This is a genomic window from Aquamicrobium defluvii, assembly GCF_004363725.1.
GTDB classification, from domain to species: domain Bacteria; phylum Pseudomonadota; class Alphaproteobacteria; order Rhizobiales; family Rhizobiaceae; genus Mesorhizobium; species Mesorhizobium defluvii.
Window position 1 is genome coordinate 169534 of the sequence record NZ_SNZF01000002.1, and the last position, 101635, is coordinate 271168.

Sequence of the window (101635 nt, forward strand, 5' to 3'; positions counted from 1 at the left end):
CCAAGCATCGAAAGGCCGGGCTTGTCCTTTTGGATGGCGGCATCGGACCATACCGTCTCGGCAGCCCTTGAGCGCCTTGCCGCAATCGTCGGCGAGAATGTCGAACAGCTCGTCGACGCATTCTATTCGACCTTTCTCCTCCATGAGGAAGCCTCGGCCTATCTCAGCCATTCGGTCGTCAATCAACGCCTGCGCTATTCGCTTCGCCAATGGCTGCTCGATCTGGTCGACGAGGATTTGCGGTCGGACACCTCCGGGTTCGAGCAGCGCCAGATCAAGATCGGGGAAGTGCATGCCCGGCTGAAGGTGCCGAACGATATCGTGATGGAGGGCATGACCCTTCTCAAGACCGAAATCGCGCGGCGGGTTTCCGTTCTGGGGCTGGACGCCACGACCACGGCCGAGACGATCATCCTGCTGGACGAGGCAATAGACTTCGCCATGCGTTTCATGACGGAAGCCTATGTCTCCGACACCAGAAGCCGTGCCCAGACCGACGAGGCGTTCCGGCTTTTCTCGCTCGGACAGGACATCAATCTGGAACGGGAAACCCAGCGTGCAGCCCTGATGGAATGGAGCCAGTCCGTTCTCTTCAGTCTGCTTGGCGAGAAAACGGAAGAGGCACGCAATATGCTCTCTGCGTCGCCTTTCGGCCTTTGGGTAAGGCACCGCGCAGCCGTGCTGTTTCAGGGGTCCACCGTTCTTGGCCGTATCGAGGATCTGATCCGCCAGATCGACCAGCGCACGATTCCGGCGATATCCGGCAGGGAACCAGCGGCCGTCTCCGATCTCCAGCGGCAGGTGGAGGAGCTCAAGTACCTGCTCAACGAGCTGTTCCAGACTGCGGCCAACATCGAAAACGGCCGGGACCCGCTGACCCGGACGCTGAACCGGCGCTTCCTGCCATCCATTCTGGGCAGGGAGATATCGCTGGCAAAAAGCTCCGGCTCCCCGTTCACCCTGCTCATGGTGGATGTCGATCACTTCAAGACCGTCAACGACACTTACGGCCATTCCGCAGGCGATGCGGTTCTGGGCTGTGTCGCCGAATATCTGCTCGGCGCGGTCCGCAGCAGCGACTACGTTTTCCGCTATGGCGGCGAGGAGTTCCTGATCGCCCTGGTCGAAACGGACCGGACAGAGGCGCAGATCATCGCGGAGCGCATCCGTCAGGGTATCGCCGCCCAAAGGCCGCGGGTCTCGGAAACGCGCACGGTCGAGATCACGGCCTCGGTCGGCGTGGCAAGCTTCGAAGGGCACCCGGATTATCAGTACATGATCAATGCCGCCGACAAGGCCCTCTACCGGGCAAAGCAGGAGGGCCGCAACCGCGTCTGCGTATGCGGGGACACAAGACCCGGGAGCACCGCCGCCCGACAGGAAGCTGCGCCTCCGGAACCGGTCGTTAACCATTATAAGCGACAACAGGTTCCATGAAGCGCCCAGCCATGATCCTGTTAGCCACAGCGTTCTGCACACCCGTATCGGCGGACGACCTCGTCAGTCGCGGCCGCGATATTGCGGAACTCAACTGTTCGCCCTGCCATGCTGTGTCGGCCACGGACACGAGCAAGCATCCGGAAGCGCCGCCCATGCGCGATCTTGCAAAACGTTATCCGCTCGACGCGCTGGAGGAAGCCTTCGTGGAAGGCATCTACAGCGGCCATCCCGACATGCCGGAGTTCAAGGCGACGTCGGAGCAGGTGGAAGCACTGCTCGCCTATCTGGACACCATCCAGACACCCTGACAGGGAAGAGGAAACCGCCCGGGGGCCAACCCTGAGGCGCGGTCCGCTGCGATCTTTCTTGATCCGCATCAAATCCCGAGGTCTCGTTCCTGATATGCTGCGGCAGATCAGGCAGGGGTTCAATGTCGCTCGCTTCATTCATTCTGGCCGTGGCTTTCATACTTCTGACCCCCGGCCCCACCAACACGATCCTCGCTGCGTCGGGTGCGGCGATGGGCTGGCGCAGTGCGATGCTTCTGCCTCTTGCGGAAGCTGCGGGCTATCTGCTCGCCGTGACCTTCTATGTTGTGCTTGCCGACGCGGTGGGCAATTCCCCGGCTGCCATGCAGGCCATGAAAGCCGTGGCGGCGGTCTGGCTGCTGTTTTCGGCATGGAAGCTATGGCGTCAGAAAATGCAGTCTCCCGCATGCGGGCGCACGGTTGCGCTGCGAAGGGTCTTCCTGACGACCCTGCTCAACCCCAAGGCAATGCTGGTCGGCGCCGTTCTCCTCCCCGGCATGGAAGTGGAACTCAGAACACAGGCGACAGGAGCCTTCATCGCCCTTTCGCTGGCTGCCGGAGCTCTGTGGACCCTGTTCGGATCATCCCTGCCCGGACGGATGAAGCCTTACGCCTACCGGATAGCCGCGATCGTCGTCGGCCTGTTTTCGCTGGTAGCGGCATCCGGCGCCATTGCGGGATAAAAGCAAAGGGTCTGACATAGATAGCTGAGAAGGGCTATTTTTGTCATATGGTTAGGGCAAGGCGGCGGAGTAGGCTTGCTAAGCACGTCCAGATTGAGCTTTTGAAGTATTTCCGCGCCGGCTCAACGGCCCGTTCGGCAGCCGACTTGACCGGCGTTAATCGCAACACCGCGGTCCTGTTCTTCCACAAGCTGCGCGAGGTCATTTTCGCGGAACTGGCGGCTTCGCAACCCGGTCTCATGAGTGGTGAAGTCGAGGCCGACGAAAGCCACTTCGGCGCTGGCGGGAGAGCTCGATCTGCCGGCCTATCTGGCGCAGGAGCACATCCTGGTTTCTTCACGGCCAAAGGGCGTGAGCCTGGAAGACATCGAGCTTGCCCGCATCGGCCATCAGCGCCGCATCGCCTTGCGCTGCCAGCAATATTTCGCGGCATCGATGCTGGTCGCGGAAACCGGATATCTGCTCACCATGCCGGAGCGCTATGCGCGCATCGTCAACCGGGGCCTGCCGACGCGGATCGTGGACTTCCCCGTACCGGCGCCGCCGTTGCATGTCTGTCTCTACAGGCACGAGAATGCCGGGCGGACCCCGGCAACGCATGGCTGCGCGCTCTCGTTGCCGAGATCGCGCAGCAGGATCATACCGTTGAAGCCCGAATCAGCCTTCGAGGATTTCCTTGGAGGCGACGGTGGAATCGGCGTTGAGGCGATAGACGATCGGCACGCCGGTTCCGAGTTCCACCTTCACCACCTCCTCGCCCGACAGCCCGTCGAGCGCCATGATCAGCGCGCGCAGAGAATTGCCGTGCGCCGCCACCAGAACCGTCTCGCCGCGCAGCACATGCGGCTGCATGTCGTGCAGGTAGTAGGGCCAGACGCGGGCGCCCGTGTCCTTCAGGCTCTCGCCGCCGGGCGGGGGCACATCATAGGAACGGCGCCAGACATGCACCTGATCCTCGCCCCATTTCTGGCGGGCATCGTCCTTGTTGAGGCCGGAAAGGTCGCCATAGTCGCGCTCGTTCAGCGCCAGATTGCGGATGGTCTTCAGGTCGCTCTGGCCGACCGCATCGAGGATGTGCTGGCAGGTCTTCTGCGCGCGCTGGAGGTCTGAGGTGAAGGCGATGTCGAACTTCAGGCCGCGCTCCTTCAGCTTCTGCCCGGCGGCGCGCGCCTCGCCATGGCCCTGCTCGGTCAGGTCCACGTCACGCCAGCCGGTGAACAGGTTCTTCAGGTTCCATTCGCTCTGGCCGTGGCGCACGAGCACGAGGGTTCCGGACATGTTTGCTCCTTCCAGTTGCTTGCCAGCGAAACGGCCCGGCTCAGAAGCCCAGCACGTCACGCATCGAATAGAGGCCCGGCTTGCGGCCGCGCGCCCACAGGGCCGCCTTGACCGCGCCGCGCGCGAAGATCGCCCGGTCCTGGGCGTGATGGGACAGGGTGATCACCTCGCCATTGCCGGCGAGGATCACCGAATGGTCGCCGGGCATCGAGCCGCCGCGCAGCGTGGCGAAGCCGATGCTGCCCGTCTCGCGCGGACCGGTGTGGCCGTCGCGAACGCGCACATCGTTGCCGGAAAGGGCAATGCCGCGTCCAGCCGCCGCCGCTTCCCCCAGAAGCAAAGCGGTGCCAGAGGGCGCATCGACCTTGTTGCGATGATGCATTTCCAGAACCTCGATGTCGAAATCCTCTGCAGCCAGCGCGCGCGCCGCCTGCTCGACCAGCAGCGCCAGCAGGTTGACGCCAAGGCTCATATTGCCGGACCTGACGATGGTCGCGTGACGGGCAGCCGCCGCGATGCGGGCATCGTCGTCGGCCTTCAGGCCGGTGGTTCCCAGCACGTGGACAATGCGCGCCTGCGCGGCATAGCCGGCAAATTCCACGCTTGCCGCAGGCGCGGTGAAGTCGAGCACGCCATCGGCTTTGGCGAAGGCGGCCAGCGGATCGCCGCTCACGATGACGCCCAACGGCCCGAGCCCGGCCAGTTCGCCGATATCCTTGCCGATGGCTGGCGAACCCTTGCGTTCCACCGCCGCGACGACGCGCGCGCCTTCCGTCTCATGCACGGCGCGCACCAGCGCCAGTCCCATGCGGCCGCCCGCGCCGACGACCACAAGGCCCATATCGCTCATATGCTTCTCCCGGAAATTTCGGATGTATCGGCCCCGTCCGCTGGCCCATCCGTTGGCACGTCCTCGACGAGGCCCAGCCCGTTATCGCCCTGGAAACGATAGAAGCGCGCATAGACGCCGTTCGGTTCGGCCATCAGTTGCGTATGGGTGCCCTGCTCGACCACCCTGCCCTGCTCCAGAACGACGATGCTGTCGGCATTGACGACGGTGGAGAGCCGGTGAGCGATGACGATGGTGGTGCGGCCGCGCATCGCCTCGTTCAGCGCCTGCTGCACCCGCGCTTCCGACTCGTTGTCGAGCGCCGATGTCGCCTCGTCGAGCAACAGGATCGGTGCATCGCGAACGATGGCGCGTGCAATCGAAACGCGCTGGCGCTGCCCGCCCGAAAGCGAGGCGCCGTTCTCGCCGACCTGCGTGTCGTAACCTTCGGGCTGCTGGCGAATGAACTCATCGGCTGCGGCCAGCCTGGCTGCCAGTTCGATTTCCCGGTCGGATGCATCGGGACGGCCATAGCGGATGTTGTCGCGGATCGACCCCTCGAACAGATAGGGCTGCTGCGAGACATAGGCGATGGACTGGCGCAGCGAGCGCTTCGTCACCTTCGACACATCCTGACCGTCGATCGTGATGGCCCCGCCATCGACGTCGTAGAAGCGCTGCAGGAGCGCCACCAGCGTGGACTTGCCGGCGCCTGAAGCGCCGACGATGGCCGTCGTCCTGCCGGGGGCGGCGGTGAAGCTCACCTCGTTCAGCACCGGCTGGCCGGGCACATAGGAGAAGGACACTTTCTCGAATCGCACCTCGCCCTGCGGCACGGCGAGCGCCCCGGCATCCGGCACGTCGCCCTGCCGCGGCTCGAGGTCGAGGATCTCGTAGATCATGCGCGCATTGACCAGCGCGCGCTCGACATTGACCTGTGTGCGCGCCAGCCGGCGGGCCGGATCGTAGGCCAGCAGCAGAGCGGTGATGAAGGCCATGACGTCGCCGGGCGGATGGTTGGTGGTCGCGGCCTTGTAGGAGGCGTAGCCGATGACGCCGGCGACGGCGAAGCCGGCGAGGCTCTCGGTGATCGGCCCCAGCCGTTCCGACACGCGGGCGATCTTGTTGTAACGCCCCTCCGCCTGATCGACCAGCTGGCCGATGCGGGCCGCAAGCTGCTCTTCCATCGTGAACGCCTTGACCACAGCGATGCCCTGCACCGCCTCCTGCATGGCCCCGATCAGATGCGAGTTGACGGTGACGGATTCGCGCGTCACCGAGCGCACCCGGCGCATGATATAGTTGACAGCCCACACCAGCGGCGGGCCGACGATGACGATAGAGGCGGCAAGGAAGGGTTGCTGCCAGATCATGACACCGATCAGCCCAACCAGAGCAACGAGGTCGCCGGCAACGGAACGCAGCGTCATGCCCATCAGGTCGCGAATGCCCGCGACGTTCTCGTTGATGCGCGCGGCCAGCCGGCCGGACCTCGTATCGCTGAAGAAATCCATGCCGAGGCGCATCAGGTGCTGGAAAACCCGCTTCTGGTAGCGCGCCACGACATTGTTGCCGATCTTCGCCAGCGTGACCGAATAGCCATAGGTGGCGGCGCCGCGGATCAGAAAGATGGCGATGATGGCGCCGCAGATCAGCGGCGCGCGTTCGTAGCGCTGCGCGACGAAAATGTCGTCGACCAGCGGCTGCATGATCCACGCGGCGAGGCCGGCGGTCGCGGCAGAGACGAGCAGGCAGAATATGGTGAAGGCATAGTAGCCGATATATTCGCGGCCGTTCTCGGCGAAGATGCGCTTCAGCACGGCGACGACTTCACCGGGCTCGGGCTTGCTGCTTTTGGTGCCGACGCTCAAAGCTCGATCCGTCGCTGCATTGATCTGGTGCGAAGACGCCGGAAGACGCCGGGCATCCTCTTAGAGCCTTTGCACGCGTTTGCCTATGGGGCCGGCCAAAATTGACGGCCGCAAGGCTTACCCCTGCCAGCGCCGCCCGGCGGTCTCGACACCGAAGCCGGAAGGCGTTCGTGCATAGGCGGCGAGCCCGGCAAGTGCGGCCAGCGGATGCCCCACCACATAGACGGGGATCGAACCCATCAGCGCATGGTGCGGAGCCTTGTCCTCGAAAGCTGCGCGGAAATTGCCGGCCTTCAGCGCCGGGACGATCTTCTGGGCGATGCCGCCGCTGAGATAGACGCCACCCCGCGCCTTGAAGATCAGCGCCACGTCGCCCGCGACACGGCCCAGCAGGGTGGTGAAGGTCTCGAGCGTCTCGACTGCCGTCGCATCGCTGCCCGCAAGCCCCGCAGCCGTGATGTCGGATGGCGCGGTCAGGGCCGGCTTGTGCCCGTCGGCAAGGGCAATCGCGCGATACAGGTTGACGAGGCCGCGACCGCACAGAATATCCTCGCCGGAAACGCGTCCGTCGAGCGTGACCAGGTGCGGGAATACCTCGTTGTCGCGCGGGGTGCGCGGCCCGAGATCGACATGGCCGCCCTCGCCCGGCACCGGCACCCATCCGCCGAAGGCATGGACAAGGCCGGCGACGCCCAGACCGGTACCAGGCCCGAGCACGACCCGCGCGGCGCCGGGCACGGGCGCGCCGCCGCCGATCTTTTCCATATGCTCCATGCCGAGGGCGGCGACAGCCAGCGCCTGCGCCTCGAAATCGTTGAGCAGAAGCACGTCGCTCAGGCCGAGACCGGCGAGCATCCGCTTCGGCCTGATGATCCACGGGCAGTTGGTCAGCGGTATCTCGTCGCCTTCCACAGGTGCCGCCACAGCCAGAATGGCCGAGCGGAGCGGCTGAGCGGCGCCGTCGAGCACGGTGGCGCGGATCGCATCGTCGACGCTGGCGAAATCCGCCGTCTGGACGATGCGCGGCTCACCGGCCTCGGAGGTTTGGTCATGGATGATGGAGAAACGGGCGTTGGTGCCGCCGATGTCGCCGATCAGGACCGGAAACCCGAACCGTACCTCTCCAGCATCCGAACCCGTCATTCTGGTCCCCGACGAGCGACCGGCCTTCAGGCCGATGCCCGGTTCCTGTTCTGCCTGCCCATGCGAAGCCGGATGATTCCACGCGGCCGCAGGACGCCCCAGAGCGCCGGATGCCCGGATAGATCCGGGCTGCCGCTCTACCGTTTGTTTTGCCGCATTTATGCGACGCCAGGTGATTCCATCCGGCTGCAAAATGCTCTAGCGCATGGCGGGTAAAAGGAAAACGAATTTTCGCCCGCGATTAAAACGATTGAAATGCCACGTCCCGCCGATCGGACGAGATCTCAGTTGGCCGGACGGGAGAAGGGCAGCGGCGCGCCAAACTCGGGCGTCGGCGCGAAAGCGCTCGCTGCGGCCGGCAAGCCGCCCGATGCTGCGATTGCCGCGATCGAGTCGGCGCGGGTGATCGTCGCCGCGCCCCCGGACGGATAGGTGACGGAAGCGACCGAAACCGGATCGGGCGCTTCAAGCACGGCGCGGCACGCCTTCGGCAGCGACGACATGGTCATCACGTCGCGCGCCTTCGGTGCATCGGGATTGGGATTGGGCCGCCAGGGTTCCTCGGTGAACCACCATGCCAGCGACTTGTCGCAGCCCTCGCCGGCCGGCACGGCCTCCTGGCGCTTGCAGTCGGGTGAGCCGGGCTGGCAGCCGATGCGGACATGGAAATGATAGTCATGGCCCCAGAACGGCCGGACCTTGCGCAGCCACGAGCGGTCGCCGGTCACCGTGTCGCACAGCTTCTTCTTGATGCCGGGATGGACGAGGATGCGCTCCACCTCGGGGTAGCTGGCGGCGCGCTTCAGCAGCCGGGCATGCGCCGGCGTCCAGCGCTTCTCGACCACCCTGCGCGTCTTCGGATCGATGAGGGAGACCGCCGACATGTTCTCGCGCTCCTGCGGCGTCAGCCGCCGGTCGGGCATGGGCGTGAACCATATGTCGGCGTCGAGGCCGATCTGGTGCGAGGCGTGGCCGGTGAGCATCGGCCCGCCGCGTGGCTGCGAGATGTCGCCCAGCAGCAGGCCCGGCCAGCCGTCCTGCACCGCATCGCGCGACAGTTTCTCGATCAGCGTGATCATTGCCGGATGGCCCCAGCGCCGGTTGCGCGACAGGCGCATGGCCTGCCATGTCGGGCCATCGGTCGCGATGGCGACGCCACCGGAAAAACACCCCTTGGAATAGAAGCCGATCGATTGCGGCTGGGTGGCGGCGGGCAGCTTGTGGGAGCCGAACAGCGTCTTGGCCAGTTCCTGCGCCTCCGCCTGCTGCGGAACCGCCGTTGCGAGCAGGGACATTGCGGCGATCGCCGCCGCGCATTTCGTCATCTTCGCCCACAATGCTCGCATTTCTGCCTCCGGCCGGAAGAACCCGAATCACATAATGTCGCCAACTGCGCCACGATCAAGGCAGACGCATCCTGGCTCGCGATTCTCCGTCCGCCCAGTTGCCGTCATCCCACAGGGCGCGGAGCGCCGCACGGTAGTCGGGGAAACGGAAGCGGTAGCCAGCAGCTTTCAGTGCGGCGTTGGAGACGCGCTTGTTCTCCCCGTAGAAGGAGCGGGCCATGGGGGTCAGCTCCGCTTCCTCAAACGGGACTTCCGGCGGCGGAGCGACGCCCATCAGCCCGGCCGCGAAGGCAACCACATCCTGCGGCGGCGCGGGCTCGTCATCGGCAACGTTGAAGATGCCGCCCTTCCCATGCCCGGCCAGATGCGCCAGCGCGCCGGCAATATCGGCAACATGGATGCGGTTGAAGACCTGCCCCGGCTTGATCAGCCGTCTGGCCGTGCCATCCCTGAGATTGACGAAGGCGTTGCGGCCGGGTCCATAGATGCCAGCCAGCCGCAGCACCGCCACCGGGCAGCCGATGGCCTCGCCAAGCTCCAGCCATTGGCGCTCCGCCTCGACCCGCAGCACGGAACGGCGCGATACCGGACGGCAGGGCGTCTCCTCGTCCACCCACGCGCCGCCATGATCGCCATAGACGCCGACAGTGGAGAGATAGCCGATCCAGCGCAATGCCGGCATTTGCCCCGCGATGAGATCGCGCGCGGCATTGAGTACCGGATCTCCCGCCTCGCCCGGCGCCACCGAGACGACGAGATGGGTGGCGTCGGCCAGCGTCTGTCCGATTGCTGGCGTCAATGTCCCGTCGAACAGCAGCGGCGAGATGCCGGCCTTGCGCAGCAGGCCGAAATTTTCTTCAGACCGCGTGGTGCCGAACATTGCCACATCCTTCGGGCAGAGGCCGGCGAAAGCACGGGCCGAATAGCCTGCGCCGAAAATGAAGATTCCTTGCGCGTTCATGCCCTTGCCTTTTCAGCCATATCCATCCCCTGCACCCATTCCGCGCGTACATCCGCATTGGTTTCATCGCGCAAGGCCGGGTGCGCAAGCGCTGCAAACTCGCCCCATGGCAGAAGGCGCGACAGCGCCCAGATAGCCGCGCCCCGCACCAGCGGCGAGGCATCAGCCGCCAGAGCGCGAACTTGCCCGATCAACCCGGTCTCGCCGGAATTTCCGGCTGCGATCAGCACGTTGCGGATGAAGCGGTCGCGGCCGATGCGCTTGATCGGCGAGCCGGAAAAGAGGGCACGAAAGGCTGGGTCGTCCAGTTCGAGCAGATCGGCCAGCCTCGGCTCGCGCAGATCGGCGCGCGCGGCGAGCTTGGCCTCGGAAGCGGTGCGGGCGAACTTGTTCCACGGGCAGGCGGCCAGACAATCGTCGCAACCATAGATGCGATTGCCCATCGCCTCGCGGAATTCCAGCGGGATCGGTCCCTTGTTCTCGATGGTGAGATAGGAGATGCAGCGGCGCGCATCGAGGCGGTACGGAACCGGGAAGGCATGGGTCGGGCACGCATCGAGGCAGGCCCGGCAGGAGCCGCAACGATCGACGTCGCGTTCGTCCGGTTCCAGTTCGGCCGTGGTGAAGATCGAGCCGAGGAACAGCCACGAACCGTGCGTGCGGCTGACCAGGTTGGTGTGCTTGCCCTGCCAGCCGAGCCCGGCCGCCTCGGCCAGCGGCTTTTCCATCACCGGAGCCGTATCGACGAACACCTTCACGTCGCCGCCGGCGCGGGAAACGATCTTGCCGGCGATTTCCTTGAGCCGGCCCTTCATGACGTCGTGATAGTCGCGGTTGCGCGCGTAGACGGAGATGGCGGCCCGGTCGCGCAGGGAAAGGATGCCGCGCGGATCGTGGTCCGGCCCGTAGTTCATCGCCAGAACGATGATGGAGCGTACTTCCGGCCACAGGACGCTGGGTCTCGCACGCCGCTCGAAGGTCTCCTCCATCCATTCCATGGAACCGTGGAAGCGGTCGGCCACGAATTGCGCCAGCCGCGCGGGGGCCTTGGGAATCGAATCGGGAGATGTCACGGCGCACAGGTCGAAACCGGCGCGCAGGGCCTCCCTGTCGATCAGGGCGCGGAGCTTTCCGGGGTCAGAAATCGAGGTCCGCATAATGCGACACCGGCGCCAGTCCGCGCACCCGGTCGGCCAGCAACGGGCGGAAGGAGGGGCGCGATTTGACCCGCATGTACCAGTCGCGCGCCGCGGCATTGTCGCGCCAGTCGACCTCGCCGAGATAATCGAGCACCGAGAAGGCGGCGGCGGCGGCAAGGTCGGCATAGGTGATGCGCGATCCGGCCAGCCAGTGGCGGGTGCCCGCCAGCCAGTTGGTGTATTTCAGGTGCTGCCGGATGTTGGCGCGCGCCGCCCGGATGGCGGTGGAATCGGGCGAGCCGCCGCCAGCCGCATTCGGCATCAGCGGCTTCAGAACCCGCTCACGCACCAGATGGCGGGTGACTTCGCTTTCCATTTTCCCCAGATACCAGTCGACCAGCCGCCGTATCTCCGCGCGGTCCATGGGATTTTCCGCGAACAGCCGCCGTTCGCGCTTGAGCACGCCGCGCGTTTCATCGAGATACTCGCCAATCACGGTGGCGCCCACGATCGGCACATCGCCCTCGGCGAGCAGGACCGGAAGCGTTCCGGCCGGATTGAGGGCCAGGAATTCCTTGCGGCGCGACCAGGGCATCTCCTCAATTAACGCCAATTCCTCTCCATATTCGCCGAAAGCGATTCGGACGAAACGACAGGCAGCGGACATCGGATGATGAAAAAGCGTCAGCATGGTTCCTTGGATCAAAAAAGCGCACCGGCACATTTCCGGTTGCGCCACACAGCCTCGGCAGCCCACCAACGAACTGTCAAGCTTTGCGTCCTATAGGATCAGAACACCGCCCTGACAAGCAACCGGGAATATCCAGGCAAACATGGAAAACACCACTATCGCCGAGGCCCTCCTGCTCGGGCTGCTGGAAGGGCTGACCGAGTTCATCCCGGTTTCCTCAACGGGCCACATCCTTCTGGCCGGCCATTTCCTCGGCTTCGAATCGACGGGCAAGGCGTTCGAGGTGCTGATCCAGCTCGGCGCGATTCTCGCCATCCTGTCGGTCTATGCCGCCCGCTTCTGGGATTTCATGAAGCGGTCCGACCGGCTTCATGTCATCGGCGAGGTGATCGTGGGGGTGATCGCCTCGCTGGTGTGGATGGGCGGCTGCGTCTTCGAGTTCATTTCGGCAACCGTCCGTCGCCGGCGTCCAAACCTGTTCCTGCCACCGCAGCTCCCCGACGATCCGGCCGTGCGCATGCTGGTGGGACTTGCAATCGGCTTCCTGCCGGCCGCGGTCATCGGCGTGCTGGCGCACGGCTTCATCAAGTCGGTGCTGTTCGAGACGCCGAAGCTGATCTGCATCATGCTGATCCTCGGCGGCATCGTGCTGCTGTGGATCGACCGGCTCGATCTCAGGCCGAAATATCATGAAGTCAGCCAGTTCCCGCTGCCGCTCTATCTCAAGATCGGCTTCTTCCAGTGCCTGGCCATGATCCCCGGCACGTCGCGCTCGGGCGCAACGATCGTCGGGGGGCTGCTGCTGGGCGCGGACAAGCGGGCAGCGGCGGAGTTTTCGTTCTTTCTCGCCATGCCGACCATGCTCGGCGCCTTCACGCTCGATCTGCTGAAGAACTGGAGCGCTCTTTCAGCCTCCGACCTCCACATCATCGGCATCGGCTTCGTGGCCGCCTTCGTGGCCGCGGTCGTGGTCGTGCGCGGCCTGCTGGGCTATGTCAGCCGTCATGGCTACAAGCTGTTCGGCTGGTGGCGGCTGATAGTGGGCACGGTCGGCCTCGCCGCGCTCTACATCGTCGGCTGACGGGAGTTCGCCGGCCGCTCGATCAGCCCCACATCCGGGCCAGCCGGCCTCTCCGGCTGCCCGAATTCACGCCGTCTGGCGGCGCTGGAACTGGCCGGAGGCGCGGAAGCGCCACAGGTAGCTCGGCAGGATGGTCGCCATCGACTGTGCCTCGATGCCCAGTCCGGCCAGCGTGCGCCCTTCGGCTTCCGCCTGCTCCGAGACCACGTTGTCCGAACGCAGCTGCGCCACCTGGTCCGTGGTCAGCAAAGGACTGGGCAGAAGGCCGAGGAACGTCGCGGCAAGCTTCGACACCCACCATGGCAGCGGCACCAGCAGGCGCTTGCGCTCGATAACCGCCAGCATCTCCTCAAGGCACTGGCGGAAGCTGGCGACAACCGGTCCGCCAAGCTCATAGACACGCCCGCCTGCCGCAGCGCCATCGACGGAAAGTGCCACGGCTTCGGCGACGTCGCCCACATAGACGGGCTGGAACTTCGTTTCGCCGCCGCCGACGAGCGGCAGAGCCGGCGAATAGCGCGACATGGCGGCGAAGCGGTTGAAGAAACCGTCCTCGGGACCAAAAATGACCGAGGGGCGGAAGATCGTCGCTCCGGATACCGTTTCCAGAACCGCCTTCTCGCCGCGCGCCTTGGTGCGGGCATAAGCCGATGGGGATTGCGTGTCGGCGCCGATGGCCGAAACGTGGGTCAGACCGGCGCCTGCGTTGCGCGCGGCCTCGGCAACGGCACGAGCGCCGAACTCATGCACCGACCCGAACTTCTGGCGGCCGCCCTCATGAAGGATGCCGACGAGGTTGATGATGTGGTCGGCGCCGATCACAGCCTGATCGACGGACTTGCGGAAACGCAGATTGGCCTGCACCGCCTGGATCTGGCCGACATTGCCGAGCGGCTGGAGATGCCCGGCAAGGTCCGGCCGGCGGCAGGCGACGCGGATGCGATAGCCGCGCCTTGCCAGTGCGCGCACGACATGGCGGCCCACGAAACCGGACCCGCCGAAGACGACCACGAGCTTGGGAGTTTGCAGGATTTCTGTCATGATTGGCTCCGGCTATATGCCCCGGCCGGGCCGGGACTTGGCTGAAGCCGCTACATAGTCCGTTTCGCGCCGAAGGCAAAGTGCGTTCGGTGGTCGCTCCCACCGAACGCGCCGGGATCAGAAAGCCTTGCCGATGCGGGCGTCGACCGAATGGCTGTTTGCGCCGCGGATAACGAAGAAGAACAGCATGGCCGACCAGAGGATCGACTTCTCCGCGCCTGCGAAACCCTGACCCAGGGTGATCCAGTGGAACCACACCGTCACCAGAAGCACGATCAGGCCGGCGAAGGCCGAGGGGCGGGTGAGGAAGCCGAGGGCGAGGAAGATGCCGCCGAAGAACTCGGCGCAGGACAGAAGCAGCGACCAGAAGGCGCCCGGATAGAAACCAAGGCCCTCGACCATTTCGGCCGCGCCGAAGGGGCTGACGATCTTGGACGAGCCGTGGATCGCAAGGATGCCGCCGGTAACGATCCGCAGGAGGGTTTCCGAACCTTCATGCAGCGCGGCATAGATGCCGCCGAGGGCCGGAACGATGAGGCGCTGACGCGCGGTTTCGGTGGTTGTGGACATGGAACCTTCTTCCTGTTGCGGAGGCGCTCCTAACGCCCCAAAGCCATCTTCACGGTCAAATGAAATAAAGTTGACCCGAAAGGCAAGGTTCAGAATGGTGACAGTCCGTTTCCGGATCCGCCATGCGAAAAGGCAAGGCTGCTTCATCGAAATAGCATTTGAGTGACACCTCAAAACGCGCGACGCTAACTGGATGGGCGGAGCATTCCTGCATCCTGCCGGACCTGCGAGGGCAGTTCCGGCATGGGTATGGGGCGTCGTGCCGATCTGGAAACGGACGGCTTCGGCTCATCGAGACGCACGGGGTGAGGAGAGATCGATCGCTGATGTCGGGATCATTTGACGGAAAACATATCATCGTGACCGGCGGCACAGGCGCTCTGGGCAGCGTCGTCGTCGGCGCACTCATCGAGCAGGGCGCCATCTGCCACGTACCGAACACCCATGCCGAACCGCCCGCGCATTTTCCCTATGCCAGCCATCCCAATGTCAGGCTGAGCCACAACATCTATCTGGCCGATTGCAAGACCGTGGACGCCTTCTATGCAGGCGTTGAAGATCTCTGGGCATCGATTCATCTGGCTGGTGGATTTGCCGCCGCGCCTATCGACAAGACCGAATCCGCCTCCTTCGAGGAACTGCTCGAAACCAACGTCCACACCAGCTTCTTCTGCTGCCGGGCGGCCGTGCGCAGCATGATGGCGGCCGGCAAGGGAGGCCGCATCGTCAATGTCGCGGCAAAGCCCGGCCTGAACCCGCGCCGGGGCTCGGGCATGGTGGCCTATACCACCAGCAAGGCGGCCGTCGCCGCCATGACGGTGTCGCTCGCCGAAGAGGTAAAGTCGCGCAACATTCTGGTCAATGCCATCGCGCCCTCCATTCTGGACACGCCGGCCAACCGGACTGCGATGCCGGACGCCGATTTCGGCAAATGGGTCAGCCTCGAAACCGTGGCCGCGACGATCGCCTATCTGGTCGCTCCCGCCAACGAGGCGATGAGCGGCGCGCTGATTCCGCTATACGGCCAGTCCTGAGCACCGGTCCAAAGCTGGCACGACAGACAAAAAAGACCCGCCGGAGCGATCCGGCGGGTCTTTTTGATGTCCGGTCCCGAACTCCGCCGCGAACGGCGGAGCCGGAAGGCGCAACGTCTTAGTTGGTCTGCTTCTTGAGCGCGGCGCCCAGGATGTCGCCCAGCGAAGCGCCGGAGTCGGTCGAACCGTACTGAGCGACGGCTTCCTTCTCCTCGGCGATTTCCAGCGCCTTGATCGACACCTGAACCTTGCGGGTCTTCTTGTCGTAGGCGATGACGCGGGCATCGACCTTCTGGCCGACGGTGAAGCGCTCGGGGCGCTGCTCGTCGCGGTCGCGCGACAGGTCGTTGCGCTTGATGAAGCTGTCGAGGCCGCTTTCAACCAGACGAACGTCCAGACCGCCATCCTTCACGCCGGTAACCTCGCAGGTCACAACGGCATTCTTGCGCAGCTCTCCGCTAGCGGCGGCGTCGCCGGCCGCATCACGCGAAAGCTGCTTGATGCCGAGCGAGATGCGCTCCTTGTCGATGTCGACGTCGAGCACCTGGGCCTTTACCATGTCGCCGCGGTTGTACTCCTCGATGACCTGCTCGCCCGGACGGTTCCAGTCGAGGTCGGAGAGGTGGACCATGCCGTCGACATCGCCTTCGAGGCCGATGAACAGGCCGAACTCGGTCTTGTTCTTGACCTCGCCCTCGACTTCCGAACCAACCGGATGGTTGCGGGCGAAGGCTTCCCACGGGTTCTCGAGCGTCTGCTTGAGGCCGAGCGAGATGCGGCGCTTGGCCGGATCGACCTCGAGCACCACCACGTCCACCTGCTGCGAGGTCGACAGGATCTTGCCGGGGTGCACGTTCTTCTTCGTCCACGACATTTCCGAAACGTGGATGAGGCCCTCGATGCCCGGCTCCAGCTCGACGAACGCGCCGTAGTCGGTGATGTTGGTGACGGTGCCGGTGATCTTCTTGCCGATCGGGAACTTGGTGCCGATGTCGGACCACGGATCGCTCTCGAGCTGCTTCATGCCCAGCGAGATGCGGTGCGTCTCCTGGTTGATGCGGATGATCTGCACCTTGACCGTCTGTCCGATGTTGAGGATCTCGGTCGGATGGTTGACGCGGCGCCATGCCATGTCGGTGACGTGCAGCAGGCCGTCGATGCCGCCGAGGTCGACGAACGCACCGTAATCGGTGATGTTCTTGACCACGCCCTCGACAACCTGACCCTCTTCGAGGTTCTGGACGATCTCGGAGCGCTGCTCGGCACGGCTCTCTTCAAGCACGGTGCGGCGCGAAACGACGATGTTGCCGCGACGCTTGTCCATCTTGAGGATTTCGAAGGGCTGCGGGTTGTGCATGAGCGGGGTGACGTCGCGGATCGGACGGATGTCCACCTGCGAACGCGGCAGGAAGGCCACCGCGCCGTCCAGATCGACGGTGAAGCCGCCCTTGACCTGGTTGAAGATGACGCCTTCGACGCGCTCGCCCTTGGAGAACTTCTCCTCGAGGCGGACCCAGCTTTCCTCGCGGCGAGCCTTCTCGCGCGACAGCATGGCCTCGCCCAGCGCGTTCTCGATGCGCTCGACATAGACCTCGACGGTGTCGCCGACCTTCAGCGTGCCGTCCTTGGCCTTGGCGCCGAATTCCTTCAGCGGAACGCGGCCTTCGACCTTCAGGCCGACATCGATGATGGCCATGTCCTTTTCGATGGCGGTAACGATGCCGCGGACGACCTGGCCCTCACCGGCATGACCGTCGGCGAAGGATTCTTCGAGCAGGCTCGCGAAATCGTCGCGAGTGGGGTTTGAAACTGACATATGTTCTCCTGAAATGCCTCTTTACCGGAGGCGGCGCCGTGGGTTCGTGTTGCGTTTGCCCGACCGACATTCCGGACCCTCGGGTCCCGGACCGCGCAAGGCGGTCGAAATACGGCGCGTGGAGCGCCGGCGGGCAGTTTTGGTCTTCCACCGAACGAAGAGACGGCTTTAACGCCGCCCGGCCCCCGCTCAGCTTCCGCTTCCCGTCGCCACTATATCATCGATGATGGCTCTGGCGGCAAGAAACGCGGTTTCTATATCCATTTCGCTGGTGTCGAGCAAGTGCGCATCGGCAGCCGGGCGCAACGGCGAATCGGCGCGGCCCATGTCGCGCTCGTCGCGGCGCACGATATCGGCCAGAATGGTGGCGAAATCGCCGCTGCCGTCCCTGGCCTCGATCTCGGCCAGCCGACGCCGCGCCCGCACCTCGGCGCTCGCCGTGACATAGAGCTTCACCGTCGCATCCGGGCACACGACCGTGCCGATGTCGCGACCGTCCAGAACGGCACCGGAGGGTTGCGCGGCGAAGACGCGCTGCTTGTCGACCAATATGCGCCGCACCTCCGGAATGACGGCGATCTTCGAGGCCGCCTCGCCCACGGCATGGGCCGAAAGCACCGTGCGGTCGAGCCCGCCCAGATCGACGAGATGCGCGGCCTCCACCGCATGCGGCGCATCGCCGAGCGGCCAGCCCTTCGCCAGCAGCATATGCGCCACCGCCCGGTAGGTGAGGCCGGTGTCGAGATGCGGCAGGTGGTAATAATCGGCCAGCCGCCGCGCCAGCGTGCCCTTGCCGGACGCGGCAGGTCCGTCGATGGCGATGACCAGCGCGGAGGCGAGCGGGCTGGCCATCACGCCGCCTTGTCCGCCGCATCGATCCGCGCGCCAAGCCCTGTCATCAGGTCCATGAACTCGGGGAAGCTGGTGGCAATCATGGCGCGGTCGTCGATGGTGACGGGGTGCTCGCTGGCCAGCCCCATGACGAGGAAGCTCATGGCAATGCGATGGTCGAGATGGGTCTTTACTGCTTCACCACCGCCCAGCCCCTTGCCTTCCGGCACGCCGCGCACGGCAAGCGTCGCCTCGCCCTCGGTGCAGTCGACGCCGTTGAGCCTGAGGCCGGCTGCGACGGCGGCAAGCCGGTCGCTTTCCTTGACGCGCAGTTCCTCCAGCCCCTGCATCAGCGTTTCGCCCTCGGCAAAGGCGGCGGCCACGGCCAGAACCGGATATTCGTCGATCATGGACGGCGCGCGTTCGGCCGGAACCGTCACGCCCTTCAGCTGCGAATGGCGCACGCGCAGATCGGCGACATCCTCGCCGCCTTCGTTGCGCGTATTCTGCACCTCTATATCCGCCCCCATTTCCTGAAGGGTGAGGATCAGGCCGGTGCGGGTGGGGTTCATCAGCACGTTGCGGATGACGATGTCGGAGCCCGGCACGATCAGCGCCGCGACCAGCGGGAAGGCGGCCGAGGACGGATCGCCGGGCACGCGAATCGTCTGGCCGGCCAGCCTGCCCTGCCCCTCGATGAAGATGTGGCGCACGCCGCGCTCGTCGGTCTCGACATCGATGCTGGCGCCAAAGCCCTTCAGCATCTTTTCGGTGTGGTCGCGGGTCATCACCGGCTCGATGACGGTGGTGATGCCCGGCGTGTTGAGCGCGGCCAAGAGCACGGCCGACTTCACCTGCGCGGAAGCCATCGGCACGCGATAGGTGATGGGGGCGGCGTGTTTCGGGCCGCGCAACGTCAGCGGCATGCGGTCGCCGGGGGCGGCGGAAAGCACCTGCACGCCCATCTGGCGCAGCGGGTCGAGCACCCGTCCCATCGGCCGCGATTGCAGCGAGGCGTCGCCGATGAAGGTCGTTTCCATGTCATAGGTGCCGACAAGCCCCATGGTGAGCCGCGAGCCGGTGCCGGCATTGCCGAAATCGAGCGGGCCTTCGGGTTGCAGCAGCGCGCCGTTGCCGGTGCCGCGGATGATCCACTCGTCGCCCTTCTTCTCGATATGGGCGCCCATCGCCTTCATCGCTTCGCCGGTGCGCAGCACATCCTCGCCTTCCAGCAGGCCGGTGATGCGCGTCTCGCCGGAGGCCAGGCCGCCAAACATGAAGGAGCGGTGCGAGATCGACTTGTCGCCGGGCACACGCGCCTCGCCCCTGAGCGGAGACGAGCGGCGGGCGATGGCCGGTTGCGGGGCGGCGGTATGCGACATGACTATTCCTCTTGCGAAGATCCCGGCCAGCGGGCAATTTCAAAGACAGCGCGGCGGTCTCGTATCACGGCCCGCCGCGACGGTCATCCCCCTCGGCAAGTTGCGGGAAACTCCCGTTTTCCCGTGGCGGCATTTGGCTTTGACAGGCTTACAATGAGCCGTTAAGGGGACCAGACTTTTTTCGACGAGGCTTGTCGTGGCAAAACCCGAACTTGGCACCAAACGAATCGACCCGGAAACGGGCCAGAAATTCTACGATCTGAACAAGGACCCGGTCGTCTCTCCCTATACGGGCAAGACCTATCCGCGCTCCTATTTCGAGGACAGCAAGGCCTCGATCCTGGAGGAAGAGGACGATGTGGCCGAGAAGGAGCTCGACGCCGAGGAAGATGGCGCCGTGCTGGTTCCGCTGGAAGACGCCGACGGCGATTCCAAGGACGACGATCTGCCGGATCTCGGTGACGACGACGACGATGTCGATCTGGGCGACGATGACGACGACACCTTCCTTGCCGATGAGGAAGAAGGCGACGACGACGTTGCCGACATGATCGGCGTCGGCGACGACGAGGACGACGAGCTCTGATCGGGCGCTGTCCACATGCCGCGATTTTTTATGCGCGGCATGAAAAAAGCAGGCTAAAGAGGCTTGCTATTGACGACGGGCGGCGCTAGAAGCCGCCCACATCGGGCGACGCGGCGTCGCCCCGATGACCTGGCCGGAAACGGCTCCCGAGAAGTCGGGTATGGGGCCATAGCTCAGCTGGGAGAGCGCCTGCATGGCATGCAGGAGGTCAGCGGTTCGATCCCGCTTGGCTCCACCAAAAACTTCAGAATACACATCACCGTCCGGCTTCGGTCGCCTTCCCATTGGGTGGCTGTGCGCTTTCGCGCCTGTTGTGACGCTGCGCCGGCGCGATCCTGCCGTGTGCGCGTCAGCTTCGCGACTGCCGGGGAAACTGGATGATCTCGCCTGCGGACCTGGCATGCTCCGCCGTGGCCACCATCTCGATCAGCAGGTCGAGCGCTTCACGCGCCTTGCCGCATGTCTCGTCATTGCCCCCGAGATAATAATAGGCGCGTTCAAGATGCACGCGGGCCGCCGACAGATCTCGTATCAAACTCATTCTCCATCAATGCCCGCCTGCCCCTTCTTCGCACGGGCATGCGAACAGAGAGCAAAAAGCGGCATGCGATTTTGAGTCAAATACGAGGAAAATGACCGCCTTCACGCCGGGCGGCGGCAAACAGTGAGACCTGCGCACGGATTCAGATTCGGCGAGCGGCTGCACAAGCACAGGTCTTTCAATGACCCGGCATACAGATGCAGTCCGACAAGGTGCCGTGGATCGTGCAGGGGTGCGGGAAAACGCCGCCCTGTCCGGCGGCCGTTCTCATTGGCCGGAACGGGAATCGCTGGTTACGCCCGCAGCGGCTCCGCAAACGGGAAAGCGCAACGCAATCCGCCATCAGTCTGCGGCGCGATCTGTCCTGCCAATGAGGATTTCACGCTTTCCGACATGATTCGGCGCGCCGACCAGCCCTTCCTTTTCCATGCGCTCGACCAGCGAGGCGGCACGGTTGTAGCCGACGCCGAGGCGGCGCTGGATGTAGGAGGTCGAGCACTTCTTGTCGCGCATCACCACCTTGACGGCTTCCTCGAACAATCCGTCGCCATCCTCTGCACCCATGGCGCTCTTGTCGAACACGGCGCCGTCATCGGCCTCCGGCTCCTCCTCGTCCTCGTCGGCGGTGACCGTCTCCAGATATTCGGGCCGGCCCTGCGTCTTGAGATGAGCGACCACCTGCTCGACCTCGTCGTCGGAGACGAACGGCCCGTGGACGCGGGCGATGCGGCCGCCGCCGGCCATGTGCAGCATGTCGCCCTGGCCGAGAAGCTGTTCCGCGCCCTGCTCGCCGAGAATGGTGCGGCTGTCGATCTTCGAGGTGACCTGGAAGGAGATGCGGGTCGGGAAATTGGCCTTGATGGTGCCGGTGATGACATCCACCGAAGGCCGCTGCGTGGCCATGATCAGGTGGATGCCGGCGGCGCGCGCCATCTGGGCGAGGCGCTGGATGGCGCCCTCGATCTCCTTGCCGGCGACCATCATCAGGTCTGCCATCTCGTCGACGATGACGACAATATAGGGCATGGGCGAGAGATCGATCTCCTGCTCCTCGAACAGCGGCTCGCCGGTGCCTTTCTCGAAGCCGGTCTGCACCTGCATGACCACGGTTTCGCCCTTGTCGCGGGCGGCCGCGGCACGCTGGTTGTAGCCGTCGATGTTGCGCACGCCGAGCTTCGCCATCTTGCGATAGCGGTCCTCCATCTCGCGCACCGCCCATTTCAGCGCGGTGACCGCTTTCTTGGGATCGGTGACGACCGGGGTCAGCAGATGCGGAATGCCGTCATAGACCGACAGCTCCAGCATCTTGGGATCGACCATGATGAGGCGGCATTCTTCCGGCTTCAGCCGGTAGAGCAGCGACAGGATCATGGTGTTGATGGCGACCGACTTGCCCGAGCCGGTGGTGCCGGCGACGAGCAGATGCGGCATCTTGGCGAGTTCCGCGATCACCGGCTCGCCGCCGATGGTCTTGCCGAGGCACACCGCCAGCTTTGCGCTGCTCTTGCGAAAGTCCTGCGATTCGATCATCTCGCGGAAATAGACCGTCTCGCGCGTTTCATTGGGCAGTTCGATGCCGATAACGTTGCGGCCCGGCACAACCGCGACGCGCGCCGAGATGGCCGACATGGAGCGGGCGATGTCTTCGGCCAGATTGATGACCCGCGATGACTTCACACCCGGTGCCGGCTCGAATTCGTAGAGGGTGACGACCGGGCCGGGGCGGACATGGATGATCTCGCCGCGTACGCCGAAGTCCTCCAGAACGCTTTCGAGAAGGTCGGCGTTCTGCTCCAGCCGCTCCTGCGACATGTAGAAGCCCTGCCCTTCGGGCGCCTCCTGAAGCAGCTCCTCGGAGGGGAATTCATAAGCCCCGCCGGATGAAACCTGCGTCACGCGGCCGGCCTTCGGCAGCGCGGGCGCGCGCGGGGCCGGCATGGTGATCTCGACCGAACGCGCGGCACGCACGGGTGACACCTCCGCCGCCGGTTCAACGGCCACGACCTCTTCGGGCCGTTCCTCGACCTTCACTTCGGGCTGGATGGCAGGAGCTTCAGCCACGGCGGCCGGCGTCTGCTGAACCGGAGCCGGCGCGGCCTCCTTTGCCTCCTTTGGCTGCGCGTCGAAGGCCCTGCCGGTCACGGCGCATTCGATGACGCGATAGAGCGTGGTGATGTCGGCGTTCTGAAGCGCGGAAGGGGCGATGCGCGCCCTTGGCATGGGCTCGGACCGGTTGCGAACGACCGGGGTGAAAGGTGCCGCCGATAGCCGCGCGGCAGCAGCGACAGGAGCCGCCGATCCGGCCCGGGACGGCACATCGACGGTGTTTTCGGCCACGAATTCGAAGAAGGCATGATCCGAAATACAGGCCCAGTGGCTGTCCGCCCTGCCATCCGTTCCGGCACTCGATTCGGCCTCCGCCTCCACGACAGGCCCGGCAGCCGGCTGCGCCCCGACGGTGCGGATGGGCTCGACACAACGTTCGGCTGCGACCGCCTGCCGGGCAGAAGCGCGGGGCACCGCGGCTGGCTCGGGCCTGCCGGCAGCAGCCGGGGCGGCCGCGACAGGAGCGAGACCAACCGGCCTGTTCCCCACGGGCACGGGTTCGCCGGACGGTTCGCCATGCCCGTCATCATCGCGCAGCTTCCGGATCTCGCGATCCGGCGTGCGGGTGAAGCGCACATTGGGAGCGAGGAAGAAATAGTTCTGGTAGGTCGGGCGGGCGAACTCTCCCTCCGGGCCACCGAAGTTCGGGAACGCCTCCCCCGCGCCCTTCGGCTGGACATAGCTCGCGCCGGTGCCATTGAGGTTGACCATGCGGGATGCCGGCGCTTGCGGGGCGGATGGCTGCACCGAAGGTGCGCGCGTTTCGTCGGAGCGCGGCGGCGGGCTGTCGGCCCGCGAAACCATGTCCGAAAAATTGGCCCGAGAAAGACGCATGGATGACATACTCAAGACTCGCCGATTGACTGCTCTCCAAGCAATAGGAAGCGATGGTTAACAGGTCCTTCCAGATTGGATCGAATGCGACGAATATCGACAGCTTGCACCGTCATGGCGTTTGCCGCAGCTGCAAAGCCGCGTTGCCGGAAACAGCGGTCTACGACCGGCAGAGGCTGGCCCTCACCCAGGCCGCGCTCGCGCGCCATCGAGATCGGCGCCAGCACCACGCGCGAGAACCCGATTACAGAAGGCGCAGATCTGCTATCACCCCGTCACCGTCTTCAACGCGTCCGTGAGCTACAGGCTGCGCGAGGACACGATCCTCAACGCATCGGTGCACAACATCACCGATCGCTACTATCCGGACCCGCTGGCACAGAGCTACATGCCGGCCCCCGGCCGCACGTTCCGCGCCGGCCTGACGCTCAGGTTCTGACCGGACGCTTCCCTCGCCTGCCCGAGGACGATCGTGGCGGAGGAACCTCGCTTGCCGGGTCCCCACCAGACATGGGCGGCGGCGCCAGCGGCGCGTAACGTTCTGTTCACCTTGCTCGTAGTCGCTTTCGTATCATCTTGCCCCTATATGGTAGGGGCAAGGAAAGGGAGCCGCGGCAAGAGGCGTAATCAGAATGGGGATGGATTCCGACACGCTTTTCTTCGCCGCCGGCATCTGCGCAACCGCTCTGGCCCTGACAATGCTGAGCGTATGGCTGCAGAACCGGATGGACCGTTTCCTGATGGGCTGGATGCTGGGCATGGTTCTGCTCGGCTGCGGCGCCGTTATCTACTCGACCGTGCCGTTTCATATCGAAACGCTCACCGCGTTCGGATTTCTTCTGCAAACCCTGGGTTTCGTGGCCGTGTACGTCGCCGCCCGGGTTTTCGTCGGCAAGCGGATCAAATGGGCCGCGACCATCGCGCTGGCCGCCGGCCTTTCGCTTCCCGTGGTCATCCTGATACTGGCGGGGCTGAACGGCCTGGGAACCGCCATCTACAATCTGGTGGCAGCGGTGCTCATCATGATGACGGCCCGTCTCTACTGGAATGCGCGCCGGGAAGCACCGGTATCGATTTTCGCCATCACGACCCTCTACGTGCTGACCGCACTTTCCTTCCTCCTTTGCGGCGGCGTGCTGCTGCAGGCGCGAAGCTGGACGCTTGACGCCCAGCCGAACAGCTGGGCGGAGAACGTCAATGCCATCATGGCCCTTGCCGGCATAACCGGCATCGGCGCGCTGTCGCTTGGCCTGAACCAGTCGAGAGCCGCCCGCCGCCATCGCATCGAGGCCCGAACCGACCCGCTGACCGGCATCCTGAACCGCCGCGCCCTGTTCGACAGCCTGGCCCTCGACCACCTTCAGCCCGCAGACGCAGTGGTGATCTTCGATCTGGACAACTTCAAGTCCATAAACGACCGATTCGGCCACAATGCCGGCGACCGCATCCTGTGCCAGTTCGCCCTCGAACTGCGCAGCAACCTGTGCCGGGGCGATCTGGCCGCGCGCATCGGCGGCGAGGAATTTGTCATGGTGATCCGGCAGGCCAACGTTCCGTCGGCCATCTCCATGGCCGAGCGCATCAGGTCCTCGTTCAAGGCGCAGCCGGTGCAGACCGGTTCCGGCCCGATCAACTGCACGGCCAGCGCAGGCATTGCCATCGTGCTTGCCTCGGACGAGGGCTTCGACAGCGTGTTCCTGCGCGCCGACGCCGCCCTCTATCGTGCCAAGAACAACGGTCGCGACCGTGTCATGACCGAACTGCAGGTCGTCGCCTGAAACGCCGTTTCATGACGGTCTTTGACAGTTGCGGCCGCGTGCCTCAGTTTCCCGGGCGATGACCACACAGGGAGAAGCACATGCGCATCTGGGGAATGCTCACGGCAATCGCGGCCGCCGCCATGCTCAGCGGCTGCGTGACGGAATCAAGCTACAAGCAGGCGCAGGAGATCGTGCGCGGCAGCCCGGCGATGAAGCGGGATGCGATCAACGAGTGCTACCGCGGCGCATCCCGGGCTTCGCCCGCCCGCAAGGCGCAGATGGCGAAGATCATGAATGTCAGCCCGCGCAGCAATGTCGCGCGCACCTATTGCACGCGCGCCTTCAACGGCATCGCCAGCGGCCGCATCTCCTATGAAGACTTCCGCATCAGGAGTCCGCGGTTCATCCGCGTGATCCAGGGCAGATAAGGCCCGCGAAGGCAGCCGGCATCACTTGATGCCGGCGCGCATGAAGCTCTGCACGAACTGGCGCTGGAACAGAAGGAAGCCGATCAGCAGCGGCGCGGAGGTCATCAGCGTCGCGGCCGAGATCACGCTCCACTGCACGCCCTGATCGGGCGAGGCGAACACCTGAAGGCCGACCGTCAGCGGACGCGTCGTCACCGAATTGGTGATGACCAGCGGCCACAAAAGGTTGTTCCAGTGATAGCTGACCGAAACCAGCCCGTAGGCGACATAGACGGGGCGGGCGAGCGGCACATAGACCTTGAGCAGAACGGCGAGCGGTCCCGCGCCTTCGACGCGCGCGGCGTCATCCAGTTCCTTCGGCACGGTCAGGAAGGTCTGGCGCAGCAGGAAGATGCCGAAGGCCGACGCCATGTAGGGCAGGCCCATGGCGAGAACCGTATCGACCAGCCCGAGCCTGGAGATGGTGCGGTAGTTCTCCACCATCAGCACTTCCGGCATGATCATGAGCTGGATCAGCACCAGCATGAACACCACCGTCTTGCCGGGAAACTCATAGCGGGCGAAGGCATAGGCGGCCAGCGTGCAGATCACGAACTGGCACACCAGAATGGTGGTGATCAGCGCGAAGGTGTTGAGGAAGTAGCGCGCGAAGGGCGCGGCGTTCCAGGCGTCGACGAAATTCTGGAGCGTCAGGGGCGCCAGCAATTCGAAGCGCACCTCATAGGCCGGCGGATGCACCGCCATCCACACGGCGTAGAACAGCGGCAGGATCCACAGAAACCCCAGCAGGTAGCAGGCCCCTGTTTCCAGAACCCGCCAGAAGGAGGCTTCGCGGGCATGATGGGAAAGGGTCATGGCGCTCATTTGTAGTGCACCTTGCGATCGAGAACGCCGAACTGGACGAAGGCCAGCAGGGCAAGGACGGCGAGCAGGACGACGGTCAGCGCCGAGGCATAGGCCGTATCCCAGAAGCGGAACGCGACGTTGTAGACGTAGTAGAGCAGCAGCGTGGAGGCGTTGTCCGGCCCGCCGCGGGTCATGACGATGACATGGTCGATCAGCCGGAACGAGTTGATGATGGCGTTGATCATCACGAACAGCGTGGTCGGCATCAGAAGCGGGAAGGTCACACGGCGGAAGAAGTACCAGCGGCTGGTGCCTTCCAGCGCGGCGGCCTCGGAAAGCGTGGGGCTGATCTGCTGCAAGGCGGCCAGATAGAAGATCATGAAGAAGCCGGCTTCCTTCCAGATCGCCAGCATCATGAGGCTGCCGAGCACCGTGTCGGGATCGCCCAGCCAGTTGCGCTCATGGAAGCCGAACAGGCCGAGGAACTGGTCGATGAGGCCGTAGCCGGGCGTGTAGAAGAAGAGCCAGATGTTGGCGACAGCGATCATCGGCAGCACGGTCGGCAGGAAGAACGACATGCGCATCAGCGCACGCCCGCGAATGGCGGAGTTGACGATGATCGCCATCAGCATGGACAGGGCGATCGCCGCCGGCACCGTGCCCAGCGCATAGATGGCGTTGTTCTTCAGCGCCGCCATGAACACCGGATCGCTCAGCATGCTGCTGTAGTGATCCATGCCGACGAACCTCGCCGGCCGGTTGCCGCGCGGCGTACGGTAGAAGCTGTTGATGAAGGTCATCACCGCCGGAATATGGGTAAAGGCGGCGAGCAGGACCGTGGCCGGCAGAAGCAGCAGCCAGGGCACCACCATGTTGTTCGTCTTCTTCACCTGCCAACCTTTCCGGGCTGTGATTTTCGACCCTGCAATCCAATGCGCGTGCCACGGAGCGCAACGGGCGCCCCGTGGCCGCAGACATGTCAGTCGCGATAGTCCTCAAGGATGCGGTCCGCTTCCTTCTGGGCATCGGAAAGCGCCTGCGCCGGCTCCTTCTTGCCCGTCAGCGATGCCTCGATGGCGTCGTCGATGACGCGCGAGATGCGCTGGTTCTCATGCGTGGACAGTTCCGGCACCATGTAGGGGATCTGCTCATGCGGCACGAGCGCGCCGGGGAACTCGGCGACATAGGCTTTCATGGCCTCGGTTGCCCAGGCATCCTCGCGCGCGGCGATATAGCCGGTCTTGATGCTCCATTCGGCCGCCTGCTCGGGCGAGGACAGCCACTTGACGAACTGGAAGGCGGCCGCCTGCTTCTCCGGAGCCACGCCGTTGAAGATGTAGGCGTTTCCGCCGCTGGTCGGCGCGCCGCGCTTCTTGTGTTCGGGCAGGATCTGCACGCCGAAGGGGAACGGCGCGTTGGTCTTGATGTTGGTGAGGTTGCCGCTGGTGGTGGTGATCATCGCGGCGCGCCCCTCGAAGAAGTCCTTCGGGTTGGTCGCCCATTCGATGACGCCCGGCTTCATGACCTTGTGCTTGTGGGCGAGATCGACCCAGTATTGCAGCGCCTCGACCACTTCGGGAGAATCGAAATAGGTCTGCGTGCCGGTCTCGTCGGCGATCTTGCCGTCGTTCTGGGCGACATAGCCTTGCAGCAGCCAATAGGAGGTCAGCGAGGACGGCACCTGCATGCCCCAGCGGCTGACATTGCCGTCGGCTTCGCGTTTGGTCAGCTTCGTGGCGAACTCGACCACCTCGTCCCAGTTCTGCGGACCCTTTTCCGGGTCGAGGCCGACTTCCCTGAACGCATCCTTGTTCCAGAAGAACAGCGTGGTGCCGCGCTGGAACGGAACGCCCCAGGTCTTGCCGTCATGCTGGCTGTTGACCATGAACACCGGGAAGAACCCTTCCAGCCACGCCTTGTCCTCGTCGGTCCTGACGAAGTCGTCGAAGGGGACGATCGCGTCCTCGTCGATCAGCGTGTACATGTCGGTCGACAGCATGACCGCGACTTCCGGCGGCTGGCCGGCGCGGTAGGCGGTGAGAGCCTTGCTGATCGTCTCGGGATAGGTGCCCGAATAGACCGGCTTCACCTTGATGTCGGGATGATCGGCCTCGAAGCGTGTGATCAGATCCTCGACGATCTTGGCCACCGGCCCGCCTATGGCGACGGGGTAGTAGAAATTGATCTCGACGGGCGCCGCCTGTGCGGCGCCTGCACCCAGCATGGCAACGCCTGCCAGCGCGCCCTTTATCCATCCAGTCCAGGAATTCATTGTCTTTCCTCCCGTGAAAAATCCAGATTCCGATGTGGCTGACCGCCGGCAGAAGGCGGTTTCGCCCGATTACTTGACTGCCCGCAGCGCCGGCACCTCGCCGGCACCATCGGCAGTCACCAGCACCTTGCGCTCGACGCGCCGGGTCGTTTCCCTGTCGAAGACATGCATGGCCTCCGGCTTCCACTCGAGGCCGACCGGGTCGCCCACTGCGTGGCGGCGCACGCCTTCCACACGCACCTGAAGAAGCTGGTCGCCGACCAGACATTCCAGAATACTGTCGGCGCCGTGATAGTCGATCGACTGCACGATGGCGGGTACGATGCCGGTGGAAGCGATCCGGATTTCCTCCGGGCGCACGCCAAGCAGCAGGCCGGCGCCCCGACCCTCGACCAGAGCAGGCCCATTGGTGCCCTTGACCACCGCACCGTCGGCGCCGTCCGCCAGTTCGACCAGATTCATCGGCGGCGTGCCGATGAAGCGCGCGGCGAAAGAGGTGGCGGGGCGCAGATAGAGCTCGGAAGGCGTCGCCTTCTGCTCGATCCTGCCGTTGCGCATGAGAATGACCTGGTCGGCAAGGCTCATCGCCTCGATCTGGTCATGGGTGACATAGACCATGGTCATGCCGAGCGACTTCTGGATGGAGCGGATCTCCTTGCGCATCTCGTGACGAAGCTGGGCATCGAGATTGGAAAGCGGCTCGTCCATCAGGCAGACCGGGGCCTCGGCGACGATGGCGCGGCCGAGCGCGACACGCTGCTGCTGGCCACCCGACAATTGCGAAGGCTTGCGATCGAGAAGATGGGAAAGGCCGAGAATATCCACGGCGCGCTGCAGGCGGCGGGCACGCTCGGCCGCGGGCACCTTGCGCACCTTGAGACCGAACACGATGTTTTCCGCCACGCTCAGATGCGGGAACAGGGCATAGGACTGGAACACCATGGCAAGGTCGCGCCTGGCCGGCGGCTCATTGGTGACGTCGCGGCCGCCGATGCGGATCGCGCCGGACGTGGCGCCTTCAAGACCGGCGATGAGCCGCAGCGTCGTCGACTTGCCGCAACCGGAAGGCCCCAGAAGCACGGTCAGCGTGCCTGCCTCGACTGTGAAGGAAACGTCCTGCACCGCATTGAAGGTGGCCCAGCTCTTGTTCAGGCTGGCAATCTCGATCCCCGACATTCCGGTTCTCCTCCATGGATGCGGCCACAGACGCTGACTGCCAGACGAAAAAGGCATGGCTGCGTCGCAATCTCTGAAATCGAAAATATTGAACTATTCTATCAAGGTCAATACATTTGTACAAATCTGCAAAATATGCGAAAAGTGCGGCGGCGCAATGCCTTCCATGGAGAACCCGATGAGTCCGTTCCGCATCCTGCACATATCCGACACCCACCTCTCGCCGCGCACCGAGCACTTCCGCCGCAACAACGAGGAGATGATCGCGCCGCTCTGTGCCTCCGATCACGACTACATCGTCCACACCGGCGACATCACGCTGGACGGCATCCGCTTCGAGGAGGACTACGTCTTCTGCCGCGAGTTCCTTGGCCGCACGGGCAAGGACATCCTCTACATCCCCGGCAACCACGACATCGGCGACAATCCGAACCTGTCGAAGCCGGAAGAGGAGAAGGGAAGCCGGATCAATGCCGGCCGCCTTGCCCGCTACAAGCGCTATTACGACAAGGATCGCTGGTCCTTCGACCGCGACGGCTGGCGCATCGTCGGCATCAACTCCATGCTGATCGGCTCCGGCCTTCCGGAAGAGCAGGAGCAGTTCGTCTGGCTGGACGAGCAGCTCGACACGCTGGGCGACCTGCATCTTGCGGTGTTCAGCCACCAGCCGCTGTTCATCGACGCGCCGGAAGTGACCGAGCTGACCTACTGGACCGTCGACCCCAGCGGCACCGAACGGCTGCGCCGGCTCGTCGGCCACCGATCGCTCAGGTTCATCGGCAGCGGCCACCTGCATCAGCAGCGCTCGCGCGCCTATGGCCAGATCCGGCTGGAATGGTGCTCCTCGATCGCCTTCACCACCCGCGAGGAACTGGTGCCGGAGATGGGCGGCACGCGCCTCGTCGGCTATCTGGAGCACGGCTTCCACCCCGACGGCCGTGTCGAAACCACCGTGCGCACGCTGGACAGCTTCACCAACAACTATCTCGACGATGTGCTTGAGACGGTCTATCCGAAATACTGAACCGTCGAAATTTTAGCCGGCAAGCCTCGCCCCTGACATGACAGGGCGAGGCCGTTTTCCCGAACGGGCTTCAGGCCGTTTCCAGCTCGTGCAGCGCGCCCGCGGGCACCTGCGCATTTCCGAACCAGTTCAGGCAGGTGACGGCGGCGAAACCGCGGTCGATGAGGCCGTTTTCGTCCTCTCCGATGGTGAAGTAGTTGCGGTCGGCCAGCGGCTCGATGCGCGCCGAAACCTCATCCTCCTCATGAATGACGACACGTGTCGCCACCTTGTCGCGACCGATGCGGGCGGCACGCATGGGCGCCGGCACGCGGCGCGGCAGGTTGACGTTCAGCCAGTGACCTTCACTGGCCCACTCGCCGCGCGTTTCCCAGAAGGACCGGATGCGCGCCGACAGCCAGTCGAAACCGGCATCCGAGAAGGTCTCGCTGTCGCGCGGCGCCGAAAAGGCGATGCCGGGAATGCCGTTCAGCGCTGCCTCGCGCGCCACCGCCATGGTGCCGGAATAGGACACATCCTCGGCCACGTTGCGGCCTTCGTTGATGCCGGAGAGCACCAGATCGGGCCGGCCGCCGTCGCGGAACACCCAGTTCAGTCCGGCGATGACGCAATCGGCCGGAGTGCCGGTGCACGCATAACGCTGTGCGGCGATACGGCTGACAGAAAATCCCTTGCGCAGGCTGATGCAATGACCGAAGCCGCTGCGATTGCCATCGGGCGCAATCACCCACACATCGGCGTTCAGGCGCAGCGCGGCCTCCTCAAGAACCTTGATGCCGGGAGCTCCGATCCCGTCGTCGTTCGAAATCAAAATGCGCATCAAATCCTGTCCCTGTTCCAGCCGCGGCCTTAGCCCTGCCTGGCCGCATCGCACACCGCACCCGCAGAGCTTCCCGCACTGCAATAGAACATTTATTGCAAAAAAGGAATAATTGTTCAATATTGCAACGTACAAGACCACACAAATCATGCATCGATGTGCCGGGGCCGGATTCCACTTTGCGTCGAATTCGGCTATCTGCCTCCGAGGAGGAGAAGACCATGGCCCGTACCGCCACCCGCCAGAAGAAGACCAAGTTCCAGTCCGATCAGGACGAGCTGAAGCTGCGCGCGGCATGGCTTTATTTCATCGAGGGCCTGACGCAGGAGCAGGTGGCCCAGCATCTGGGCATCAGCCGCATCAAGGCGTTGCGCCTGCTGGCCGCCACGCGCGAGGACGGCACGGTGCAGATTTCCATCAATGCACAGGCCGAGCCGCTGCTCAGGCTGCAACGGGCGCTGGAGCGGCATTTCGGCCTGTTCGAGGCGATCGTCGCGCCGGCGCAGGACCAGTCCGAGACGAGCATCGCCGCCGTGGTCGGCCATGCCACCGGCCGCTACATTTCCGAGCGCGTCTCCGACGGGCTGACGATCGGGGTCGGCTGGGGCGCCACGCTGGCGGCCTGCATGAATTCGCTGAGCTGGCGCGAGGTCGAGAACATGACGGTGGTGTCGCTGCTTGGCGGCCTCACCCATGCCGCCGCCCACAATCCCTCGGCCGTGGCATGGCGGCTGGCGGAGTTCTACAAGACGGAACTGTTCCAGATCACCGCACCGATCTTCGTGCCGCATGAGGAACTGGCTTCTGCCCTATGGGAGCTCGACGATCTCAGGCAGCTCCGGAAACGGGCGGGAGAGGTCGACATCGCACTGCTTTCCGTCAGCGACATCAGCAAGCAGGCGTCGATCTTCCGGCGCGGCATCCTGTCGTGGGAAGAAGGCGAGAGCCTCAGGGCTGCCGGCGGCGTCGGCGATGTGCTGGGCCGCTTCGTCGATGCCGAGGGCACTGTCATCGACCACCCTGTCAACCGGCGCGCCATGTCGATCAACCCCGCCGATATCCGCAAGGTGCCGAAGGTCATCATCTCCTCGGGCGGGGTGCGCAAGATCCACGCGATCCGCGCCGGCATCGCCGCCACGAACGCCAAGGTGCTGATCACGGATGAGGCGGCAGCGCAGGCAATGCTGGAATTGCCGCCGCTCGGCTAAAAAAGTGGCGTATCGCAACGCGTTACAACAAACTCGCGCGAAACTTCATCGCCGCGGTTCAACTCGCAGCAACAATCACCAAGAGCGCTTCTGCAATTCGAGGAAAAGCGGAAAGGCCCTATCCGGCGAGCACCCGCACAGAAGGAAAGGCGACCTCCACCAGCGTGCCCTCGCCCGGCGTCGAGGTGATGGTGAAGCGGGCGCGATTGGCCTCGACCATCGCCTTGGTCAGCGGCAGGCCGAGGCCGGTGCCGTCGCTGCGGCCGCGCTTGAGCGCATTGACCTGCTTGAACGGCTTCAGCGCCTGCTCGATTTCCGCCTGCGTCATGCCGATGCCTGTATCGCGTACCCGCATGACCACGTCGCCCGAGGGCTCGTAGGCGGTGGAGACGATCACCTGCCCGCCGGCCTGCGTGTAGCGGATGGCGTTGGACAGGATGTTGAGGGCGATCTGGCGCACGCTGCGCAGATCGGCCACCACGTCGGGCAGTTTCGAGGCGAAGCTGGAACGGATGATGACGCGCTCGCGATTGGCCTGCGGCTGCATCAGCGCCACGGTTTCGGCCAGCGTGTCGTTGAGCGATACCGCCTCATAGTCCATCTCCTGCTGTCCGGCCTCGATCTTGGAGATGTCGAGCAGGTCGTTGACCAGATCGAGCACATGGTTGCCGGAACGGTTGATGTCGCGCAGGTAGTCGCGATAGCGGTCGTTCGCGACGGGGCCGAACTTCTCGTCCATCATCAGCTCGGAGAAGCCGATGATGGCGTTGAGCGGTGTGCGGATCTCATGGCTGATGCGCGCCAGAAAATCGCTTTTCTGGGAGGAGGCGCGTTCGGCGAGCGCGCGCGCCTGTGTCAGCTCCTCCTCCGCACGCTTCCATTGGGTGATGTCGCGCACCACGGCGCAGAAACCGCTGTCATTGGGCAGGCGGCCAATGGTCATGAACAGGGGGATGAAGCGCCCCTGTGCCTCGCGGCCGATCACCTCGCGCCCGTCATTGAGCACACTGGCGACTCCAGGCTCGCTGAGGCCGGCCAGATAATCGCGCGCCGCGCGCTGGCTTTCGATGGCGAAGAGCGAGGTGAACGGCTTGCCCGTCACGTCGTCGCTGTCGAACCCGAACAGCGCCTCTGCCGGCCGGCTGATCGAGCGGATGGCACCGTCGCGGCCGATCAGCACCACGCCGTCCGTGGCCGTGTCGATGATGGTGCGCATCTCGCTGATGCGTGCCTTGAGTTCCGCGACATCGGCCTGGGTCGCACTGCTGACGGCAGCCGGAATCGCCGCGGCTTCCGGCCTGCCGAGATCCTCGCCGGAGCGGCGCACAACCAGCAGGAGCGCGGTGCGATTCTGCCAGCGCACCGAGCGCAGGATCGCCTCGACGGGGAATTCGCCGCCGTCGCGCCTGCGCAGGAACAGAGCGTGGCGTGCCTCGTCGCGGCCGCTCTCGCCCGCATCCGGCTGGTCGGCATAGGGATCGACGAACAGGGCGTCGAGCCCGCCGGAAGCGATCAGCTCCTCAAGCGTGCAATAGCCGGTGATCTCGAGGAACTCGTCATTGGCATAGTGCAGCGTGTCGCCGGAATGTATCAGCAGCGGCACAGGCAGGCGCGCAAGGATGCTGGTGTCAGGCGCAAGCCTTGCCGCACCGGGCAAGCCCGGAGGGTCACCATCGTTTTGCGGCTGCGATTCCGTCCCGTCGGCTTCGAAGGTGGCGGTGAGATCCTGCGCATGAGTCTCGAAAAGGTCGCCGGCGATTTCGGGCTCGTCGCCGTCCAGCCTTGCATCGCGGAAATCCGCTTCGGCAATGCTGTCGTCGTCCGCGTCACGCGCATAGTCGAGCAGCGAACCCCCGCCCGGACGCCCGGGCGCCGCTTCGGCGGGTGAGGAGACGCGCACAACCTCTTCCCCCTCTTTCCCCTCTTTCCCCGGTTCCCTGGCGTCCTGCGGGCGCTCCGCACCCGTGTCTTCCTGTGTTTCCGCCTCGGTGGAACTTGCTTTCCTCAGCCGCTCGGCGATCTCCCGGAAGGCGTTGCGCTCGGTCGTGGACAAACCCCGTTCCCCGGCGGGCTGTTCCGCGACAGGAGCGCGGTGTTCGGCGAGCCTTATGATCTTGTCGCTGATGCGGCGCTCGGGTTGCGGCGAAATGCTCAGCGCGGGCACCTCCCCATTGAACGGATCCGACGGTGCGTGCTCGTGCTGCTGCGGCGTCCCGACATGTTCATGCCCCCCCGCAGGTTCATCTGCCCGGGCAGCTTGTTGCGCATTGGGCACCAGCGCCAGCCCGATCCGTTCCGGGTCGGGCCTTGCCTCGCCCATCCGGATGACGCCGAAGCCACGGAAACCCTCGAACTGGCGGTCGCGACTGTAGACCGGCAGCGCGGCCAGATCGACGGGCACGCTGAGCGCGGTGCCGGCTATGGGCCACAGCACCGACCGGCCGGACCAGGTGTCGCGGCGCTCGAGCAGATCGCCCACCTCACCGGCAGGGTCGAAGCCGAAGGCGGCTGCGACCTCGCGGAAGCGGCGGCCGATGACATCGGCGGCCGCTGCGCCGACCGCTGCGGCAAATTCCCCGGACAGGACGCTGAAGCGACCCTCCGCGTCCGTGCGCCAGACGAAGCGCACGGGAGCGGCTTCCGTTGGTGGGCTGTCCTCCGCGCCCGGGGTCTCCGGGGCGGGAGAGGCCGGCCGGGGCGGCGCAGGGCCATCGTCGTGCGCAAAATACCAGTGGTCGTGACGGCTGCCGGTTTCGTCATGCTGCGCCGCCCCGGCTGGAGGAGGCGTCGCGGCAGTTTCGGAAGCAGGCCAACCTTCGTCGACCACCACCAGCAGATGGCGCACAGGTTCATCCGTAAGGCGCGCAATTCCGGCCGGGCAGGATTTTTCCCCGACCCTGATCAGGCGCTTGACCATGCGGTCGTTCTCACCCGCCACGTCCCGCACCAGCCCCGCGAGCGTTTCAGCGGGGATTGCAAGCTCAGCGAAGCCTGTCGAGCTTGCCTCCACCTTGCCTTCGCCATCGATGAAGGCGAGGAACTGCGCATCCTCGTCGAAGCCGCCCAGTGCGCTGGGATCGGGCGTCGAAGCCGTTTCACCGCCAGCTGCCATGGGGGCGATCAGCAGGATGGCCTTTTCCCCGTCCGGCATTGCAACGCCGCTGGCCAGTAGGGCGGTGCTCTGGCCGGAAATGCCTGCGGTCAGGCGTACCAGCAACGGACGCTCGCCGCCAATGTCGGGATAACCGCTCGTCGCGCCGATCTGGCGGCGGGCGACGGATGGCAACCGGGCGTCGGCGCCAATCGCCGCGTCGACGTTTTCATGGCCGAACAGCGTCGCACCGGGACCGTTGGCCCACAGGACGCGATCGAGAGCGGCCGAGAGGATGACCATCGCATCCCCCGCGGCAAAGCGCCGCCGCACCGTGTCGAGCACGGCGACGTCGAGGAAGGAATAGGTTGCGGGCGGCATACTCGTAACGAACCCTCAGGGTCGAAAGGTTGCGGTTAACACTTTGTTAGTAAAAGGCCGGCGCGCCGGCGTCCACAACGTACAGGCTGAAAATGCCGGAATCCTGTCTGTGTGGTTAATGTCATGCAGCCCGCTATGCTGCATTGCAACAGAGATATTGCATTGCACAAATTTTATGCTATATGTCCTGACGATAAATGGAACATGCTGGCGTCGAGTCAAAGCCCCAGTTCCCGAAAGGATCGAGATGACCAAGACCAAAACCGCTGAAACCGTTGAATTCCCCACCTTCGATGCCTCCAAGGCCGCCGATCAGGTGCGCGATTTTGCCGAGAAGGGCATCGAGCAGTCCAAGCAGGCCTATGCCAAGCTCAGGACCGGCAGCGAGGAAGCCCAGAAGGCTTTCGAGTCCACCTATGAGGCCGCCCGCTCGAGCGCCAGCGACCTGTCGCTGAAGGGGATCGCCGCCATGCGCACCAATGCCGAGGCCGGCTTCGCTCACCTTGAAGCGCTGGTTGGCGCGCGCTCCCTGTCGGAAGTGGTGGAGTTGCAGACCTCCTTCCTGCGTCAGCGCTTCGAGGATGCCGTGGCCCAGACCAAGGACTTCCAGTCCGTCGCTGCCAAGGCTGCCGAAGAGGTTTCCAAGCCGATCAAATCGGCTGTCGAAAAGACCTTCAAGGGCGCCAAGGCCGCCTGATTCTCCTTCCAGACCTGTGGCCGGTGCCCTCCCGCCGGCTACGGGAATTCGCCAGCATGACGGAACAGGCCGGCCCTCCTCCCGCCGGCCTTTTCCATTTGCGGCGACGACGATGGAGAAAGAGCGGCTCCTCTTTCATGGCCTGTGATGTTTTCCTGCTCATATGGCTTGAATTAGAGTTCATTAGACCGTATTGACGCATCGCCGGGGCAGACGCCGCTTCGCAGGAAGCGTGAGCCCTGGCAGGCATTGTGCCGTTGTAGCTCAGTTGGTTAGAGCGCCGGATTGTGGATCCGGAGGTCCCTGGTTCGAGCCCAGGCAACGGTACCACTCTTTTCCCCGCTTCATCGCGCATCGGTTGGTTGGCGTCGTGGCCGTATTGGGGCTTGTGCGCCGATATATGACTGTCCATGCCCCTGCATCCGGGGGATCCGATGATACCTCGCGGATGGCGCATCGGGTGCGGCTCTTGGCGGCACGGAGGTGGCGGGCGGGCCTGTATGCGGCCATGAGAAGCCGCCGGGAGAGGTTCGCAAGCCGCGGCATGACGAACCTGCCCCCGATCCTTCCAGAGGAAGGATCGCACCGTCAGGCCATGTGATCGAACGACTGCCGCTCTATCTGTTTGTTTTCGCCGTATTTATGCGACGTCGAGTGATTCCACCTGACGGCAAAATGCTCTAAGCGTTTGACGGTGGCATCCTTGATGGTGCGGTTCATCCTCCCGACCTGTCCGTTGGTCCATGGATGCCTGGCCTTGGTGGTTCGGTGGTCGATGTCGTTTGTGGCGCAGGCGTATTCGAAGTCATGAGCCCGGAAGAGTTCGCCGTTGGCGATTGCCTCCCTGACCAACGGCACGGCCGACCCGCCGGCACCCGGCGTCGTGAACTGGATGCCGTTGTCGGTGAGCACGGTGTGGATCTTTCAGGGCACCGCCTCGATCAGCCGCAACAGGAACTCCCTCGAGACAACGGTGGCGAGACAGCGGTGGTGGCCCTCTCGTGCAGTTCGGCGAAGGCGAACTTCGACGTGCGGTCGGTGGCGACGAACATGCGCAGCTTGCCCTGTTCGGTCCGCCCCTCGGCAATGTCGATGTGGAAGTAGCCGATCGGATAGCTCTTGAAGTTCCTTTTCGCCGGCCTGTCGCCCTCGACGCCCGCCAGTCGGCCGATGCCATGGCGCCGAAGGCAGCGGTGCAATGACGAGCGGGCCAGGTGCGGGATTGTCGGCTGCAAGGCATAGAGGCAGTCGTCGAGCGGCGGCAGCGTGTGCTTGCGCAAGGCGACGATGATCGCTTCCTCCTCGACCGAAAGCACCGTCGAGTGCGGCTCCTTCGGTCCCGTCGGACGATCGGCCACCGAGGTCCGCTTCTTCCATTCGGCAACCGTCTTCTGGGTGATGCCGTAGCGCTTCGAGAGCGTCCTCAGCTCTCTTGACTATGCTGTATCGCTCGACGGACCGCCTCCGTCGTCGTGGCGCTGCCGTGCAGAACCTGGCCCATAGCGCATCCTTCGATTCGGAAAACAAGGATGCCCATCAAACCGTGGGATCAAACATCCAAAGCATGTCGCCCGAAAGTGGGAACCGGTTTCGGGATAACGACATGCGTAAAAACAATAACTTGAAGCGCAAGAGTCGAATCGGGGAGATCGCGACGCGCTTTAGGTTCATGCCTCTTCGCAGGGTGCCTGTCGCCGGCGCATCCGAAGCGCGGTTGCCTTTCAGGCAAAAAGAAAGGCGCCCGGGGGCGCCTTGAGTTTGCTTTCTGTCACAACGGGCGGAGACTGCTGCGTTCCACGCGGGGGCTTGTCGAACGAAGGTTCTCCATAAAACTCACCTGCGAGTATCGCGGTGAAGACCTTAACAAGTCCTTACCGGCGCCCGAAAAAATTTACCGATCACTATCAGATGTAAAGCCTTGGTAAACTGCGCAATTAACCCGCTGTTGACCATAAGCAGCCGGAGCAATGGGGTTCCGCCGTATCGTTGCGTTGCTCCGGCTGCCTGTTTGGCTGCATTCGTGCGACGCCGGACATCTCTGTCCGGCTGGAAAATGCTCAGTTCACCAGTTGCGGCAAATCCCTGAAGAGATCGAGCGCCTCGGGATTTGCGAGCGCTTCCCTGTTTTTGACTGTCCGCCCATGGACGATGTCGCGCACGGCAAGCTCGGTGATCTTGCCGGACTTGGTGCGGGGAATGTCGGCGACAGCCACGATACGAGCCGGCACATGGCGCGGGCTGGCGCCGGTGCGGATACGGGCGCGGATGTTCTTTTCCAGTTCCTCGTCCAGCTTCACGCCCGGCGCCAGCCGTACGAACAGAACGACGCGCACGTCGCCGTCGAAATCCTGGCCGATGCACAGGGCCTCGGCGATCTCGGGCATCTGCTCGACCTGGTTGTAGATTTCCGCCGTGCCGATGCGCACGCCGCCGGGGTTGAGCGTCGCATCCGAACGGCCATGGATGACGATGCCGCCATGCGCCGTCCATTCGGCGAAGTCGCCATGGCACCAGACATTGTCGAAGCGCTCGAAATAGGCCGCATGATATCTGGCGCCATCGGGATCGTTCCAGAAGCCGGCCGGCATGGAAGGGAACGGTCGCGTGCACACCAGTTCGCCCTTTTCCTGACGGACCGGCCTGCCTTCATCGTCCCACACGTCCACCGCCATGCCGAGGCCGGCGGCCTGGATCTCGCCTTCCCACACCGGCTCGGTCGGAACGCCGAGCACGAAGCAGGAAACAATGTCGGTGCCGCCCGAAATCGAGGCCAGATGCACATCGCGCTTGATGCCGTCATAGACGAAGCGGAAGTCCTGCGGCGACAGTGGCGAGCCGGTGGACGATATGGTGCGCACGCTTGCCAGATCGTGGCTGTCGATGGGGCGCAGGTCCGCCTTGCGCACCGAATCGATGAACTTCGCCGAGGTCCCGAAATAGGTCATCTTCTCGGCGTCGGCGAAATCGAACAGCGCATTGCCGTCGGGATAGAAGGGCGAGCCGTCATAGAGCAGCAGCGTCGCACCCGAGGCGAGGCCGGTGACCAGCCAGTTCCACATCATCCAGCCGCAGGTGGTGAAGTAGAAGAAGCGGTCGCCTTCCTCCAGCCCGGCATGCAGCCTGTGCTCCTTCAGATGCTGGATAAGCGTGCCGCCGGCCGAATGGACGATGCATTTCGGGATGCCGGTGGTGCCGGAAGAGAACATGATGAACAGCGGATGCGAGAAAGGCAGCCGCTCATAGGCGACCTTCGCCGGAGCGAAGGGCCGGATGGCGTCCTCCAGCGCCTCGGCGCCTGGAATGCCGGCGGCAACGTCCTGCGCGGTGCCCAGATATTCGACGACCAGCACCTTCTTCAGCGTCGGCAGTTTCGCGGCCACCGCCGCCACCTTGTCGCCCACCTCGATGGCCTTGCCGTTGTACCAGTAGCCATCGGGGACAATGAAGATCACAGGCTCGATCTGGCCGAAACGGTCGAGCACGCCCTGTTCGCCGAAATCGGGCGAGCAGGAGGACCAGACCGCCCCGATCGACGCGGCGGCGAGCATGGCCGCCACCGTCTCGCCCATGTTCGGCATCATCGCCGCCACCCGGTCGCCGGCCCTGACGCCCAGCGCGACGAACAGTTGCTGCAAGCGCGAGACCAGCGCCTCCAGCTCCATCCATGTCAGGCGCCGCTCGACCTTGTCTTCCCCGCGAAACACGATGGCCTCGCCCTTGCCGCCGCGGCCGAGCAGGTTCTCGGCATAGTTCAGCCGCGCTTCGGGAAAGAAGGACGCTCCCGGCATCCTGTCGCCATCCGCAAGCACCGTGCCGCCCTTGTCGCCGGCCATGCCGCAGAAATCCCATACCAGGTTCCAGAACGCCTCCGGCTCCGCTACCGACCAGTCATGCAACTCGCCATAGGAAGCCAGATTCTTCCCCGCGCGCCGCGCCGCTTCGGCCCTGAATGCGGTCAGCGGCAAAGCTGCGATCCGCTCCGCCGACGGCGTCCAAAGCGGGGTTTCTGTTGTCATCGGCGGCCTCCCATGCCCGTTCCGGATTGTATGTGATACACGTTAAGCATACTGCATCTGCCAACCGCAAGTTCGATGATGGCGACAGGCGAATGTACGCAATGCGTCATGAGCCGGCCATAAACACTTGAAATGCGTCAGACACAGGTTACACCTTGCGCCCACCTGGCGTGATGCGGAAAGGGCAAGATGACGTCGAGCTGGATCCGGCGTGGCTCATGGGCGCTTGGCATCGCGGCGGCTGTCGCGGCGCTGGGGGTGGCTGCCCTGCCCTACGTCGCTTCAAACAGAATCGTGCGCGACCGCATCGCCTGGGAAATGAGCCGCTGGACCGGCTACCGGGTCACCATTTCCGGTTCCCCGCGGATCGAAGTCTGGCCACAGCTCAACGCCGTGCTGACACAGGTGTCCTTGTCGAAATGGAGCGACGCCGAACGGCAGCCGGCGATCTATGCCGAACGGGTCGAGGTGGGCCTTTCGGCCATGGCGGCGCTGCGCGGCGAGGTAAGGTTTTCCTCCACCCGGCTGATCCGCCCCACCATCAAGGTCGAACGTACAGCTTCCGGGCTCTATCTTCCGCCCATGCCGGATGGCGGCAGCATCGGCCGCGCCATCGAGACCGCGCGCGCCATGGTCGAGGCCGGTGCCGCGGAACCTGACCCTGCCGCGCTGCCGCGGGATGCCATCGGCAGCGTGGAAATCCGCGACGGACGCATCGTCACAAAGGTCAACGGCAAGGATACCGAGATACTGACGGGCGTGGGCGCGCGCGCAAACTGGGCAGCGCCGGGCGCACCGGCATCGCTTTCCGCTTCCGCGATCTGGCGGGGCGAGAACATCGCCATCGATGCCGCCACACAGAAGCCGCTTCTGCTTGCTGCCGGCGGGACCGCGCCGCTCTCCTTCTCCGTAAAGGCAGCGCCCGCAAACCTGTCTTTCGAGGGCAAGGCCGGCCTGGCCGCCAACCCGTTCGTCGAAGGCGACGTGAAATTCCAGTCGCCTTCGCTGCGCCGCGTCATGGAATGGACGGGCATGCGCATGGCCAATTCCACCAGTATCTCGGCGGTTTCCATCTCCAGCCGCCTCCTGGGCGATGCAGAGCGCATGAAATTTGAGAATGCCCAGATTGCACTGGGCGGAAACCCGGGAACCGGCGCGCTCGACCTCGGCTACGGCGAAGGCGGCCGGCCCACCCTTTCCGGCACGCTGGCTTTCGATACGCTCGACCTCGGCCCCTTCGTTTCGGCCTTCACGCCGCTTGCGAACCCCTCCGCATTGAGTGCGGACGACATCGACGCCACCCTCGCCGGCCTGCTCAACCTCGACCTCAGGCTTTCCGCGGTCAAGGCGACAGCCGGCAACATACCGCTGACCGCGCTTGCCGCCACCATTCAGGTCAAGGACGGACTGTCGGTTTTCGACGTATCGGATGCGGCCGCTTTCGGCGGCAACATCCAGACCGGCATCCGCTTCGACCGCACCCCCGGCGGAACGCTGGCCGAGATAAGGCTGCTCGCTTCGGACATCAACGGAGCCGCCTTTGGCTCCGCCGTCGGCATGACCCGCCTGATGCCGACCGGAAAAGGTACGGTGTCCGTCATCCTCAAGGGACCGGGCAAGAGCTGGAACTCCGTCATGGAGAACGCGGACGGCTCGATTTCCGCGACCTTCGGACCGGGTGCGCTCTCCGGGCTCGATCTCGCAGCCTTCCTCAAACGCAATTCGGAAGGCGGGTTCTTCCCGCTTGACGACGTCGCCAACGGCAGCGTGCCCATCGACGGTGCGGAATTCAAGGCAAGCGTGGCCAAAGGCGTCGTGCGCATAGAGAAGGCGCAGGCCAATCAGGGCGCCTCGCGCCTGTGGCTCACCGGGATCATGCCCTATGCCGGTCGCGGGCTGGCGCTGACCGGGGGAATTTCGAACCAGCAGCCGCCCGCAGCGGCCTCGGGTGGCGAAAGCGCCGAAGCGCCTGCCCCGGCCGCCCGGCAAACCCAGTTCTTCGTCGGGGGAAGCTGGACAGCGCCTTTCATTTCCCCCATCGCCGGCCCCGGCCCCAACTGAGGCGCGGACCTACACCGCCAGCAGATGCCGCCTGGCGGGATCGGGGATCACCACGACAGCGCTGCCGTCCCGGACGGTGTCATGCAGGTGGATGATGTCCTGGTTGACCAGGCGGATGCAGCCGGAGGACACTTCCTTGCCGATCGACCACTCCTCCGGCGAGCCGTGAATGCGGTAAAGCGTGTCCCTGCCATCCTTGTGGATGTAGAGAGCCCGGGCGCCGAGCGGATTGCGGAGGCCGGGACCCATGCCGCCATTGGCGATGCTGTAGGGCTCGAGTTCGGGTTGACGCGCCACCATCTCGTCCGGGGGGGTCCAGCGCGGCCATGCCCGGCGATAGGCCATGACGGCGCGGCCCGCCCAGGCAAAGCCCTCGCGACCGACACCGATGCCGTAACGCGTCGCCCGCCCGCCTCGTCCGACGTGATAGAGATATTTCGCCGGCGTATCGACGATCAGCGTTCCTGGCTTTTCCGGCGTGTCATAGTCGATTTCGGTGCGCCAGAACCTTTCGTCGAGCTTGGAGATGTCGACCGCCGGAATCGAGAACTGCTCATGGGGCATGGCGTCGTACATTGCTGGACGTACCCGTTTCGGTGTGGCCCGAACCGGAGCAGGAGGGGGCGTTGAAGGCGCTCCCGCCGAGACGCAGCCGGCAAGCGCTGCGGCGCTGGCGCCGATGACAAATGCCCGCCGCGTCAGGCCGGCGACATGGTTGCTTCGTTCACTCAAGGCTCGCAGATCCTCTTCAAGATTTGTCCCGGGCGCTGGATCAAACTGCCCTGCCTTAAGCACACCTTAAGCCTATGAAGCGGCACCCATGGTGTTACGCGTCCAGTTTGATAGGTTGTTAGTATTCAGGGCCTAGTGTTGTGCCTGCAGCAAACAGGCAACTTCAGGGTGCAGACTTGATCAGCAACGTCCGGCCTTCGTCGGAGCAGAAAAATTGCGTGGCCGGGAATCCGTGCTGCCACGGAGGCCATTCCATGCCGCACTGTTTCGCAGGACATTTCAGATGTGCGGCATAGCCGGTTATTTCGGCCATCTGCGCCAGGATGAATCCCGCAGCCTGCTGCATGGCATGAGCGCCGCCATCGCCCACCGCGGTCCGGATGGCGAAGGCATCCATGCCGACGGGCAATTCGGGTTTGCGCACCGGCGTCTTGCCGTCATCGATCTCTCGCCCGACGGCGCACAACCGATGGCCAGCGGCGATGGGTCGCTATGCATCACCTACAACGGCGAGATCTTCAACCATATCGAGCTGCGCGCAATGCTCGAAGGGCGTGGCAGGCGCTTCAGAACCGCCAGCGACACCGAGGTCCTGCTTCAACTTTACGATGAATACGGACCGGACTGCCTCAGCCACCTCAATGGCGATTTCGCTTTTGCGATATGGGACGCGAAGCGCCGCCGCATGGTTCTGGCACGCGACCGCATGGGCGTGCGGCCGCTGGTCTACACATGGCACCAGGGCCTTTTCTACTTCGCTTCCGAGGTAAAGGCGCTGTTCACCGTGCCGGGGATAGAGGCCAGACTCGACCCTGTCGCTCTCGATCAGGTCTTCACCTTATGGGCACCGATCGCGCCGCGGACGGGTTTCACGGGCATTTCGGAGCTGCCGCCAGGTCACCTCATGATCGTCGAGGCGGGCAAGGCGGACGTCAGACCTTACTGGACCCTGTCGTTCCCGGACAAGGGGGACGAAAGCGATCGTCCGCAGGGCGAGCTTGTCGAGGAATTGCGGGCCCTGCTCGAAGATGCGACGCGCATCCGTCTGCGTGCCGACGTCGAGGTCGGCTCATTGCTTTCGGGCGGGCTCGACTCGTCCATGCTCACGGCCCTCGCCGCACGGGTGGTGCCGGGCCGGTTGCGCAGCTTCGGCATCACCTTCGAGGATCCCGAGTTCGATGAAAGCACCTGGCAGCAAACCATGGCGGACGCACTTGGCGTCACGCACCATTCGGTCGCCTGCCGGTCTGCCGACATAGCAAGCGTGTTTCCGGCGGTCGTCCGCCATGCGGAGCGCAGCCTGCTGCGCACAGCGCCGGCGCCGATGTACCGGCTGGCCCGGTCCGTGCGCGAACAGGGGGTGAAAGTCGTTCTTTCCGGCGAGGGCGCCGACGAGATATTCGCAGGCTACGATCTCTTCAGGGAGGCGTCCATTCGCCGCTTCTGCGCCCGCCAGCCGGGCTCGGCGATCCGTCCCCACCTGTTTCGCAGGATCTATCCCTATCTGCCGTCGCTTCGGCAGCAGACGCCGGATTACCTTGCCGCCTTTTTCGGCGTCAACGTGGACGATGCAGCCGACCCGCTGTTTTCGCACCGGCCCCGCTTCCGCACCACAGCCGGCACAAAAATGTTCTTCTCGGCAGATCTGCGCGCCGAACTCGGCTCCTACGATGCGGCCGAGGAGCTTGCATCGCTTCTGCCCGACTCATTCCGGCGCTGGCACCCCCTGCATCAGGCGCTTTATCTGGAGACACGCTTTTTATTGCCCGGCTACATACTGGCCAGCCAGGGTGACCGCATGGCAATGGCGCATGGCGTCGAAGCACGCTTTCCTTTCCTCGACTACAGGGTGGTGGAATTCGGTGCGAACCTTCCCCCCGGCGCCAAACTCAGGGTTCTTCGGGAAAAGCACATCCTGCGGGAGGTTGCGGCCGACATTGTGCCGCCCGTCATAGCCCAGCGGCGCAAGCAGCCTTACCGCGCACCCGACAGCGCATCCTTCAGGGAAGCGAACTACGCTGCGGAATTGCTGTCGCCCGAGGCGGTTTCGTCGACGAGCCTGTTCAATCCGGCCATGACCGGCCGTCTCCTCGACAAGAGCCGTCGAAGCGGGTTGAACGGCTTCCGGGACAATGCCGCCTTCGTCGGCGTGCTTTCCACGCAGCTTTTGTCAGATGAATTTCTATAGCTGGCACAGTGATGGCCAGAGTTCAGCATGAAAGGCTAATCCCATGTCCGAAACCGTCCAAAATCAGGTCCGCACCTTCGTCGTGGACAATTTCCTGTTCGGCGATCAGGACGCGCTTTCAGGGGACGATCAGTCGCTGATCGAGAATGACGTCATCGACTCCACCGGTGTTCTGGAGCTGGTTTCCTTCATCGAGGAGCGCTTCGGCATCGCCATGTCCGATGCCGAGATCGTGCCGGCCAATCTGGACTCGGTATCGCGTATTGCCGCCTTCATCGAACGCAAGCGCGAAACGGTGAACTGAGGCCGGCGATGCGTATCGAAGCACTTCTCAGGCAGAGCGCGCGGTCCGCGCCTGACAAGGTCGCGGTCACCGCCGGCGATACGCGCCTGAGCTATGCCGAACTCGATGCGCAGTCCGACCGGCTTGCGGCGTCGCTGCTGAAGGAAGGCGTCGGGCAGGGCGACCGGGTTGCCGTGCTGATGGAGAACATTCCCGAAGCGGCCATCGCAATATTCGCGGTACTGAAGGCTGGCGCGATCTTCTGCCCGATCAACCCTCAGCTCAAGGCGGGCGGCGTTGCCCTGATCCTCCACGATGCGCGCCCGCGCGCGATCCTGACCCAGGCCAGGTTCATCGCCTTGTGCAGGGAGGCTTCCGCCGGGCTCAGCCTGCCGCCGCTGCTGATCTCGAAGCGTGCGCCGACCGCTTTGCCGGAAGGCGTCCTGCCGTTCGACGAACTTGTCGAAAATGGCGGTGGAGCGCTGCCGGAAGCCGGCGATGACGGCAAACTGGCAATGATCATCTATACATCGGGATCAACCGGCAGGCCCAAAGGCGTGATGATGAGCCATTCGGCCATGGATGCCGCATCCCGATCCATCGCCCTTTATCTGGACCACCGTTCCAGCGATGTGGTGTTGTGCCCGTTGCCGCTTGCCTTCACCTATGGCCTCTACCAGCTTCTGGTGTGCGTGCGCACAGGCGCGCATCTGGTGCTGGAGCGCAATTTCGCCTTCCCGCATGCGGTGCTGGAAAAGGCGCGGGCGGAGAACGTGACAGGCATGCCGCTGGTGCCGACCATTGCCGCCATGCTGCTCGCCATGAAGGAACTGGAGCCGGGCGCGCTGCCTGCATTGCGCTATCTCACCAACGCCGCCGCTCCCCTGCCGCCATCCCATGTGGATGGGCTGCGCAAGCTCTTTCCAGGTGTGCTGCTCTATTGCATGTACGGGCTCACCGAATGCGCACGCGCAGCCTATCTCGACCCGGCCGAGCTCGACAGGAAGAACGGATCGGTCGGCAAGGCCATTCCCGATACGGAGGTTGCGGTCGTGGATGAGCAGGACCATCCGGTTCCGGCCGGAACGGTCGGCGAACTGGTGGTGCGCGGTCCCCACCTGATGCGCGGCTACTGGGAAAATGCCGAAGCGACGCGGCAGGCCCTGCGCCCGGACCCGCTATCGGGGCGACTCCAGCTGCACACGGGCGATCTGTTTCGCACCGATGGGGAAGGCTTCCTCTATTTCGTCGGCCGCAAGGACGACATGCTGAAGGTGCGCGGGGAGAAAGTGGCCCCGCGCGAGGTGGAGGCCGCACTGTGTACCTGTCCCGGCGTGGTCGAGGCCGTCGCGTTCGGCCGTCCGGACCCGGTACAGGGCACCATATTGCATGCTGCCGTGGTGGCTTCCGATCCATCGCTCACCGAACGCGATCTGCTGCGCCACTGCGCGCGCAGCCTTCCTGATTTCATGGTGCCGAAGACAATCGGATTTCACACAGAGTTACCGAAAACCGCCAGCGGCAAGATTGCCCGCAGGCTGCTTGTAGAAAGTGGAGACTGAAGGATGCCGGGGGGGCTGGCTTTTTCAAGAAGAACGCTCGATATCGATGCCAGGTCCGAAACGGATCGCATTGTCGAAGCTTTGCGGAAACAGTTGCGCGGAGCCGTGCGGCGCCGCGGCCTGGTGCTCGGCCTTTCGGGCGGCATCGACTCCAGCGTCTGCGCCGCTCTTGCCGCGCGCGCGGTCGGCCCGAAGAACGTTTTCTGCCTGTTCATGCCCGAACATGATTCCGACCCGATCAGCCTGCATCTCGGCCGACTGGTGGCCGACACCTTCGGCCTCGATGGCACAGTCGAGGACATCGGGCCGACGCTGGCGGCAATGGGTTGCTACGAACGGCGCGACAGCTTCATCCGCGAAGTGGAGCCGGACTACGGGCCGGGCTGGAGCAACAAGATCGTGTTCGCCAATGCGCTCACCACCTCTGGCTTCAATATTTCCTCGCTCGTCGTGCGGAACCCACAAGGTGAAATCCGCAAGCACCGGCTGCCGGCGCATGTCTATCTCGGCATCGTGGCCGCCACCAACATGAAGCAGCGCACCCGCAAGCAGTTCGAGTATTACCATGCCGACCGGCTGAACTATGCCGTTGTCGGCACGCCAAACCTGCTGGAATACGATCAGGGCTTCTTCGTCAAGAACGGCGACGGCGCGGCCGACGTCAAGCCGATCGCCCATCTCTACAAGAGCCAGGTCTATCAGCTTGCCGAATATCTGGGCGTGCCGGAGGAGGTGCGCCGCCGCCCGCCGACCACCGACACCTATTCGCTGGCGCAAACGCAGGAGGAGTTCTACTTCGCCCTGCCCTATGACCGGATGGATCTGTGTCTCTACGGGCTGAATCGCTGCATTGCGGCAGCGGAGGTGGCGAAGGCCGCCTCCCTGACCGAGGACGAGGTGAAGCTGGTGTGGTGCGACATTACCGCGAAACGCAAGGCAGCGCGCTATCTTCACCTGCCGCCGCAGACGGTGGTTCCGGTCTGAATGAAGGTCAGGACGCCGGCGCGAAGCGCGCCACCAAAGTGTGGCTGTCGCCTGGATAGGTCAGCCGCACGAAGGTGACCGGGCCGGCATGGCTCCATGTTCGCCGCTCGACCACGAGGCAGGCCGCTCCCTTGGGCTGTTCGAGCAGGCGTGCCATGTCGGCGGAAGCCGTTATTGCCTGAATGCGATTTTCGGCGGCACTCCAGGGCACTTGCGCAATCAGCCAGCCACCCGGCGGATTCGCCGTGAAATCGGCCGCCGTCGCCTCCGGAACGACGCCGGCATTGATGCGGCGCTCCTCCACGCAGAACGGCTTGCCTCCGGCGCGATGCACGGCAAGCAGTTCGATCATGGGCGTGGCCTGCGCCAGCTCCATCAGCCGCCGATCTTCGGCGTTCGAAGGTCGCGTCTTGCGCGAAACGAGGCTGTAGCCGTAAGGCATGCCGAGCGATTTCACCTCGGCCTCGATGTCGTGAAGCTCCAGCACGGCGGACTGCGCGCGCGGCCGGGTGACGAAGCTGCCTGCCTTGCGGTGGCGTTCGATCAGCCCCGCCTTGGCAAGCTGGGTCATGACCTTGTTCACCGTCATGCGCGAACAGCCATAATGTTCGGCCAGATCGACCTCGAACGGCAGGCGGAAGCCCGGCGGCCATTCGCCGGACACGATGCGCCCCTCGATCTCGCTCAGGATCGTCTGGTGGAGGGTCGCATCCTTGCCGTTAGCCTTCGCCACTTTGCCTTCGCTCTTGTTGTGCCCGGCAATCACTAGCGTATTGGAATCCCGTTTCGCAACGCGCTCTACTCCGCGAGTTCCGCCATTACCTCTGCAAAACGCGCGGCAATCGCATCGCGCTTGCGGTGGCAGCCTGCCTCGACCTGCTTTGCTCCGCCCACCCATACGCTGTCGACGCCAATTCCGCGGGCGAAGACGAAATGGTCGAGCACCTTTTCCGCTGGCAGGTACCGCGTGGCAGAAAGGTCGAGCGCGAGAAGGTCGGCCGGACGACCGGCCTCGATGCCGCCGGTGGTGCCGAGCGCCTGCGCACCGCCCTTCAGCGCCTGCATATAGAGGTTCAGGCCGGTGGACTGGCCGGGATCGGCCACCACGTTGCGCGAGCGACGCAAGAGGCGCTGCGAATATTCCAGCGTGCGCAGCTCCTCCTCCAGCGAGATCAGGATGTTGCTGTCCGAACCGACGCCGAAGCGCCCGCCGGCGGCGAGAAAATCGGGAGCCTCGAACACGCCGTCGCCCAGATTGGCCTCGGTGATCGGGCAAAGCCCCGCCACCGCGCCGCTTTTTCCCATGCGCGCGGTTTCATCCGCGGTCATGTGGGTGGCGTGGATCAGGCACCAGCGATCATCGAGCTGCATGTTGTCGAGCAGCCATTCCACAGGGCGCTTGCCGGACCATGCGATGCAGTCCTCCACCTCCTTCACCTGCTCGGCGACATGGATGTGGACCGGCCCGCCGCTGGCGAAGGGAACGACCGCCCGCAACTCGTCAGGCGTCGCGGCGCGCAGGCTGTGCGGAGCAATGCCGAGAACCGCGCCGGGGAGGCCGGCAACGATCTCCTCCGAGCGCTCCATCAGCCGGGCGAAGGCGTCGACATCGTGGATGAAACGGCGCTGCCCCTCGATGGGCGCCGCGCCGCCGAAACCGGAATGGGCGTAGAACACCGGCAAGAGGGTGAGCGCGATGCCGGTTTCAGCGCTGGCGGCGCCAATGCGCGCGGCCATCTCGGCCGGATCGGCATAGTGCGAGCCGTCCTTGTCGTGATGCAGATAGTGGAATTCGCCGACCCGGCAGAAGCCCGCCTCCAGCATTTCCATGTAAAGCTGCGCCGCGACCGCCTCGACCTGCTCCGGCGTCATCGACAGGGCAACGCGATACATTTCGGTGCGCCAGCTCCAGAAGCTGTCGGCGCCCGGGCCACGCGTCTCGGCCAGACCAGCCATGGCCCGCTGGAAGGCATGGCTATGCAGATTGGGCATGGCGGGAACCACGAAGCGGTGGCGCTCATCGCCCGCCTGGACAGCCGCGCCCGTCTCCACACGTCCGATGCCTGAACCCGAAAAGGTGATGCGCACATCGCGCGCCAGACCCTCAGGCAAAAGCGCATGTTCAGCGTGGATGACGGCCATGAATATCTCCCGGATCGCTGCCGCCCGCTCGCGGGCTTGACTTTTCGGCTTGCGTCGATTTCGATTAAGTATATACATATCAGCAAGACGAAGCTTGCGCAATGCGCCAGTCAGAAAGCTCGTCAGGGAGATCACCGATGGCAAAAGGCGACCGCATCTGGACCAATGCGCGGCTGGCGACGCTCGATCCCGGCCAGCCCGGGCTCGGCATCGTGGAGAAGGGCGCCATCGCCGCACGCGACGGCCGCATCCTGTTCGCCGGCCCGGCCGCCGACCTGCCTTCCGCCGCGCTTGCCGGTGCCGGGACCATCGATTGCGAGGGCCGCTGGATCACGCCCGGCCTGATCGACTGCCACACCCATCTGGTCCATGCCGGCAACCGGGCGCGCGAGTTCGAGATGCGGCTGGCCGGCGCTTCCTATGAGGAGATCGCGCGGGCCGGCGGCGGCATCGTCTCCTCCGTCACCAATGTGCGCGCCGCCGACGAGGACACGCTGATCCGCGAGAGCCTGCCGCGCCTCGACGCGCTGCTGGCCGAAGGCGTGACCACCGTCGAGATCAAGTCCGGCTACGGCCTCACGATAGCCGACGAGCTGAAGATGCTGCGTGCCGCCCGCGCCCTTGCCGGCAAGCGCGACGTGGCCGTCGCCACCACCTGGCTCGGCGCGCATGCGACGCCTGCCGAATACAAGGGCCGCAACGGAGGTTTCCTGCGCGAAGTGGTGCTGCCGGGGCTGGAAGCCGCCCATGCCGAGGGTCTTGTCGATGCCGTGGACGGCTTCTGCGAAGGCATCGCTTTCTCGCCCGACGAAATGAGGCTGGTGTTCGACGCCGCGCAGAAGCTCGGCCTCAGGGTCAAGCTGCATGCTGACCAGCTCTCCAACCTGCATGGTGCCGCCCTTGCCGCTTCCTATGGCGCACTGTCGGCAGACCATCTGGAATATACGGACGACGAGGGTGCCGCCGCCATGGCAAGGACCGGCACGGTCGCGGTGCTGCTGCCGGGCGCCTTCTACTTCATTCGCGAGACGAAAAAGCCGCCGGTCGAGCTGTTCCGCAAGCACGGAACCCATATCGCGCTCGCCACCGACAACAATCCCGGCACCTCGCCGCTGACCTCGCTGCTGCTCACCATGAACATGGGCGCGACGCTGTTTGCGCTGACCGTGGAAGAGTGCATTGTCGGCATCACCCGCGAGGCGGCGCGCGCGCTCGGCAGGCTGGATACCGTCGGCACGCTGGAAGCCGGCAAGCAGGCGGACCTCGCCATCTGGGACATCACCGAGCCGGCCGAGCTCGTCTACCGCATCGGCTTCAACCCGCTGCATGCCCGCATCCGCGCCGGCCGCGACGCCACGATCTGAACCCCTCCCGGAGGAAACCAGCATGACCATCACGCTTCATCCCGGTTCCGTGCCGCTGGCCGATCTGGCCGCGATCTTCTGGACTGGCGAGAACGCCGTCCTCGACCGCAGCTTCGATTCCCGCATCGAGAAGGCGGCGGCCCGCATCGCCGCCATCGCCGCCGGCAACGAGCCGGTCTATGGCGTCAACACCGGCTTCGGCAAGCTCGCCTCGATCAAGATCGACGCCGCCGACACCGCCACCCTCCAGCGCAACCTCATCCTGTCGCATTGCTGCGGCGTCGGGGCGCCGCTGCCGGAAAACATCGTGCGGCTGATCATGGCGCTGAAGCTCGTCTCGCTGGGGCGCGGTGCATCCGGCGTGCGGCTGGAGCTGGTGCGCCTGATCGAGGGCATGCTGGAAAAGGGCGTGGTGCCGCTGATCCCTGAAAAGGGCTCGGTCGGGGCGTCCGGCGACCTTGCCCCGCTCGCGCATTTCGCCGCCGTCATGATGGGCGAAGGCGAAGCCTTCTATCAGGGCGAGCAGCTTTCGGGCCGTGCGGCGCTGGAGCGCGCCGGCTTGCAGCCGGTCGTGCTCGCTGCCAAGGAAGGTCTGGCGCTGATCAACGGCACCCAGGCCTCGACCGCGCTGGCGCTGGCCGGCCTGTTCCGCGCCCACCGCGCCGCGCAGGCGGCGCTGATCACCGGCGCGCTTTCCACCGACGCGGCCATGGGCTCCTCCGCCCCCTTCACCGCCGACATCCACACGCTGCGCGGCCACAGGGGCCAGATCGACACGGCGGCGGCACTCCGCGCCCTGCTCGACGGCTCGGTCATCCGCCAGAGCCATATCGACGGCGACGAGCGCGTGCAGGACCCCTACTGCATCCGCTGCCAGCCGCAGGTCGACGGTGCCTGCCTCGACCTGCTGCGCCAGGTCGGCCGCACGCTGGAGATCGAGGCCAACGCCGTCACCGACAACCCGCTGGTGCTGTCCGACGACAGTGTCGTCTCGGGCGGCAATTTCCACGCCGAGCCGGTGGCCTTCGCCGCCGACCAGATCGCGCTCGCCGTCTGCGAGATCGGGGCGATTGCCCAGCGCCGCATCGCGCTTCTGGTCGATCCGGCGCTTTCCTACGGCCTGCCGCCCTTCCTCGCCCGCAATCCGGGCCTCAACTCCGGTCTGATGATCGCCGAAGTGACCTCCGCTGCGCTGATGAGCGAGAACAAGCAGATGTCACATCCGGCCTCGGTGGATTCCACGCCGACCTCGGCCAATCAGGAAGACCACGTTTCCATGGCCTGCCACGGCGCGCGCCGCCTGTTGCAGATGACGGAGAACCTGTTCAGCATCATCGGCATCGAGGCGCTGGCCGGCGCGCAGGGCGTGGAGCTGCGCGGCCCGCTGACCACCAGCCCCGAATTGCAGAAGGCGATTGCCTGCCTGCGCGCCGCCGTTCCGGCGCTGGAAAACGACCGCTACATGGCGCCCGATCTTGCCGTTGCGGCCAAGCTGGTCGCCGACGGCTCGCTGACCGCCAGCGTCTCGGCCGGCCTGCTGCCCGCTCTGGAGGGCTGAGATGGCCGCTGTGTTCGAAGTCCGCCAGGGCACGTCGCCGGTCATTCTGGGCCTGCCGCATACCGGCACCGACGTGCCGGACGACATCAGGGGGCGCCTGAACGACAACGGTCTATTGCTCGCCGACACCGACTGGCACATTCACAAGCTCTATGACGGGCTGCTCGACAACGTCACCACGGTGCGCGCCACCTTCCACCGCTATTGCATCGATGCCAATCGCGATCCGGCGGGCGCGAGCCTCTATCCCGGCCAGAACACCACCTCGCTGATCCCCGAGACCGACTTCGACGGCGTTTCGATCTGGAAAGAAGGCCAGGCTCCGACCGAAGCCGACACCGCCGACCGCATCGCGCGCTTCCACAAGCCCTATCACGATGCGCTTGCGGCCGAGATCGCGCGGGTGAAGGCGATCCATGGCGTGGCCATCCTCTACGATTGCCATTCCATCCGCTCGCATATCCCCTTCCTGTTCGAGGGCAAGCTGCCGGACTTCAACATCGGCACCGACATGGGAAGAACGTGCGACCCGGCGATCGAAGCCGCAGCCGTCGAGATCGCGCGCAAGGCGGAAGGCTACAGCTCGATCCTGAACGGCCGCTTCAAGGGGGGCTGGACGACGCGCCACTATGGCAGGCCGGAAACGGGCGTCCACGCCATCCAGATGGAGCTTGCCCAATCCACCCATCTCGCCGCCGAGACAGTGCCCTTCGACTACGACGAAACGAAAGCCGCGCGCCTGCGCGTGCCTTTGAAAGCCATTCTCGAACGCATCGAACAGGTCGCGTTCGGGCTTAAACGCTGAGAGGACCCCAACCATGTCAAATCCCCGTCACAACGAACGCGAAGTCCGCGCCCCGCGCGGCGACGAGCTCAACGCAAAGAGCTGGCTGACCGAAGCGCCGCTGCGCATGCTGATGAACAACCTCGACCCGGATGTGGCCGAGCGTCCGCACGAGCTGGTCGTCTATGGCGGCATCGGCCGCGCCGCCCGCACCTGGGCCGATTTCGACCGCATCGTCGCCACGCTGAAGACGCTGAATGAGGACGAGACGCTGCTGGTGCAGTCGGGCAAGCCGGTCGGCGTGTTCCGCACCCACAAGGACGCGCCGCGCGTGCTGATCGCCAACTCCAACCTGGTGCCGCACTGGGCCAACTGGGACCACTTCAACGAGCTGGACAAGAAGGGCCTCGCCATGTACGGCCAGATGACGGCCGGCTCTTGGATCTATATCGGCGCTCAAGGAATCGTGCAGGGCACCTACGAGACCTTCGTGGAAGCCGGCCGCCAGCACTATGAGGGCAATCTCAAGGGCAAGTGGATCCTCACCGGCGGCCTCGGCGGCATGGGCGGCGCACAGCCGCTGGCGGCCGTGATGGCCGGCGCCTGCTGCCTCGCCGTCGAATGCGACGAAACCCGCGCCGATTTCCGCCTGCGCACCCGCTATGTCGACGAAAAGACCCACAGCCTCGACGAGGCGCTGGCGAAGATCGACGCATGGACCAAGGCCGGCGAGGCGAAGTCCATCGCCCTGATCGGCAATGCGGCGGAGGTGTTTCCCGAACTGGTCAAGCGCGGCGTCAAGCCCGACATCGTCACCGACCAGACCTCGGCGCACGACCCGGTCCACGGCTACCTGCCCATCGGCTGGACCGTCGCCGAATGGCGCGCCAGGCAGGAGAGCGACCCCAAGGCCGTCGAGAAGGCCGCGCGCGCTTCCATGCGCATTCAGGTCGAGGCGATGGTTGCCTTCCACGACATGGGCATCCCGACCGTCGACTACGGCAACAACATCCGCCAGATGGCGCTGGAAGAAGGCTTTGAAAACGCCTTCGCCTTCCCCGGTTTCGTGCCGGCCTATATCCGCCCGCTGTTCTGCCGCGGCGTCGGCCCGTTCCGCTGGGCGGCCCTGTCGGGCGATCCGGAGGACATCTACAAGACCGACGCCAAGGTCAAGGAACTGATCCCCGACAACGCCCACCTGCACAACTGGCTGGACATGGCGCGCGAGCGCATCGAGTTCCAGGGCCTGCCGGCGCGCATCTGCTGGGTCGGCCTCGGCGACCGCCACCGCCTCGGCCTCGCCTTCAACGAGATGGTGAAGAACGGCGAGCTCAAGGCGCCCATCGTCATCGGCCGCGACCACCTCGATTCCGGCTCGGTCGCCTCGCCCAACCGCGAGACGGAAGCGATGAAGGACGGTTCGGACGCCGTGTCCGACTGGCCGCTGCTCAACGCCCTGCTCAACACCGCCTCGGGCGCGACGTGGGTGTCGTTGCACCATGGCGGCGGCGTCGGGATGGGCTTCTCGCAGCATTCCGGCATGGTGATCTGCTGCGACGGCACCGACGACGCGGCACGCCGCATCGAGCGCGTGCTGTGGAACGATCCGGCCACCGGCGTCATGCGCCATGCCGATGCCGGCTACGACATCGCGCTGGACTGGGCGAAGAAGCAGGGCCTGCGCCTGCCGGGCATCCTCGGAAACTGAGGCAGGCCATGAAGATCGCGCGCCGCGCCGGCCACAAGCGCATGGCATGGAAGAACGGGCAGGGCCTCACCGAAGAGGTGGCGGCCTTTCCGGCGGGCAGCGACACCGACAGTTTCGACTGGCGGCTGTCGATCGCCCATGTCGGTGCCGACGGGCCCTTTTCGGTGTTCGCCGGCATCGACCGCACCATCGCCCTGCTCGACGGTGCTGGCCTGGCGCTCGATCTGCCCGAAGGGAAAGCCGTCGAGCTGAAGCCCGGCGGTTCGCCCTTCTCCTTTTCAGGCGACTGGGAAATCTCCAGCCGCAATCTCGGCGGGCCCACCGTCGACCTCAACATCATGACACGGCGCGGGCGCTGCACCCATGAGATGCGGCGCCTGACGCTGGCTCCCGCAGAAACATTCCCGCCCTCTGGCACCCAGCCGGGCTTCGGCTGGGTGGTGTTCAATTCCCCTGCCAACATCGAAGCGGACGGTCAGGAACTCGCCATCGAACGCTTCGACGCCATCGCGCTCGAAGCGGGCGAAAGCGTCATCAACCGCGCGGCGGCCGCCGAAATCCTGCACATCTCCATCGCGCAGGGCTGAGCGGCCGCCAGCCTCCGCTATTTCATCAGCGCTGCCGGCGATCTGTAAAGACGCCGCAGCGTGCCGACCATCTCGTCGAAGGACTTGTCCATCTCGACGCAGGTGCGCGAGGTGGGGCGCAGATAGGTCGAGCGGCCATCGCGCTGCCGATACAGAAACTCCATTCCTTCCAGCTCGCGCACCTTGCGATGCACGGTCGACAGCGGCAGGTCCAGCACATTGGCAATGGCCGAGAGATCATAGAGCCGGCCCTGATTTTCCCCGGCAATCACCGTACGGATGATCAGCGCATGCAGCGGGCCGCCCCACATGCCCGTCTCGATCGCATAGAAGCGGTTGAGACATTCGATGATCTGCGTCTGCACAATGGTGCGGATCTGTTGTTCTTCCACCGGCGGGCTCCTTCTGAGGCGAACATCATGCTTCCAGAATGGAAACATTGCCAGAACCGGCGCCGATTTTCCTGTGCTAGCCTCACCGTCGAGGAAACATGACAGCAGGCGCAGCAATGCCCGCCGGAGGGAGGCTTTCTTGACCAAGCATATACTTGTCGTCGGCGGCGGCATTGGCGGCACGATGACCGCCAACAGCATCGTGGCCAAGCTTTACCCGGAAGTGGCGCGCGGCGCTGTGAAAGTCACCCTGCTTTCGGATTCGCCCTGGCACTATTACAAGCCGGCGTTCATGTACGTTGCCTTCGACATGTTCTTCGAGGGCGAGTTGCGCCGCAAGCAGCAATCCCTGCTGCGCCCGGAGATCGACTTTCGCGTCGACAAGGTGACCAGCTTCGACTTCGCGGGCTCGAAGGTGAAGACGCAAAGCGGCAAGACCATCGGCTACGACTACATCGTCGTTTCGACCGGCTGCCTGCCAGCGCCCGAACGCATTCCCGGCCTGAAGGAAGCGGGCGACTATTTCTACCAGCAGAAGCCGGCGCTTCAGATGGCTGAGAAACTGCGCAATTTCGAGAAAGGCCGCATCTTCATCACCGTGAACTTCCCGAAAACGCCGAACGTGCCGCACCAGTGCGGCATCGCCCCGGTGGAAACCACGCTGATGCTCGATGAATATCTGCGCCGCAAGGGCGTGCGCGATCAGGTCGAGATCGTCTACACCTATCCGACCGTTTCCCAGCTTCTGCGCAACTGCCTGTTCCTGCAACAGGAGGTGTGCGAGGTGATGCCGGCGATCTTCGAAAGCAAGGGCATCAAGTACCAGCGCGGCTTCACGCTGGCCTCGGTCGACCCGGAGCGCAAGGTCGCCACCTCCGAGGAAGGCAAGGAGGAAGGCTTCGACCTGCTCATGTGCACGCCGCCGATCCGCGCTGTGGACGCGGTTCTGGAAAGCGGCGTCTCGCAAGCCGCCAACAACGAGGGCTGGCTGCCCACCAACCGCCAGACGCTTCAGCTCGAAGGCTTCCCCAACGCCTATGTGATGGGCGACACGGTGGACCTGCCGATCTCCAAGGCGGGCGGCTCCTGCCACAACCAGTGCCCGGTCGTCGTCAACAACATCGCCGGCGACCTGCGCCTCGGACGCACCGTGGACATGTATGACGGCAAGGTGCAGGCGGTGGCCCAGATGGGCCTCGAGGCCGGTATGCCGCTCTGGTACGACTATGACGAGGATGTGCATCCGACGCCGCCGACCAAGGTGGGCGGGCTGCTGCGCAAGGCGTTCAATCGCGGCATCTACTGGTCTGTCGCGCGCGGCATCATCTGAACATCGAAAAACGATTTGCAGCCTCTGGGGAGGACATCACCTTGAACGCATCCGGTCCGGATACCCACGCCACCCTGCCCGAAACCGCCACAGCGCTCTCGCCGCTGCTGGACGAAGCGACGGAACGCGGCCTGAAGGAACTTGTGGAAAAGGTCGCGCCGCTCATTCAGGGCAAGCGCTTCCACAATGTCGTGGACCTGCTTTCGCTGGCCTCCGACGGCGTCGACATGTTCGACGACGCCATGGTCCAGAAACTGATGAAGGCTTACGAGGAATCCATCGGCACCGCCTGGGCCCTCGGCAATGCCGCACGCTACGCACAGAATCAGGCGGCGACCCTGCCTGTGCCGACGCTGTTCGGCCTGCTGCGCACTGCCGGCAACGAGGATGTGCGGCGCGGCCTGCATTTTCTGCTGCAGTTCCTTGCCGTGCTCGGCCGGCAGATGAACAACGACGTGGAGGAATGACCACGGAGGGCGACCTCGCACAACTCTATGAAGCGCGGGTGCGGGACTGGGCGCGCAAGGTGCGCAACGACGCCCGGCTTGCCCCCGCAGACCTCACCGTCAGCCGCACCAGCCCTTTGTGCGGCAGCACGCTGGCGCTCGACATCCGCCATGAAGGCAAGGTCGTGACGGCGCTGGGGTATCGGGCGCGCGCCTGCACGCTCGGCATGGCCGCAACGGCGGTCGTGGCCGCAAAAGCGCCGGGGCGTAGTTTTGGCGAGATCGCGGAAACGGGCGAACGGCTCGCCGCCCTGCTGGCGGGCGAGGACGTTGCCTTTTCCGATCACTGGGCCGAGCTTGGCATGTTCAAGGCGGCACGAACATTCCCATCCCGCCACGGCTCGATCATGCTGCCTTTCGATGCTCTCGCCGAAGCGGCCGCAAAACTGGGCTGAGCGGCTGGCGCATTCCGCTTTTCTCCGAATCGCAAGAACCCTCCAACCCTTTGTCTCGACGCAATTCCGAGCGCAAAACCGCTTCGCACTTTTGCTGGAAATGCTTCACAGCCCGAACTGCTCCGGCCAGTCGCGGTAGAGCGCCACCTGTCCCCCAAGGCGCAGGGCAGCCACTTTCTCCAGATCGATCTCGCCGATCAGCCATCGGCTGGTTTGCGTGGTCAACGCTTCGCTCTCCACAAAAACCCCGCTCGGCGGCATGCCATAGTCGGCCGGCACGTAGAGTGCTGCGCGACCGAAATTCTCGTCCACGGCCGGCGACCATGGCGCGGAGCCGGCGGTCGGCGACACCAGCACGGCCAGCTGGTTTTCCAGCGCACGCGCCTGCGCACCGATGCGCACGCGATGATAGCCGGCTTCGGTGTCGGTGCAGCTTGGCGCGAGGATCAGCTCGACGCCTTCCTCCGCCAGGCGGCGGGCCAGCATGGGAAATTCGTTGTCGTAGCAGATGAGGATGCCGAGCCTGCCGAGCGGCGTGTCGAAGCTGCGCAACCCTCCGGTGCCGGCCGCGATGAACCATTGCTCGCGCTCGAAGCGCGTCATGACGATCTTGTCCTGATGACCGGCAGGACCCTGCGGCCCGAACAGGAAGGCGCGGTTGCGGTATTTGCCATCCGCGTCGAGCACCGGGGCGGAACCGGGGCAGAACCAGACGCCGTGGCGGCAGGCAATGGCCTCGCACAGGTCCAGCCAGCGCGGGATGAGGGGCTGGATGGCGGCGATGGATTTGTGCAGGTCGCCGCGCTCTGCTTCCGGCAACAGGCCGGTCAGCGCCATGGCGGCATATTCGGGCAGAAGCAGCAGCTGCGCCCCGGCTTCCACCGCTTCGCCGGCAAGCCGTTCCAGATGCGCGGCATAGGCATCCCAGCCGTCGAACAGCTCGATGGCATACTGGCAGGAGGCAAATTTCACCATCAGCGCAGTTCCTTCATCCAGAACGACATGGGCTTGGCGCTCTCCTTGTCCTCGCCGATGTCGCGCCACGAAAATTCGGTGCGAAGCTGCGGCTGGTGCACATAGCCGCGCCTGTTCCAGAACGCGTCGAGCGGCACATAGTCCGCCGGCCGCAGAGGATGGTCGGCCGGACGCTCCACCGCGCAGAAGCAGCAATGGTCGAAACGGCCGAGGCGGCGGGCATAGGCTTCCCGCTCCTCGAAGAAACGCACGCCGATGCCGCGCCCGCGATAGGCGGCGAGAAGCACGGATTCGCCGAAATAGAAGATACGCGCCGGATCCCGGCCGCTTTCCGCGAACGGCTTGCGGAAGGCTTCCGTTTCCCGATCCATCGGCACGCCGGTCGAGGCGCCGACGACGGTCTCTCCATCGAACGCCAGCACGAACAGGCTTTCGGGCGCGCTTGCATAGGTGGAAAGATAGGTCTGTTCGTAGTCGGGCGACCCTTCGTAGAGATAGGGAAAGGCCCGGAACACCTCGATGCGCAACCGCGCCAGATCGTCGATATGCGGTCCGATCTCCGGTCCCTGCCGAACCACGATATGCATTGTCGCTCCCGGACTTTCAAAGCTCCAGCGGGTGCTATAGGGCTTGGCGGCAGGCTTGGCCATTGCGTTTGCGAACAGGGAGACACCATGAGCGCCACAGACACCATTTCCGCCTATTACGACGCTTTCAACCGGCAGGACATGGACGCCTTCCTCGACCTGCTGACCGACGACGTGGCGCACGACATCAACCAGGGCGAACGGCAGACCGGCAAGGACACGTTCCGCGACTTCATGGACAAGATGAACCGCTGCTACCGCGAGCGGCTCACCGACATCGTCATCATGGAAAGCGCCGATGGCACGCGCGGTGCCGCCGAATTCACCGTCAACGGCGAATACCTTGCGACAGACGAGGGCCTGCCGGAGGCCGCGGGCCAGAAATATGTGCTGCCGGCCGGCGCCTTCTTCGAGATCCGCGACGGCAAGGTTGCGCGCATCTCCAACTACTACAATCTCAACGACTGGATCGCGCAGGTCGGCGCCTGATCCGGTTTGGGCGGGAATGAAAGCGGGCGCCGGTGCAAAAACCATCCGGCGCCCACTTTCATTTTGTGGCCTGTCAGTCCAGTCGCATGGCCGCCTGCTCATCGCGGCGGCGCTGCACTTCGCGGCGCTTGTTGACAATCGAGGCGGCGATAACACCCAGCGACACAATGCCGATGAGAATGGTGCAGGCGGCATTGATTTCCGGCGTCACGCCAAGCCGCACCTGGCTGTAGATCTTCATCGGCAGCGTCGTCGCGCCCGGCCCGGAGGCGAAGCTGGCAATGACCAGATCGTCGAGCGACAGGGTGAAGGCCAGCATCCAGCCCGAGATGATGGCGGGGGCGATCACCGGCAGGGTGATCTGGAAGAAGGTTTTCACCGGCGGCGCGCCGAGGTCCATCGCCGCTTCTTCCAGCGAGCGGTCGAAGGAGATCAGCCGCGACTGCACCACCACCGCCACGAAGCACATGGAAAATGTGATGTGGGCGAGCGTGACGGTGAGGAAGCCGCGGTCGAGGCCGACCGCCACGAACAGAAGCAGCAGCGACAGGCCGGTGATGACCTCCGGCATGACCAGTGGCGCGAACACCATGCCGGTGAACAGCACCCTGCCCCGGAAGCGCGTGTAGCGCGTCAGCACCAGTGCGGCCATGGTGCCGAGCACCGTGGCCGCGGAGGCCGAGACCAGCGCCACCCGGATCGTGACCCATGCGGCATCCATCAGGCCCTGATTGCGGAACAGCGCCGCATACCATTGCGTGGAGAATCCGCCCCAGACGGTGACCAGCCGCGACGCATTGAAGGAAAAGACGACCAGAAGCACGATCGGCAGGTAAAGAAAGGCAAAGCCCAGCACGATCGAGACGATGTTGAAGCGGCTCCAGGTGGCGTTCATGTCAGCGATCCTGCTCCTGGGCGCGGGCCTGCGCATGCTGGAAGAGGACGATCGGGATGACCAGCACCAAAAGCAGGATGATGGCCACGGCCGAGGCCACCGGCCAGTCGCGGTTGGCGAAGAACTCGTTCCACAGCGTGCGGCCGATCATCAGCGTCTGCGAACCGCCGAGCAGGTCGGGAATGACGAACTCGCCGACCGCCGGGATGAACACCAGCAGGCAGCCGGCGATGACGCCCGGCAGCGACAGCGGGAAGGTGATCTTCCAGAAGGCGCTGATCGGCGGACAGCCGAGGTCCTGCGCGGCCTCGATCAGCGAGTTGTCCATCTTCTCCAGCGACGAATAGAGCGGCAGCACCATGAAAGGCAGATAGGAATAGACGATGCCGATGAAGATCGCCGTATAGGTGTTCATGATGACGAGCGGCGATGAGATGACGCCGATCCCCATCAGGAACTGGTTGAGCAGCCCTTCCGGTTTCAGGATGCCGATCCATGCGTAGACGCGGATCAGGAACGAGGTCCAGAACGGCAGGATGACCAGCATCAGCAGGGTGGGACGCAGCGACGCCGGCGCGCGCGCCATGCCATAGGCGATCGGATAGCCGACCAGAAGCGTGAGAAGGGTCGATATGCCGGCGATGACAACGCTGGAAATATAGGCGTTGAAATAGAGGGGGTCCTCCGTCAGCCAGAGATAATTGTCGAAGCTGAGTTCCCTGAGCGCGGCCCACAAGCCCGAAATGCCTTCGCTGAAATCGATGGCCGGCGCATAGGGCGGCATCGAGATCGCGCTTTGCGACAGCGAAATCTTGAAGACGATGACGAAGGGAATGAGGAAGAAGAACAGCAGCCAGGCGTAGGGAACCAGAATGAGAAGCCGCCCGGTGAAGCCGGATATCAGGCGCGAGAGAAATGTCTTTTCGGCCGGCAGGGCGGCAGATGCGGAAGCGGAGACATTCGCCATGACCGCCCCCTATCGCGTCAGCACGACGCCGGCATCGGGCCGGAAGGAGATCCAGGCGCGGTCGCTCCAGGTGAGCGGATCGTCGACGATCCGCGCGGCATTCAGCATCGAGGCGCGCACGATCTGGCCGTCGTCGAGCTTCACATAGTAGACCGTCATGTCGCCGAGATAGGCGATGTCGTAGACTTCGCCTTCCAGCGCGTTCACGGCATCCTGCGGCTTGCGCGACGAAATCCTGATCTTTTCCGGGCGTATGGCGAAGGCGACGTCGTTGCCCTTCGCCGCCTCGCCGGCATTCTCGACCAGGATCTGAGCGCCGCTGCCGCCGGTGATGCGGGCGCTGTTCTCGGTGCGCTCGGCGACGCTGCCCTCGAACAGGTTCACGTTGCCGACGAAGCCGGCGACAAAGCGGGAATTGGGCGCCTCGTAGATTTCGGCGGGCGTCGCCACCTGCATGACCTCGCCCTTGTCCATGATGGCGATGCGGTCGGCCATGGTCATGGCCTCTTCCTGATCGTGGGTGACGACCACGAAGGTCAGGCCGAGCTCCTGTTGCAGGTCCATCAGCTCGAACTGGGTTTCCTCGCGCAGCTTCTTGTCGAGCGCGCCGAGCGGTTCGTCGAGCAGCAGCACCTTCGGGCGCTTGGCGACGGAGCGGGCGAGCGCCACGCGCTGGCGCTGGCCGCCGGAAAGCTGATGCGGCTTGCGGCTGGCAAAGCGCTCCAGCTTGACCAGCTTGAGCATCTCGGCCACGCGCCTGTCGATGTCGGCCTTCGACATGCCTTCCTGCTTCAGGCCGAAGGCGATGTTCTTCTCCACGCTCATATGCGGGAACAGGGCGTAGGACTGGAACATCATGTTGACCGGCCGCCGGTAGGGCGGGATACCGCGCAAATCTTGCCCGTCGAGCAGAATTTTCCCGGAAGTGGGCTCCTCGAAACCGGCCAGCATGCGCAGGAGCGTGGACTTGCCGCAACCGGATGCACCCAGCAGGGCGAAGAACTCGCGTTCATAGATGGACAGCGACAGGTTGTTGACGGCGGTGAAGTCGCCGAAGCGCTTGGTGACGTTCTCGAACCTGATATAGGGCTTCGCCTGCGGATCGCTCCACGGCGCGAAATCCCTGCGGATGCTGCCCAGTGACTTCATGCTTCGCTCTCCCCCTCCGGACGACCGGTCACATATGCCGAGTGGTGGTCCGGGCTTTTTCCGTTCCGGTTCTGGCGCACTGCCTGCAAGCTGACGGAAGGAAGCCCCGGCCCGTGCCGGGGCTTCCCGAAGATCATTGCCCTGTCACCACCTTGGTCCATGTGCGGGTGAACAGGCGCTGGGTCTTCGGATCGAGCGGCGTGTTGACGAAGAGCTTGGCCATCACCTCGTCCGGCGGATAGACGGCGGGATCGTCATGCACGCCTTCGTCGAGGAACTCCTGCGAGGCCTTGTTGCCATTGGCGTAGTAGACATAGTTCGACGACTTGGCGATGACCTCCGGCTTCATCATGTAGTTGAGGAACTCGTGCGCCTCCTGCGGATGCGGCGCATCGGCCGGGATCGCCATCTGGTCGAACCACATCTGCGTGCCTTCCTTCGGGATCACGTAGCTCAGCTCGACACCGTTGCCGGCTTCCCCGGCACGGTCGCGCGCCTGGAAGACATCGCCCGACCACCCGACCGCAATGCAGATGTCGCCATTGGCGAGGCCGTTGATGAACTCCGACGAATGGAACTTGCGCACATAGGGGCGAACCTTGAGCAGCGCCTCCTCGGCCTTGGCGATGTCGTCCGGCTCGTGGCTGTCGGGATCGAGGCCGAGATAGGCCAGGGTCACCGGGATCATGTCGGTCGGCGAATCGAGGAAGTTGATGCCGCAATCCTTGAGCTTGGCGGCCTGCTCGGGATCGAACACGGCTTTCCAGCTGTCGATCTCGTCGGTGCCCAGCACCTCCTTGATCTTGCTGACATTGTAGCCAATGCCAACGGTGCCCCACATGTAGTTGATGGAATATTCGTTGCCCGGGTCGAAGACGACGGTGCGCTCGCTCACCATATCCCACATGTTCGACAGGTTGGGCAGCTTGGACTTGTCGAGCTTCTGGTAGACGCCGGCCTCGATCTGGCGGGCGAGGAAACTGCTGGTCGGTACCACCACGTCATAGCCGCTGCCGCCGGCCAGAAGCTTGGTTTCCAGAATTTCGTTGGAATCGTAGACGTCATAGACGACCTTGATGCCGGTTTCCTTGGTGAAGTCGTCGATGATCGAGGAATCGATATAATCGGACCAGTTGTAGACATTGACGATGCGTTCCTGCGCCCCTGCCGCGAAGGCGAAGCCTGTCGCAAGCATGGTGGTCACCAGAAGCAAGGTTGATTTTCGCTGCATGAGATACTCCCTTTCCAAATGTTCCCCACCGGCCGCGCTGAGGCGCGCCACCGGACATGTCTTTCAATCTATTAAGCTTCCGGCGGGCCAACAAGCGGCATTCGACTGCCAGACAATGACGTTTGCGCGACAGGGGCGGCCCGGACGGACGGACACGCCGCGGCATGGAAAGCCCCGACCCCTTCGCCCTTCCGGGAGAGACCGGCGCATGTTCGCCACAAGCTGCCGGACGCTGACGGGATGGTGCGAACAAGGGCAAGATGGGCCTGTCTCATTGTTGCCTTTCACCCAGCCTGCCTTTGGCACGGAGGCTTTGTCAATGGGAAGTTGAACGGATCGGATGTTGCCATCAGTTCGGCGCCGGCAGCCCGCTGACGCCCGGCCGGGGCGGCAGCGAATGACGCCGGAATTCGCGCGCGATGTGCACGAGCAGGGCGGCGAACACGATGCCGCCGCCGAGCAGCGTCCGTCCGGAAGGAACCTCCGCGTGGGCCAGCCACACCCATACCGGCCCCAATATGGTCTCGAACGTGCCGAGCAGGGCCGCCATGGCGGCGGGGATCATCCGCGCCCCGGTGGCGAAACAGGCCAGACCCAGGCCGAGATTCACGACCCCGAAGGCGAACAGGAAAACCATGTCGTGCCCGGACACCTTGAGGGAAGATGCCTGCGTGAGGGCGAGGAGGGCGGCGAACACGGTGCCGAGGCAGGTCGCCGGCGTCATGCGCACATTGGAAAAACGGCGGGTTATGACGGTGGCAGTGGCGAGCGCGCAGGTGATGGCCAGCGCCAGACCGTCGCCGATGGGCGAAACCGAGCCGCCCAGCGTTTCCGACACCATCACGCCGACACCGACGATGACGAAAAAGATGGCAACCCATGTGCTGCCCGATACTTTTTCACGCAGGGCGATCCACGCAAACAGCGCCGCGACCAGCGGAACGCCGGCCTGTATCAGCAGGATGTTGGCGACGGTGGTGTAGGAAAGCGCCACCACGAAGCAGATCGATGCCGTGGCAAAGCAGGCCGCGACGGCCAGTCCCGGCAAGCCCATATCGCGAAACATCCGCACGGTGCCGCGCCAGCCATCGCGCCAGACCATGTAGGCGATCAGGAAAGCGGTCGCCCATAGGGAGCGCCAGAAAATCACCGCCCATGGATCGGCCGCGTCGATATAGCGGGCAATGGCTCCGCCCAGGCTCCACAACAGCGCCGACAGAAAGACAAGTGCGGCGCCGTATCGGGAAGCGCGCGCCTGCGACGTCACCGCGACAGAGGATGATGCCAACTCAGCCATGCCGCCCTCCCCGAAGCGCAACGCTTTATCCGTCCCCGGCACTTACCGCCGGGATCGGGGCGTGGGAAGGTCCAGAATGCCCCGAAGCATTGGCCGGCAGCCGGCTCCTACTGGAAGTCGAACGCGCTGAGGCCCGTCACCATCTCGTCGAGGCCAAGCGGGCGCGTGACCGGCGGGGCGGCGCGCGACAGGCAGCCGGAGCGCTCGCAGAGCCGGCAGGCGGGGCCGACGGGCGTCACCGACCCGGCGCCCGGCAGGGCCGCACCATAGACCACCTCGTCCTTGTAGGCGATGTCGCAGCCGAGCAGCAGCGCGGTACGGCGCGGCCGTTCGTTGAATGCGCCCTGCGGCCCTTCCAGCGTTCGCGCCACGCAAAGGAACTCGGCTCCGTCCGGCATCTCGACGGCCTCGACGAATATCTGCCCCGGCTGCGTGAAGGAGGCATGCACGGCAAGCTTGGGACAGCCCCCGCCGAAACGGCTGTGCGGGAAACCGGCGCTGCCCGCCTTGCGGAAGGGATGGCCGGCATTGTCCACCTCCAGCATGAAGAAGGGCACGCCGGCGCTGCCCTGGCGCTGAAGCATGGTCAGCCGGTTCGCCGCCTGCTCGAAGGAGACTGAAAAGCGCGAACGCAGCACGTCGACATCGTAGCGTGCACGCTGGGCGGCGGCGAGGAAGGGCTGGTAGGGCATCATCAGCGCATGGGCGGCATAGCGGCCGAGCTCGAAACGGGCCAGCCGCCGCGCCTCGTCGCTGGACAGTTTCAGGGCAGCGATCCCGGCCGCGATCGCCACCGACATGCGCATCAGGCAGGCTTCCATCGCCACTTCGCGCAACTGATCGAAGGGCGATAGCCGCTCCGAGAGAAACAGGCGCTGCGAATGACGGTCGTAGCGGCGGCGCCAGTTGGGCATGGTCGCCACCGGCAGCACACGAACGGTAATGCCATATTCACGCTTCAGCCAGGCCTTGAGCGCGCCGTAGAGGTCGTCGCCCGGCTCCAGCACACGAATAAAGGCTTCCGCCTCCTCCTCCAGTGCGGGGTGATGGTTAGGGAGGCGCTCGAATACCTCGTGCACCTCGTCCATGGGCAGGCGTGCGCCGGAAAGCGCGGTGCCGCGCCCCTCGCGCGCCAGCAATTCGTTGAGGTCCGACAGGCGCTCGGCCTGCTCGCGATAGGCGCGGTAGAGCTTGATCATCGCGGCGGCCGCATTGGGCGCAGCCTCCGCCACCTCGACCAGCTCCTGTTCGCCCGGAAGCTCGCCGGCCAGCAGAGGATCGGCGAACATTTCCCTCAATGCGGCAATCGACCCGCCGGCCTGTGCCTGCAACTCATCCGGCTCGACCTTGTAGACGGAAGCCAGCCGCAGGATGAGCTGCACGGTCAGCGGACGCTGGTTGCGCTCGATCAGGTTGAGATAGGAGGGTGAGATGCCCAGGCCCTCGGCCATCGCCGTCTGGGTCAGCCCCTTGGCGTTGCGGATGCGGCGGATACGGGGTCCGGCAAAGATCTTCTGTTCAGCCATGACGACGGCATTTTACACGATTTTACAAAACCGGCACTGAATTTCACAGTCACGGCTTTTTACAATTTTGACAAATTTACAGCCGCGATCTGTCAAACGCAACACAGATTTTCCTTTATTTACAGCCGAAAACCCCGGTTTTCCTCGCCTTTACCGCACCGCAATGTAAATCAAGTCTCAGAGGCAGACGCCAATCCTGATGGCGAGGTGAATGCCGGATACTTTCACAACCGAACTGCTGGAGCTGTAAATGACCGATTTTTACAACCTCGTCCCGTCCGCGCCGGAAGGCCGTTTCGAAGGCATCGAGCGTCCCTACACCCCGGAAGACGTGAAGCGGCTGCGTGGCTCGGTGCAGATCAGGTACACGCTGGCCGAGAACGGCGCCAACCGCCTGTGGAAGCTCATCCATGAGGAAGACTTCGTCAACGCGCTGGGCGCGCTGTCGGGCAACCAGGCCATGCAGATGGTCCGCGCCGGCCTGAAGGCCATCTATCTGTCGGGCTGGCAGGTCGCCGCCGACGCCAACACGGCATCCGCCATGTATCCCGACCAGTCGCTCTACCCGGCCAACGCCGCACCGGAGCTCGCCAAGCGCATCAACCGCACCCTGCAGCGCGCCGACCAGATCGAGACGGCGGAAGGCAAGCTGTCGGTCGACACCTGGTTCGCGCCGATCGTGGCCGATGCCGAGGCCGGCTTCGGCGGCCCGCTCAACGCCTTCGAGATCATGAAGGCGTTCATCGAGGCCGGCGCCGCAGGCGTCCACTTCGAAGACCAGCTCGCTTCGGAGAAGAAGTGCGGCCATCTGGGCGGCAAGGTGCTGATCCCGACCGCCGCCCACATCCGCAACCTCAACGCCGCGCGCCTCGCTGCCGACATCATGGGCGTTCCCACGCTGATCGTCGCCCGCACCGACGCCGAGGCCGCCAAGCTGCTCACCTCCGACATCGACGAGCGCGACCAGCCCTTCGTCGACAAGGACAAGGGCCGCACCGCGGAAGGCTTCTATCAGGTGAAGAACGGCATCGAGCCATGCATCGCCCGCGCCATCGCCTACGCGCCGCATTGCGACCTGATCTGGATGGAGACCGGCAAGCCGGATCTGGAGCAGGCCCGCAAGTTCGCCGAGGCCGTGCACAAGGCTCATCCGGGCAAGCTGCTCGCCTACAACTGCTCGCCGTCCTTCAACTGGAAGGCCAATCTGGACGACGCCACCATCGCCAGGTTCCAGCGCGAACTGGGCGCCATGGGCTACAAGTTCCAGTTCATCACGCTGGCCGGCTTCCACCAGCTCAACCACGGCATGTTCGAGCTGGCCCGCGGCTACAAGGACCGGCAGATGGCAGCCTATTCGGAGCTTCAGGAAGCCGAATTCGCCTCCGAGGCCAATGGCTACACGGCGACGAAGCACCAGCGCGAGGTCGGCACCGGCTATTTCGACGCCGTGTCGCTCGCCATCACCGGCGGCCAGTCGTCGACCACCGCGATGGGCGAATCCACTGAAACCGAACAGTTCCGCCCGGCTGCGGAATAACAGACCCGGCGGCCCGAAAGCCGTCATTCCAAGGGAGAACCGAAAATGGCACCGATCACCCGCGTCAAGGAAAGGGCAGAGGAACAGTCTTCTGCCATGAACACCGACCAGCAGGCCGCCATCCGCATGCTGGCCAACGACCTGCACCGCCTCAACCAGTCCGTGATGAAGGCTGTCGAGGCCGGCGTATCGGTCGAACTGGTCCGCTCGGCCCGCCATCACAGCGGCGAAGGCAACTGGGGCGACCTGCTCATCCCGGTGATCGTCACCCAGGCTCACAACTGAGCCGCACCCGATCCGCCGCCCCGCATGCCTCGTAAGCCGGGGTGGCGGCAGGACAGTGGCGACACGGTTCATCCGGGCTCCCTGCCCTGAAGTCGCCCCCGCAGCCGCTGCGGGGGCGATTTTTGTGCCGTCGCCTGCCCCGCCATGCAGGAAACTTACCACTTTATGCTGATTTGGTATTAACTTGACAGTCGAAGCGGCGTCACCCAAAAGGAGGAGGGTTTCAACCCTGCATTGAGCAGATGGTGTAGATCGGATTGTCTTCGTACTTCGATCAAGACGGCGGCGCTGTTTCCGGACGCGGGACGTACGTGGACGAGGGCGGCATCGCCGACCTCTCGCGGGTGATGGTCGTCGGCCGCTCGCGCATCACGCAGGTGGTCGTGGCCAAGATCGTGCAAGGGCTGGGTTTGCGGCCGCTCGTCGAATCGCCCGAATCCGCCGTGCAGGCCCTGCGCTCGATGCTGCCGGGTATCGTCGTTCTCGATGGCGGCCCCGAGAACCGCGACTGCGACCCCCCTGATGCCGGTGCTTGCGGCTCTGCGCCGGGGCACGGGCGGTCTGCGACCGGCGCTGGTGCTGTTGTCGACCCGCATGGCCTCATCCGCCAGCCTTTCCGTGCCAGGCCTCGTGGATGCGGTGGTGGCCAAGCCGATCACGCCGGAGCAGTTGCAGCCCGTGCTCAGCCGGCTTGCGAGCTGAAAATCTGAAGCTGAGGGCGCGAAGCTGAAACAGCGCGGCCCGCTTCCGGCGGAGCGGTGCTTCGGCAGATACCAATTCCGGGCCTTTTTTGCCGCAGCCTTGGCAAAGCGCCTGCCAATTGCCGCAAGGCCATGTATATCGCATGGTCGAAAAGGCAGCGGAAGGAAGCTCCGCGCCTCGCTGGACCAAAGGCGAAGAGGATTGCCCATGACCATCGACGCGCTTTTCGAAGCCGGCTCCGCACCTGAGGCCGGGGCCCTGCCCACGATCACCATTCCGCGCCCGGACGACTGGCACGTCCACCTGCGCGACGGCGCCATGCTCAAGGCCGTCCTGCCCTATACGGCGGCACAGTTCGCGCGCGGCATCATCATGCCCAATCTGGTGCCGCCTGTGGTGACGGTGGCGGACGCGCTTGCCTATCGCGACCGCATCCTCGCCAACCGTCCGCAGGGTTCGGACTTCGAGCCACTCATGACCTGCTACCTCACCGACCGCACCGATCCGGACGAGATCGAGCGCGGCTTCGGCGAGCGCGTATGGATCGCCGCCAAACTCTATCCCGCCGGCGCGACCACCAATTCCAGCCATGGCGTGACCGATCTTGCCGGGCTTTCGCCGGTGCTGGAGCGGATGGAGAAGATCGGCATGCCGGTGCTGGTCCATGGCGAATCCACCGATCCGGAGGTCGACATTTTCGATCGCGAGGAGGTGTTCATGGAAAACACGCTCCTGCCGATGCTGAAGCGCCACGAGGGGCTTAAGGTGGTGGTCGAGCACGCCACCACGTCCGGCACGGTCGACATCGTGCGCGTCCACGCGCCACGCGTTGCCGCTACGATCACGCCGCACCATCTGGTGATCAACCGCACCTCGATCTTCCAAGGGGGGCTGCGGCCGCATCTCTACTGCCTGCCGGTGGCCAAGCGCGAGAGCCACCGCCAGGCGCTGCGCAAGGCGATCACCTCCGGCGAGAGCTGTTTCATGATCGGCACCGACAGTGCCCCGCACATGCGCTCGTCCAAGCAGGCCGAATGCTGCTCGGCCGGCGTGTTCGGCGGGGTCACGGCCTTGCAGACCTACGTGCAGGTGTTCGACGAAGAGGGCGCGCTCGACCGCTTCGAGGCGTTCGCCTCGCTGAACGGCGCCCGCTTCCACGGGCTGGCGCCGAACAGGGGCACTGTCACCCTGGTCAAGAAGCCGGGTGTCGCCGTGGCTGCCGTACCGATCGGCGAGGAGGACATTGTGGTGTTCCGTGGCGGCGAGACGCTACCCTGGTCGATCGGCGGTACCGGCGCCTAGAGCGTTTTGCAGTCAGACGGAATCGTCGGGCGTCGCATAAATGCGGCAAAAACAAACAGATAGAGCGGCAGCCCGGATATATCCGGGCGTCCGCCGCTCTAGAGCGATTCCAGCAAAAGTGCGAAGCGGTTTTGCGTTCGCGATCACGTCGAAACAAAGGGTTGGAGCATTTCCGCGATTCGGGGAAACGCTCTAAACGCCCATCGCACTGCGCGGCAGGCGGATGAGATCGCCGAAACGGGCGCGCAGGCGCTCGTCGAGCGTGCGCGACACATGGCGCGGGAAACGCCCGGCAAGAACACGACGTTTTTCCGCCACCGCGCGCATGACGATGTCGGGACGGCCATTGTCTTCCCATTCGCGCGGCGACCAGCGCTCCGCGATCAGCGGATAGGTGTGGGGGGCCTCTTCCCGCACCGGCGGGAGACCGAGATAGTGGCCGGGACCGCCGAGGCAGGTCTGTTCTATCAGGGCAACCGAGAGCTGGTCCCCGCCGGCACTCATGCCGGCCCGGCTGTTCAGGCAATGGCCCAGCATGTCGTTGTCGATGATGAGACTTTCCAGGCAGAAGCCGAGCAGCGCGGCATGGGTGCCGGCCGCCTCATAGACGAGATCGGCCCCGCTGAGAGCGGCCAGCATATCGGTGATGCCTTTCTCATAGCCCGACTGGCTGTCCGGCAGCTTGGAATCGGTCATGCCGGCGGCGGTGCTTCCCGGCAGGTTGTAGAAGCGGGCCATCTGGGCGCAGGCCGCCCCGAGCAGGGCCTGCTCCGGCGAGCCCCCGGCCATGGCTCCACTGCGGGGATCGGAGGCGAAGGGCCAGGCGGCGAAGATCGCCGGATGGCCCGGCTTCAGCGCGTTGACATAGACGAGACCGGCGAGCACCTCGGCAACCGTCTGCACCACGGCGCCAGCCAGATCAGCCGGGGCGGTGTTGCCTGCCTGCCCGACGGACAGCAGCAGGATCGGCAGACCGCCCTTCACGCACTCCTCAAGAACGCCGCAGGCATCCTCGGCGAACTTCATCGGCGAGACGACAAAGCAATTGGAGTTGGAGACGAAGGGACGGGCACGGAATTTTTCTTCGCCGCCGGCGATCATGTGCAGCATCTCCAGCGCCGGCTTCACATTCTCGCGCACCGTGAAGGAGATCCCGACATGTTTGGATGTTCCGGTCACACAGGCATAGAGCGTGTTGAAATCCAGCTCGAGCGGATCGGCGATGTCGCGCGCCACCATGGGTCGCTGGAAGAAATGGATGTTGTCCAGCCCCTCGGCCAGACGGGCCGCGTCATAGATGTCCTGAAGGCGCGATTCGCGATACTCCCGTCGCTCCGCATCGACGAGGTTCACAGCCAAGCCGGCCGTGCCGAAATGAACATTGCTGCCATCAAGCAGCAGGTCGTGTCCGGGCCTCTGCCCATATAAAGTGATGTCGCGGGCGGCACCCCCGATGGTGTCGAGGACCAGATTGCGCGGGAAGCGGATGCGCCCGTCCGCGCCAAGAACGGCCCCGACGCCCGTCAGGGCATCGACACAGGAAGGGATGGCATCGGCGAAGCCCACCGTTTCGAGGACGGTGAGCGCCGATTCATGGATGCGCTCGATGTCGTTCGGGCCCAGCGGCCGGTAGCCGGGACCACAGGCTCGGGACGCATCATGGGCCGGCGCGCTCGTTTTCATCGCCGCTTCCCCCGCTGGCAAGATCGCATCCTGCAAAGACTACGCAATCCGGCCACGCGCCAGCGATGAGCCATGGGCGTCCGGCTTCTGTACCAAAGCAATGGCTCAGGCCGCTGCGGGCCGGCGGCCGGCAGCGGTGGCAAGTTCGCGGATGCCGGGCTCGATGTGCTGGAGAGCGATCGAGGAAATGCCGAGCCGCACGAAGCGCGATGGTTTCTCGTCGAAGCCGAAATAGCGGTCGCCGGGCTCGATGATGACGCTGCGGCTGGCCGCGGCGACGGCCAGGTCGCGCGCGTTGACGCCACGGGGGGCTTCCAGCCACATCGAGGTTCCGGCCCCCGGATGCTCCGAACGCCATTCCGGCAGGAAAGCCGAGACGACCTGCCGCAACCGCTTGCGCCGCTCATCGAAGGCGCTCGACAGGCGCCTCACCAGCGCCTCGTGATGGCCCAGCGACAGGAACAGCGCCACGGCGCGCTGGTTGTTAGCCGGCGGGTGGCGCAGCATGAAGCGGCGCAGCGCGCGCAGTTCCGAGATCAGCCCGGCGGACGCGACGATGTAGCCGAGACGCAGGCCCGGCGCGAGCGTCTTGGACATGGAGCCGACATAGACGACGCGGCCCGAGCGATCGACGCTTTTCAGCGCCTGCTGCGGCGCGTCGTCGAGCAACTGGCTGTCATAGCCGTCCTCGATGACGATCTGGTTGTGACGGTCGGCACGGGCGAGAAGGTCCCGCCGGCGTTCCTCCGACAGCGGCACCATGGTCGGGCAATGATGGCTCGGCGTGATGAAGACGAAGCCGGCATCGGAGGGAATGCGTTCGGTCACGATGCCCGATTGGTCCACCGGCACGGGCACCGTCTCGGCGCCGGCAAGCTGGAAGGTCGAGCGCGCATCGGGATAGCCGGGGTCTTCCATCGCCACTTTCGAGCCCTTGCCCATCAGCAGCGTGGCCAGCATGTAGAGCGCATTCTGCGCCCCCAGCGTGACGATGATCTCGTCGGGGTTGGCGAAAATGCCACGACGCGGCAACAGGCGCGCCTGGATCTGCTCGATCAGCAGCGGGTCGTCGCGGTCGACCATGTCCGAGGCCCAGTTGCGGATTTCCAGCACCGCCAGCGCCATGCGGTTGCATTCGCGCCATTCGGCAGTCGGGAACAGGCCGGGATCGAACTGTCCGTAGACGAAGGGATAGGAGGATTTGATCCAGTTCTCATGCTTGTTGGGCGGCGGCATGTCGGACGCGGCGATGCGGCGGCGCGCCTTCCAGTCGATCTCGTTCGACTGCTCGGCCGCCTTCTGCGGCTTGGCCGGCGTGGCCAGCACATCGGGATTGACGAAATGCCCGCGCCGCTCGCGCGCGATCAGGAAGCCCTGATCGACGAGCTGCTGGAAGGCCAGCACCACCGTGCCGCGCGCCACGCCGAGCTTTTCGGCCAGTATGCGGCACGACGGCAGCGGCATGGAGGCCGCGATCTGGCGATCGAGAATGGCGGCGACGATGGCCTGCCTGATCTGCGCCTGAAGGGTTTGCCCCGAATCCGCCGATATGCGGAAAAGGCCCGACCAGATGGCCGTGTCGTTTCGCTGGGACATGATCACTCCCCGGTGGACAGTCTTTTCTAGCTGTGTGGACCAGTAGAGTGTCGCTTGGCACAAGCAATTAAGCCAATCAATTTTTCTGATCCTATAGATTTATGCCAGTGATGTATTGGGCAGACATGAAGCCGGAAATACATATTGAATCGATTTAAAATCGATCCGATAACAGCGGCGGCAGGAGGTTGCCGTGGCCGGTGCAGGGGGAGTTCCACCGACGGGAGGAACGCCCTACATTCCCATCCGAACCGGGCCGGCGGCAGGCCGCCTTTTCGTACCATCATCGGAGATGTCCGTGGACCGTTCCGCTTTCGACCGTATCCTTGCCGAGCTTCGCCAGCGCCACAGCACAGGCAAGGTGGATGCGCGCGCCGCCTTCCGCGCCGACCCGCGGCGTTTCGCGCGGCTGTCCGCCACCGATGGCGACATGCTGCTCGACTGGTCCAAATGCGCGGTCGACGACGCCACCATGGACCTGCTTGGCAAACTGGCGGCAGCCGCGGGCATGGAAGCGCGGCGCGACGCCATGTTCGCCGGCGCTCCTATCAACGTGACCGAGGACCGCGCTGTGCTGCACACAGCCTTGCGCGCTCCGGGCAGGCACGAACCGGACATCGACGGTCATGACATCGGTGCGGATGTGGCCTCGGTGCTGGATGCGATGAGCGCCTTCGCCAATGCGATCCGCAGCGGCGAGGCGCGGGGGGCGACCGGCAAGGCGATTACCGACATCGTCAATATCGGCATCGGCGGTTCGGATCTCGGCCCCGTCATGGTGACGCTGGCGCTCGCGCCCTGGCATGACGGGCCCCGCGCCCATTATGTGTCCAATATCGACGGCGCGCATATCCACGACACGCTGAAGGGGCTCGATCCCGAGACCACGCTCGTCATCGTCGCCTCCAAGACCTTCACCACGGTCGAGACCATGACAAATGCCCGGACGGCGAAGAGCTGGATCGAAAAGGCGCTGGGCAAGGAGGCGGTCGCGCATCATTTCGCCGCCGTCTCCACCGCGCTCGATCTGGTCGCCGCCTTCGGCATCACGCCGGAGCGCGTGTTCGGCTTCTGGGACTGGGTCGGCGGGCGCTATTCGGTGTGGGGTGCGATCGGCCTGCCGGTGATGATCGCGATCGGTCCGCAACGCTTTCGCGACATGCTTGCGGGCGCGCATGAGATGGACACGCATTTCCGCACCGCACCGCTTTCCTCCAACCTGCCCGCGCTGCTTGGCCTCGTTGGCTGGTGGCACCGCGTCGTGTGCGGCTATCCATCCCGTGCCGTCATCCCCTATGACCAGCGCCTGTCGCGCCTGCCCGCCTATCTCCAGCAGCTCGACATGGAATCCAACGGCAAGAGCACGTCGCTCGACGGGACGCCGGTCACCACGCCCACCGGCCCGCTGGTATGGGGCGAGCCCGGCACCAACGGCCAGCATGCCTTCTTCCAGCTCCTGCATCAGGGCACCGACATCATCCCCGTCGAATTCCTCGTCGCCGCCAACGGCCACGAGCCGGAACTGCGGCATCAGCACGACCTTCTGCTCGCCAACTGCCTGGCGCAGTCCGAGGCGCTGATGAAGGGCCGCACGCTGGAGGAGGCACGCGCGCAGATGCTGGCCAAAGGCATGGACCTCGCAAAAGTGGACAGGATCGCGCCACATCGCGTCTTTTCAGGCAATCGCCCGTCGATCACCATTCTCTACAGGTCTCTCGATCCGGCGACGCTCGGCCGGCTGGTCGCGCTCTATGAACATCGCGTCTTTGTCGAAGGTGTGCTTTACAACATCAATTCCTTCGACCAGTGGGGGGTCGAGCTCGGCAAGGAACTGGCGACGCAATTGCTGCCTGTCGTGGAAGGCAAGGAGAATGCCGCGGGCAGAGACGCCTCGACCGCCGGTCTGGTGAAACACATTCTCGGGCTCAGAGAGAAACAGGGCGCGAGCTGAAGGAGAAGCAGGGTCTTGGCCGGAATCAAGGGAATCCTTTTCGACAAGGACGGCACGCTGGTCGACTTCCACGCGACATGGTCGGCCGTAGCCGAACTGATGGCGATGGAGGCGGCCGACGGCAACAGGGACAAGGCCGACAGGTTGCTGGAGGCGGCCGGGCTCGACCCGGAGACACACACCTTCAGAGCCGATTCCGTCTTTGCCGCCGGCACCAATCTCGACATCATCGAGTTGTGGTTTCCCGGGCTGCCGCGCAGCGCACAGCTTGAAACCGTGGAACGTTTCAACCGCATCACCACCGACAAGGGCGCGGCCATGGCGGTTGCTCTTCCCGGCGTCATCAGCGCACTGGGCAGCCTGCATGCCCAGGCCTACCGGCTGGGCGTGGCGACCAACGATTCGACGCTCGGCTGCGAGAGAACGCTGGTGGCCCTCGGTATCGCCCAGCTGTTCGAGGCGGCCTATGGCTATGACGCGGTGGCCAACGCCAAGCCGGCGCCCGACACGGTACGCGCCTTCTGCGACCTGACCGGGCTCAAGCCCTCGGAGATCGCCATGGTGGGCGACAACCGTCACGACCTCGACATGGCCCATGCGGGCGGCTGCGGCCTTGCCATAGGGGTGCTTTCGGGCACGGGAACGCGCGATTCGCTGTCCTCGCTTGCTGACGTGGTGCTGGAGTCCGCCGCCGATCTGCCGGGCTACCTCGCCTCCCTGGGGTCGATTCCGCGCAAGAAAGCGGTGTTCTGAAGCATGAAGCCCCAGCTCTGCCGTCCTGTGGCGGTGTTTGACGCGGGCATCGGCAGCTATGCCATCGTGGCCGAAATCCACAAGGCGTTCCCGAAACGGGACATCCTCTATTTCGCCGACCGCGCCAGCTTTCCCTATGGCGGCAAGGGGCGCGACGAGCTGCTTTCGGTGATGCGGCGCTCCCTGACCTTCCTGTCGCGGTACGAACCGGGCGCCATCGTCATCGCCTCCAATGCGCCCTCCATCATGGTGCTGGAGGAGTTGCAGCGCGAACCCGGACCGCCTCTGTTCGGCGTGCACCCGCCCCTGGAAAAGGCGCTTTCACGGACACGGACCGGACATGTCGGCATCCTGGGCGTCCGCTCGCTGGTCGAAAGCCCGATGCTCTCCGGCTTCATAGCCCGACACACGGCGCATCCCGACCGGGTTGCGCAAATCGACGCCTCGCCCATGGTTGAGCTGGTCGAAAGCGGGGCGTTCCTGTTCGACCCGGCCGCAACCCAGCAACGCGTCGAAGCCTTCATGCGCGAGGTTCGCGACCGCCATCCCCGCATCGACGTTTTCACGCTGTCGAGCACGCATCTGCCATGGCTGGCGGATTTCTTCATGAAAGCCTGCCCCGCCGCCGTCTTCCTCGATCCGGCGACGGAGGTTGTCGCCGGGCTGTGCCCGGAAGAGGGCGGCAGCGGGCAGATCCGCGGGCTGGTTACCGGGAGCGAGCGCTACGACATCGCCTCGTTCCGGGCCATGCTGGACAAGATGGGCGTGTCGATACCGCTGGAAGCGGTGACCGTCGGCTGACGGCCACCGCAATTTCTGTCAGGAGTCGCGCAGTTCTCGCCTGAGGATCTTGCCCACCGGCGTTTTCGGCAACTCGTCGCGGAACTCGATGTATTTCGGACGCTTGTAGCCGGTGAGGTTTTCCCGGCAATAAGCGATCAGCGCCTCGACGGTGAGGTTGGGGTCGCGGCGCACCACGAAGAGCTTCGGAACCTCGCCCGACTTCTCATCCGGCACGCCGACGGCAGCCGCCTCCAGAACGCCCGGATGATTGGCGACGACTTCCTCCAGCTCGTTCGGGTAGACGTTGAAGCCGGAGACGAGGATCATGTCCTTCTTGCGGTCAACGATCTTGGTGAAGCCTTCGGCATTCATGAAGCCCATGTCGCCGGTCTTGAAGAAACCGTCCGGCGTCATGACCTTTTCGGTCTCCTCCGGCCGGTTCCAGTATCCGGCCATGACCTGCGGCCCGCGGATACAGATTTCGCCGACCTCGCCCGGTGCGACGTCGTTGCCGTCGTCGTCGCGTATGACAACCTCGGTCGATGGAATGGGCAGGCCGATGGTGCCGGTGAAATCCGGCGACGAGCATTTGTTGGCCGTCGCGACCGGCGAAGTTTCCGAAAGGCCGTAGCCCTCGGTGATGTGGTTGCCGGTCAGCGCCTTCCAGCGGTCGGCCACGCCCTGCTGCACGGCCATGCCGCCGCCCAGCGAAAGCACCAGCGAACTGAAATTCAGCTTGCGGAACTCCTCATTGTTGAGCAGCGCATTGAACAGCGTGTTGAGACCGGGGAAAATGTTGAACGAATGGTTGCGGATCTCCTTCACGAATGCCGGAATATCGCGCGGATTGGGAATGAGCACATTGAGCGCGCCCTGCTGCATGCCCATCAAGCCGTTCACCGTGAGAGCGAAGATGTGATAGAGGGGCAGCGCGCAGACATAGACCTGATGCGCCGGCTTCGGCTTGACCGTGAAGGCGTCCTCCACCCACAAGGACAATTGCTGCACATTCGACAGAACGTTGCGATGCAGCAGCGTCGCGCCCTTCGACACCCCGGTCGTGCCGCCGGTATATTGCAGGAAGGCGATGTCGTCGGGGCCGACCTCGGCAGGCTGGAGGGTATGCGCCGCACCGATCTTCAGGGCGGCGTTGAAGCGGATGTGGCCGGGCAGCGACCATGCCGGAACCAGCTTCTTCACGCGCCGGACCACCAGATTGACAAGCGCGCCCTTGAGGCCGAGCAGGTCGCCCATGGCCGCGACCACCACATGCCTGACCTGTGTCTTGCCGATTGCCGCCTGAAGGGTGTGGGCGAAGTTCTCCAGTATGACGATGGCTTCCGCGCCGGAGTCCTGAAGCTGGTGCTCAAGCTCGCGCGCCGTGTAAAGCGGGTTGACGTTGACCACCACATAGCCGGCGCGCAGCACCGCCATCATCGCCACGGGATATTGCAGCACGTTCGGCATCATCAGCGCCACACGCGCGCCCTTCGCCAGCCCGACGGACTGGAAATAGGCGGCAAGCGCGGCTGAAAGACGCTCAATCTCGGCAAAGGATACGGTCCTGCCCATGCTGGCGAAGGCGGGATTGCCGGCATAGCGCTTGCAGGAATCGACCAGCAGAGCGCCGATGGAGGGGGCGATCAGCTCGCCGATTTCCGCCGGCATGTTCGCCGGATAGCTGGCGAGCCACGGTTTGGCGGCCTTGCCGCCGGCTTTCCCCGGCGCGGCGGCGGACGCAGCCCGCGTGGCGCTGGCGGGTGCCGTGGCGGAGGTGCCCGCCCCAGTCTTCGCCGCCCCGGTCTTCGCCGCCTTCGGCTTCGCCGCCGCGGCCTTGCCGGAGGTTGCCTTGTTCGCCGCAGGCGCGGCTTCGGATTTCCCTGCCATCGTGACATCGGCCTTCGCCTTTGTCGCCGCGGTCTTCTTCGCCGCCGGCTTCGCGACTTCCGCCTTTGCCTGCGCCTTCACCTTCCCAGCCGCTGTCTTGCTGACTGCACCCGATCCGCTGACGGGCTTTTCCCTGGTTGCCTTGGCCAATGCGTCCTCCCTGGTTTCTTTCCGGGAATATGGTCAACCGGCTCGCCTTCCCTGGGAATGCGCCTCCCTGCCGGCTTAATTCTCGCAGGCGAACCGCCTCATCCGTCCTGCAACTGTATCTATGGGTACAAAGCCGCGCCTTGCAAGCCGTGCCGCAGCGGCAGGCAGCAGCGATTCTTTCTTGTGCCACCTGCCTGCCCGGCCCGCGCAATCCGCATCGATCATGCAGTTCAAGTCATAAAACGTCGAAAGCATTGCGCACAGCTTTTGCGGAATTACGCAAAGGGGCCGTAACAGGAAATTTTATTCCCGTTACCCTGGGGCAGATCGACGGGGAGTTCCAAAGCCGTGAAAACGATGCTTATATGCCGGCTTCACCAGGCTGACAAACGGGGCTTGGGAAAATATCAGGGAGTCCTCAATGAACAGGAAACTGACACTTGCAGCCGCGTTGCTGGCTGCAACCGTCATGGGTGGAGCAGCCAACGCGAAAACCTTCGTCTATTGCTCCGAAGGTTCGCCGGAAGGCTTCGACCCCGGCATGTACACAGCCGGCACCACGTTCGACGCCGCCGCCCATACCGTCTACAACCGCCTGCTCGAGTTCAAGCCGGGAACGACCGAAACCGAGCCGGGCCTCGCGGAAAGCTGGGAAATCTCCGACGACGGCCTCGAATACACCTTCAAGATCCGTCAGGGCGTGAAGTTCCAGACCACCGACTTCTTCACTCCGTCGCGCGACCTGAATGCCGACGACGTGGTCTTCTCCTTCGACCGCCAGCTCAACTCCAACAATCCCTGGAACCAGTATGTTGCTGGCGCTTCCTGGGAATATGCCAACGGCATGGGGTTCCCGGCGCTGATCAAGTCGGTCGAGAAAGTTGACGACTATACCGTCAAGATCACCCTGAACCAGCCCGAGGCGCCTTTCCTTGCCAACCTCGCCATGCCCTTCATGTCGATCGTGTCCAAGGAATATTCCGACAAGCTGGAAGCCGACGGCAAGAAGGAGCTGATGAACCAGCAGCCGCTCGGCACCGGTCCGTTCGCCTTCGTCGCCTATCAGCAGGATGCCGTGATCCGCTACAAGGCCAACCCGGACTACTGGGGCGGCAAGCAGAAGATCGACGACCTCGTCTTCGCCATCACCACCGACGCCGCCGTGCGCTACCAGAAGCTGAAGGCCGGCGAATGCCACCTGATGCCGTTCCCGAACGCGGCCGACGTGGAAGCCATGAAGGCGGATCCGAACCTCAAGGTTATGGAGCAGGAAGGCCTCAACATCGCCTACCTCGCCTACAACACAACCCAGGCGCCGTTCGACAAGGTCGAGGTGCGCAAGGCGCTCAACATGGCCATCAACAAGAAGGCCATCGTCGATGCGGTGTTCCAGGGCGCGGCCACGGAAGCCAAGAACCCGATCCCGCCGACCATGTGGTCCTACAACGACGCCATCAAGGACGACGCCTACGACCCGGATGCTGCGAAGAAGATGCTGGAGGAAGCCGGCGTCAAGGACCTGTCGATGAAGGTCTGGGCAATGCCCGTGTCGCGTCCGTACATGCTCAACGCACGTCGCGCGGCAGAGCTGATCCAGTCCGATTTCGCCAAGATCGGCGTCAAGGTCGAGGTTGTGTCCTATGAGTGGGCCGAGTATCTCGACCGCTCCAAGGCCAAGGACCGCGACGGTGCGGTGATCCTCGGCTGGACCGGCGACAACGGCGATCCGGACAACTTCCTGCACACCCTTCTGGGCTGTGACGCCGTCGGCGGCAACAACCGCGCCCAGTGGTGCAACGAGGAGTTCAACGACCTCGTCGTGAAGGCCAAGGCCACCACCGACCAGGCCGAGCGTGTCAAGCTGTACGAGCAGGCGCAGGAAGTCTTCAAGCGCGAGGCTCCGTGGGCCACGCTCGACCACTCGCTGTCGGTCGTTCCGATGCGCAAGGAAGTCGAGGGCTTCCACCAGAGCCCGCTCGGCGACTTCGCCTTCGAAGGCGTCGATCTCGTCGAGTAAACCTGACCAGGCAAACGGGGCGCCCGCGATGCGGGCGCCCTTTGCTATAGGCATGCCCCGAAGCCCGTACCCGGCCCGGGGCAAACACCTGAAAGAATATCTGGGAACCAGACACGGAAAGCGCGCCGGCAGCCCTTGGGCATCGCGACGCGCCTGGGGGTAATTCCGGAGAAAGCCGGCACCGGTTTCCGGACGGAATTGCAGGATTAACAGGGAACAGAGCCTTTCCGCATGCCTCCGGGACAAGTGGGAAAGCTCTTCAGGGCGCCCCTTTCAAAAGGGCAACGCGAAGGTCCGTTATGCTTCGTTTTCTTCTCGGGCGGCTTGCCGTCCTGATCCCGACCTTCATCGGGGTCTCCATCATCGCATTTTCCTTCATCCGGCTGCTGCCGGGCGACCCGGTCGCGCTGCTGTCGGGCGAGCGCGTCATGTCGCCGGAGCGCCATGCCGAAATCACGCACCAGCTCGGCTTCGACCGGCCGTTGCCGATCCAGTATCTCGACTACATCGGCGGCGTTCTGACCGGCGATTTCGGCACCTCGATCGTCACCAAGCGGCCGATCCTCGACCAGTTCTTCTCGCTGTTCCCGGCAACGCTGGAACTGTCGTTCTGCGCCATCATCATCGCCGTGGTCATCGGCATCCCGGCCGGCATCTTCGCGGCCATGAAGCGCGGCTCCTTCTTCGACCAGTCGGTGATGGGCGTGGCTCTGGTCGGCTATTCCATGCCGATCTTCTGGTGGGGCCTGCTGCTCATCATCCTGTTCGCCGGCATATTGCAGTGGACGCCGGTTTCGGGCCGTATCTCGCTGATGTATTTCTTCCCGCCTGTCACCGGCTTCATGCTCATCGACTCGCTGCTGTCGGGCCAGAGCGGTGCCTTCAAGTCGGCGGTCAGCCACCTCATCCTGCCTTCCATCGTCCTCAGCACCATTCCGCTGGCCGTCATTGCCCGGCAGACGCGCTCGGCAATGCTCGAAGTGCTGGGCGAGGATTATGTGCGCACGGCACGAGCCAAGGGCCTGTCCACCTTCCGCGTCATCGGCATCCATTCGCTGCGCAATGCGATGATCCCGGTCGTAACCACCATCGGCCTGCAGGTGGGCGTGCTGATGGCCGGCGCGATCCTGACCGAGACGATCTTCTCGTGGCCGGGCATCGGCAAATGGATGGTCGATTCCGTCTTCCGCCGCGACTACGCCGTGATCCAGGGAGGACTGCTGCTGATCGCCGCCATCATCATGGTGGTGAATCTGGTCGTCGACCTTCTCTACGGCCTCATCAATCCGCGCATCCGGCACTGAGGAGGGCGTCATGACCGACACAAACACCGTCACGGCCACCGCCACCGGCATCGGTACGGATCCTTCGTTCAGGGCCCGGTTCGCGGAATTCTGGTTCTATTTCTCCGAAAATCGCGGCGCCGTCATCGGCCTGTGGGTGTTCATTGCGCTGGTGATCGTCGCCCTTCTGGCGCCGTGGATCGCGCCGCATGCGCCCGCCGCACAGTTCCGGGACGCGGTTCTGGTGCCGCCCGTGTGGGAAGAAGGCGGCCGCCCGGCCTTCCTGCTCGGCACCGATCCCGTGGGACGCGACATCCTCTCGCGCCTCATCCACGGCACCCGCTACTCCCTGTTCATCGGCACCATCGTCACCTCGCTGGCGCTGGTGGGCGGCATCATCGTCGGCGTCATCGCCGGCTATTTCCGCGGCTGGGTCGACACCGTGATCATGCGCGTCATGGACATCATCCTGGCATTCCCGTCGCTGCTGCTGGCGCTGGTGCTGGTGGCGGTTCTGGGCCCGGGCCTCACCAATGCGATGATCGCCATCGCGCTGGTGCTGCAGCCGCACTTCGTGCGCCTGACCCGCGCTGCGGTGATGGCCGAAAAGACCCGCGATTACGTCGTCGCCGCAAAGGTTGCGGGCGCCGGGCACCTGAGGCTGATGTTCAGGACCATCCTGCCCAACTGCCTCGCCCCGCTGATCGTGCAGGGCACGCTCTCCTTCTCCAACGCCATCCTCGACGCCGCCGCCCTCGGCTTCCTCGGCATGGGCGCCCAGCCCCCGACGCCCGAGTGGGGCACGATGCTGGCCGAAGCGCGCGAGTTCATCCTGCGCGCCTGGTGGGTCGTGACCTTCCCCGGCCTCGCCATCCTCGTCACCGTGCTCGCCATCAACCTGGTCGGCGACGGCCTGCGCGATGCGCTCGATCCCAAGCTGAAGAGGTCGTGATGCCACTTCTCGAAATCAGGAACCTTACCGTCTCCTTCGAGACCTCCACCGGCCCGTTCATGGCCGTGCAGGGCATCGACCTGTCGGTCGAGCCCGGCGAAGTTCTGGCCATCGTCGGCGAGAGCGGCTCCGGCAAGTCGGTGTCGATGCTGGCGGTGATGGGGCTGCTGCCCAAGACCGCCACCGTCAGGGCCGACCGCATGGCCTTCGACGGCATCGATTTGCTCAGCCTCGATCCTGCCCAGCGCCGCAGGATCGTGGGCAAGGACATCTCGATGATCTTCCAGGAGCCGATCGCAAGCCTCAACCCCTGCTTCACGGTCGGCTTCCAGATCGAGGAGGTACTGCGCTTCCACATGGGCATGGACCGCGCCCGGCGGCGCGCCCGCGCCATCGAACTGTTCACTCTGGTCGGCATTCCCGAGCCCGAGCAGCGGCTCGGTTCCTACCCGCACCAGATGTCGGGCGGCCAGTGCCAGCGCGTGATGATCGCCATGGCCATCGCCTGCAACCCGAAGCTTCTCATCGCCGACGAGCCGACCACCGCGCTCGACGTCACCATCCAGAAGCAGATCCTCGATCTCCTGATGAAGCTCCAGGCCGAGCATGGCATGGGCCTGATCATGATCACCCACAATATGGGCGTGGTGGCCGAGACGGCCGACCGGGTGATCGTCCAGTATCGGGGCCGCAAGATGGAGGAGGCCGACGTGCTGTCGCTGTTCGAGAACCCGAAGAGCAATTACACCCGCGCCCTGCTCGCCGCCCTGCCCGACAACGCCGTCGGCGACAGGCTGCCGACCATCTCCGACATGATGTTCGAACCCGCCCCGGGAGCCGCGTAATGAGCAAGGACACCAAGGGAGCCGTCGTCGTCGAAGGCAGGGACATCAGACGCGACTATCATGTGCGCGGCGGCCTGTTCACGCCGGCCCGCACCGTCCATGCGGTCAAGGGCGTGTCGTTCAGCGTCGAGAAGGGCAAGACGCTGGCAATCGTGGGCGAGAGCGGCTGCGGCAAGTCCACGCTGGCGCGCATCATCACGCTGATCGATCCGGCGACGGCGGGCGAACTGTTCATCGACGGCCGCAAGATCGACATCGCCGCCGAGCCGCTGACGCCCGAGATGCGCCGCAAGGTGCAGATCGTGTTCCAGAACCCCTACGGCTCGCTCAACCCGCGCCAGAAGATCGGCGACATATTGTGCGAGCCGCTGGTCATCAACACCGATGTGAAGGCCGATGAGCGCCGCGAACGCGCGATGAGCATGCTGAAGAAGGTGGGCCTGGGCACCGAGCACTACAACCGCTACCCGCACATGTTCTCGGGCGGCCAGCGCCAGCGCATCGCCATCGCCCGCGCGCTGATGCTCAACCCGTCGCTGCTGGTGCTGGACGAGCCGGTGTCGGCGCTCGACCTGTCGGTGCAGGCGCAGGTGCTGAACCTGCTTGCCGACCTTCAGGACGAGTTCGGGCTCACCTACATCTTCATCAGCCATGACCTTTCCGTCGTTCGCTACATCGCCGACGACGTGCTGGTGATGTATTTCGGCGAAGCGGTGGAATACGGATCGCGTGACGCCGTGTTCTCCGATCCGCAGCACAGCTATACGAAGACGCTGTTCGCGGCGACGCCGCGTGCCGATGTTGAAAGCATCAGGGCACGGCTGACGCGCAAGAACGCCGCCTGAGGGCGGAACCCTGCCGGGGCTGGCGACCGGCCGCTGCCCCGGCACGGGCGATTGCCACATTTATGCAACGCCATGCCCTGTGCGGAACCCGCAGAAAGCATACGGCCTCGACTCGGGCGTCCTGTTTTCATAGTTTGTGCCGCATCCATCCTCGGGCAGCCCGCATGAAAAAACTGATACCCGTCGCAATCGCCCTGCTGGCGGCCTCTGTCGTCCTGCCCGCGCAGGCCGCCACGCTGGTGCCTTCCGGCAATCGTTCGGTCGAACAGCCTCCCATTCCGGGCGCATCGAGCCGGCGCACGCAGGCGACGAGCACGACCTTTGAGGCAAAATACCGCAAGATCTATGCGCTGCTGAAGAACGACCCCGCGCTGCGCGGCAAGATCAGGCAGGTTTCGGCGGCCTACGGCATCGATCCGATCCACATGGCGGGCGCCATCGTCGGCGAGCACACCTACAATGTCGACGCCTACGACCGGCTGCAAACCTATTACGTCAAGGCGGTCTCCTATCTCTCAAACCGCCTGACCTTCTCCTACAAGGGCGAGGACGTTTCCGACTTCGTGCAGCGCCCCGAATTCGATATCTGCGACGGCAAGGCCGACAGCTATTCGCTGTGGCAATGCCGCGACCAGGTGTGGAACAGATCGTTCCGCGGCAAGACCGTGGGCGGCAAGAGCTTCCCGAACGACCGGTTCGGCGCCACCTTCTTCCAGCCGCTCTATGCCGGCCAGACCTTCGGCCTCGGCCAGCTCAACCCGCTGACCGCATTGCAGATGGGCGACATGGTGCACAAGGTCTCTGGCCTGCCGAAGCTCGACGTGCGCAATCCCAATCAGGTCTACAAGACCATCATGGACCCGGACCTGACCCTGCCCTATGTGGCGGCGACGATCCGCAACTCCATCGATGCCTACAAGCGGATTGCCGGCTTCGACATTTCGGGCAATCCGGGCATCACCTCCACGCTTTACAATGTGGGGAACCCGGAGGCGCGAGCGCAGCAACTGAAGGCCGAAAACCGCACGCGTGCCGCTGCCGGCCAACCGCCCAGGCTGCCGCAGGAGAACTATTATGGCTGGCTGGTGAACGACAGGCTGGACGAGCTCAAGGCCCTGTTCTGAAAAGGCTTATCCTGAAATATGAAAGGGCCGGAACGGTTGCCGTTCCGGTCCTTTCTCCTGTCTGGAGCTTTGCGGGCTACTCAGCCGGCGCAAGCTGGCCGTCGCTCGCCTCGACGATCTCGCCGCGGTCATAGGCGGCCTGATCGAGGATGCCCTGACGCTTGGCGACGATGGTCGGCACCAGCGCCTGACCGGCCACGTTGACCGCCGTGCGGCCCATGTCGAGGATCGGATCGACGGCCAGCAGCAGGCCGACGCCTTCCAGCGGCAGGCCGAGCGTCGACAGCGTCAGTGTCAGCATCACGGTTGCGCCTGTGAGGCCGGCGGTGGCGGCGGAGCCGATGACCGACACGAAGACGATCAGCAGATAATCCTGAATGCCGAGATCGATGCCGAAGAACTGGGCGACGAAGATCGCCGAGATCGCCGGGTAGATCGAGGCGCAACCGTCCATCTTGGTGGTGGCGCCGAGCGGCACGGCGAAGGCGGCATATTCACGCGGCACGCCGAGATTGTTCTCGGTCACCTGCTCGGTCAGCGGCAGGGTGCCGATGGACGAGCGCGACACGAAGGCGAGCTGGATCGCCGGCCACGCACCCTGGAAAAAGCGCAGCGGGTTGAGGCCGTTGGCGCCGAGCAGCACCGGATAGACCACGAACAGCACCAGCGCCAGGCCGATATAGATGGCGGCCGAATACCAGCCCAGCTGTGCCAGCGCATCCCAGCCATAAACGGCGACCGCGTTGCCGAGCAGGCCGATGGTGCCGATGGGGGTGAGACGGATGACCCACCACAAAAGCTTGTGCACCACCTTCAGGAACGAGCGGTTGAAGGCGAGGAACGGATCGGCGGCCGGGCCGACGCGCAGGGCCGCCACACCAACGGCAATCGAGATCACCAGAATCTGCAGCACGTTGAAGCTGAGGCTGGTCGAGGCGCCACCATCCGTCACCTTGGTCGAAGCCGAAAGGCCGAGGATGTTGGACGGAATGAGGCCCTTGAGGAAATCGAGCCAGCTGCCGGTGGTGGAGGGCGCGCGCGCGGCGCTTTCCGTCACCGCCGTATGCAGGCCGGGCTGGAGGACGAGGCCCAGCGCAATGCCGATCACAACGGCGATCAGCGCGGTTATGGCGAACCAGATCAGTGTCTGCCACACCAGCCGGGCCGCGTTGTTCAGCTCCCGCAGATTGGCGATGGAGGCGACGATGGCCGTGAAGACCAGCACCGGAACCAGCGCCCTGAGCAGGGACACGAAGGACGAGCCGATGGTCGACAGGGTCATCGTCAGCCAGTTGGCGTTGCCGGCTGCATCCGGCCCCATCTGGCGGGCGACATAGCCGAGGGCAAGACCGGCCACCATGGCCACGAGAACCTGGAAGCCGAAGGAAGCATAGAGCGGTTTTTGCGCACGCGCAGAGCGCGAGGCGGCCTGGGAAGAGGATGACATGTCCGGACCTTCTGTCAGGCGCGCCGGATCGGACTCCGGCACGCCAATGCGGGATTGGCCGGAATTTACAACGACCCGAGACAGGCTTCACCGGATGAATTTTTGGCCAGGCCGACAGATAGGGAAATAATTTCCACAAATATTGATCTGATGAAAATCATATCCTCACATGTCGGAATTTCTCACCGGAAACCGGGCGACCCCGAATAGAAGATCGCCCGAACCCTCATTTCAGGTGCCGGCAGAGAACGCTGCAATCGCCGCCATGTTGACGATGTCGCTGTCCTTGGCGTTGAGCGACACGATCTGCACCGGCTTGTTGAGGCCGACCAGCAGCGGGCCGATGACGGTGGAACCGCCCAGTTCCTGCAACATCTTGGTGGCGATGGAGGCCGAGTGGAAGGCCGGCATGACCAGCACGTTGGCCGGCCCGTTCAGGCGCATGAACGGATATTGCTGCATGGCGGCGGGGTTGAGCGCCACGTCTGCGGCCATCTCGCCGTCATACTCGAAATCGACGCGGCGCTTATCGAGGATCTTCACCGCCTCCTGGATGCGCTCCGAGCGCTCGCCCTGCGGGTGGCCGAAGGTGGAATAGGCCAGCATGGCCACGCGCGGCTCGTAGCCCATGCGGCGCGCGAAGCTGGCCGCCTCCTCGGCGATGTCGGCGATCTGCTCGGCGTTCGGCATGTCGTGCACGGCGGTGTCGGCGACGATGACCGTGCGGCCGCGCGCCAGCACGATGGAGGCCCCGATGACGCAGTGGCCCGGCTTTGCGTCGATGACCCGGCGCACATCCTCCAGCGCCGTCGAATAGTTGCGGGTGACGCCGGTGACGATGCCGTCGGCATCGCCCAGCGCCACCATGCAGGCGGCGAAGTGGTTGCGGTCGTTGTTGATCAGGCGCTGGCAGTCGCGGAACAGGTAGCCCTTGCGCTGCATGCGCTCGTAGAGATAGTCGGCATAGACCGCGTTGCGGCGCGACAGCCGCGCATTGATGATCTCGATACCGGGCTTGTTGAGGTCGATGCCGGCGTGGCGGGCGTTTTCCTTGATGATGTCGTCGCGGCCGAGCAGAATAGCGGTGCCCAGCCCCTGATTGACGTAGGAGACGGCGGCGCGCATCACCTGCTCTTCCTCGCCCTCTGCGAAGACGATGCGCTTTGGTTGGCGGCGCACCCGGTCGTAGATGCGTTGTAGCGTGGAGGCGATCGGATCGCGGCGCGCCGAAAGCTCCTGCGCATAACGCTCCAGATTGACGATGGGGCGGCGCGCCACCCCGGTTTCCATCGCCGCCTTCGCCACCGCAAGCGGAATGGCCGAGATCAGGCGCGGGTCGAAGGGCACGGGGATGATGTAGTTCGGACCGAACTTCGGCCGGTTGCCCTGATAGGCGGCGGCCACGTCGTCGGGCACATCCTTGCGCGCCAGCTCGGCCAGCGCATGGGCGGCAGCGATCTTCATCTCCTCGTTGATGGTGGTGGCCTGAACGTCGAGCGCGCCGCGGAAGATGTAGGGGAAGCCCAGCACATTGTTGACCTGGTTGGGAAAATCCGAGCGGCCTGTCGCCATGATGGCGTCGGTACGGATCTCGGCCACTTCCTGCGGGGTGATCTCGGGGTCGGGATTGGCCATGGCGAAGATGATGGGATTCCTGGCCATGGACTGCACCATGGCCGGCGTCAGCGCGCCCTTGGCCGAGAGACCGAAGAACACATCGGCGCCTTCCATGGCTTCGGCCAGGGTGCGGGCTTCGGTTTTCACCGCATGCGCCGACTTCCACTGGTTCATGCCTTCCTGACGGCCCTGATAGACGACGCCCTTGGTGTCGCACAGGATGACGTTTTCGGGAGCAAATCCCATCGCCTTGATCAACTCGATGCAGGCGATGCCGGCGGAACCGGCGCCGTTGCAGACGAGCTTCGTCGTCTTCATGTCGCGGCCGGTGATTTCCAGCGCGTTGATGAGGCCGGCGGCGGAGATGATGGCGGTGCCGTGCTGGTCGTCATGGAAAACGGGGATGTCCATCAGCTCGCGCAGGCGCTGTTCGATGATGAAGCATTCCGGCGCCTTGATGTCCTCCAGATTGATGCCACCGAAAGAAGGCCCGAGATATTTCACGCAGTTGATGAATTCGTCTGCGTCTTCCGTGTCCACTTCGAGGTCGATGGAATCGACATCGGCGAAGCGCTTGAACAGAACCGCCTTGCCTTCCATCACCGGCTTGGAGGCCAGCGCGCCGAGATTGCCGAGCCCCAGAATGGCGGTGCCGTTGGAAATCACAGCCACCATATTGCCGCGGCTGGTGTAGTCGAAAGCGCGGCTGGGGTCCTCGGCAATAGCCTTGACCGGAACGGCGACGCCCGGCGAATAGGCGAGCGACAGGTCGCGCTGCGTGGCCATCGGCTTGGTCGGCATGATCTCCAGCTTGCCGGGGCGGCCGCGCGCGTGGAATTCCAGCGCCTCCTCGGGGCTGACTGAGGGGCTCGCGTTCTCGATCTTGCTGGGCATGTGCTAAAGGTTTCCTCACCGATGCCGCTCGTGCTCCCGCCGCGGCTTGTTTTTGTGGAGTTTGCGCAATTAAGGCTACACTTCCCCGCCGTAAAGCGCCAAGCCAATGCATATAGAAATTTTGGAAACAGTTTCTTGAACCACGAGACCCAAGTGCGCCCGGAAAGCGTAACCGGAACGCTCCCGGCAGTGGCCGCCGCCACGCCGATGATGGAACAATATCTGGAGATCAAGGCGGCGAACCCCGATTCGCTGCTGTTCTATCGCATGGGCGATTTCTACGAGCTGTTCTTCGACGATGCCGAAAAGGCGGCGCGGGCGCTGGGTATCGTGCTGACGAGACGCGGCAAGCATCAGGGACAGGACATCCCGATGTGCGGCGTGCCGGTGCATGCCGCCGACGACTATCTCCAGAAACTGATCGCGCTCGGATTCCGTGTCGCCGTCTGCGAACAGATCGAGGATCCGGCCGAAGCGAAAAAACGCGGCTCCAAATCGGTGGTGCGGCGCGACGTGATCCGGCTGGTGACGCCCGGCACCATCACCGAGGACAAGCTTCTGGCGCCGGCCGAATCGAATTTCCTGATGGCGCTCGGCCGGGTGAAGGGTGCGGCCGACCAGTCCTGCGCACTTGCCTGGATCGACATCTCGACCGGCGCCTTCCGGGTGGCCGAGACCAGCCACGACCGGCTGCTCGCCGACATATTGCGCGTCGATCCGCGCGAAATGATCGTGGCGGAACCGGTATTCCACGATCCCGAGCTGAAGCCCGTCTTCGACGTGCTCGGCCGGGTGGCCAATCCGCAGCCTTCCAGCCTGTTCGATTCCACGTCCGCGCCCGCCCGCATCGCCCGCTTCTTCGAGGTGGCGACGCCGGACAGCTTCGGCACGTTCGGCCGCGCCGAGCTGTCGGCCATTTCCGGCATCATCGCCTATGTCGAGAAGACGCAGAAGGCGGAGCGCCCGCCCCTGTCGCGGCCCGAGCGCGAGGAAAACGGCGCCACGCTGTTCATCGACCCGGCGACGCGCGCCAATCTGGAACTGCTGCGCACGCTTTCGGGCCAGCGCGAGGGCTCGCTGTTCAAGGCCATCGACCGCACGGTGACCGGTGGCGGGGCGCGCCTTCTGGCCGAGCGGCTGACCGCGCCGCTGACCGATCCGGCAGCGATCGCCGCGCGTCTCGATTCGGTTTCCTTCTTCCGCGCCGAGCCGCGCCTTGGCGAGGCGGTGCGGCTTTCGCTGAAGGGCGTGGCCGACATGCCGCGTGCCCTGTCGCGCCTTGCGCTCAATCGTGGCGGCCCGCGCGACCTCGGCGCGCTGCGTTCCGGGCTTTCGGCCGCTTCCGCCATTGCCGGCCTTTTCGCTACCGTCGAACCGCCGCCTGAAATCCGGGGTGCGCTGGCAGCCATCGCCGCGCTGCCGTCGGGGCTGGCGCAGCATCTGCAACTGGCGCTGGACGACGAGGTGCCGCTCCTCAAGCGCGACGGCAGCTTTGTGCGCGCCGGCTACGATGCGGAACTCGACGAGATGCGGGGGTTGCGCGACGAATCGCGGCGCATCATCGCCGGCATGGAACGCGATCTGGCGGAGGAAACCGGCATCCGCTCGCTCAAGATCCGGCACAACAACGTGCTCGGATACTATATCGAGGTGACGGCCAATCACCAGGCTGTCATGACCGGCACGGACCAGGCCAAGGCACGCTTCATCCATCGCCAGACCATGGCCAACGCCATGCGCTTCACCACGACCGAACTGGCCGGGCTGGAAAGCCGGATCGCCAACGCTGCCGCACGCGCGCTGGCCATCGAGCTTGCCGTGTTCGAGGCGCTGGTGAAGGAGGCCGTGGCCGAGGCGGAAGCCATTCGCGCCGGCGCCGACGCTCTTGCCGTGCTCGACGTGTCGGCGGCGCTGGCGTTGCTGGCAGAGCGCGAGGACTGGTGCCGGCCGCAGGTGGATTCCAGCCTCGCCTTCGAGATCGAGGGCGGCCGCCACCCCGTGGTCGAGCAGGCATTGCGCCGTCTCGGCGATGGCCCTTTCGTGGCGAACGATTGCGACCTTTCGCCGGAGGGCGACGCCGGGCATGGGGCGATCTGGCTGCTGACCGGTCCCAATATGGGCGGTAAATCCACCTTCCTGCGCCAGAACGCGCTGATCGCCATCCTCGCCCAGACCGGTTCCTTCGTGCCGGCGGCGAAGGCGCGTATCGGCGTGGTCGACCGGCTGTTCTCGCGCGTCGGCGCATCCGACGATCTGGCGCGCGGGCGCTCGACCTTCATGGTCGAGATGGTGGAGACGGCGGCGATCCTCAACCAGGCCGGCGAGCGCTCGCTGGTGATCCTCGACGAGATCGGACGCGGCACCGCCACCTTCGACGGGCTCTCCATCGCGTGGGCGGCGGTGGAATATCTGCATGAGCAAAACCGCTGCCGGGCGATCTTCGCGACCCATTTCCACGAAATGACGGCGCTGGCCGAGAAGCTCACCCGCCTGCACAACGTCACCATGCGCGTCAAGGAATGGGAGGGCGACGTCGTCTTCCTGCACGAAGTGGGCAAGGGTGCGGCCGACCGCAGCTACGGCGTGCAGGTGGCCCGCCTCGCCGGCCTTCCGGAAGCCGTGGTGGCGCGCGCCCGCGAGGTGCTGCACCAGCTAGAGGCAGGCGAGGTTTCGGGCAAGGCCGAGCGGCTGATCGACGACCTGCCGCTGTTTTCGGCCGCCGTGAAGCGCGAGCCGCCCAAACCGGCCCCACGCTCCGACGCGCTCACCGAGGCACTTGCCGGACTGCATCCCGACGAGATGACGCCACGCGATGCTCTGGAAGCCATCTACCGGCTGAAGGGACTGGCACCCGGCTGAACCGGGCCTCGGCTTGCGGCGACGGCGGGTGCGGTCTATCTGCGGGCGACCGAAAAAAAGCGAGACACAAGGCCGATGACCATTTCGAACCAGGACGAATTCGACGCTCTCAAGGAGATCGGCCGCATCGTCGCCGATACGCTCAAGGCGATGGGCGCCGCCATCGAGCCGGGCATGACGACAGCCGAACTGGACGCATTCGGCCGCAAGCTGCTGGAGCAGGCCGGCGCGCGTTCAGGCCCCGAACTCTGCTACGATTTTCCGGGCGCGACATGCATCAGCGTCAACGAGGAAATCGCTCACGGCATTCCCGGCGACCGCCGCATCGGGAAAGGCGATCTGGTCAATATCGACGTGTCGGCCGAAAAGAACGGCTATTTCGCCGATACCGGCGCGTCGTTCACCGTGCCGCCGGTGTCGCGCAACATCGAGCGGCTGTGCCGCGACGGAAAGCGGGCCATGTGGGCCGGCATCGCGCAGGCGGGAGCGGACAAGCCTTTGTCGGGTATCGGCAAGGCGATCGGCAGCTTCGCGCAAAAGAACCGCTATACGCTGGTGCGCAACCTCGCCAGCCATGGCGTCGGCCGCTCCCTGCACGAGGAGCCGGAATCCATCGCAACCTGGCCGGACCGTTCGGAACGCCGGATCATGAACGACGGGCTCGTTTTCACCGTCGAGCCCTTCCTGTCTCTGGGCGCGGAATGGGCGGAGAACGGCGAGGACGACGACTGGACCCTCTACAGCGAGCCGCGCGCGCCTACCGTGCAATACGAGCACACCGTCGTTGCCACGCGCAGCGGCCCCGTGGTGATAACACTGCCCGGCTGATCCGATGCAGGCACTGGTGCGTCCGCATGGACGCACGGCGCTCTATCCGGCGATATTGCTGTCAGCTCCTGCCAGCGACAGCAGCGAATCGATCAGCAACTGTCGCTCTTCGTCTTCCAGCGTGTGAAACTCGAAAAGAGTCATGCTGCGCAGCCCCTCGATAGCCAGATAGGTGACAAGCAAAGCTTTCAGATCGGGCGTTTTGGCCTTCAGCCGCTCGAAAAGCTGGCGCTTGAACGTTTTGAGCGGCGTCAGGAATTCGGGGTCCTCGGCAATAGCCGAGAAAATCCAGGAGGCTGACGCTTCGGTCTCCTGACATTCCTCGACCGAAAGGCGGATATAGGCGGACAGCAGATTTTTGCGCCCGTCCGCGGAATGAACTTCCTCCAGAGCCTTGTCGAAGTCCCGCAGATACTGCTCCACCAGAGCCTGCATCAGCCTTGCCTTGCTCGGGAAATTGTAAAGCAGGCCGCCTTTCGATATACCCGCGCGGTTGGCAACAGCGTCGAGCGAGAGATTGCCGGGACCGGCTTCTCGCGCTACATCGGCTGCCGCCGCAAGGATTTTGTCGCGTGAATTTGGCTTTCTGGGTTTCATGATCGCTCCCCATACGGAGCTTAAACCCAATTGACAATACCGTCCAGACGGTACAGTAGAGAACCCCGAATTTACGCACGCTGTCCGAAACCTGAATTCAGAACAGGCGACCGAGAGGGATTACCTTGATCAAGCGCTTCATCATCGCATTCATCCTGCTCGTGATTGTCTGCGGCGGCATCGTCGGCTTCAATCTTTTCCGCGACAAGGCAATCGAGGATTTCTTCGCCAACATGCCGGTCAATCCGCTGACGGTATCGACCGCCAGGGTCGAGCCGACCACATGGACCCCGAATATCGAGGCCATCGGAACCGTCTCGGCCGCCAGCGGCGTCGATCTGACCGTCGAGACCACAGGCATCGTCAAGGAGATCCTGTTCAAGGCCAATGAAAGGGTCGAGCGGGGACAGGAACTGGTGCGGCTGGACGATGCCGTGCAGAAGGCGGATCTCGAGGCCGGCAAGACGCAGGAAGCGCTCGACAAGCAGGCGCTCGACCGCGCCGTCGCCCTGCAGAAGCGCGGGGTGGGCACCGATGCGACGCTCGACGCCGCCCGCGCCAGCTGGCAGACCTCGATTTCGCAGGTCGCCAAGCTCCAGGCCGTCCTCGACCAGAAGCTGCTCAAGGCGCCGTTCTCCGGAACCATCGGCATTCCGCGCATCGAGGAGGGCCAGTATGTCGCCCCCGGCAACGCGGTCGCCACGCTGCAGGACCTCGACACGTTGCGCGTCGACTTCACCGTCGCGGAGCAGCGCTTCCCCGATCTGAAGATCGGACAGGAAGTGCTGTTCGGCCTGACCGGCGACGACATGCCCTACAAGGGCGCCATCACCGGCATCGACCCGAAAATCGATCCGGTCAGCCGGCTGGTGTCGGTGCGCGCGGAAATCTCCAATGTGGACGGGCGTCTCAGCCCCGGACAGTTCGTGCAGGTGCGCGTCATCCTGCCGAGCGAGGACAACATCATCGCCGTGCCGCAGACCGCGCTGATCAGCAGCCTTTACGGCGACTACGTCTATGTCGTCCGCTCCGCCGACAAGGCCCCGAACGAGCCGAAGAAGGCCGAAGCCGGCGAGGCTGTCGCGGCCTCTGACGGACAGAAGCCGGCCGAAGGGGAAACCGCCGATGCGAATCCTTCTCTGGCCGTGACGCAGGTTTTCGTCAGCATCGGGCGCCGCTCCGGTGACCGGGTGGAAATCACGCGCGGCATCGAGGCCGGCGACGAAGTGGTCACGGCCGGCCAGAACCGTCTCAACAACGGCTCGCCCGTCGTGGTCGACAACACCATCGACCCGTCCAGGGCCGGGCAGCCCGGGAGCAACGGCCAATGAATTTTTCCGCGCTCTTCATCCGACGCCCTGTCCTTTCGACCGTTGTCGCGCTGCTGATCCTGCTGCTCGGCTTTCAGGGCCTGTTCAACCTGTCGGTCCGCGAATATCCGAAGGTCGACGAAACCGTCATCACGGTCACCACCGTGTATCCGGGCGCCAACCCGGACCTGATCCAGGGCTTCATCACAGCCCCGATCGCCGAAGCCGTGGCGACCACCGAGAACATCGACTACGTCAGCTCGCAAAGCATGCCGTCGTCTTCGGTGGTCACCGTGCAGATGAAGCTCGGCTCCAATCCCGACACGGCGCTCACCGAGGTGATGTCCAAGGTGCAGGAGGTGCGCGGGCAATTACCGAGCGGCGCCAAGGACCCGACCATCGTCAAGGGCACCGGCCAGCAGTTCGCCATCATGTACCTGGCCGTGCAGAGCCCGCACATGACCTCGGAGCAGCTCACCGAATATATCGAGCGCGTGCTGCGGCCGCGCATGTCGACCATCGAGGGCGTCGCGCAGGTTCAGGTTCTGGGCGCGGCGAACTACTCGATGCGCGTGTGGATCGACCCGATCCGTCTTGCCGCGCGCGGCCTGACCGCCGCCGACGTGCTGGGTGCGATCAACAGCTCGAACTTCCTGGCTGCGCCGGGCAAGACCGAAAACGAGTATGTGGCGCAGTCGATCACGCTGCGCTCCACCTTGCAGACGCCGGAATCCTTCGCGGCCCTGCCGCTCAAGTCGGACGACAAGAACGGCGTGGTCAGGCTGCGCGACGTCGCGCGGGTCGAGCTGGCGGCCGAGAGCACCGACACACGCGTCGTGTTCAACGGCCAGCCGGGCACCTTCATCGGCATATTCCCGACGCCGTCGGCCAACCCACTCGATACCGCCTCGGCAGTCGAACGGGAGCTGCCCGACATTCAGGCCAGCCTGCCGCAGGACATGAGCATCACGCTGGTCTATGACGCCACCGACCAGATCAGCGCTTCGATCAAGGAGGTGTTCAAGACCATCGGCGAAGCGGTGATCATCGTCATCCTCGTGATCCTGCTGTTCCTCGGCTCGCTGCGGTCGGTGGTGATGCCCGTCATCACCATCCCGCTGTCGCTGATCGGCGTCGGCTTCTTCCTCTTCCTGATGGGCTATTCGATCAACCTGCTGTCGCTTCTGGCCATGGTTCTGGCCATCGGCCTGGTGGTCGACGACGCCATCGTCGTGGTGGAGAACATCCACCGCCACATGGAGGAGGGACTGAGCCCGATGGACGCCGCGTTCGTCGGCATGCGTGAAATCACCGGCCCTGTCGTGTCGATGACGATCACGCTGGCCGCCGTGTTCGCGCCGCTGGCTTTCACCGGCGGCCTGACGGGCGCCCTGTTCCGCGAGTTCGCGCTGACGCTCGCCGGCGCTGTGGTGATTTCCGGCCTTGTCGCGCTGACGGTCACGCCGATGATGTCGGCGCGCCTGCTCAAGTCCGGCAGCCACAGCCGTTTTGCGACCTTTGTCGACCGGACCTTCGACCGTATCGCCAACCGCTACGAGCGGCTGGTTTCCGGCTCGCTGAAGTATCGGCCGGTAACGCTGATGATCGTCATCGCGCTGGTATCGGTCACCGGCTTCATGTTCTTCAAGACGTCCAGCGAGCTGGCGCCCGAGGAAGACGTGGGCGCGCTGTTCTCGCTGGTCTCCGGACCACGCTTTGCGACCTCCGACTACACCAGCCTCTATCTCGACCAGTCCTATCAGATCACCAAGGACCTGCCCGAGCTGCGAGCGGCCTTCTCCGTGGTCGGCATCGGCGGCGGCACCAACAGCGGCTTCGCCATCTGGGCCTTCAACGACTGGGCCGAGCGCACGCGTTCGCAGAAGGAGATCCAGACCGACATCCAGGGACGGCTTGGCAAACTCGCCGGTGTCGAGGCTCTGGTGTTCGCGCCGCCATCGCTGCCGGGCGCCGGCGGCGGCCTGCCGATCTCGATCGTCATCCAGTCGACTGGCGAGGCCAGCCAGGTCTACGAGGTGGCCGAACAGATCAGGCGAGAAGCGCAGGCATCCGGCCGGTTCATCATCGTGCAGAACTCGCTGTCCTTCGACGCCCCGCAGGTCACCGTCACCATCGACCGCGATCGCGCCGCCGCGATGAACATCCCGATCAGCGAGATCGGCCAGACGCTCGGCCTGCTGGTGGGCGGGGCCGAAGTGGCCCAGTTCGACCGCGACTCCAACTCCTACGACATCATTCCGCAGGTGCCGCAGGAATACCGCAACAATCCCGAACGGCTCGGGGACTTCTTCGTGCGCGCCTCCAGCGGCGAGATGGTTCCGCTTTCGACCGTGGTGAAGATTTCCACCAACTCGTCGCCAGCCTCGATCGACCAGTTCAACCAGCTGAACTCGGCGACCATCTCGGCGCTTCCGGTGCCGGGCGTGACCACCGGCACCGGCGTGCAGACCATCGAGCAGATCGCCCAGTCGGCGCTGCCGAACGGCTTCTTCATCGACTATTCGGGCCAGTCCCGTCTCGAGAAGGAACAGGGCAACACCATCATGATCGCCTTCGCGCTGGCCGTGGTGGTGATCTATCTGGTGCTGGCAGCCCAGTTCGAGAGCTTCCGCGACCCGCTCATCATCATGATGTCGGTGCCGTTGTCGATCTTCGGGGCCATCATCCCGCTCAATCTGGGACTGGGTACGCTCAACATCTACACCCAGGTCGGCCTGATCACGCTGATCGGCCTGATCACCAAGCACGGCATCCTGCTGGTGGAGTTCGCAAACCAGCTGCGCGCCGAACAGGGCCTGTCGCGGCGCGACGGCATCGTGGCCTCGGCCAAGGTGCGGCTGCGCCCGATCCTCATGACCACGGCGGCGATGGCGCTGGGCGTGGTGCCGCTGATCACCGCGCAGGGCGCCGGCGCAGCAGCCCGCTACTCCATGGGTCTGGTGATCTTCTCCGGCATCCTCATCGGCACCATGTTCACGCTGTTCGTGGTACCGATGTTCTATACCTTCCTGGCCAGCAAGGATCATGGCGACGCCTATGCCCACGATGCTCCGCAGCCGGAGGCGGAACCCGCGCCATCTCGCTGAGGCGCGATCCACGAGAGACCAGACAGCCCGGCACAGTCCGGGCTGTTTCCTTTTAAAAGCCGGATCCGGTCCGGGCATCGTCGCTCCGGCGGCAGAAAAAGATGGCATATGATGTGCCGCGGACCTATTCTGTACGGCCAGACAGCAAGCAGGGCGCTGCGCCAGAGTAAGCCAAGGAAATACGAGATGCCTCCCTATCGTTCCCGCACGACGACGCATGGCCGCAACATGGCGGGCGCCCGGGGTTTGTGGCGTGCGACGGGCATGAAGGACGGGGATTTCGGCAAGCCGATCATCGCGGTTGTGAACTCGTTCACGCAGTTCGTTCCGGGGCATGTGCACCTGAAGGACCTCGGCCA

85 protein-coding genes, 2 tRNA genes and 1 pseudogene are annotated in these 101635 nt (G+C 64.5%); 45 read left to right on the forward strand and 43 right to left on the reverse strand.

Going from position 1 to position 101635, the window contains the following annotated elements; translation table 11 throughout:
* Nucleotides 1-33: 33 nt before the first annotated feature.
* The 3 genes from DES43_RS02150 to DES43_RS02160 all read left to right on the forward strand — a co-directional run bounded on the left by DES43_RS02150 (nt 34) and on the right by DES43_RS02160 (nt 2431).
* Nucleotides 34-1437, forward strand: coding sequence for a GGDEF domain-containing protein (locus DES43_RS02150; RefSeq protein WP_051520480.1), 1404 nt, complete (start codon nt 34-36; stop codon nt 1435-1437).
* Nucleotides 1438-1448: 11 nt separating this feature from the next.
* The gene (locus DES43_RS02155) at nt 1449-1748 is read left to right on the forward strand and encodes a c-type cytochrome (protein ID WP_035025211.1); all 300 of its coding nucleotides are present in this window, start codon (nt 1449-1451) and stop codon (nt 1746-1748) included.
* A gap of 122 nt (nt 1749-1870) precedes the next feature.
* Nucleotides 1871-2431, forward strand: coding sequence for a LysE family translocator (locus DES43_RS02160; RefSeq protein WP_035025212.1), 561 nt, complete (start codon nt 1871-1873; stop codon nt 2429-2431).
* Between the two features lie 336 nt (nt 2432-2767).
* Here DES43_RS02160 and DES43_RS02165 read toward each other — a convergent pair whose 3' ends face one another.
* From DES43_RS02165 to DES43_RS02205, 9 genes are all read right to left on the reverse strand, one after another.
* Entirely contained in the window at nt 2768-2983 is a 216-nt protein-coding gene (locus DES43_RS02165) for a hypothetical protein (RefSeq protein WP_035025214.1), read from the reverse strand.
* A gap of 105 nt (nt 2984-3088) precedes the next feature.
* A complete protein-coding gene (locus DES43_RS02170; RefSeq protein ID WP_035025215.1) occupies nt 3089-3709 on the reverse strand; it encodes a 2,3-bisphosphoglycerate-dependent phosphoglycerate mutase in 621 nt (206 codons plus the stop codon).
* A gap of 40 nt (nt 3710-3749) precedes the next feature.
* Nucleotides 3750-4559, reverse strand: coding sequence for a 4-hydroxy-tetrahydrodipicolinate reductase (gene dapB / locus DES43_RS02175; RefSeq protein ID WP_035025218.1), 810 nt, complete (start codon nt 4557-4559; stop codon nt 3750-3752).
* Nucleotides 4556-6409 (reverse strand): ABC transporter ATP-binding protein, encoded by a 1854-nt coding sequence (locus DES43_RS02180; protein ID WP_035025219.1) that lies wholly within the window; start codon nt 6407-6409, stop codon nt 4556-4558. Before DES43_RS02180 ends, dapB begins: the two co-directional genes overlap by 4 nt.
* A 117-nt stretch (nt 6410-6526) precedes the next feature.
* Nucleotides 6527-7552, reverse strand: a complete 1026-nt coding sequence (locus DES43_RS02185) for a glucokinase (protein WP_035025220.1) — start codon at nt 7550-7552, stop codon at nt 6527-6529.
* A gap of 284 nt (nt 7553-7836) precedes the next feature.
* Nucleotides 7837-8898, reverse strand: a complete 1062-nt coding sequence (gene mepA, locus DES43_RS02190) for a penicillin-insensitive murein endopeptidase (protein ID WP_035025222.1) — start codon at nt 8896-8898, stop codon at nt 7837-7839.
* 55 nt (nt 8899-8953) lie between these two features.
* Nucleotides 8954-9859 (reverse strand): SDR family NAD(P)-dependent oxidoreductase, encoded by a 906-nt coding sequence (locus DES43_RS02195; protein ID WP_035025224.1) that lies wholly within the window; start codon nt 9857-9859, stop codon nt 8954-8956.
* Nucleotides 9856-11016, reverse strand: a complete 1161-nt coding sequence (gene queG / locus DES43_RS02200) for a tRNA epoxyqueuosine(34) reductase QueG (protein WP_035025226.1) — start codon at nt 11014-11016, stop codon at nt 9856-9858. The genes DES43_RS02195 and queG overlap by 4 nt, the downstream gene beginning before the upstream one ends.
* Nucleotides 10997-11689: a glutathione S-transferase family protein gene (locus tag DES43_RS02205; RefSeq protein ID WP_035025228.1), complete on the reverse strand. Its 693-nt coding sequence runs from the start codon at nt 11687-11689 to the stop codon at nt 10997-10999. Before DES43_RS02205 ends, queG begins: the two co-directional genes overlap by 20 nt.
* A 142-nt stretch (nt 11690-11831) precedes the next feature.
* Between DES43_RS02205 and DES43_RS02210 the strand changes: the two genes are divergently transcribed.
* A complete protein-coding gene (locus tag DES43_RS02210) occupies nt 11832-12770 on the forward strand; it encodes an undecaprenyl-diphosphate phosphatase (protein ID WP_035025230.1) in 939 nt (312 codons plus the stop codon).
* Between the two features lie 66 nt (nt 12771-12836).
* Here the strand turns inward: DES43_RS02210 and DES43_RS02215 are convergent, their stop codons facing one another.
* On the reverse strand, nt 12837-13811 hold the full coding sequence (locus DES43_RS02215) for a complex I NDUFA9 subunit family protein (RefSeq protein WP_035025231.1): 975 nt from the start codon (nt 13809-13811) through the stop codon (nt 12837-12839).
* A gap of 117 nt (nt 13812-13928) precedes the next feature.
* The gene (locus tag DES43_RS02220) at nt 13929-14381 is read right to left on the reverse strand and encodes a DoxX family protein (protein WP_035025232.1); all 453 of its coding nucleotides are present in this window, start codon (nt 14379-14381) and stop codon (nt 13929-13931) included.
* Nucleotides 14382-14707: 326 nt separating this feature from the next.
* Here DES43_RS02220 and DES43_RS02225 point away from each other — a divergent pair, with 326 nt between their 5' ends.
* The gene (locus tag DES43_RS02225) at nt 14708-15415 is read left to right on the forward strand and encodes an SDR family NAD(P)-dependent oxidoreductase (RefSeq protein ID WP_035025235.1); all 708 of its coding nucleotides are present in this window, start codon (nt 14708-14710) and stop codon (nt 15413-15415) included.
* A 118-nt stretch (nt 15416-15533) separates the two neighbouring features.
* Here the strand turns inward: DES43_RS02225 and rpsA are convergent, their stop codons facing one another.
* The 3 genes from rpsA to aroA all read right to left on the reverse strand — a co-directional run bounded on the left by rpsA (nt 15534) and on the right by aroA (nt 19444).
* Nucleotides 15534-17231 carry a 30S ribosomal protein S1 gene (gene rpsA, locus DES43_RS02230; protein WP_035025236.1) on the reverse strand — a complete coding sequence of 566 codons (1698 nt, stop codon included), beginning with the start codon at nt 17229-17231 and terminating at the stop codon, nt 15534-15536.
* A 189-nt stretch (nt 17232-17420) separates the two neighbouring features.
* Nucleotides 17421-18083 (reverse strand): (d)CMP kinase, encoded by a 663-nt coding sequence (cmk, locus tag DES43_RS02235; protein ID WP_133674791.1) that lies wholly within the window; start codon nt 18081-18083, stop codon nt 17421-17423.
* Nucleotides 18083-19444, reverse strand: a complete 1362-nt coding sequence (gene aroA, locus DES43_RS02240) for a 3-phosphoshikimate 1-carboxyvinyltransferase (protein WP_035025239.1) — start codon at nt 19442-19444, stop codon at nt 18083-18085. The genes cmk and aroA overlap by 1 nt, the downstream gene beginning before the upstream one ends.
* A 196-nt stretch (nt 19445-19640) precedes the next feature.
* Here aroA and DES43_RS02245 point away from each other — a divergent pair, with 196 nt between their 5' ends.
* Both DES43_RS02245 and DES43_RS02250 read left to right on the forward strand, forming a co-directional pair.
* The gene (locus DES43_RS02245) at nt 19641-20030 is read left to right on the forward strand and encodes a TIGR02300 family protein (protein ID WP_035025241.1); all 390 of its coding nucleotides are present in this window, start codon (nt 19641-19643) and stop codon (nt 20028-20030) included.
* A 162-nt stretch (nt 20031-20192) separates the two neighbouring features.
* A tRNA-Ala gene (locus tag DES43_RS02250) sits at nt 20193-20268 on the forward strand.
* A gap of 111 nt (nt 20269-20379) precedes the next feature.
* Here the strand turns inward: DES43_RS02250 and DES43_RS02255 are convergent.
* From DES43_RS02255 to DES43_RS22615, 3 genes are all read right to left on the reverse strand, one after another.
* A complete protein-coding gene (locus DES43_RS02255; protein ID WP_035025244.1) occupies nt 20380-20571 on the reverse strand; it encodes a hypothetical protein in 192 nt (63 codons plus the stop codon).
* A 342-nt stretch (nt 20572-20913) separates the two neighbouring features.
* Nucleotides 20914-23511: a DNA translocase FtsK gene (locus tag DES43_RS02260; protein WP_425352071.1), complete on the reverse strand. Its 2598-nt coding sequence runs from the start codon at nt 23509-23511 to the stop codon at nt 20914-20916.
* Nucleotides 23512-23522: 11 nt separating this feature from the next.
* On the reverse strand, nt 23523-23741 hold the full coding sequence (locus DES43_RS22615; RefSeq protein WP_198027480.1) for a hypothetical protein: 219 nt from the start codon (nt 23739-23741) through the stop codon (nt 23523-23525).
* Nucleotides 23742-23806: 65 nt separating this feature from the next.
* Between DES43_RS22615 and DES43_RS22620 the strand changes: the two genes are divergently transcribed.
* The 3 genes from DES43_RS22620 (at nt 23807) to DES43_RS02275 (ending at nt 25699) form a co-directional block, all read left to right on the forward strand.
* Nucleotides 23807-23950, forward strand: a complete 144-nt coding sequence (locus DES43_RS22620; protein ID WP_198027481.1) for a TonB-dependent receptor — start codon at nt 23807-23809, stop codon at nt 23948-23950.
* Between the two features lie 193 nt (nt 23951-24143).
* On the forward strand, nt 24144-25289 hold the full coding sequence (locus tag DES43_RS02270) for a GGDEF domain-containing protein (protein ID WP_035025245.1): 1146 nt from the start codon (nt 24144-24146) through the stop codon (nt 25287-25289).
* Between the two features lie 80 nt (nt 25290-25369).
* Nucleotides 25370-25699, forward strand: coding sequence for a hypothetical protein (locus tag DES43_RS02275; protein ID WP_035025247.1), 330 nt, complete (start codon nt 25370-25372; stop codon nt 25697-25699).
* Between the two features lie 21 nt (nt 25700-25720).
* On the opposite strand, the gene DES43_RS02280 is transcribed toward DES43_RS02275, so the two are convergent.
* From DES43_RS02280 to DES43_RS02295, 4 genes are all read right to left on the reverse strand, one after another.
* On the reverse strand, nt 25721-26563 hold the full coding sequence (locus tag DES43_RS02280; RefSeq protein WP_051520482.1) for a carbohydrate ABC transporter permease: 843 nt from the start codon (nt 26561-26563) through the stop codon (nt 25721-25723).
* Complete coding sequence (locus DES43_RS02285) at nt 26560-27417, reverse strand: carbohydrate ABC transporter permease (protein ID WP_133674795.1); 858 nt, start codon at nt 27415-27417, stop codon at nt 26560-26562. The genes DES43_RS02280 and DES43_RS02285 overlap by 4 nt, the downstream gene beginning before the upstream one ends.
* 107 nt (nt 27418-27524) lie before the next feature.
* Complete coding sequence (locus DES43_RS02290) at nt 27525-28817, reverse strand: ABC transporter substrate-binding protein (RefSeq protein ID WP_035025250.1); 1293 nt, start codon at nt 28815-28817, stop codon at nt 27525-27527.
* A gap of 69 nt (nt 28818-28886) precedes the next feature.
* On the reverse strand, nt 28887-29993 hold the full coding sequence (locus DES43_RS02295; protein WP_051520483.1) for an ABC transporter ATP-binding protein: 1107 nt from the start codon (nt 29991-29993) through the stop codon (nt 28887-28889).
* 178 nt (nt 29994-30171) lie between these two features.
* Here DES43_RS02295 and DES43_RS02300 point away from each other — a divergent pair, with 178 nt between their 5' ends.
* The gene (locus tag DES43_RS02300) at nt 30172-31017 is read left to right on the forward strand and encodes a metallophosphoesterase family protein (protein ID WP_035025375.1); all 846 of its coding nucleotides are present in this window, start codon (nt 30172-30174) and stop codon (nt 31015-31017) included.
* A 70-nt stretch (nt 31018-31087) separates the two neighbouring features.
* On the opposite strand, the gene surE is transcribed toward DES43_RS02300, so the two are convergent.
* Entirely contained in the window at nt 31088-31837 is a 750-nt protein-coding gene (surE, locus tag DES43_RS02305; protein WP_035025252.1) for a 5'/3'-nucleotidase SurE, read from the reverse strand.
* A 221-nt stretch (nt 31838-32058) separates the two neighbouring features.
* Here surE and DES43_RS02310 point away from each other — a divergent pair, with 221 nt between their 5' ends.
* The gene (locus DES43_RS02310) at nt 32059-33045 is read left to right on the forward strand and encodes a sugar-binding transcriptional regulator (RefSeq protein ID WP_035025254.1); all 987 of its coding nucleotides are present in this window, start codon (nt 32059-32061) and stop codon (nt 33043-33045) included.
* Between the two features lie 118 nt (nt 33046-33163).
* Here the strand turns inward: DES43_RS02310 and DES43_RS02320 are convergent, their stop codons facing one another.
* Nucleotides 33164-36517, reverse strand: coding sequence for a PAS domain S-box protein (locus DES43_RS02320; protein ID WP_035025256.1), 3354 nt, complete (start codon nt 36515-36517; stop codon nt 33164-33166).
* Between the two features lie 247 nt (nt 36518-36764).
* Here DES43_RS02320 and DES43_RS02325 point away from each other — a divergent pair, with 247 nt between their 5' ends.
* Together DES43_RS02325 and DES43_RS02330 are read left to right on the forward strand one after the other, a co-directional pair.
* Nucleotides 36765-37214, forward strand: a complete 450-nt coding sequence (locus tag DES43_RS02325; RefSeq protein ID WP_035025258.1) for a phasin — start codon at nt 36765-36767, stop codon at nt 37212-37214.
* Between the two features lie 253 nt (nt 37215-37467).
* Nucleotides 37468-37544: transfer RNA gene (locus DES43_RS02330), tRNA-His, on the forward strand.
* 345 nt (nt 37545-37889) lie between these two features.
* On the opposite strand, the pseudogene DES43_RS02335 reads toward DES43_RS02330, so the two are convergent.
* Together DES43_RS02335 and DES43_RS02340 are read right to left on the reverse strand one after the other, a co-directional pair.
* Nucleotides 37890-38715: pseudogene (locus DES43_RS02335) on the reverse strand (DDE-type integrase/transposase/recombinase); the annotation flags it as partial.
* Between the two features lie 556 nt (nt 38716-39271).
* Entirely contained in the window at nt 39272-41230 is a 1959-nt protein-coding gene (locus tag DES43_RS02340) for an acetoacetate--CoA ligase (protein ID WP_035025259.1), read from the reverse strand.
* Nucleotides 41231-41419: 189 nt separating this feature from the next.
* On the opposite strand from DES43_RS02340, the gene DES43_RS02345 reads away from it, so the two are divergent.
* Nucleotides 41420-43291, forward strand: a complete 1872-nt coding sequence (locus DES43_RS02345) for an AsmA family protein (protein WP_035025260.1) — start codon at nt 41420-41422, stop codon at nt 43289-43291.
* Nucleotides 43292-43300: 9 nt separating this feature from the next.
* Here DES43_RS02345 and DES43_RS02350 read toward each other — a convergent pair whose 3' ends face one another.
* Nucleotides 43301-44023 (reverse strand): L,D-transpeptidase, encoded by a 723-nt coding sequence (locus tag DES43_RS02350; protein WP_035025262.1) that lies wholly within the window; start codon nt 44021-44023, stop codon nt 43301-43303.
* Nucleotides 44024-44306: 283 nt separating this feature from the next.
* On the opposite strand from DES43_RS02350, the gene asnB reads away from it, so the two are divergent.
* The 4 genes from asnB to nadE are packed head-to-tail and all read left to right on the forward strand — an operon-like array spanning nt 44307 to nt 49040.
* Nucleotides 44307-46211 carry an asparagine synthase (glutamine-hydrolyzing) gene (gene asnB, locus DES43_RS02355; protein ID WP_035025264.1) on the forward strand — a complete coding sequence of 635 codons (1905 nt, stop codon included), beginning with the start codon at nt 44307-44309 and terminating at the stop codon, nt 46209-46211.
* 43 nt (nt 46212-46254) lie between these two features.
* The gene (locus DES43_RS02360) at nt 46255-46515 is read left to right on the forward strand and encodes an acyl carrier protein (RefSeq protein ID WP_035025266.1); all 261 of its coding nucleotides are present in this window, start codon (nt 46255-46257) and stop codon (nt 46513-46515) included.
* Between the two features lie 8 nt (nt 46516-46523).
* Nucleotides 46524-48056, forward strand: a complete 1533-nt coding sequence (locus DES43_RS02365; protein ID WP_035025268.1) for a class I adenylate-forming enzyme family protein — start codon at nt 46524-46526, stop codon at nt 48054-48056.
* A gap of 3 nt (nt 48057-48059) precedes the next feature.
* On the forward strand, nt 48060-49040 hold the full coding sequence (gene nadE / locus DES43_RS02370; protein WP_035025270.1) for an NAD(+) synthase: 981 nt from the start codon (nt 48060-48062) through the stop codon (nt 49038-49040).
* A gap of 7 nt (nt 49041-49047) precedes the next feature.
* Here the strand turns inward: nadE and hutC are convergent, their stop codons facing one another.
* Together hutC and DES43_RS02380 are read right to left on the reverse strand one after the other, a co-directional pair.
* Nucleotides 49048-49773 (reverse strand): histidine utilization transcriptional repressor HutC, encoded by a 726-nt coding sequence (gene hutC / locus DES43_RS02375; RefSeq protein ID WP_035025377.1) that lies wholly within the window; start codon nt 49771-49773, stop codon nt 49048-49050.
* 65 nt (nt 49774-49838) lie between these two features.
* Nucleotides 49839-51182, reverse strand: coding sequence for a formimidoylglutamate deiminase (locus DES43_RS02380; protein ID WP_035025272.1), 1344 nt, complete (start codon nt 51180-51182; stop codon nt 49839-49841).
* Nucleotides 51183-51319: 137 nt separating this feature from the next.
* Between DES43_RS02380 and hutI the strand changes: the two genes are divergently transcribed.
* From hutI to DES43_RS02405, 5 genes are read left to right on the forward strand one after another with little or no spacing between them, the layout of a single operon-like run.
* Nucleotides 51320-52546, forward strand: a complete 1227-nt coding sequence (gene hutI / locus DES43_RS02385) for an imidazolonepropionase (protein WP_035025274.1) — start codon at nt 51320-51322, stop codon at nt 52544-52546.
* 22 nt (nt 52547-52568) lie between these two features.
* The gene (hutH, locus tag DES43_RS02390; protein ID WP_035025276.1) at nt 52569-54104 is read left to right on the forward strand and encodes a histidine ammonia-lyase; all 1536 of its coding nucleotides are present in this window, start codon (nt 52569-52571) and stop codon (nt 54102-54104) included.
* Nucleotide 54105: 1 nt separating this feature from the next.
* Entirely contained in the window at nt 54106-54909 is an 804-nt protein-coding gene (gene hutG, locus DES43_RS02395) for an N-formylglutamate deformylase (RefSeq protein WP_035025279.1), read from the forward strand.
* A 13-nt stretch (nt 54910-54922) separates the two neighbouring features.
* Nucleotides 54923-56596: a urocanate hydratase gene (hutU, locus tag DES43_RS02400; RefSeq protein WP_035025281.1), complete on the forward strand. Its 1674-nt coding sequence runs from the start codon at nt 54923-54925 to the stop codon at nt 56594-56596.
* Nucleotides 56597-56604: 8 nt separating this feature from the next.
* Entirely contained in the window at nt 56605-57183 is a 579-nt protein-coding gene (locus tag DES43_RS02405) for a HutD/Ves family protein (RefSeq protein WP_051520484.1), read from the forward strand.
* Between the two features lie 17 nt (nt 57184-57200).
* Here DES43_RS02405 and DES43_RS02410 read toward each other — a convergent pair whose 3' ends face one another.
* Nucleotides 57201-57575 carry a helix-turn-helix domain-containing protein gene (locus DES43_RS02410; RefSeq protein ID WP_035025381.1) on the reverse strand — a complete coding sequence of 125 codons (375 nt, stop codon included), beginning with the start codon at nt 57573-57575 and terminating at the stop codon, nt 57201-57203.
* 139 nt (nt 57576-57714) lie between these two features.
* Between DES43_RS02410 and DES43_RS02415 the strand changes: the two genes are divergently transcribed.
* The 3 genes from DES43_RS02415 to DES43_RS02425 are packed head-to-tail and all read left to right on the forward strand — an operon-like array spanning nt 57715 to nt 59806.
* Nucleotides 57715-58905, forward strand: a complete 1191-nt coding sequence (locus DES43_RS02415) for an NAD(P)/FAD-dependent oxidoreductase (protein ID WP_035025284.1) — start codon at nt 57715-57717, stop codon at nt 58903-58905.
* Between the two features lie 41 nt (nt 58906-58946).
* Nucleotides 58947-59372, forward strand: a complete 426-nt coding sequence (locus tag DES43_RS02420) for a DUF1641 domain-containing protein (protein ID WP_084496446.1) — start codon at nt 58947-58949, stop codon at nt 59370-59372.
* A complete protein-coding gene (locus DES43_RS02425) occupies nt 59369-59806 on the forward strand; it encodes an iron-sulfur cluster assembly scaffold protein (RefSeq protein WP_035025286.1) in 438 nt (145 codons plus the stop codon). Before DES43_RS02420 ends, DES43_RS02425 begins: the two co-directional genes overlap by 4 nt.
* 105 nt (nt 59807-59911) lie before the next feature.
* On the opposite strand, the gene DES43_RS02430 is transcribed toward DES43_RS02425, so the two are convergent.
* Together DES43_RS02430 and DES43_RS02435 are read right to left on the reverse strand one after the other, a co-directional pair.
* The gene (locus DES43_RS02430; RefSeq protein WP_035025287.1) at nt 59912-60781 is read right to left on the reverse strand and encodes a carbon-nitrogen hydrolase family protein; all 870 of its coding nucleotides are present in this window, start codon (nt 60779-60781) and stop codon (nt 59912-59914) included.
* Nucleotides 60781-61368 (reverse strand): GNAT family N-acetyltransferase, encoded by a 588-nt coding sequence (locus DES43_RS02435; RefSeq protein ID WP_035025289.1) that lies wholly within the window; start codon nt 61366-61368, stop codon nt 60781-60783. The genes DES43_RS02430 and DES43_RS02435 overlap by 1 nt, the downstream gene beginning before the upstream one ends.
* A gap of 87 nt (nt 61369-61455) precedes the next feature.
* Here DES43_RS02435 and DES43_RS02440 point away from each other — a divergent pair, with 87 nt between their 5' ends.
* Nucleotides 61456-61857, forward strand: a complete 402-nt coding sequence (locus DES43_RS02440) for a ketosteroid isomerase-related protein (RefSeq protein WP_035025291.1) — start codon at nt 61456-61458, stop codon at nt 61855-61857.
* A gap of 73 nt (nt 61858-61930) precedes the next feature.
* Here the strand turns inward: DES43_RS02440 and DES43_RS02445 are convergent, their stop codons facing one another.
* The 6 genes from DES43_RS02445 to DES43_RS02470 form a co-directional block, all read right to left on the reverse strand.
* Entirely contained in the window at nt 61931-62752 is an 822-nt protein-coding gene (locus DES43_RS02445; protein WP_035025293.1) for an ABC transporter permease subunit, read from the reverse strand.
* 1 nt (nt 62753) lies between these two features.
* Nucleotides 62754-63719 carry an ABC transporter permease subunit gene (locus DES43_RS02450; RefSeq protein ID WP_035025295.1) on the reverse strand — a complete coding sequence of 322 codons (966 nt, stop codon included), beginning with the start codon at nt 63717-63719 and terminating at the stop codon, nt 62754-62756.
* Nucleotides 63720-63728: 9 nt separating this feature from the next.
* The gene (locus tag DES43_RS02455; RefSeq protein ID WP_035025297.1) at nt 63729-64868 is read right to left on the reverse strand and encodes an ABC transporter ATP-binding protein; all 1140 of its coding nucleotides are present in this window, start codon (nt 64866-64868) and stop codon (nt 63729-63731) included.
* A gap of 133 nt (nt 64869-65001) precedes the next feature.
* Nucleotides 65002-66063, reverse strand: coding sequence for a polyamine ABC transporter substrate-binding protein (locus tag DES43_RS02460; protein ID WP_425352072.1), 1062 nt, complete (start codon nt 66061-66063; stop codon nt 65002-65004).
* A 385-nt stretch (nt 66064-66448) separates the two neighbouring features.
* On the reverse strand, nt 66449-67396 hold the full coding sequence (locus DES43_RS02465; RefSeq protein ID WP_035025384.1) for a DMT family transporter: 948 nt from the start codon (nt 67394-67396) through the stop codon (nt 66449-66451).
* A gap of 107 nt (nt 67397-67503) precedes the next feature.
* Nucleotides 67504-68922 carry a helix-turn-helix domain-containing protein gene (locus DES43_RS02470; RefSeq protein ID WP_035025301.1) on the reverse strand — a complete coding sequence of 473 codons (1419 nt, stop codon included), beginning with the start codon at nt 68920-68922 and terminating at the stop codon, nt 67504-67506.
* A 250-nt stretch (nt 68923-69172) separates the two neighbouring features.
* On the opposite strand from DES43_RS02470, the gene aceA reads away from it, so the two are divergent.
* The 4 genes from aceA to pyrC all read left to right on the forward strand — a co-directional run bounded on the left by aceA (nt 69173) and on the right by pyrC (nt 72748).
* Complete coding sequence (gene aceA / locus DES43_RS02475) at nt 69173-70459, forward strand: isocitrate lyase (RefSeq protein ID WP_035025303.1); 1287 nt, start codon at nt 69173-69175, stop codon at nt 70457-70459.
* A 45-nt stretch (nt 70460-70504) separates the two neighbouring features.
* Nucleotides 70505-70744 carry an SMc00767 family acetate metabolism repressor gene (locus tag DES43_RS02480; RefSeq protein WP_035025306.1) on the forward strand — a complete coding sequence of 80 codons (240 nt, stop codon included), beginning with the start codon at nt 70505-70507 and terminating at the stop codon, nt 70742-70744.
* A gap of 257 nt (nt 70745-71001) precedes the next feature.
* Nucleotides 71002-71454: a hypothetical protein gene (locus DES43_RS02485; RefSeq protein ID WP_245264670.1), complete on the forward strand. Its 453-nt coding sequence runs from the start codon at nt 71002-71004 to the stop codon at nt 71452-71454.
* 199 nt (nt 71455-71653) lie between these two features.
* Complete coding sequence (gene pyrC, locus DES43_RS02490; protein WP_035025308.1) at nt 71654-72748, forward strand: dihydroorotase; 1095 nt, start codon at nt 71654-71656, stop codon at nt 72746-72748.
* A gap of 192 nt (nt 72749-72940) precedes the next feature.
* Here pyrC and DES43_RS02495 read toward each other — a convergent pair whose 3' ends face one another.
* Both DES43_RS02495 and DES43_RS02500 read right to left on the reverse strand, forming a co-directional pair.
* Nucleotides 72941-74431 (reverse strand): trimethylamine methyltransferase family protein, encoded by a 1491-nt coding sequence (locus DES43_RS02495; RefSeq protein ID WP_051520485.1) that lies wholly within the window; start codon nt 74429-74431, stop codon nt 72941-72943.
* A 105-nt stretch (nt 74432-74536) separates the two neighbouring features.
* Nucleotides 74537-76027, reverse strand: a complete 1491-nt coding sequence (locus DES43_RS02500; protein WP_035025310.1) for an aminotransferase-like domain-containing protein — start codon at nt 76025-76027, stop codon at nt 74537-74539.
* Between the two features lie 298 nt (nt 76028-76325).
* Between DES43_RS02500 and pgi the strand changes: the two genes are divergently transcribed.
* The 3 genes from pgi to DES43_RS02515 are packed head-to-tail and all read left to right on the forward strand — an operon-like array spanning nt 76326 to nt 79532.
* The gene (pgi, locus tag DES43_RS02505) at nt 76326-77978 is read left to right on the forward strand and encodes a glucose-6-phosphate isomerase (protein WP_133674793.1); all 1653 of its coding nucleotides are present in this window, start codon (nt 76326-76328) and stop codon (nt 77976-77978) included.
* Nucleotides 77979-77993: 15 nt separating this feature from the next.
* A complete protein-coding gene (locus tag DES43_RS02510; RefSeq protein ID WP_035025315.1) occupies nt 77994-78731 on the forward strand; it encodes an HAD family hydrolase in 738 nt (245 codons plus the stop codon).
* A gap of 3 nt (nt 78732-78734) precedes the next feature.
* Nucleotides 78735-79532, forward strand: coding sequence for a glutamate racemase (locus DES43_RS02515; protein ID WP_035025316.1), 798 nt, complete (start codon nt 78735-78737; stop codon nt 79530-79532).
* Nucleotides 79533-79550: 18 nt separating this feature from the next.
* On the opposite strand, the gene DES43_RS02520 is transcribed toward DES43_RS02515, so the two are convergent.
* Nucleotides 79551-81551, reverse strand: coding sequence for a long-chain-fatty-acid--CoA ligase (locus tag DES43_RS02520; RefSeq protein WP_035025318.1), 2001 nt, complete (start codon nt 81549-81551; stop codon nt 79551-79553).
* Between the two features lie 421 nt (nt 81552-81972).
* Here DES43_RS02520 and DES43_RS02525 point away from each other — a divergent pair, with 421 nt between their 5' ends.
* The 6 genes from DES43_RS02525 to DES43_RS02550 all read left to right on the forward strand — a co-directional run bounded on the left by DES43_RS02525 (nt 81973) and on the right by DES43_RS02550 (nt 88617).
* On the forward strand, nt 81973-83568 hold the full coding sequence (locus DES43_RS02525) for an ABC transporter substrate-binding protein (protein WP_035025321.1): 1596 nt from the start codon (nt 81973-81975) through the stop codon (nt 83566-83568).
* 299 nt (nt 83569-83867) lie between these two features.
* Nucleotides 83868-84872 (forward strand): ABC transporter permease subunit, encoded by a 1005-nt coding sequence (locus tag DES43_RS02530; protein WP_035025323.1) that lies wholly within the window; start codon nt 83868-83870, stop codon nt 84870-84872.
* Between the two features lie 10 nt (nt 84873-84882).
* Nucleotides 84883-85803, forward strand: coding sequence for an ABC transporter permease subunit (locus DES43_RS02535; protein ID WP_035025325.1), 921 nt, complete (start codon nt 84883-84885; stop codon nt 85801-85803).
* A complete protein-coding gene (locus DES43_RS02540; protein ID WP_051520486.1) occupies nt 85803-86648 on the forward strand; it encodes an ABC transporter ATP-binding protein in 846 nt (281 codons plus the stop codon). The genes DES43_RS02535 and DES43_RS02540 overlap by 1 nt, the downstream gene beginning before the upstream one ends.
* On the forward strand, nt 86648-87493 hold the full coding sequence (locus DES43_RS02545; RefSeq protein ID WP_035025327.1) for a dipeptide ABC transporter ATP-binding protein: 846 nt from the start codon (nt 86648-86650) through the stop codon (nt 87491-87493). Before DES43_RS02540 ends, DES43_RS02545 begins: the two co-directional genes overlap by 1 nt.
* A 164-nt stretch (nt 87494-87657) precedes the next feature.
* Nucleotides 87658-88617: a DUF1402 family protein gene (locus DES43_RS02550; RefSeq protein WP_035025329.1), complete on the forward strand. Its 960-nt coding sequence runs from the start codon at nt 87658-87660 to the stop codon at nt 88615-88617.
* Nucleotides 88618-88693: 76 nt separating this feature from the next.
* Here the strand turns inward: DES43_RS02550 and DES43_RS02555 are convergent, their stop codons facing one another.
* Both DES43_RS02555 and DES43_RS02560 read right to left on the reverse strand, forming a co-directional pair.
* A complete protein-coding gene (locus DES43_RS02555) occupies nt 88694-90064 on the reverse strand; it encodes a dicarboxylate/amino acid:cation symporter (RefSeq protein WP_035025390.1) in 1371 nt (456 codons plus the stop codon).
* A 231-nt stretch (nt 90065-90295) separates the two neighbouring features.
* Nucleotides 90296-92575 (reverse strand): NADP-dependent malic enzyme, encoded by a 2280-nt coding sequence (locus DES43_RS02560; protein ID WP_035025332.1) that lies wholly within the window; start codon nt 92573-92575, stop codon nt 90296-90298.
* Nucleotides 92576-92710: 135 nt separating this feature from the next.
* Here DES43_RS02560 and mutS point away from each other — a divergent pair, with 135 nt between their 5' ends.
* Nucleotides 92711-95434 carry a DNA mismatch repair protein MutS gene (gene mutS / locus DES43_RS02565; RefSeq protein ID WP_051520487.1) on the forward strand — a complete coding sequence of 908 codons (2724 nt, stop codon included), beginning with the start codon at nt 92711-92713 and terminating at the stop codon, nt 95432-95434.
* Between the two features lie 75 nt (nt 95435-95509).
* Nucleotides 95510-96262, forward strand: coding sequence for a type I methionyl aminopeptidase (map, locus tag DES43_RS02570; RefSeq protein ID WP_035025334.1), 753 nt, complete (start codon nt 95510-95512; stop codon nt 96260-96262).
* Between the two features lie 42 nt (nt 96263-96304).
* On the opposite strand, the gene DES43_RS02575 is transcribed toward map, so the two are convergent.
* Nucleotides 96305-96859 (reverse strand): TetR/AcrR family transcriptional regulator, encoded by a 555-nt coding sequence (locus DES43_RS02575; protein ID WP_035025336.1) that lies wholly within the window; start codon nt 96857-96859, stop codon nt 96305-96307.
* 125 nt (nt 96860-96984) lie between these two features.
* On the opposite strand from DES43_RS02575, the gene DES43_RS02580 reads away from it, so the two are divergent.
* Together DES43_RS02580 and DES43_RS02585 are read left to right on the forward strand one after the other, a co-directional pair.
* The gene (locus tag DES43_RS02580; RefSeq protein WP_035025338.1) at nt 96985-98190 is read left to right on the forward strand and encodes an efflux RND transporter periplasmic adaptor subunit; all 1206 of its coding nucleotides are present in this window, start codon (nt 96985-96987) and stop codon (nt 98188-98190) included.
* A complete protein-coding gene (locus DES43_RS02585) occupies nt 98187-101276 on the forward strand; it encodes an efflux RND transporter permease subunit (protein WP_035025341.1) in 3090 nt (1029 codons plus the stop codon). The genes DES43_RS02580 and DES43_RS02585 overlap by 4 nt, the downstream gene beginning before the upstream one ends.
* The last annotated feature ends 359 nt before the right edge of the window (nt 101277-101635 follow it).

What these genes read in the sequence shown, in the direction of transcription:
- DES43_RS02345 (WP_035025260.1), top strand. Translation starts at nt 41,420, where the DNA reads ATGACGTCGAGCTGGATCCGGCGTGGCTCATGGGCGCTTGGCATCGCG.
- DES43_RS02275 (WP_035025247.1), top strand. Translation starts at nt 25,370, where the DNA reads ATGCGCATCTGGGGAATGCTCACGGCAATCGCGGCCGCCGCCATGCTC.
- DES43_RS02495 (WP_051520485.1), bottom strand. Translation starts at nt 74,431, where the DNA reads ATGAAAACGAGCGCGCCGGCCCATGATGCGTCCCGAGCCTGTGGTCCC.
- rpsA (WP_035025236.1), bottom strand. Translation starts at nt 17,231, where the DNA reads ATGTCAGTTTCAAACCCCACTCGCGACGATTTCGCGAGCCTGCTCGAA.
- DES43_RS02425 (WP_035025286.1), top strand. Translation starts at nt 59,369, where the DNA reads ATGACCACGGAGGGCGACCTCGCACAACTCTATGAAGCGCGGGTGCGG.
- DES43_RS02535 (WP_035025325.1), top strand. Translation starts at nt 84,883, where the DNA reads ATGACCGACACAAACACCGTCACGGCCACCGCCACCGGCATCGGTACG.
- DES43_RS02205 (WP_035025228.1), bottom strand. Translation starts at nt 11,689, where the DNA reads ATGCTGACGCTTTTTCATCATCCGATGTCCGCTGCCTGTCGTTTCGTC.
- DES43_RS02165 (WP_035025214.1), bottom strand. Translation starts at nt 2,983, where the DNA reads ATGCAACGGCGGCGCCGGTACGGGGAAGTCCACGATCCGCGTCGGCAG.
- DES43_RS02220 (WP_035025232.1), bottom strand. Translation starts at nt 14,381, where the DNA reads ATGTCCACAACCACCGAAACCGCGCGTCAGCGCCTCATCGTTCCGGCC.
- hutI (WP_035025274.1), top strand. Translation starts at nt 51,320, where the DNA reads ATGGCAAAAGGCGACCGCATCTGGACCAATGCGCGGCTGGCGACGCTC.
- DES43_RS02470 (WP_035025301.1), bottom strand. Translation starts at nt 68,922, where the DNA reads ATGGCTGAACAGAAGATCTTTGCCGGACCCCGTATCCGCCGCATCCGC.
- DES43_RS02455 (WP_035025297.1), bottom strand. Translation starts at nt 64,868, where the DNA reads ATGAAGTCACTGGGCAGCATCCGCAGGGATTTCGCGCCGTGGAGCGAT.
- DES43_RS02295 (WP_051520483.1), bottom strand. Translation starts at nt 29,993, where the DNA reads ATGTCGGGGATCGAGATTGCCAGCCTGAACAAGAGCTGGGCCACCTTC.
- DES43_RS02310 (WP_035025254.1), top strand. Translation starts at nt 32,059, where the DNA reads ATGGCCCGTACCGCCACCCGCCAGAAGAAGACCAAGTTCCAGTCCGAT.
- surE (WP_035025252.1), bottom strand. Translation starts at nt 31,837, where the DNA reads ATGCGCATTTTGATTTCGAACGACGACGGGATCGGAGCTCCCGGCATC.
- map (WP_035025334.1), top strand. Translation starts at nt 95,510, where the DNA reads ATGACCATTTCGAACCAGGACGAATTCGACGCTCTCAAGGAGATCGGC.
- DES43_RS02450 (WP_035025295.1), bottom strand. Translation starts at nt 63,719, where the DNA reads ATGGCGAATGTCTCCGCTTCCGCATCTGCCGCCCTGCCGGCCGAAAAG.
- DES43_RS02365 (WP_035025268.1), top strand. Translation starts at nt 46,524, where the DNA reads ATGCGTATCGAAGCACTTCTCAGGCAGAGCGCGCGGTCCGCGCCTGAC.
- DES43_RS02360 (WP_035025266.1), top strand. Translation starts at nt 46,255, where the DNA reads ATGTCCGAAACCGTCCAAAATCAGGTCCGCACCTTCGTCGTGGACAAT.
- DES43_RS02225 (WP_035025235.1), top strand. Translation starts at nt 14,708, where the DNA reads ATGTCGGGATCATTTGACGGAAAACATATCATCGTGACCGGCGGCACA.
- DES43_RS02465 (WP_035025384.1), bottom strand. Translation starts at nt 67,396, where the DNA reads ATGGCTGAGTTGGCATCATCCTCTGTCGCGGTGACGTCGCAGGCGCGC.
- DES43_RS02575 (WP_035025336.1), bottom strand. Translation starts at nt 96,859, where the DNA reads ATGAAACCCAGAAAGCCAAATTCACGCGACAAAATCCTTGCGGCGGCA.
- DES43_RS02285 (WP_133674795.1), bottom strand. Translation starts at nt 27,417, where the DNA reads ATGGTGGTGCCCTGGCTGCTGCTTCTGCCGGCCACGGTCCTGCTCGCC.
- DES43_RS02515 (WP_035025316.1), top strand. Translation starts at nt 78,735, where the DNA reads ATGAAGCCCCAGCTCTGCCGTCCTGTGGCGGTGTTTGACGCGGGCATC.
- DES43_RS02185 (WP_035025220.1), bottom strand. Translation starts at nt 7,552, where the DNA reads ATGACGGGTTCGGATGCTGGAGAGGTACGGTTCGGGTTTCCGGTCCTG.
- DES43_RS02440 (WP_035025291.1), top strand. Translation starts at nt 61,456, where the DNA reads ATGAGCGCCACAGACACCATTTCCGCCTATTACGACGCTTTCAACCGG.
- DES43_RS02300 (WP_035025375.1), top strand. Translation starts at nt 30,172, where the DNA reads ATGAGTCCGTTCCGCATCCTGCACATATCCGACACCCACCTCTCGCCG.
- DES43_RS02255 (WP_035025244.1), bottom strand. Translation starts at nt 20,571, where the DNA reads ATGAGTTTGATACGAGATCTGTCGGCGGCCCGCGTGCATCTTGAACGC.
- DES43_RS02560 (WP_035025332.1), bottom strand. Translation starts at nt 92,575, where the DNA reads ATGCCCAGCAAGATCGAGAACGCGAGCCCCTCAGTCAGCCCCGAGGAG.
- DES43_RS02435 (WP_035025289.1), bottom strand. Translation starts at nt 61,368, where the DNA reads ATGCATATCGTGGTTCGGCAGGGACCGGAGATCGGACCGCATATCGAC.
- pyrC (WP_035025308.1), top strand. Translation starts at nt 71,654, where the DNA reads ATGACCATCGACGCGCTTTTCGAAGCCGGCTCCGCACCTGAGGCCGGG.
- aceA (WP_035025303.1), top strand. Translation starts at nt 69,173, where the DNA reads ATGACCGATTTTTACAACCTCGTCCCGTCCGCGCCGGAAGGCCGTTTC.
- DES43_RS02380 (WP_035025272.1), bottom strand. Translation starts at nt 51,182, where the DNA reads ATGGCCGTCATCCACGCTGAACATGCGCTTTTGCCTGAGGGTCTGGCG.
- DES43_RS02585 (WP_035025341.1), top strand. Translation starts at nt 98,187, where the DNA reads ATGAATTTTTCCGCGCTCTTCATCCGACGCCCTGTCCTTTCGACCGTT.
- DES43_RS02160 (WP_035025212.1), top strand. Translation starts at nt 1,871, where the DNA reads ATGTCGCTCGCTTCATTCATTCTGGCCGTGGCTTTCATACTTCTGACC.
- DES43_RS02500 (WP_035025310.1), bottom strand. Translation starts at nt 76,027, where the DNA reads ATGTCCCAGCGAAACGACACGGCCATCTGGTCGGGCCTTTTCCGCATA.
- DES43_RS02430 (WP_035025287.1), bottom strand. Translation starts at nt 60,781, where the DNA reads ATGGTGAAATTTGCCTCCTGCCAGTATGCCATCGAGCTGTTCGACGGC.
- DES43_RS02460 (WP_425352072.1), bottom strand. Translation starts at nt 66,063, where the DNA reads ATGCTTGCGACAGGCTTCGCCTTCGCGGCAGGGGCGCAGGAACGCATC.
- DES43_RS02270 (WP_035025245.1), top strand. Translation starts at nt 24,144, where the DNA reads ATGGGGATGGATTCCGACACGCTTTTCTTCGCCGCCGGCATCTGCGCA.
- DES43_RS02445 (WP_035025293.1), bottom strand. Translation starts at nt 62,752, where the DNA reads ATGAACGCCACCTGGAGCCGCTTCAACATCGTCTCGATCGTGCTGGGC.
- DES43_RS02525 (WP_035025321.1), top strand. Translation starts at nt 81,973, where the DNA reads ATGAACAGGAAACTGACACTTGCAGCCGCGTTGCTGGCTGCAACCGTC.
- DES43_RS02150 (WP_051520480.1), top strand. Translation starts at nt 34, where the DNA reads ATGGCGGCATCGGACCATACCGTCTCGGCAGCCCTTGAGCGCCTTGCC.
- hutU (WP_035025281.1), top strand. Translation starts at nt 54,923, where the DNA reads ATGTCAAATCCCCGTCACAACGAACGCGAAGTCCGCGCCCCGCGCGGC.
- DES43_RS02215 (WP_035025231.1), bottom strand. Translation starts at nt 13,811, where the DNA reads ATGACAGAAATCCTGCAAACTCCCAAGCTCGTGGTCGTCTTCGGCGGG.
- DES43_RS02530 (WP_035025323.1), top strand. Translation starts at nt 83,868, where the DNA reads ATGCTTCGTTTTCTTCTCGGGCGGCTTGCCGTCCTGATCCCGACCTTC.
- aroA (WP_035025239.1), bottom strand. Translation starts at nt 19,444, where the DNA reads ATGTCGCATACCGCCGCCCCGCAACCGGCCATCGCCCGCCGCTCGTCT.
- hutG (WP_035025279.1), top strand. Translation starts at nt 54,106, where the DNA reads ATGGCCGCTGTGTTCGAAGTCCGCCAGGGCACGTCGCCGGTCATTCTG.
- asnB (WP_035025264.1), top strand. Translation starts at nt 44,307, where the DNA reads ATGTGCGGCATAGCCGGTTATTTCGGCCATCTGCGCCAGGATGAATCC.
- DES43_RS02155 (WP_035025211.1), top strand. Translation starts at nt 1,449, where the DNA reads ATGATCCTGTTAGCCACAGCGTTCTGCACACCCGTATCGGCGGACGAC.
- DES43_RS02210 (WP_035025230.1), top strand. Translation starts at nt 11,832, where the DNA reads ATGGAAAACACCACTATCGCCGAGGCCCTCCTGCTCGGGCTGCTGGAA.
- DES43_RS02550 (WP_035025329.1), top strand. Translation starts at nt 87,658, where the DNA reads ATGAAAAAACTGATACCCGTCGCAATCGCCCTGCTGGCGGCCTCTGTC.
- DES43_RS02555 (WP_035025390.1), bottom strand. Translation starts at nt 90,064, where the DNA reads ATGTCATCCTCTTCCCAGGCCGCCTCGCGCTCTGCGCGTGCGCAAAAA.
- DES43_RS02480 (WP_035025306.1), top strand. Translation starts at nt 70,505, where the DNA reads ATGGCACCGATCACCCGCGTCAAGGAAAGGGCAGAGGAACAGTCTTCT.
- DES43_RS02195 (WP_035025224.1), bottom strand. Translation starts at nt 9,859, where the DNA reads ATGAACGCGCAAGGAATCTTCATTTTCGGCGCAGGCTATTCGGCCCGT.
- DES43_RS02170 (WP_035025215.1), bottom strand. Translation starts at nt 3,709, where the DNA reads ATGTCCGGAACCCTCGTGCTCGTGCGCCACGGCCAGAGCGAATGGAAC.
- mepA (WP_035025222.1), bottom strand. Translation starts at nt 8,898, where the DNA reads ATGCGAGCATTGTGGGCGAAGATGACGAAATGCGCGGCGGCGATCGCC.
- hutH (WP_035025276.1), top strand. Translation starts at nt 52,569, where the DNA reads ATGACCATCACGCTTCATCCCGGTTCCGTGCCGCTGGCCGATCTGGCC.
- DES43_RS02405 (WP_051520484.1), top strand. Translation starts at nt 56,605, where the DNA reads ATGAAGATCGCGCGCCGCGCCGGCCACAAGCGCATGGCATGGAAGAAC.
- DES43_RS02320 (WP_035025256.1), bottom strand. Translation starts at nt 36,517, where the DNA reads ATGCCGCCCGCAACCTATTCCTTCCTCGACGTCGCCGTGCTCGACACG.
- queG (WP_035025226.1), bottom strand. Translation starts at nt 11,016, where the DNA reads ATGCGGACCTCGATTTCTGACCCCGGAAAGCTCCGCGCCCTGATCGAC.
- DES43_RS02325 (WP_035025258.1), top strand. Translation starts at nt 36,765, where the DNA reads ATGACCAAGACCAAAACCGCTGAAACCGTTGAATTCCCCACCTTCGAT.
- DES43_RS02545 (WP_035025327.1), top strand. Translation starts at nt 86,648, where the DNA reads ATGAGCAAGGACACCAAGGGAGCCGTCGTCGTCGAAGGCAGGGACATC.
- DES43_RS02340 (WP_035025259.1), bottom strand. Translation starts at nt 41,230, where the DNA reads ATGACAACAGAAACCCCGCTTTGGACGCCGTCGGCGGAGCGGATCGCA.
- DES43_RS02260 (WP_425352071.1), bottom strand. Translation starts at nt 23,511, where the DNA reads ATGCGTCTTTCTCGGGCCAATTTTTCGGACATGGTTTCGCGGGCCGAC.
- DES43_RS02290 (WP_035025250.1), bottom strand. Translation starts at nt 28,817, where the DNA reads ATGAATTCCTGGACTGGATGGATAAAGGGCGCGCTGGCAGGCGTTGCC.
- DES43_RS02280 (WP_051520482.1), bottom strand. Translation starts at nt 26,563, where the DNA reads ATGAGCGCCATGACCCTTTCCCATCATGCCCGCGAAGCCTCCTTCTGG.
- nadE (WP_035025270.1), top strand. Translation starts at nt 48,060, where the DNA reads ATGCCGGGGGGGCTGGCTTTTTCAAGAAGAACGCTCGATATCGATGCC.
- cmk (WP_133674791.1), bottom strand. Translation starts at nt 18,083, where the DNA reads ATGGCCAGCCCGCTCGCCTCCGCGCTGGTCATCGCCATCGACGGACCT.
- dapB (WP_035025218.1), bottom strand. Translation starts at nt 4,559, where the DNA reads ATGAGCGATATGGGCCTTGTGGTCGTCGGCGCGGGCGGCCGCATGGGA.
- DES43_RS02540 (WP_051520486.1), top strand. Translation starts at nt 85,803, where the DNA reads ATGCCACTTCTCGAAATCAGGAACCTTACCGTCTCCTTCGAGACCTCC.